The organism is Streptomyces sp. NPDC028289, from assembly GCF_055565975.1.
In genome coordinates this window covers 326,777-439,183 of sequence record NZ_JBVHTI010000002.1, presented here as the reverse complement: position 1 = coordinate 439,183, position 112,407 = coordinate 326,777, and the positions used below count along the sequence as shown (strand labels likewise).

Here is a 112,407-nt window from a genome sequence, read left to right as displayed (position 1 = left end):
CTGGGTGGGCATGATGGGCATCAGTTCCGCCGAGTACGCGTTCACGTCGGCGGAGGACACGCTGCACGAGGCGTATCTGTGGAGCAGCGGGCACATCTTCTGGCTGATGGGCGTCTGGGTGTTCTTCCAGGCGGCCGTGGCCTTCCCGGCCGGGCAACTGCGGGAGAGCGGACGGCTCCCCGCGCGTACGGCCATGCTGATCGGCGCGGTGGGCACACTGCTGGGCTATGTGTCGCTGGCGTTCGCACCGAACGTGGTCGTCGCCTATCTCGGCTTCGGCATGTGCAGCGGTATCGGCGCCGGTCTCGTCTACGCGACCTGCGTGAACATGGTCGGCAAGTGGTACCCGGAGCGCAAGGGCGGCAAGACGGGCTTCGTGAACGGCGGTTTCGCCTACGGATCCGTGCCCTTCGTCTTCCTCTTCACCTCGGTGCTCGACCTGAGCAACTACAGGGTCGTCCTCTCCTCGGTCGGCATCGGGCTGTGCCTGATGGTGGCGTCGGCCGGCTGGTTCTTCAAGGACCCGCCGAAGAACTGGTGGCCGCCGCACGTCGATCCGCTGAAGGTGACTCAGGACCCGAGGATACGGCGGGCGTTGGAGAAGAACCCGCCGGCGATCAAGCAGTACACACCCAAGGAGGCCGCCCGTACCCCCGTCCTGTGGATGATGTGGTTCTGTCTGCTCTGCACGGCCGGGATCAATATCTTCGGCATCGCCTTCCAGGTGCCGTTCGGCAAGGACATGGGGTTCGCGGGCGGGATCGTCGCCACGGCCATGTCCCTGAAGGCCATCGTCAACGGCACCGGCCGCGGCGTCATCGGATGGATCTCCGACCGCCACGGCCGCCGCAACACGCTCATCATCGTGTGCATCGTGCTCGGCACCGCCCAGTTCGGCGTGCTGGTCTCCGGCCAGACGCACAGCATGCCGTTCTTCCTGTTCTGCTCCATGGTCTCCGGGTTCGGCGGCGGGGCGATCTTCCCGCTCTTCGCGGCCATGACGGCGGACTACTTCGGCGAGAACAACAACGCCACCAACTACGGAATGGTCTACAGCTCCAAGCTGATCTCCGGCCTGGTGGGCTCCGGTCTGGGCGCGGTCGTCGTCGGTGAGTGGGACTACCACGGCGCGTTCGTGCTCGCGGGCTCCGTCGGCCTGGCCTCCGCAGTGCTGGCCCTCTTCCTCAAGGCACCGGGCAGGCCCAGCGCCCGGCGCATCGTCCCCAACCCGCAACCGCTCGGCGAGGAGATGGCGTGACATGACGGCTGACCCTGTAGCCACGAACAGCACCGGTGCCGGACGCCGCCCGTACCGCGAGGTCACGGACGCCCGCGGCCGCGTCTACCGGATCGGCGAGACCGACCGGGACATCCTCGGCCACTCCCGCAACATCATGGTGTACCTCCCCTGGATCGCCATGATGGCCATCAGCGTCTTCGAGTACGCGTACGGCTCCGCGGAGGACACCCTGTCCCACGCGCACGGCTGGACACAGTCCAACACCTTCTGGATCCTGAGCGTCTGGGTGTTCTTCCAGGCCGGCATCGCGTTCCCGGCGGGCTGGCTGCGCGAGAAGGGCTTCCTGACCGCGCGGCGCGCCATGTACACGGGTTCCGTGATGTGCCTGGTCGGCTTCCTGGCGCTCTCCCACATCAGCGAGATCTGGCTGGCGATCATCGGCTTCGGCGTGATCGGCGGCCTCGGCTCCGGCCTGGTCTACGCGACCTGCATCAACATGGTCGGCAAGTGGTTCCCCGAACGCCGGGGCGCCCGCACGGGTTTCGTGAACGGCGGCTTCGCCTACGGCTCGCTCCCCTTCATCTTCATCTTCAACTACGCCTTCGACACGGCGAACTACCACCGGGTCCTGGACCTCATCGGCGCCTACGTGATGGTCGTGGTCCTCGTCACCGCGTTCTTCTTCAAGGACCCGCCGAAGAACTGGTGGCCGGCCGACATCGACCCACTCATGCACTCGGGCGGCACCAAGACCGCGGCTGCCCTCGCCAAGAACCCGCCCGCGGTACGCCAGTTCACCCCCAAGGAGGCGATCCGCACCGGCATGCTCCCGCTGATGTGGATCTCCATCGTCATGACGGCCGGCGTCTCGATCTTCGGCATCTCCTTCCAGGTGGACTTCGCGAAGGACGTCGGCTTCGGCCCCCTGGTCGCGGCCTCGTCCATGGGCGTGATGGCGGTCATCAACGGCATAGGCCGCGGCGTGGTCGGCTGGCTCTCCGACCGCCTCGGCCGCAAGCCGACCCTCGTCTTCGTCATCGTCGTCCTGGGCCTCGCCCAGTTCGGCGTGATCTGGGCCGGTGACATCAAGAGCGAGTGGCTGTTCCTGTTCTTCGCCTTCCTCTCCGGCTTCGGCGGCGGCGCCTTCTACCCGCTCTTCGCCGCCCTCACCCCGGACTACTTCGGCGAGAACTACAACGCCACCAACTACGGCCTCGTCTACAGCGGCAAACTCATCAGCGGCCTCTTCGGCGGCGGCCTCGGCTCCATGGTCGTCGGCGCCTGGGGCTACAACGGGGCCTACGCCCTGGCGGGCGGCGTCTCGATGCTGGCGGCGGGGGTGGCGCTGCTGTTGCGGCAGCCGGGGCGGGGGACGACCACCAAGGCGGGGGTGATGCAGCCGCAGACGGCTGCCTGACGGTTTCCGCCGAACCTCGGGGCGAGGTGTTCCCGATGGGGTGAGTCCCGGACCCGAGTCCGGGACTCAGCCGCTTCCGGAGACGGCCTTCGCCGCTGGCCCGGACAATGCTGCTGCCGGTCCGGAAGGCGGTAGACCTCGACGGACAGCCTGAGACACCCGAGACCGACCCACCGACGAGAGCGGCAGAAACGGTCCCTCGTCATGGGACCGGGCACCTCGTGTCCCACTCGCGCGGGCGATAACCGTTGCGGTGGTTGACTCTATCCTCGCTGACCTGCCCGTATTCGGCACCGCAGAGGGCGTCTGCCTCCGCGGACATGAGCGCGTCGGCGAACGTCTTCACCATCGCCCGCAGCAGATCGGGACTCGCCGTGGCGAGGTTGTCCTCGGCGAGGGCATGCAGCGGCAGACTGTCTGGAGCGGTCATCGTGCTGATCTCCTTCGGGCTTCGACACCTCGAAGATCAGCCGGTGGCCGTTCGTCTATGCGGGCATCACCCCGACGCCGGAGCAAACCCCCGGATCAGGTCGAACCCGTACATCATCTCCAAGGACGCAACCGACCTCTGTTCCTCACTCCCACCCACCCCCCTGGGTCCGAAGTCGTCCTGGATCTTCAGCCCTGCTCGGTCCTTGCGCCGGGCAGCAGACGAGGACTTGGAACACCGGCAACACACCGCGGTACACATGTGGTCCCGGATCCAGGGGGTCAGCCGGCGACGAGCCGCACCGGCAACGACTCGAACTTGCTCATCGTCTGGCTGGCCGCGCGCACTGCGGGCGCGGTCCGCTCGATGCGCCGGACCCTGCGGGCCAAAGCAGTCAGAAGTTCGATCGCTTCCATCCTGGCCAGGGGAGCACCGACACACAGATGGATTGATGTGCCGAGGGCCAGATGGGCTTTGGCGTCGACGCGGCTGATGTTCAGGCGGTCCGGATCCGTGAACCTGCGCGGGTCTCGATTGGCGGGGGGTATAAGCACGCACACGTCTGCGTCGGCGGGGACGACAACCCCATCAAAGTCCACGTCGGCGGTCGTACGGCGGTAGACCGAGCGCAACGGCGAGTCCCAGCGCAGCACTTCTTCCACGGCGTTCGGAATCAGGCCGGGGTCGGCAAGCACAGCGTCCCACTCCTCGGGAAACTCGGCGAAGGCATTCACGGCGTTACCGATGAGACCGCTCGAAGAATCGACGCCGGCCAACCAGAGCGAGAAGAGCGTCGTCAGCCGCTCGGATTCCGCCAGGGCTCCGTTCATCCCGCCGTCCTCCATGACACGGCGCCCCATGCAGTGCTTCGGCAGTGCCGGAACGCCCTCATCCAACAGCCAGTTGAACGCCTGAGAAACCAGGTTCCCCTCACGGGGGTCGAGGTCGGGGCCGTGGAGTTGGCCCACCGCGTTGGCCCAGACCCGCATGCGGAGGGAATCGGGCGGCTCGATACCGGTGAGCAGTCGCGTGGACAGATCGGGCAGCGGCGAGGCGAAGAAGGAAACAGCGTCGATCTGCCCGGCCGCAGCAGCAGCCTCCACCAGTCCGACGGCGGTCGCACGGACCACGGGACGAAGCCGTTCCATCGCTTCACGGCCGAACTCCGTTTGCACAGAACGCCGCACGCGTGTGTGACGGGGCGGATCGCTGTCGACCAGCGGGTAGTTGTTTCCGTGCTCCGGCACCCGGGTGTAGCCCGCACCGAGCCCGGAGCGGAACTCCCGGTGATCGCGCAGCACACGACACGCTGAGTCGTAGCGGCCTACGAGCCAGACCTCTCGTTCACGGGAGTAGACCACAGGCCCTGCCTCTCGTATTTGCCCGTAGGTACTCGCAGGCTCCCGCAGCACTTGGATCCCGTAAGGATCAATCCCCTCAAGGAGAGGGACAGCAGAACTCATGAATGTTCCACCCTTTCAAAAGCTACCTGTCTTTTGCGGCGCCCGGGTCCCACAGATCGGCGGCCTGTGAGGCCGTCACACTAAGCCGGTCCCATACCGGGGTGGGTACCGCCTGGATTCCCCGGAGAGGCCTACGGCGCTCCGTGGGGGAACCGGGAACGCATCCGGACGGAACGAGGCGAGGCTGAAGCCTCGTTCTCCTCAGCAAGACGGACAGGGCTGACCGCCTCGCACAACCGGTCCGCGATAGGCCGCCGTGCCGGCAGCCGATGGCAGGGCGACGGGTCCACGGGACGAGGTGAAACGCGGCGCGTTCCCTCTGCCGCCGTTCCGGACGCGGATCCACCGGTAACGCCCGGCTCCGTACGACACCAGTACGCCGGTCGTGGTCGGCAGCACGGTGAGCGCGTTGATCAGCCTCGCGCTTTCATCAGGTGGGGTGTCCGAGGCTTGATCAAATAAGCGAAGAGTGCTCCTGACCTGCAACGATGGGACTTGTCTAGGGTCCTGTCGGCTGCACGGAAAGAAGCACTCCCCAGGTGACGAAGCGTATCGGGTCGTACCCGCGTGTCCGCATGTGCGGTATCACCGGGGCATGCGGTATCCACAAGGAGGCGGGCTGACTGCCGAACGGCAGCAGTTCCGCGAGGAGTTACGGCTCAAGGCGGCCGAGCGGTTCGCCCAGGGCGAGGCGACCTCGGTCATCGCCAAGGCCCTGCGTGTCAACGTCCGCTCGGTACAACGGTGGCGGCAGAAGTGGGAGGAGGGCGGACCGCGGGCCCTGCGGTCGCAGGGGCCGGCATCGCTGCCGAGGCTGAGCCAGGAGCAGTTCGCGCAGCTGGAGGCGGAGCTGGCCAAGGGGTCGGCCGCGCACGGCTGGGAGGACCAGCGCTGGACACTGGCGCGGATCAAGACGGTGAACGGTCGGCGCTTCCACATGGCCTACACGATCCAGGGCGTGCGGAAACTGCTGGCGCGTAACGGCTGGTCCTGGCAGGTCCCGGCCCGACGGGCCATGGAGCGGGATGACGAGGCGGTGGCCGGGTGGGTCAAGGAGGTGTGGCCCTGCGCGGAAGACTCGCGGCGGCCCGTGGAGCCTGGCTCGTCTTCGAGGACGAAGCCGGATTCTCCATGACGCCGCCGCACGCGAAGACCTGGTCACAGCGCGGCCGGACCCCGGTGGTGCGGGTCCGCGGCCGCTCCCGCAGACGGATTTCCATCGCCGCGCTGACCTGCTACAGACCCGGTCACCGCTCCAGGCTCATCTACCGGCCCCGCCATGACGACGGCCGTCGCGATGGGCGCAAGAGCTTCTCCTGGCGCGACTACCGGGACCTGTTGATTGCAGCACGCCAGCAGCTCGGCGGCCCGATCGTGCTCGTCTGGGACAACCTCAACGTCCACTAGGCCGCCCACCTGCAAAAGTTCGCCGAGGCCCGGGACTGGCTGACCATCTATTATCTGCCGCCCTACGCACCCGACCTCAATCCCGTCGAGGGAATCTGGTCCCTCCTGCGACGCGGCTGGCTCTCCAACGTCGCCTTCAGTACCCCCGACCACCTCGTCCAGCGCATCCGGCGCGGTCTACGGCACATCCAGTACCGCAGCGAACTCATAGACGGCTGCCTCGCCGAGACCGGCCTGACCATCAGACCCACCTGAGTAACCCGGCCACATCACGAGTTCAACCTCAGTAACGCAGGGCGACCGCGAGTGCCTCGGCCAGGGTCGCGGGCGGGCGGCCGATCAGGCGGCGCAAGTCGCCTGAGTCGGTGTACATCTCGCCGCGGTTCATGCCGCGGTCAGCGTCAGCGAGGACCTCCGCCAGCTCGGCGGGTAGGCCCGCAGCGGCCAGTACCTGGGCGAAGTCGGTCACCGGGAGGTCAGAGTAGGTCACCTGCTTTCCGGCCGCAGCGGAGATCGCGGCGGCGAGCTCAGTCAGGGTGAAGGATTCGTCGCCGCCGAGCTCGTACACGGCGCCGGTGTGGCCTTCAGCGGTGAGGACGACCGCTGCGGCCTCGGCGTAGTCGGCGCGGGACGCGGCACTGATCCGCCCCTCGCCTGCGGCGCCGACGACGGCGCCGTTCTGCAGGATCTGCGGCAGTTGGCTGGTGTAGTTCTCCAGGTACCAGCCGTTGCGCAGCAGCACGCTGGGGATTCCGCGGTCCCGCAGATACTCCTCGGTCTCGCCGTGCGTGGCACCGATGACGGTGGTGGCCGTGTCCGCGTGCGTCGTGCTCGTGTACGCCACTAGCGACACGCCTGCGGACGCCGCAGCGTCGATCACGCGGCGGTGGTTGGCGACCCGCTCGCCCACGGGGACCGAGGCCGAGATCAGCAGCAGCCTGTCCGCACCCGCGAATGCCTCGGCCAGGCCGTCGGTCTCCGCGAAGTCGGCGCGGCGTACCGTGATGCCTCGGTCGGCCAGGTCCTTGATCCTGGCGATGTCCCGGCCGGTCGCGATGATGTCCGCGGCCAGGATCCCGCGCCGCAGCAGTGCCTCGATGGTGAGTCTGCCCAGTTGGCCGGTGGCTCCAGTGACGACGATCGGCATGATGGTCATTCCTTCCTTCCGCGCGTGCCTCGCACGCCTGCCGCGGTCCGTCCGCGGTGGGATGGACACAGAATGACCTGGACACTCTCCATTGGGGAGTAGCCACTTCTTGGTATGGTACTTACCGGACCGATAGCATTGAGGTGAGCCGTGTGACTGCTGTCGAGAACGTGACCGGGCCCATACCGTCGTTCGATCCGTACGAGCGCGGCTGCCCGTCGCGGGATCTGCTCGACCAGATCGGCAGCAAGTGGGCGGTCCTCGTGTTGGGCGAACTCGGCCGGAACGGGGCCTCCCGGTTCGGCCAGCTCCGGCAGGCGCTGGCGGGCGTGAGCGAGAAGATGCTCACCCAGACGCTGCGCACCCTCGAACGCGACGGGCTGGTCAGCCGGACCGTCTACCCAGAGGTGCCGCCACACGTGGAGTATGAGCTGACTGCGCTCGGCCAGACGCTGCGGGAACCGCTGAAGGCGCTCACGGAATGGTCCGTGCTGCACATCGAAGAAGTCATCACCGCCCGCGAAGAGTACGACGACCGCACTGAGCGCACCCGGTAATCGGCAGCGGCCGGCGGTCTGGTCATAGACGGCTGCCTCGCCGAAGCCGGCCCGACAATAGGACTCACCTGAGCAACCCGGCGACATCACGAGTTCAACCTCAGTAGATGCAACCGCTGATGTTCCTCAAACCCAGGGCAGGGCGGGGACTTGGTGGGCATCCTTGGCACATGTCGCTTCCAGTCGTTGCCCTCGTTGTTGCATCGATCAGTGCCCTCTTTCCGGGGGTCGACGTGACGGTCTCGCTCGCGAGCTGTCGTCGCGGCCGGATGTCTTGATTGAAGCCGGAGAGTAGCCATGGCTGCCGACTGGTGGGCCCGCGGAATCGCGATCGGAAGCGCTGCTGCTGCCTCCCTGAACATGGTCATCTCGTATCGCACGTTCAAGCGAGGACGGCCCAAGATCAAGGTGAGGCTATATCGCAACGGGGTTCGGGCACGGAAACCCGGCACGGAAGAATGGCATCATATCTTCATCCTTCGCCTCGTCAACCATGGCGCGACCCCTGTAACTCTGGAGCGGGTGGAACTGTGTCGTTACGCGTGGACATACAGCAAACGGCGATTCGAGACGGTGGACGGGCAAAGATTCGACCCCCGTGGCAGATGGGGAAATGTGCCACCGATTATCCCTGCGCTTGACGGAATCACCCACAATGAAAGAGTGGCCGGGACATATCTTGATCGAGGGGACCATCTCCGGTTCCGGCTTCTATTGTCCAATGGACACACGGTGACAAGCCCCCTCATCCGGAAAAATGCAAAGAAACTGGCACTCTGGCCATCCCGGGCAGAAACCCCGGAAGAGGGCTCTGGGGATAGCTGACGGGTGTCCCCGCGATGGCGCTGACTCGGGATAGCTGCTGAAAAACGGCAGGTCAGAGGGTGCTCTAGCTATCTCTGGGATAGATGGGGATGCTCCCGGGTTCACCGCTCAGGCTGGCAGCGTTGCAGACCGAGCAGTGAACCCAGCTTCAGCGGCTCGAGACAGGCAGGTAGGTTGTGCCGGGGTTCGCGGGGCGCAGCGAGTGACCGGGCTTGGGTAGGAACATCGAGCTGGCGCGGGCCTCGACGGGTCTGCCGCACGATCGCGTGACATCTTGACCTGCCCCACCTCTCAGGTTCCAGCTCTGCTGGCTGACTGACGGCCTTCACGAAAGGCTGCCGGACATGCCCCGCGCCTACCCCGCTGAGTTCCGCGCCCGCGCCATCGCGTTGGTGCGGGCAGGAAAAGAACAGCAGCAGATCGCCGTTGACCTCGGCGTCCATCCGGTCACGTTGTCGAAGTGGTTGCGCCAGGACGACGTCGACAACGGACGGCGCCCTGGCAGGGTCTCGGAGGAGTCCGCAGAGCTGCGTGCAGCGCGGCGACGAATCCGCGAGCTGGAAACCGAGCTCGAGATCGTCCGCAAGGCCGCCAGGTTCCTCGGCGAGGACAAGCCGGCCCCAAAAGGCTCTACCCGGTGATCGACCGTCTCGTCGATGCCGGGGCACCGGTCGACCGATGCTGCCGGATCCTCGGGGTCGCCCGGCAGAACTACTACAAACACAAGCGCACCCCGACCACACCGCGGCAGCTGCGACGGGAGTGGCTGACCGGGCTGATCCGGGAGGTCCACGTCGCCTCACGCGGCACCTTCGGCTACCGCCGCGTCCACGCCGAGCTCACCCTGGGCATGGGCATCCAGGTGTGCTCGAGGACCGTGTCGGTGCTGATGACACAGGCCGGGATCTACGGACTGCCCGGACCGGTGCGGATCAAGCGCCTGCGGGGTGTCGTCACCGCCGATGACCTGGTCAACCGGAAGTTCCATCGGCTGCGTCCCAACGAGCTGTGGGTCACCGACATCACGCAACACCGCACCAGAGAAGGGTGGGTGTACTGCGCTGCGGTCCTGGACGCGTTCAGCCGCAAGATCGTGGGCTGGTCGATCGACTCCAGACAGGACTCCACCCTCGTGGTCAACGCGTTAGACATGGCCCTCCGCAACCGGCGCCCCGAACCAGGCGGGATAGTGCACGCCGATCACGGCACCCAGTTCACCTCATGGGTCTTCGGGGAAAGGATCCGCTCCGCCGGGCTCCTGCCATCGTTCGGCACGGTCGGAGACGGCCTGGACAACGCGATGATGGAGTCGTTCTGGTCCTCGATGCAGATCGAGCTGTTGAATCGCAAACGGTGGAAGACCCGGGTCGAGTTGGCGAACGCGATCTTCGAGTACATCGAGGTCTTCCACAACCGACAGCGGCGCCACTCAGCCCTGGGCTACCGCACCCCGATCGAGTACGAACTACTCTCCGAACAAGACACCATCCCCGCCGCCAGTTAGCCAACGCAGCTGGAACCCAAACCGTGGGGCAGGTCAGAGTTCGCGCAGCCGCACGCCGAGCGCCTCGCGCGCCTGCTGGTAGTCCGTGCTCACCGGTCAGCGACCTGCCTTACTCCTTCGCGGCCAGCTGCGCCGCGACCTGTTCGTACGAGACCGCGTGGTGCATCGCCGCGTCCCGCGCCTGGGCGTACCGCAAGACCGTTGCGGGCTCGGTGATCAGCTCGACATTGCTCCGGGCTCCCACGGGGTCTCGGAGGGGCTGAGAGCCAGCCTCGGGCTCCGGCGCCGCCCCAGACACAAGAGCGCCCCGGAGGGCCGTGGAGGGCGTCCGGGGCGCAGCTCACGGGGAGTGACTAGGCGGCCAGAAAGACCCTGTAGGGGATCGAGGAAGAGCTGGCACTCCCGTAATGGGACCGGGCAGGCCAATGACCAGCGGCTCGTCGGTCTGTTCAACGCAGGACCCGCGGCGCCGCGGTAGCGTCGACCATGCGATCCCGAACAATCGACATGTGGTGGGGAACGGCCGTCGAGGCACCGGATCCGGCACTCCTCGCCCGTTTCTACGCGGGACTGCTGGAGTGGCCCATCGTGCACGAGGAGCCGGGGACGGCTGTCGTCGCGCCGCCCCAGGGAGCCGTGTACATCGTCTTCCAGGAGGCCGCCGGATATCGGCCGCCCACCTGGCCGCCGGTCGACGGTGAGCAGCGCACGATGATGCACCTCGACTTCCAGGTGGCCGATCTCGACGGGGCGGTGGCCGAGGCCGTCGCCCGGGGAGCGGTACTCGCGCCGGACCAGCCGCAGGACAACGTACGCGTGCTCTTCGATCCCGCCGGTCACCCCTTCTGCCTGTGCCACGACGACGGGTAGGAACAGGACCCGCGAAACTCGTACGCACCGGCTGAGCGGGGTCCCGTAGATTCCCGGCGGAGGCCCGCCCGAGGCGCTCCGAAGGGGGGTCATCGATGACTGTGGAGTCGATACCGGTGAAGTCGGCGCCGAAGTCGCTGGTGTGGGACGGCGACGAACTGGTCTCCGCGACCGGGGGCGGTCGGCGCTGGGGCCGAGACGGGGTGGAGCGGCGGGCGCCCTTCGCGTGGAGCTTTCCGTTCGACGCCGGGACCGCCTCGGCCTCGGGGCGCTACTCCGCGGTGTACCAGGAGCGCGGCACCAAGGGTGCGTTGCTCGAAGGCGAACGGGTCGTACGGGAGCTGAACCGCAGCTACTACCGGGCGCCGAACTACGACTACCCGCTCGCCCTCGGCAGGTTGGGCGACGGACGCGAGGTCGTCGTGCACTGCCCGGACGAGTACAACGTGCTCCAGATCGAGGACGCGGCGAGCGGGGAGCGGCTGACCGCCGGCGGGCGGGAGCCGGAGGACGTCTTCCACTCCAGGCTCGCCCTGAGCCCGGACGGCCGCTACCTGCTCTCGGTCGGCTGGGTCTGGCAGCCCTTCGGGATGGCCCTGGTCTACGACACCGCGCTCGCGCTCTCCGACCCCGGCACCCTGGACGGCGAGGGCGTACTGCCGATTGCGGCGGTGATGAATGCCGAGGTGACGGCCGGCTGCTGGCTCGACGCAGACCGGCTGGTCCTGGCGACGGGGGCCGAGGAGTGGGACGAGGAGGAGACCGCCGGGCTGCCCCCGCGCCACCTCGGCGTGTGGTCGATCGCCGAGGGCCGCTGGCTCCACCGCAGTCCCGTCGCCGATACCGACCCGGGTGTCCTGCTCCTGCCCCGTGGTGACCAGGTGATCTCGTTCCTGGGCCACCCGCGGCTGCTCGACCCGGTCACCGGGCGCATCGTGGCGGAGTGGCCGGAGGTCGCCGTGCCCGTCAAACCGACCTGCTTCGGCTACCGGCGCGTTCCCACCCCCGTCGCTGCCCTCCACCCCGACGGCACCCGGCTGGCCGTCGTGACGGCAGAGAGCATCGCTCTCATCACGCTGCCGTGAACCGCCCGGCCGGGACGGACGCGCCCCGCACCGTCACCCGGCTCAGGCCTGTGCCCGCTCGTGGTACGACCGTCGCGTGTGCTCGGTGTGTTCGCGCATCAGCGTGGTCGCCAGTTGCTCGTCTCGCGCCGTGATCGCCGCGATCAGTTCGCGATGTTCGATCCAGGACTGGTGGCCGCGCTGGCGGGCAACGGGGGTGTAGTACCAGCGGACCCGCCGGTCGACCTGGGCGGCGAGTTCGGCGAGGACCGTGTTGCCGGCCAGGTCCATGATCTTGGCGTGGAACGCGGCGTTCAGGGCGACGGCTCCGTCCACGTCGTCCGCGGCGACCGCCTTCTCGCCCTCGGCGCAGAGGGATTCGAGGGCGGCCACGCCCGCACTGCCCGCGTTGGCTGCCGCCAGCCGCGCCGCCTCCGCCTCCAACAGGGTGCGGACCGTGAGGAGTTGGTCGGCCTCCGCCTCCGTCGGCTCGTGGACGAATGCGCCCTGTGCGGGGCGCAGGTCCACCCAGCCCTCGGTGTTCAGCCGCTGGAGCGCCTCACGCACCGGCTGCCGGGAGACGCCGAGGTGGCCGGCGAGTTCGCTCTCGACGAGGTGCTGGCCGGGCTGCAGGGCACGGGTGGTGATGAGTTCCAGCAGCGCCTCGTACACGCGGTCGCGGAGCGGTCCGGGGCGTTCGAGCTTGGGCACCGCGCCCTGCGGCAGTCCGGCTGACAACATCGGGTCCCCCTTCGGCAGACACCCGCTACGACGGACACTCAGTATCGATTGTCTTTCGTCTACAGTCTACGGCGCACAGCTGCCGACAGAAGCGGGAGTCGACCACGTCACACCGCGGAGCGCCTCTCACGGACACCGCACGACCTGCCCCGCGTAGGACAGGTTGCCGCCGAAGCCGAACAGCAGGACCGCATCGCCGCTCGACACCCGTCCCTGTTCGACCAGCTTGGAGAGGGCGAGCGGAATGCTCGCCGCCGACGTGTTGCCGGATTCGGTGACGTCCCGCGCGACGACCGCGTTGACCGCACCGATCTTCGCCGCGAGCGGCTCGATGATCCGCAGGTTGGCCTGGTGCAGGACGACGGCCGCCAGGTCGGCGGGGGCGATCCCGGCCTTCTCGCAGGCGCGCCGGGCGATGGGCGGCAGCTGGGTGGTGGCCCAGCGGTAGACGCTCTGCCCCTCCTGCGCGAACCGGGGCGGGGTGCCCTCGATCCGTACGGCGTGGCTCATCTCGGGGACGGAACCCCACAGGACCGGTCCGATCCCGGGCTCCTCGCCCGGCCCGCACGCCTCGACGACGGCCGCGCCCGCCCCGTCGCCGACCAGGACGCACGTCGTACGGTCGGTCCAGTCCGTCACCTCGGACATCTTGTCGGCGCCGATGACGAGCGCCCGGGTGGCGGCACCGGCCCGGACGGTGTGGTCGGCGGTGGCGAGCGCGTGGGTGAAACCGGCGCACACGACGTTGACGTCCATCGCGGCGGGCTGCGGGATGCCGAGCCGGGCGGCGACGCGCGCGGCCATGTTCGGGGAGCGGTCGATCGCGGTGGAGGTGGCGACCAGGACCAGGTCGATGTCCGCGGGGGTGAGGCCCGCCGCGGCGAGGGCCTTGGCGGCGGCGTGCGCGGCCAGCTCGTCGACGGGTTCGTCGGGGCCGGCGATGTGCCGGGTGTTGATGCCCACCCGGCTGCGGATCCACTCGTCACTGGTGTCGACCATGCCCGCCAGGTCCTCGTTGGTGAGTACCCTGGCGGGCTGGTAGTGGCCGACGGCGGCGATGCGCGAGCCGTTCATGGGTGGTGGAGCCCCCTCGTTGCCTCGGTATGGGTCCACCAGTCTGTTCAGTGACTCACGGGTACGACGGCACGTGAGGCCACAGGAAACGGGCGCCCGAGTTGTCGGCTTCTTGCAGACCCTCGGACGCCCGAGCATTCCCCGGACTCACCCGTTGGACACCGGACTCACCCGTTGAACAGCTGTGTCGCTTTCTGCACGAGTTCGTATACCCCGTAGGCGAACGGCGCGCCCACCCAGACCCAGGCGACGGCGATCAGCCAGCGGCGGTCCGGCTCAGGCCGGCTGCTCTCGTTCGACATCGACGGCCTCCCTCGGGGCGGGGATGTGGTGGCGGGCATGGACGGGGCGGACCAGCTCGTTGGCGACGAAACCGACGACGAGCAGGCCGATCATGATGCCGAAGGACAGGGTGTACAGGTCGGAGCCGTGCTTGCCGGCGTCCTTCTGGTGGTCGGCGATCCAGTTGACGATCAGCGGGCCGAGCACACCCGCGAGGGACCAGGCGGTGAGCAGCCGGCCGTGGATGGCGCCGACCTGGTAGGTGCCGAAGAGGTCCTTCAGGTAGGCGGGCACGGTCGCGAAACCGCCGCCGTAGAAGGAGAGGATCACCAGGGCGCAGAGCACGAACAGGGGTTTCGACGAATCCCCGAACAGCGCGATGAGCAGGTACATCACGGCGCCCACACCCAGATAGACGCGATAGATGTTCTTGCGGCCGATCAGGTCGGAGGTGGACGACCAGCCGATCCGGCCCGCCATGTTGGCGGCGGACAGCAGGGCGACGAACCCGGCCGCCGCGGACGCCGACACCGGGGTGGAGCTGTCGGCGAAGAAGTCCGCGATCATCGGCGCGGCCTTCTCCAGGATGCCGATGCCGGCGGTCACGTTCATGCAGAGCACGACCCACAGGCACCAGAACTGCGGGGTGCGGATCGCGCTGTTCGCGGAGACCTGCACGCCCTCGAAGGCGCTCGGCGCGTCCGCGACCGGCTTCTCGGTGCGCGGGACGCGGATGAGGAGCACGCCGAGGGTCATGAAGACGGCGTACGACAGCCCGTGCACCAGGAAGGCGAGGGCGATGCCATCGTTGTCACTGCCGAAGGACGAGAGCATCTGCGCGGACCACGGCGAGGCGATCAGCGCGCCGCCCCCGAAGCCCATGATGGCGATGCCGGTGGCCATGCCGGGCCGGTCCGGGAACCACTTGATCAGCGTGGAGACCGGCGAGATGTAGCCGATGCCGAGGCCGATGCCGCCGACGAAGCCGTAGCCGAGCACGATCAGCCAGTACTGCTTGGTCTCGGCGCCGAGCGCGGAGATCAGGAAGCCGGAGGAGAAACAGATCAGGGCCACCGTCATGGCCCAGCGCGGTCCGTTGCGCTCGACGAGGGTGCCGCCGAACGCGGCCGACAGGCCGAGCATCACGATCGCGAGCTGGAAGGGCAGCGCGCTCTCGGTACCGCTCAGGTTCAGCGCGGATTCGAGCGGCGGCTTGAACACGCTCCAGGCGTAGGCCTGGCCGATGGAGAGATGGACGGAGAGGGCGGCAGGCGGGACGAGCCAGCGGCTCCAACCCGGCGGTGCTACAGGGGGGCTGCTCATGAATCCCGAACGGTAGGGCCCCGCAAGGTGGTTGAGAACCCGACCGTTCGATCGTATGCGATGAGCGGTATCCAGAATGCGCCGAACGGTCGCCGTCCGAACCCTTGTCGACTACGACTCCATACTGTAGACAATATTTCGTCGACACGATTCGGCCGACCCTCTCCCCCCGACCACCTCCGCGGTATCCCTCAAGCCGAACGGAGCGTTCCGTGAAAGTCGCAGTCCTCGGCGCCGGTGCGATCGGCGCCTACGTCGGTGCCGCGCTCCACCGTGCGGGCGCCGACGTGCATCTCATCGCCCGTGGACCCCATCTGGCGGCCATGAGGCAGTACGGAGTACGGGTGCTCAGCCCGCGCGGCGACTTCACCGCGCACGCCCACGCCACCGACGACCCGGCCGAGGTCGGCCCGGTCGACTACGTCTTCCTGGGCCTGAAGGCCAACTCGTACGCGGCGTGCGGGCCGCTGATCGAGCCGCTGCTGCACGAGCGGACGGCGGTGGTCGCCGCCCAGAACGGCATCCCCTGGTGGTACTTCCACCGGCACGGCGGCCCCTACGACGGCCACCGCGTCGAGAGCGTCGACCCGGACGGCACCGTCAGCGCCGTCCTCGCCCCCGAACGCGCCCTCGGCTGCGTGGTGTACGCGGCCACCGAGCTCGAAGCCCCGGGCGTGGTCCGGCACTTGGAGGGCACCAGGTTCTCGGTCGGCGAGCCCGACCGCGGCATGTCCACCCGCTGTCTGCGGTTCAGCGAGGCCATGCAGTCCGGCGGACTCAAGTGCCCCGTGGAGCCCGACCTGCGCAACGACATCTGGCTCAAGCTGCTCGGCAACATCTCCTTCAACCCGATCAGCGCGCTGGCCCGCGCCACCATGCGGCAGATGTGCCTGCACGGCGGCACCCGACGGGTCATCGAGATCATGATGCGCGAGACGCTCGACGTCGCCGAGGCGCTCGGCTGCGAGGTCGGGGTCTCCATCGAACGTCGGCTGGCGGGCGCCGAGAAGGTCGGCGACCACCGCACCTCCACGCTCCAGGACCTGGAGCGCGGCAAGCCGCTGGAACTCGACGTGCTGCTCGCGGCCGTCGTCGAGCTGGCGGAGATCACCGGCGTGGAGGTGCCCACCCTGCGCACCGTGCACGCCATCTCGGACCTGCTCGCACTGAGGAGCGCCGCATGAGCCGCACGAGCCGCACGGAGAAACGGCAGCCGAAGACCTACACCCGGCTCACCCACCCCTTGATCCGCGACTCCCGCGACGAGCCGTTCCGGCAGGCGGGCTGGGAGGAGGCCCTGGACCGCGCGGCCCGCGGCCTGGAGCGCAACCGCGACGCGTTCGGGATGTTCTCCTGCGCCCGCGCCACCAACGAGATGAACTACGTGGCCCAGAAGTTCGCCCGGGTGGTGATGGGCACCAACAACGTCGACTCCTGCAACCGGACGTGTCACGCCCCGAGCGTGGCCGGCCTGAGCGCCGCCTTCGGCTCCGGCGGCGGCACCTCCTCGTACGAGGAGATCGAGCACACCGACGTCATCGTGATGTGGGGCTCCAACGCCCGCTTCGCGCACCCGATCTTCTTCCAGCACGTGCTGAGGGGGATCCGGAACGGCGCCCGGATGTACGCCGTCGACCCGCGCCGCACCTCCACCGCCGAGTGGGCGGAGAGCTGGCTCGGGCTGAACGTCGGCACCGACATCCCGATGGCGCACGCGATCGGCCGCGAGATCATCCACGCGGGGCTGGTCAACGCGGCGTTCGTCGAGCGGGCGACCACCGGCTTCGAGGAGTACAAGGCGCTCGTCGAGCCGTGGACGCTGTCCCTCGCGGAGAAGGTGACGGGCGTACCGGCCCGTGCGATACGGGAGTTGGCGCACGCCTACGCCCGCGCCGAGCGCGCCCAGCTGTGCTGGACCCTCGGCATCACCGAGCACCACAACGGCACCGACAACGTCCGCGCCCTGATCAACCTCTCCCTCCTGACCGGTCAGGTCGGCCGCTGGGGTGCCGGGTTGCAGCCGCTGCGCGGCCAGAACAACGTGCAGGGCGGCGGCGACATGGGCGCGATCCCCAACCGCCTGCCCGGCTTCCAGGACATCCTCGACCCGGAGACGCGGCTGAAGTTCGAGTCGGCCTGGGACACGGTCATCGAGCCGCACTACGGGCTGAACCTCACCGAGATGTTCGAGGCGATGGAGGAGGGCACGTTGAGGGCCGTCTACTGCATCGGCGAGAACCCGGCCCAGTCGGAGGCCGACAGCGAGCAGGCGGTACGACGGCTCCGGGCCCTCGACTTCCTGGTCGTCCAGGACATCTTCCTCACGAAGACGGCGGAGCTGGCGGACGTGGTGCTGCCCGCGACGGCCGGCTGGGCGGAGACCGAGGGCACGACCACCAACAGTGAGCGCCGGGTCCAGCGGGTGCGCCGGGCGGTGACCCCGCCCGGCGAGGCCCGCGAGGACATCGACATCATCTGCGAACTGGCGGCCCGGCTCGGCCACGACTGGAAGTACCAGGACGCGGAGGCCGTCTGGAGCGAGCTCCGCTCGGTCTCCCCGGACCACTACGGGATGACGTACGACCGTCTCGCCGAGCACCAGGGCATCCAGTGGCCGTGCCCGAGCACCGAGCGCCTCGAACCGACGTACCTGCACGGCCGGTTGTGGGAGACGGACCCGGACCGGCGTGGGATGCCGGCGCCCTTCGGGCTGGTCCGGCACGATCCTCCGGTCGACCTCACCGACGAGGAGTACCCGATCCGGCTCACCACGGGACGACGGCTCGACTCCTACAACACCGGGGTCCAGAGCGGTGGTTACGCCTCCCCGCTGCGGCGCGGCGAGTACATCGAGCTGTGCCCGGAGGACGCCGAGCGGTACGGGGTGGTCGTCGGCGAGGAGGTCCGGGTGTCCTCGCGACGGGGCGCGGTGGTGGCCCCGGTCTGGGTCGACACGGCACTGCGTCCCGGTCTCGCCTTCATGACCATGCACTTTCCCGACGAGGTGGACACCAACCAGCTGACGATCGAGGCGAACTGCCCGATCGCGGGGACGGCGGAGTTCAAGGCGTCGGCGATCCGTATCGAGAAGCTCCCGGTCGCGACCATCGTGAGGTGACCAAGTGGACCTGTACTTCGGCGACAGCAAACCGACGGACGACGAACGGGCCGCCGTCGACGCCCTGTTGGGCCCTCCTGAGTCCTCCTGGGAGGGCGCCGACCGTTCCGACGCGGACCTGCGGTGGGCGCGCGGCGGCCGGGAGGCCCGGGACCGACGTGACCTGCTGCTGCCGGGGCTGCACGCGATCAACGACCGGATCGGCTGGATCGGCGAGGGCGCCCTCGGCTACCTGTGCCGCCGCCTGACCGTCCCCCCGGCCGAGGCGTACGGGGTCGCCACCTTCTACGCGATGTTCTCCGTCAGGCCCCGTCCGGCGACCGTCCTGCACGTCTGCACGGACCTGGCGTGCACCGCGGCCGGCGCGTCCGCGCTGTGCGCCGGGGTCGAGGAGGGCCTCGGCCCCGGCGTGCGTGTCGAGCGCAGCCCCTGTCTGGGCCTGTGCGAGCGGGCACCGGCGGCCCTGGCGATCAAGGCCGGGGATCCGGTGCGCACGGCGGTGGCGGCCCCGGCGACGGCCGCCACGGCCGTCCTCGCGGCCACCGCGCCCGACTCGGCGCCGGAGGAGCCGCCGGCCGTGGCGGCCGTACCCCAGGCGGGACAGGAAGGTCTGACCCTGTTGCGGCGGGTGGGCATGGTCGACCCGGCCTCGCTCGACGACTACCGGGCGAACGGCGGCTACACCGCCCTGCGGCACGCCTTCGCGCTCGGCCCCGCCGGGGTCATCCGCGAGGTCACCGACTCGGGCCTGGTCGGGCGCGGCGGCGCCGCCTTCCCCACCGGCCGCAAGTGGCAGGCCGCGGCGTCCCAGCCCGACCGTCCGCACTACCTGGTCTGCAACGCCGACGAATCGGAGCCGGGCACCTTCAAGGACCGCGTGATCATGGAGGGCGATCCGTACTCCCTGGTGGAGGCGATGACGGTCGCGGCGTACGCGATCGGTGCGCACCGGGGCTTCGTCTACCTCCGCGGCGAGTACCCGCGGGCGACCCGGCGCCTCCAGCACGCGGTCGACCAGGCCCGCGCCCGGGGCTTCCTCGGCGACGACGTCCTCGGGCAGGGCTTCGCCTTCGACATCGAGATCCGGCGCGGTGCCGGGGCGTACATCTGCGGTGAGGAGACGGCCCTGTTCAACTCCATCGAGGGGTACCGGGGCGAGCCGCGTTCGAAGCCGCCGTTCCCGGTGGAGAAGGGGCTGTTCGGGAAGCCGACGGTCGAGAACAACGTGGAGACGCTGGTCAACGTCCTGCCGATCCTGACCATGGGCGCCCCGGCGTACGCGGCGATCGGCACGGCGAAGTCGACCGGCCCGAAGCTCTTCTGCGTGTCGGGGAGCGTGGCCCGCCCCGGCATCTACGAACTCCCCTTCGGCGCCACGCTCGGCGAACTCCTCCGACTGGCCGGAGTGCGCGAGAACCTGCGGGCGGTCCTGCTCGGCGGCGCCGCGGGCGGCTTCGTACGGCCGGACGAGCTCGGCATCCCGCTCACCTTCGAGGGCACCCGGGAGGCCGGCACCACGCTCGGGTCGGGTGTGGTCATGGCCTTCGACGACACCGTGCCGCTGCCGGACCTCCTGCTCCGGATAGCGCAGTTCTTCCGGGACGAGTCCTGCGGGCAGTGCGTGCCCTGCCGGGTCGGCACGGTCCGGCAGGAGGAGGCGCTGCACCGGATCGTCGCGCGCACCGGCGCCGACGCGGCCGGGGACGTCGCGCTGCTGCGCGAGGTCGGCCGGGCGATGCGGGACGCCTCGATCTGCGGTCTCGGGCAGACCGCGTGGAACGCCGTGGAATCCGCCATCGACCGTCTGGGGGCGTACGAATGACCGTGACACCGCTGGGGATCCCGCGCCGGCTGCTGGAGTTCACGATCGACGGCGAGGAGGCGCGGGTCCCGGAGGGCTCGACGATCCTGGACGCCTGCCGGGCGTCCGGGAAGGACGTGCCGACCCTGTGCGAGGGCGACACCCTGCGCCCGAAGAACGCCTGCCGGGTGTGCGTGGTGGAGGTGGAGGGAGCACGGACCCTGGTGCCCGCCTGCTCCCGGAAGGCAGAGCCGGGGATGGTCGTGCAGACCGGCAGCGAACGCGTCCGGCACAGCCGCAGGATCGTCCTGGAGCTACTGGCCTCCTCGGTCGATTTGTCGACGACTCCGCGCGCCGCGGAGTGGCTCAAGGAGTACGAGGCGAAACCGGACCGCTTCGGCCCCGACGCGGCGCGCCTGAACGAGGAGCCCCGGGTCGACAACGATCTGTACGTGCGCGACTACGACAAGTGCATCCTCTGCTACAAGTGTGTGGACGCCTGCGGCGACCAGTGGCAGAACAGTTTCGCAATCTCTGTTTCCGGGCGCGGCTTCGACGCCCGGATCGCCGTCGAGCACGACGCCCCGCTGACCGACTCGGCCTGTGTCTACTGCGGGAACTGTGTGGAGGTATGTCCCACCGGGGCGCTGTCGTTCAAGTCGGAGTTCGACATGCGGGCGGCGGGTACCTGGGACGAGTCACGGCAGACGGAGACGACCACCGTGTGCGCGTACTGCGGTGTGGGCTGCAACCTCACGCTCCACGTGCAGGACAATGAGATAGTCAAGGTCACCTCGCCGCACGACAACCCGGTGACCCACGGCAATCTCTGCATCAAGGGCCGTTTCGGCTACCAGCACGTACAGAACCGGGGCTGATCAGACCATGGGACGAGTCACGGAACGACGCAAGGTCATCCGCATCCGCGACGGAGCGGTCTCCGCCCGGCCGGACACACTCGTCGCCGAGGAACCGCTGGAGATCAGACTCAACGGGAAACCCCTCGCGATCACCATGCGCACGCCCGGCGACGACTTCGCGCTGGCGGCCGGGTTCCTGGTGAGCGAGGGGGTGCTGGCGGCCGCCGGCGACCTGCAGAACATCGTGTACTGCGCGGGCGCGACGGTCGACGGCTCCAACACCTACAACGTCGTCGACGTACGGACCACGCCGGGCGTCACGCTCCCCGACTTCACCCTGGAGCGGAACGTCTACACCTCCTCGTCCTGCGGGCTGTGCGGCAAGGCGAGCCTCGACGCGGTGCGTACGACGGCCCGCTGGCCGATAGCCGACACTCCCCCGGTCCGGGTGGAGCCCGAGCTGCTCGCGAGCCTCCCCGACCGGCTCCGCGCGTCGCAGCGGGTGTTCGACCGGACCGGGGGGCTGCACGCGGCGGCCCTGTTCACGGAGGACGGCGAGCTGCTGGACATCCGCGAGGACGTGGGCCGGCACAACGCGGTGGACAAGCTGGTCGGCCGGGCCCTGCAGAACGGCGACCTGCCGCTGTCCCGGACGATCCTGCTGGTCTCCGGGCGGGCCTCCTTCGAGCTGGCGCAGAAGGCCGTGATGGCGGGCATCCCGATGCTCGCGGCGGTCTCCGCGCCGTCCTCGCTGGCGGTGGACCTGGCGGCGGAGACCGGGCTGACCCTGGTCGGTTTCCTGCGGGGCAGCAACATGAACGTGTACGCGGGCGAGGACCGCATCGCCCTGCGGGCCGCGGCCGCCCAGGGCTGACCGGTTCCCCGCGGCACGGCGGCGGGGCCCCGGCCGGCGGGGAGCGCCCCCTGCGCCGCAGGGGCCCCGCCTCGGTCCGGTGTCCCCCCGCGCCGCAGGACCCGCCTCAGCCGGAGTCGGACTCCGCCCCCGCGACGCGCGCCGCGGCCTCGGTGAAGGCGGCGACCAGCGGGGAGCGGCGGCCTGCCGCCCAGGCCAGCAGCACCCGGTCGGGTTCGGCGTCGACGACCGGGACGTAGACGATGTCCGGGCGGGAGTACTGCTCGGCGGCCGAGCGCGGCACCATCGTGATCGCGGTCCCGGCGGCCACGCACTCGAACTTCTCCTCGATGGTGCGCAGCGGCAGGTCGCCGGGCCGGGGGTCGTTGTAGCGGAGCCACTGCTCGCCGTCGAGGTCCGAGAGGGAGATCTCCGGCTTCCCGGCGAGCCGGTGCCGGTCCGGGAGCATGGCCACGCGGGGCTCGCTGTACAGGGGGCGCAGTTCGAGACCCGCCTCCCGGACCGGCAGCCGTACGTAGGCGATGTCGACCGTGCCGTCGAGGATCAGATCCTCCTGGTCGTCCCATTCCACCCGGCGGGCGTTGGCCTCGACGTCCGGGTGCACCGCGGCGAAGGCGCGCAGGGCCCGAGTGACGACGACGCCGGCCCGGAAGCCGACGACGAGCCGCCGCCGGCCGCGGGCGGCCTGCACGACCCGGCGCCGCGCGCCGTCGGCGGCGGCCAGCAACTGACGGGATTCTTCGAGGAGTTGCCGTCCGGCGTCGGTCAGGGTCACGCCGTGGCTGTCCCGTACGAACAGCTCGGCCCCCAAGTCCTTCTCCAGGGCGCGGATCTGACGGCTCAGCACGGGCTGGGCGATGTGCAGCCGCTCCGCCGCCCGGCCGAAGTGGAGGAGTTCGGCGACCGCCGCGAAGTAGCGGACCTTGCGCAGATCCAGGTCCATGACCGCGGCTCCTTCCCGGGTGGCGATGTCTTCAGGGTATCGCCACCGCCGAAAGAGGTCTTGGACGGCCGATGGAGCGGGACCGCAGGCTGGAGACGTCCGAACGGGACGGAACACCGGCTTGGAAGGGGATCAGCCATGAGTCTGCAGGGACAGCGTGTCGTCGTCATCGGGGGTACCTCGGGCATCGGGCTCGCGGTCGCCGAGGGCGCGGCACGGGAGGGCGCGCGGGTGGTGGTCGCCTCGCGGCGGCAGGAGAGTGTCGACGCGGCGCTGAAGGTGCTGCCGGAGGACGCCGAGGGGCAGGTCCTCGACGCCTCGGACGAGGCCGCGGTGCGCGCCTTCTTCACGCGGATCGGGGCGTACGACCACCTGGTGTACACGGCCGGTGACTCGATCCTGCTGGAGACGCTGGCCGACACGGACCTCGCGGCGGCCCGGAGCTTCCTGGACACCCGGCTGTGGGGTGCGTACGCGGCGGTGAAGTACGGCGCCGGGTCGCTCCGCGCGGGCGGGTCGGTGGTGCTGACCACGGGCACGGCGGGGCGGCGGCCGATGCCCGGTTCGAGTGTCGCGTCGGCGCTGTGCGGGGCGATGGAGTCGCTGACCCGGGCGCTGGCGGTGGAGCTGGCGCCGGTGCGGGTCAACGTGGTCTCGCCGGGTGTGGTGCGGACCGAGCTGTGGCGGGGGCTGCCGGAGCCGGTCCGCGAGGAGCTCTTCCGGTCGTCCGCCGAGTCGCTGCCGGTGGGGCGGATGGGCGAGCCGGCGGATGTGGCGGAGGCCTACCTGTACCTGATGCGTGGGGGGTACAGCACCGGGTCGGTGGTGGTCGTGGACGGGGGCGGGACGCTGGTCTGAGCGGTCAGGCGGGGCCGAGGCGGACGTCGGCGGCGGTGACGACGGTGCCGAGGCGCGGGAAGTCGAGCCGGACGGACGCCTCGTGCTCGGCGCCGGTGAGCGCGGCCATGGCGTCCTCGACGAAGACCAGGTCGTAGCCGAGGTCGGCGGCGGCGCGGGCGGTGGACTCGACGCCGAGGTTGGTGGCGATGCCGCCGAACACCAGCCGGGTGACGCCGAGCCGGCGCAGCCGGGCGTCGAGTTCCGTGCCCTGGAAGCCGCCGATCGTCCGCTTGACGATCTCCAGGTCCCCTTCCTTCCCGAGTCCGGCGACGAGTCCGCTGCCCGGCGGCTGCTCGGCGAGGGAGGGCCGCTCGACGCGGATCAGCACCACGGGCGCGCCGGCGGCGCGAAAGGCGCGGGCCAGCTCCTCGGCGGTGTGCAGGACTTCGGTGCCTTTGCGGGGCTCCAGGGGCAGCGCGACGATGCGGTCCATCAGGTCGACGAGGACAAGGGCGGTGCGCGCCGGATCGAGCGCCAGGGGTGCGGTCATGACGGAACGTTAGCCGTCATGAGCCGTCCGTACCGGAAATCCGGATCAACAGGCCCGTGAACTGGTCGCGTTCGGCAGCCGACAGCGGGGCGAGCAGCGTGTCGTTGGCCTCGCGCGCCGCCTGTTCGCAGCGGCCGAGGATGCGGTCGCCCTCGGCCGTGAGGGAGACCGCGTTCTTGCGGCGGTCGGCGGGATCGGGTGCGCGGACGACGAGTCCGGCGGCCTGGAGGTCGTTGAGGACGCCGACCAGGTCCTTGGGGTCGAGGGACACGGACCGGCCGAGATCGGCCTGGGCGACCGGGGCGAGGTCGCGGACGGCGGAGAGCACCACGTGGTGCCACATCCGCATGGCGTGTTCCGCGAGCGCCTCGGCGACGAGGGCCCGGCCACGGGCGGCGGCCCGCCCGAGCAGCCAGCTGGGCAGGGCACGGATGGCGGGGAGGGGGGCTTCTGCCATGAGGTCAGCGTAACCAAGGATCCGTTGGCTTTCCCAACGAAAAATCGTTGGACTCACCCATGACTTGGTTTTACCGTTGGTACTCCCAACGAATCTCATGCTCCGTGGAGGTGCGATGCGTCGCGTCCGGTACGAGTCCACCGGCGGCCCCCTGTTCCTGGAGGAGACCCCGGTCCCCGAGGCCGGGCCCGGTGAGCTGCTCGTCCGCTGCGAGGCGGTCGGGGTCACGCTGCCCGTGGTCCGCAAGGTCCCCGAGGCGGCGAAGCCGATCGCGCTGGGCGGCGAGATCGCCGGTGCGGTGGTGGCCGTCGGCGCGGGAGTCACCCGCTTCCGCGCCGGCGACCGGGTCACGGGCCTGTGCTTCGGCCACGGCTACGCCGACTTCGCCGTCCTGCACGAGGCGATGGCCTCCCCCGTCCCCGGGACCGCGTCCGCCGTCGAGGCGGTCGCCCTGGTCCGCGGCGGCCTGGTCGCCCTCGGCGCCCTGGCCGCGGCCCGCCCCGAACCGGGCGAGACGGCCCTCGTCACCGCCGCCGCGAGCGGGGTCGGCCACCTCGCCGTCCAACTGGCCCGCGCCCGGGGAGCGGGCCGTGTCGTGGCCGCCGTCTCCGACCGGGCGAAGGCTCCCTTCGTCCGCTCCCTGGGTGCCGACGCGGTGGTCACGTACGCCGACGAGGACTGGGGCACTCCGGCCGACTACGCCCTGGACGCGGTCGGCGGCGACCTGCTCACCCCGGCCGTCGCCGCCCTGGCCCCCGGCGGCAGGCTGGTGGCGTACAGCTCCGGCGGCGGCACGGTCCAGGCCCACGACCTGCTGGTCGGCGCCAAGTCGGTGACCGGTTTCCAGATGGCCCGGATCGCACGCGAGCGGCCGGCGCTGTACGAGGAATGGCGTCAGGAGTTGTGGCGCCTGTTCACGGAAGGGGCCGTACGGCCCGCCGTGCACGGGGAGTTCGCACTGACGGAGGCGGCGCAGGCGCACCGGCTGATCGAGACCCGGGCCAACCTGGGCAAGGTCGTACTGATCCCGTGACCGGTGGCTCAGCGGCCGGTCGTCCCGGTGCCGACCGCCGGACGCGGCTGCGCCGCCGGGGCGGGCGGCGACGCGGAATCCTCCTGGGTCTCCGGGTCGTGGGCGCGGCGCTTGGCGATCACCGCGCACACCATGAGCTGCATCTGGTGGAAGAGCATCAGCGGCAGCACGGCCAGCGAGGCGTGGGACCCGAAGAGGACGCTGGCCATCGGCAGCCCGGAGGCGAGGGACTTCTTCGACCCGGCGAACTGGATGGCGATGCGGTCCCCGCGGCCGAAGCCGAGCGCCTTGGCGCCGTACCAGGTCAGCAGGAGCATCACGGCGAGCAGCACGGCCTCGACGGCGAGGAGCCCCGCCAGGCGGACCACGCTGACCTGGTGCCAGATGCCCCGGACCATGCCCTCGCTGAACGCGGTGTAGACGACGAGCAGGATGGAGCCGCGGTCGACCAGGCCGAGGATCTTCTTGTGCCGGGCGATGAAGTCGCCGACCCACCGGCGCAGCAGCTGCCCGGCGACGAACGGCACCAGCAGCTGGAGCACGATCTTCACGATCGAGTCGGCGGAGAACCCGCCCCCGCTGTTGCCGAGCAGCGCGGCGGCGAGCAACGGCGTGAGGACGATGCCGACCAGCGAGGAGAAGGAGCCGGCGCAGATCGCGGCCGGCACGTTGCCGCGCGCGATGGAGGTGAAGGCGATCGACGACTGGATGGTGGAGGGCACCAGGGTCAGGAACAGGAGGCCCTGGTAGAGCGGATGGGTGAGCAGGACCGGCACCAGCCCGCGAGCCGCGATGCCGAGCACCGGGAAGACCACGAAGGTGCAGACCAGGACCGTGACATGGAGCCGCCAGTGCCGCAGCCCGTCGACGGCCTCGCGGGTGGACAGGCGGGCGCCGTAGAGGAAGAACAGAAAGGCGATCGCGGCCGTGGAGGCACCGGAGGCCACGTCGGCGGCCGTGTCCCGGGCCGGAAGGAGCGCGGCGAGGCATACCGTCCCGAGCAACAGCAGGACGTACGGGTCGATCGGCATCCGACTGGGCCAGCTCAGGCGTTTCACGGTGCTCCACTTGCGGGTCGGTCAGGGGGTCGTGCCGGCCGGCACGGCCGGTTTCTCGCCGGGGCCGGAAGGGCCCCCTCCATCGTCCTCCTCCGGCACTTGATCGGGAATCCGGTATACCACTCTGACTGCCATCGCGTTTCGCGATAACATGGTCGAGTGTACGACCCTTCGCAGCTGCGCACCTTCCTGGCGGTGGCCCAGACACTCAGCTTCACCCAGGCCGCCCGACGGCTCGGGCTGCGCCAGTCCACGGTGAGCCAGCATGTGCGCCGTCTGGAGGACGCGGCCGGCCGTCAGCTGTTCTCCCGCGACACGCACTCCGTGGAGCTGACCGAGGACGGCGAGGCGATGCTCGGGTTCGCCCGCCGGATCCTGGAGGTGCACGAGCAGGCGGCGGCCTTCTTCACCGGCACCCGGGTCCGCGGCCGGCTCCGCTTCGGCGCCTCGGAGGACTTCGTCCTCACCCGGCTGCCGGAGATCCTGGAGGGCTTCCGCCACGACCACCCCGAGGTCGACCTCGAACTGACGGTGGAGCTCTCGGGCACCCTGCACGAGCAGCTGGCCGCCGGGAAGCTGGACCTGGTCCTGGCCAAGCGGCGCACCGAGGACCCGACGGGCGAGCTGGTCTGGCACGACGACCTGGTGTGGATCGGCGCGGAACGGCTCCGCCTGGACCCCGCCCGCCCGGTCCCGCTGATCGTCTACCCTCCGCCGGGCATCACCCGCGCACTGGCCCTGGAGGCGCTGGAGCGCCAGGGCCGCGACTGGCGCATCGTCTGCACGAGCGGCAGCCTCAACGGCCTGCTCGCGGCGGCCCAGGCCGGCCTGGGCGTGATGGCCCACTCGAAGGGCCTGATCCCCCCGGGCCTGTTCCGCGTCCCGGACCGGGCGGGCCTGCCGGAACTGGGCAAGGTCGACTTCGTCCTCGTACACGGCCCGAGGAGATCACCGGCACAGGCAGCAGCAGACGCCTTGGCGGCAGCAATCCTGGCAAGCGGAGCCCGCTTGAGACGCCCCTAGCCACAGCGCCCCGAAAGGGGCGCTGGGGGTACCCCCGGCCGAAGACTGGGCGAGGAACTGCGCGACCAGCCCCCACCGGCCGCCGGACTCACGACAACCTCTGATACGTAAGTTGCTTCACACGGCGCAAAAACGGCATGGCCTCCACATGCTGCACCCCCTCCAGCCGCCCCACCGGCCCGCTCAGGTACGCGTACAGATGCGCCGTGTCCCGCAGCACCGCCGTCACCACGACATGCGACGGCCCGGCGGTGGCCGCGGCGGAGGCCACCTCGTCATGGGCCGCCAGCGCCTCGCCCACGGAATGCATCGCGGCCGGCGTGGTGGTGATCCACAACACCGCGGACTTCGAGAATCCCAGCACCTCGGACCGGTACTCCACGTCGATGTACACCGCCCCGGACCCGATGAGCGCGGCCAGCCGCCGCTTCACCGAGGACTCGGACCGCCCTGTCGCCCGCTGCAGCTCCGGATACGTCGCCCGCCCGTCCCGCTCCAGCGCGGCGAGCAACGGCGCGTCCTCGGGCTCCAGCCGCGCGGGCCCCTCGGTCTCCGGCGGCGCCGGCCGCAGCGCCGCCGCCTGCTCCTCCGACAGCGCCCGGAACTTCCGCACCCACCCGGTCGGCCCCCCGTAGAACCGGTGCAGCAGTTGCTGCGCCCGGATCTCCACCACGCTCGGGGTCCGCGGCAGCTTGCCGAGCAGCAGGTCGTCGTGGTCGCCGGGACTGCGCGGCCGGGTCATGCAGACGATCTCCGTGCCGCCGGAGGCCAGTCCGATCCAGGCGGTGTCGGGGCGCTTGGCGAGCGCGTCGGCGATGACGGTGGCGCCGTCGGGCGCGCAGCGCAGCCGGAGCATCCACTGGTCCTGGCCGAGCCGCTCGGCGTCACGGACCGCGACGACCCGCAGCCCGGCCTCGGCGCACAGCCGCCGGTAGCGGCGGGCGATCGTCTGGTCGGAGACCCCGAGCACGGCCGCGATCCGGCTGAACGAGGCGCGGCCGTCGACCTCCAGCGCGCTGAGCAGTTGCACGTCCAACGGGTCCAGCGTGTCGGATTCCAGCTCCAGCATCCCTGAACCGTACTCGGACGGAGTGACGAAATCGGCCGCCCCGGCGCAGTCATCAGAGGGCAGTGCTGTGCCCGCACCTGACCGGCGGGTAACCGGCCGGGGGCCGTAATCGGGTGGTACAGATTCCGTGGAGATTACGGAGGCGGAACTTACTGAACCGTAAGGATTCTGTCCGGCCCTTCCCCATGTGGGCGTATTTTCCGGACGTGAACGCGGTCATACGAGAGCAATGCTCGTTTTCGCACCCCCTCCCGAACGGTCTTCCGGTGGGGTAGCTTTCACGGCGCTGTGCAGAGCGTCACTACTACCGTCACTGTGGAGCGAGGAGCGGGGAGCGGGGTTTGCGCGAGTTCACCAACCCGCCGTTGGCGTCGGCACCGCCGGTCGGCGGTCTGGCCGACAGCGTGTTCGAGCATGCCCAGACGGACCCGCTGCACGTCGCGCTTGGCCGCAAGGACGATCTCGGCCAGTGGCGTGACGTGACCGCCGCCGAGTTCCGCGACGAGGTCCTGGCCCTCGCCAAGGGGCTTCTCGCCCGTGGGATCCGCTTCGGCGACCGGGTCGCCATCATGTCCCGCACCCGCTACGAGTGGACGCTGTTCGACTTCGCGCTGTGGACCGTCGGCGCCCAGGTGGTGCCGGTCTACCCGACCTCGTCGGCGGAGCAGTGCTTCTGGATGCTGTACGACGCCGAGTGCACGGCGGCGATCGTGGAGCACGAGGACCACGCGATGACGATCGCCACCGTCATCGACCGGCTGCCGCAGCTGCGCCAGCTGTGGCAGCTCGACGAGGGCGCGGTGCAGGAGCTGTACGACGCGGGCGCGCACCTCGACGACGAGGTGGTGCACCGGCACCGGCAGGCGGTCACGCCCGACTCGGTGGCCACGATCATCTACACCTCGGGCACCACGGGGCGCCCGAAGGGCTGCGTCCTGTCGCACGGGAACTTCATGTACGAGGCGGACACGGTCGTCGCCCGCTGGGAGTCGGTGTTCCGGGCGAAGAAGGGCGAGGAGGTCTCCACCCTGCTCTTCCTGCCGCTCGCGCACGTCTTCGGCCGCATGGTGGAGGTGGCGGCGATCCGGCACGGGGTCCGCTTCGGCCACCAGCCGCAGCTGCACGCGGCCGCGCTCCTGCCCGACCTGGCCGCGTTCCGGCCGACGTTCATCCTCGCCGTGCCGTACATCTTCGAGAAGGTGTTCAACGCGGCGCGGCGCAAGGCGGAGAAGGACGGCAAGGGCGGGCCGTTCGAGAAGGCGGTGGAGATCGCGGTGAAGTACGCGGACGCCGTCGAGGCGAAGGCCTGGGGCACCGGTCCCGGCCCGTCGGCGTCGCTGCGCATGCAGCACCAGCTCTTCGACAAGCTCGTCTACGCCAAGGTGCGCACGGCGATGGGCGGCAGGATCCGCAACGCCATGTCCGGCGGCTCGGCCATGGACCGCCGGCTCGGCCTGTTCTTCGCCGGCGCGGGCGTGCAGATCTACGAGGGCTACGGCCTGACCGAGTCGACGGCGGCCGCCACCGCCAACCCGCCCGAGCGCACCCGGTACGGCACGGTCGGCCAGGCCATCCCGGGCACCACCGTACACATCGCGGACGACGGGGAGATCTGGCTGCACGGCGGCAACGTCTTCCAGGGCTACCTGAACAACCAGAAGGCCACCGACGCCACCCTGCACGACGGCTGGCTGGCCACCGGCGACCTGGGCTCCCTCGACGAGGACGGCTATCTGACGATCACCGGCCGCAAGAAGGAGATCCTGGTGACCTCCGGCGGCAAGAGCGTCTCCCCCGGTGTGCTGGAGGAGCGGGTGCGGGACCATCCGCTGGTCAACCAGTGCATCGTGGTCGGCAACGACCGCCCCTACATCGCCGCCCTGGTCACCCTCGACACCGAGGCGGTCGAGCACTGGCTGACCATGCGCGGCAAGCCCCAGATGTCCGCGGCCCAGCTGGTGCGCGACGCCGACCTGGAGACCGAGGTGCGGCGCGCGGTGGTGGCCGCCAACACCCTGGTCTCGCAGGCCGAGTCGATCCGTACGTTCCGTATCCTCGCCCAGCCGTTCACCGAGGAACACGGCTTGCTGACCCCGTCGTTGAAGCTCAAGCGCAAGGCGATCGAGAACGCCTACGCCAACGAGGTCGAGGCCCTGTACCGGGCCTGATGTCCCGTCAGCTGATACTGACCCGGAAGATCTTGTCGGATCCGTCCGGCTCGTTGCCGTTGTTGTCGCAGTTGGTGGTGGACAGCCACAGCTGGTCGGCGCCCGGCACCTTGGTCACGGTCCGCAGGCGTCCGTAGGTTCCCACGTAGTACGCCGTCGGGGTGCCGACGTTCTCGGTGTCGCCGTTGATCGGGATGCGCCAGAGCCGTTCGCCGCGCAGCGAGGCCATGTAGACGACGTTGCGGACGATGGCGATGCCGCTCGGGGACGCCTCGGAGACGTTCCAGGTGGCCTTGGGATTGGTCATCCCGGCGACCGAGCACGTGCCCTCACAGGTCGGCCAGCCGTAGTTGGCGCCCGGCTTGATCAGGTTCAGCTCGTCCTTGGAGCTGTTGCCGAACTCGGCTTCCCACAGGCGCCCGTTGCGGTCGAAGGCGAGGCCCTGCGGGTTGCGGTGGCCGAGGCTGTAGACGTAGTTGCCGAACGGGTTGCCGGGGGCCGGTTTCCCGTCGGTCGTCATCCGCAGGATCTTGCCGTTGAGGGAGTTCTTGTCCTGGGCGAGGTCGGGCGTCTGGGCCTCCCCGGTGGAGACGTAGAGGTAGCCGTCGGGCCCGAAGAGGAGCCGACCGCCGTTGTGGTAGCGGTTCTTCTTGATGCCCTGGAGGAGGATCTTGTAGTCGCTGAGCTTGGTGCCGTCGTAGGTCATGCGGACGACGCGGTTGCCCTCGTCCGCGGTGTGCATGAAGTAGACGTAGTGGTTCGTCTCCCACTTCGGGTCGACGGCGACACCGAGCAGTCCGCCTTCCCCGTTGGTGGTGACGGCGTTCGGGACGGTCCCGACCTGGGTCCGGGTGCCGTCCTTGGTCACCTTCCAGACGCGGAAGTCGTCCCGCTCGGTGACCAGCGCGGTCTTGCCGTCGGGCATCCAGTAGGTTCCCCAGGGGATGGTCCAGCCGCTGGAGAGCGTGGCGATGGAGGAAGGCGTACCGCCGTCGGTGGCGCAGGCCTTGGTGGTGAAGGTGACGGCGTTGCTCGGCTGGGAGACGTTCCCGGCCGCGTCCCGGGCGACCACGTCCAGGGTGTAGGGGCTGTCGCAGGCGAGGCCGGTGAGGGTGGTGGTCGTGCCGTCGGTGACCGTCTTGTAGACGGTGCTCCCGCTGCGGATGTCGTACGCGGTGACGGCCCGGTCGTCGGTGGACGCGCCCCAGCTGAGGTCGGCCGAGTTCGCGGTGATGCCGGTCGCGGACAGGGTGCCGGGGGTGGTGGGCGGCGTGCTGTCACTGCTCGGCTTGGTCGTGCAGTCGACGACGGGACTGGCCGGCGAGGTGTTGCCGGCCGCGTCGCGGGCGATGACGGTGAGGTCGTAGGTGGTGTTCGGGGCGAGCCCGGTGAGGGTCTTCGACGTCGAACTCCCGGGCGCCTCACCGATCTTGTTGCCGTGCTCGTAGAGGTCGTACGCCGTCACGCCCACGTTGTCCGTGGCCGCGCCCCAGGCGAGGGTGAGCGCGTCCTCGCCGATGTCGGAGCAGGAGGGCTGGCCGGGGCGGGTGGGGGCCTGGGTGTCGGCCGCCGTGCCGATGCTGACCTTGTCCAGGTTGGGGCCGCCGTTCGCGGTGGTGGCGGTGGCGCGGATCTTGTTGCTGCCCGCGGTCAGCGGGACGTTCACCGTCTTCGTCGCCCAGGTGTTCCAGTCGGAGGTGGCCGGGAAGGAGACGCCGGAGGCGACGACCGTGCCGTTGACGGAGATGTCCATCGGCCGGTCGGTGTCGGTGCCGTTGGCGAAGCGCACGGCGAGCGCGGAGGTGCCGGCGGTGGCCGCACTGACCGTGAACTCCACGTACGAGCCCTTGACGTTGGTGTAGTCGACGAAGCCGGTACCGGTGTACCCGGTGTGGTTGGTGGCGACGGTGCCCTGGGAGACCGTGGCGTCCTCGGCCTGGTAGTCGGTGGCCGCGAGGGCGGTGCCCTGGCTGAGGCCGGCCAGTGGCAGCGCGAGCGCCGCGGCCAGGCCGTAAGGCAGAACTCTCCGGAGATTCATGGCTGTTGTTCCCCTCAGCCCGTGTACTGGGCGAAGACCTTGAGATAGTCGTAGGGCTGCTGCGACACTCCGCTGCACGCGTCGCCGTCGCCGCCGGAGCCGCACGCCCGGTCGCGGTTGACGGACCAGTAGGTGAGGCGGCCGATGTGGTGCTGCTGGGCGTAGGCGAGCATGGTCTTGAAGTCGGCAACCCGGACGCGCTCACCGGAGTCGTCGGTCCTGCCGTTCATCGACGACAGCCCGATGTGCGCGTACGCGGTGGCGTCGCTGTAGCCGTACGCCGACTTCACCTGGGCCTTGAGCCCTTCCATGGCCTTGGTGGTGAGGCTGCCCATGGTGGTGGCACCGCCGCCGAAGTCGAACGGCATGATGCACCAGACGTCGTTCGCCAGACCGGAGTTCGCGGCCCGCCTGATCATGTCGACGCCGGTGGAGTCGGGACCGCTGCTGGTGGTGCCGAAGGTGATGACGGTCTTCAGACCGGGGTTGTTCGCCTTGACCGTCTTCAGCGCGTCCACGACCCGCTGGCGGACGGTGGCGTTGGACCACTCGGTGTTCTCGATGTCGATGTCGAGAGCCTTGAGCCTGTAGGCGTTGACGACCTTCTGGTACGCCCCGGCCAGGGCGCTCGCGCTGGAGCACTTCTCGCCGAGTTTGTTCCCGCTCCAGCCGCCCACGGAGACGATCACGTCGCCGCCGGCCGCCCGGATCGCGTTGATCTTCGACTGGTCGTCGCCGCCGGTGAGCGCACGGGAGCCGTCCCACTTGGGGTTGCAGGTGCCGTCGGAGAGCACGAAGGCGAGGGTGAACCACTTGACGCCGGTCGCCGACATCACCGAGGTCGGGTTCTGCGGGGAGCCCCAGCCGAGGTATTCGTAGGGGGCGACCGCGAAGCCCGGCGAGGCCGCCGCGGCGGTGAGGGAGCTGACCGGCTTGACGCGGATCAGCCGTGTCTCGCCGGGTCGCAGGGTCGCACTGTAGGTGCCGGCGACCGTGCCCTTGTGGGAACCGGACCACAGGTCGGTGACGTCACCGGAGCCGGAGAAGCCGACCTGGGACCAGTCGACGCTCACCGTGGCGTTGCCGGAGGTGCCGGTGTTGAAGAGGGCCACGGCGTACTGTCCGTCGGCCTCCTTCTTGCTCCAGACCTGCTTGACCCCGCTGTTCACGATCCGCTTCGCGGCCACCCCGTCCTGGTCGACGCCGATCAGCCGGTCGTTGGTGAGCATGGCCTTGTCGACGGTGTCGAGGTGGGTGAGGTCGGTGCCGAGCAGCAGGGGCGCGGCGGCCATCGCCCACAGGGTGAAGTGGGAGCGCCGCTGGTCGGCGGTGAGGCCCACCTGGTCGCCGTTGCCGATCTCCAGGGAGTCCAGGTCGTTCCAGCCGCCGGGGCCCGCGTACTGCTGCCAGTTGGCGGCCGTGTTGAAGCGGGCGGAGACGTGCGACCAGTCGGTGAGCGGATAGCCGCTGCCGTTGTCGCCGGGACCGCAGTAGCACTCGACGTCGCCCTGGGTGCGCCAGCTGTTGGCCAGGGACTTCCAGGTGGGGGCGTCGGCGATGGGAAGGTTGTTGGAGAGCGCGAAGTTGATGGGCCGTCCGCTGGCGCGCAGCGCCTTGGACCAGGCCTGGACGTCGGGGATGTCCTGGCTGCCCACTCCGTCGATCTTCAGGTAGTCGACACCCCAGGACGCGAACTGCCTGGCCCAGGAGTCGACGAACTCCTGGGCGCCCGGCTTGGAGTAGTCGATGTAGTACATGTTCTTGCAGTTGTAGTTCTTCTCGGTCTTCGAGGTGTCCGCGATGTCCTTCGCGTGGTACGACGTGCCCTCGATCGGGGTGTTCTTGGTGACGGCGTTCTTGGCGATGCCGGGTGTGACGTAGAAGCCGAACTTCAGGCCCTTGGCGTGGACGTAGTCGGCGACCGCCTTGATGCCGTCGGGGAACTTGGCGGGGTCGACCGCCCAGCGGCCGTAGGAGTCGACGGTGAAGCCGTTGGAGTCGCACTTCTGGTAGAAGTCGTCGAGGTTGACGTAGACGAAGCCGTGGTCCTTCAGTCCGCTCGCGACCAGGGCGTCGGCCTGGGCCTCGATCTTGGCCGCGGTGGGCTGGCGGCGGACATAGCTCCAGCTGCTCCAGCCCATGGCGGGCCGTACGGACAGTCCGTTGTCGGAGGCGGCGGCCGGGTGGGCGGTGCCCACGAGCGGCACCGCGGAGGCGGCCAGCAGTGCGGCGGCGGCCACCGTGAGGGCTCTGATCCGGGTCACGGGCGTACTCCGTTCGCGGGTGTCGCGTACGACGTGCCGATCCAGGCCTCGTCGATGCGCAGCCGCTGGTAGCGGGTGGTGTCGGTCGAGGCGGCCCAGGTGGAGTCCACCTCCACGCGGACGTAGCGGGCCGTGGCGGCGGTGAGGTCGATGCCCTGGATGCCGCGCCTGCTGGGCAGTTCGCCGCTCTTGACGGCGCTCCCCCAGGTGGTGCCGTCGTTGCTGAGGAAGATCTTGTACGCCTTGATCCGCGCCGACTGCTCGGTGTCCGAGCGGGCGTAGGCGACCGAGTCCTCGCGCTGGTTGAGCCCGATGTACTGCACCTTCTTGGCCGAGCCGAGGTCGAAGGTGAGGTTGACGGGCAGGGTCTTGTTGTTGTCCCAGTAGGTGAGGTAGTCGCCGTCCCCGGCGGCCGAGCCCGCGTGGCCGCTCGCCGCCGTGCTCGCGGTCACCTTGACGCCGGAGAGGATGCCCTGGCGGCCGGCCGTGGTGACCTTGAAGACGGTGTCGTACGGGTCCCAGTCGCCGAGCCCGGTCAGGGTGAGCACACCGCCGGACTGCGACCACGAAACCGCCTTGCCGGTGCGGAGGTTGGTGACGGAGGCGATCCGGTAGCCGTTGTCGCGGATCCGCAGGGTGCCGGTGGACGGCGGGGTCAGGACGTGGACGTACTGGCGGTTCGGGTCGTCCTTGGCGATCGTCGTCACGCCGTGGGCGCCGTCGTTCCAGAAGCCGGGTTTGAGGCCGCCGTACATGTAGCCGCCGCCCTCGGTGCCGTGCAGGGACTCCCAGATGGGACCCAGGTAGGAGTTGGCGAAGTTGTTGAAGGCCGCCTGGTTCGCCGGGAACTTGCCGTTGACCTGGGCGGTTTCGGCCATCAGCGCCTTCACCGAGGAGCCCGTGTTGGTGACGAGGCGGCCGAGGGTGAGCATCTTGTCGACGGACGGGTCGGAGCCGTCGTACCACCAGGCGCCGGTCGAGGGCAGCTTGAAGTCGGCCTCGGTCAGGCGGGGTTGGGCGGTGTAGACGGCCTGCGGGTAGTCGTAGGCCGGTGTCATCCCCGTCTTCTGCTCATTGCTGATCATGTCCATGATCGGCGTGTCCTCGTTGTTGTTGCTGAGCGTGTAGTTCGGGCGCTTCTCGTAGATCTGCTGGTAGAGGTCGTGGCTCTCCCAGTACGCGTTGTCGTTGTCGATCCAGAAGCCGCCGAGGTCGGGGTAGCGGTCCATGACCTCGAAGAAGTTGTCGTAACTGAACTGCCCGAAGCCGTCGTTGGTGGTCAGGTCGACGTTCTTGCCCTTGTAGGCGGAGTAGGCGGCCGAGTCGAGCCACTCGTGGCCGCCCTCGTCGTGCCACTGCGGGTCGTTGGTCATGTAGAGGATGACCTTCATGCCCTTGGCCTTGGCCGCGGTGATCAGTTCGCCGAGGAAGTCCCGCTTGGTGGAGCAGGAGCCGGGGATCTTCGAGGGCCAGGGGCGGGCGTAGCCGAGGCGGCTGTGGAAGGTGGCGAGGACGAGGTACTGGGTGTGCAGCTTCTGCGCCTCGTTCACCCAGTAGTCGGGGGTCCAGCCGCCGTTCGTGACGTCGTTCTCCCAGGCGGTGCAGCTGGTGTGTGCGGGCGCGGTGCGCTCGCCCCAGTGCAGGAAGAGCCCGCCGACGGAGTCGCGCAGGAAGTCCTGGCGGGGGTTCTCCAGGTCGAGCGGCCGTGCGGCCGCCGTGCAGTCCTGACCGCCGGAGACGCGGAGCGCGCCGCCGGAGCTGTTGTGACTGTCCGTCAGACAGGCTCCCGTGACGTCCTGGAGGCCGACGTCGTACGGGGAGTCGCTGCCCTTCTGGGCGGTGAAGCGGGTGAGGCGGAGGTCGCTCGCCGCGTTGGCGATGACCGCGGGACGGCCGTCGTTCGCGGCGAACTTCACGCTGCTGTCGGTGAACTGGACGTGGTCGGCGTTGTGCAGGTACCAGCCGTAGGCGGGCCGGGTGCCGATGGCCTTGGGGTTGTAGTCGTTCGGGTCGTTGCTCGGCACTCCGGTGGACATGGTGCCGGTGCCGCCGGGGACGGTGATGTTGACGTTGGTGAAGGTGACCCCGCTGATGCGGTGGCCGCTCTCGCCCCACAGGGTCGGGCTGAAGGAGGGGCTGTTGCCGGTGGCGGTGATGTTGTCGTACGTGACATCGCTGATCGATCCGACGCCGGGGCTGTTCCCGCAGCGTTTCCTCGTCCCGATCTTCTCCATGATCGGCGAATGGACATTCGTCATCGTGATGTCGCGGTAGTGGACGTCGGAGATCTTCGCGCCGTCCATGGAGACCATGCCGAGGCCGGACTTGTCGGCGCCCTCGATGCGGATGTTCTCGAACTGGTAGTCCGAGAAGTCGCCGCAGGTCTCGGAGCCGAACATCAGAGCGTTGCAGCACTTGGCGCCGAGCGTCGAACCACTCACCCGGACGTGCCCGTTGGGCAGCTTCGCGCCGAGCGCGTAGTCGCTCTTGAAGACCAGGGCGTCGTCGTTGGCGTGGATGGTGGCGTTGGTGATCGTGGCGTTCGTGGTGGAGATGACGTTCCAGCCGTCGCGGTCGCTCGCGGTGTCGATGGTCAGGTGGTCGGACGTCACGTCGGTGCAGCCGTTGACGAGGGCCGCGAAGTGGCCGCCGCGGCGGAGGGTGAGGCCGTCACCGATCCGGAGGCCGTCGCACCGGGTCAGCGAGATGATCTTGTCGGCCTCGCCGGTCTTCGGGTTGCCGGTGATCAGGTTGCCCGCGCCGTCGATGACGCCCTGGCCGACGAAGCCGATGTCGGTGAGCTTGTCGCCGTAGATCATCGCGTCGTGGAAGTGGCTGTGGCCGTAGTCCTGGTAGGCGTCGTACGGGTTGGACTCGGCCTTGTCGTAGGTGTCCGCGCTGGAGCCCTGGAGGGTGGCGCCCTTGTCGAGCTGGAGCGTCACATGGCTCTTCATGTGGATGGTGTTCTTGGACTTGTAGGTGCCGGCGGTGAAGCGGACGGTGCCGCCGCCCGCCGAGTTCGCGGCCGTGATGGCCTTGTCGACGGCAGGGCTGTCGTTGGTGGAGCCGTCGCCCTTGGCGCCGTAGTCACGCACGTCGTAGACGGCGCCGGCGCGTGGTGCGTCGGTCTGCGGGGCGGCGAGGGCCGCGGGACGGGAGAGGCCGAGGACGACGGCGAGGACGAAGAGGACGACGGCGGCAGCACTGTGCCGGCCGGCGGTGGGGGGTTTCATGGTGGCGGTTCCTCACACCTGTTGGTAGCCGCGGAGGTTGGTGAGCAGGAGATAGGTGTCCTGGAGCGAGCCCGAGGTGTCGCCGAGGGAGCGGTAGATGCCCCACTTCGGGCGGACCCGGTCGGCCAGGAAGGTGTCGACACCGGTCTTCGAGGCGTCGATCACCGTGGCGCCGCCGGACTTGAGGATCCAGCGGACCGAACCCGCCGAGCCGTTGCCGACCTTGATCTGGAAGTCGACGTCGGTCCAGGTGTCGTGCAGCGGGTCGAGGTCGGTGCGGCCGACGAGGATGTCGTCGATGGCGAGCCTCAGCTCGATGGTCTGCTTGCCGTTCACGCGTCGCAGCGACTGCACGACGATCGGCGAGGTGCCGGTGCCGGGCTGTTTCATCTGCATGATGTGGGTGAAGGTGGTGGTCGCCTTGAGCGAGCTCGGGATGTACATCGAGTAGGTGACCCGCCAGGTCTGGCCCTCGTTCCACTTGAGGTAGCTGCCGGCACCCGTGCGCAGGCCGGTGACCTCCTGGCGCTGGCGGTCGGTCGAGGTGTCGCGGTCGACCGTGTGCATGTTGAAGCGCCAGTTGTTCCCCGTGGCGTAGATGTGCGGCTGCCCGGCGGGGTGGGAGTCGGCGCGGTCGTCCTCGACGGTCTCGAAGGCGCCGAGGCCGTCACTGCTCGCCGACGGCTGCCACTTGAGCTGCCAGGACGCCGCGTGCGCGGTGGTCGCGGGCAGACCGACGGCGGCCGTGGCGGCTCCGGCGAGCGCGGCTCCGAGAACCACCCTTCTGGATGTTGTGCTCATGACACTAGTCACCTCGCAGTTGCTCGTTCATGATCAGGAAGGCCCCGAGGCCGTGGAAGTCGTTCACGGCCCGGGTGCGGCCGACGTAGTACGCGTAGTCGCCGACGTTGGTGCCGATCGAGATGTCGGCCAGGTCGGTACGGCCGTCCGCGCCGACGGACAGTTCGGCGAGGACGCCCTGGTAGCCGCGGCGGGCGACGTCCGCGTAGTGCGGGTCGAGGTAGTGCTGCTGGGCGCCGCGCGAGAGGGCGTAGGTGAACATGCTGGAGCAGGAGGTCTCGGTCCAGTTGTCGCTCCGGCCGCCCTTGTCGATCACCTGGAACCAGCGGCCGGTCGCCGGGTCCTGGTACTTCTCCAGACCGGCCGCCAACTTCTGGAGGATGCCGAGGAGTTGCGGGCGGCGAGGTTGGTTCGCCGGGATCGCGTCCAGCACGTTGACGATCGCCATCGCGTACCAGCCGACGGCCCGGCACCAGTGCTCGGGGGCAAGGCCGGTCTGCGGGTCCGCCCAACTCGCGCTCTTCGACTCGTCGTAGGCGTGTTTGAGCAGGCCGTTCGCGACCTGGAGGTGGCCGCCGTAGACGGCGAGCTGCTTGGCGGCCTCGTCGTCGGTGTACGCGCTGTCCCCGAACTCCCTGCCGTACTCGACGAGGAACGGGTTCACCATGTAGACGCCGTCCGCCCAGAGTTGATGGGCGCGGCTGGAGTTGTCCGCGTGCCAGAAGCCGCCGTCGCTCGTGCGCGGGTAGGTGTTCAGGCGGTCGCGGATCTTCTTGGCGGCCTTGCGGTAGCGGTCCTGGCCCGTCTCGTGGTGCAGGATCACCAGGAGCCGGCCCGCCTGCATGCTGTCCAGGCTGTTGAAGGACTGGTCGATGGAGCCGTCGCTCTTCACGAACCGGTCGACGTAGTTCTTGATGTAGGTGAGGTAACGGGGGTCGTGGGTGCGCCGGTAGGTGAGGTACTGGCCGTAGAGGTAGAGGCCGACCGGGTAGGACCAGCCGCCGATGGTGCTCGGGGTGTAGCGGGCCATGGTGGAGTCGACGACCGCGGTGGACCAGTCGGCGGCGGCCGGCCTGGTCGGGGCCGCGGCCGCGGCGAGGGCGGGCGGGGGTACGGCCGCGGGGAGCGCGACCAGGGGGGCGGTGGTGAGGGCGACGGCCGCGAGGGCGACTCGCAGGCGTTTCATGGTCCTCCTTCTGCAAGGGCTTCTCTGGGGGCGGCGGCCTCGGAGGTCCGCCGCAGGGGTACGAGGTGGTGGTCGGGGGCGTGGCGGCAGGCCGGGTCGGTGTTGCGGGCGTCTCCGGTGAGCGCGTACGCCTGGCAGCGGCAGCCGCCGAAGTCGGCGGTGCGCAGGGCGCAGCCGCGGCAGGGCTCGCGCATCCAGGACTCGCCCCGGTAGGCGTTGAAGGCCTTCGACTCCCGCCAGATCCAGGCGAGTCGACGGTCCCTGACGTTGGGCGGGTCGAGGCCGGGCAGGGTGGCCGCGGCCGGACAGGGCAGGACGGTGCCGTCGGGGGTGACGGTGAGCGAGATCCGGCCCCAGCCGCCCATGCAGGGTTTCGCCGTGCCGGTGAGGAGGTCGGGGGCGACCCAGACCAGCTCCGGTTCGTCCAGGCGCCGGCGCCACCGCAGGACCGTCTCGCGGGCCCGCTCGACCTGTCCGGGCAGCGGCAGCAGGGCGGCGCGGTTGCGGGCCGCCCAGCCGTGGTACTGGGTGTTGGCCAGCTCGATCCGGTCCGCGCCCCAGGCCACGCCGAGCGCGATCAGGTCCTCGACGGCGTCCAGGTTGCCCCGGTGCAGGACGACGTTCAGGCCGAAGGGCAGGCCCGCCGCCCGGATCAGCCGGGCCGCGCGCTCCTTGGCCGCGAACGAGCGGGCGCCCGCGATGCGTTCGGCGGCCGTCGGCTCCGCGTGCTGCACGGACAGCTGCACACCGCGCAGCCCGGCGCCGACCAGCCCCGCCAGCCGCCGCTCGCTCAGCCCGAGCCCGCTGGTGACGAGCTGGGTGTGCAGGCCGGCGGTGTCGGCGGCACCGACCAGCTCCGGCAGATCGCGTCTGAGCAGCGGCTCACCGCCGGACAGGTGGGTCTGGACGACGCCGAGCTCACCGGCCTCCCGGAACACCTCGGCCCACTGTCCGGTCCCCAGTTCCGCTGACCGACCGATCAGTCGGACGGGGTTGGAGCAGTAGCCGCAGCGCAGCGGACAGGCGTGCGTGAGCTCGGCGAGCAGCGCCCAGGGCGGCGCCGGTCCGTCCGGATCCGCAGTCGTCATCGCAGCCATCCCTCCTTCCGTAACGCCGTCAGGAACTCCGGGACCTCGGCCGCGACCGGGGCGCCCGGGAAGTCCTCGGCGAGTTCGGCGACGATCTCGGCCACCGCCCGGCTGCCGTCGCACAGCCGGAGCACGCCGCCCGCCCGGCCGTGCAGCACGACCACGCGCTCGGGCAGCAGCAACAGATCGGTGCCGCGGACCCGGTCGTGGCGCAGGACGACCGCGCGGGCGAGGACGGGCCGCCAGGTCACGGCCCGCAGCCGTCCGGGGCGTCGCCCCAGCCACCGGTGTCCCCGCGGTCGACGGCGTCGAGCAGCAACCACAGCACCTCGCACTTGTAGGCGAGCGCGCCGACCGCGCGTTGCTGCTCCTCCCGGGTGCGGGCCCAGGTCAGGACCAGCGCGAGGGCTTCCGCGCCGTCCCGGGCGCCCTGGTCGACGCGGGTGCGGAAGTAGCCGAGGCCGGCCGGGTCGATCCACGGGTAGTGGCGTTCGAAGGCGGCGATGCGGGTGCGCATGAGACCGGGTGCGGACAGTTCGGTGAGGGAGGCGGCGACCGCGTCCAGTACGGGGCGCAGGCGGCAGAAGGTGACGTACCCCTCGACCGCGAAGCGCACCCCGGGCAGCACCCGGGAGCTGTCCCACAGCTGTTCGCGGGGGACGCCGGCCGCCTCGCCGAGGCGCAGCCAGCGCTCGATGCCGCCCTCGCCCTCCGCGGTGCCGTCGTGGTCGCGGATGCGGCGCAGCCACGGACGACGCAGCTCGGGCCGGTCGAGTTTGGCGAGGATCAGGGCGTCCTTGACGGGGATGTGCCGCTGGTAGTGGAAGCGGTTGGCGATCCAGCGGCGCAGTTCGGCCGGGGTCAACTCACCCCGGTGCATACGCTGGTTGAAGGGGTGCCGGTCGTGGTAGCGGTCTGCGGTGACGGCGCGCAGACGTTCGGTGAACTCCGGGGCCGGCCAGGGTTCGGCGGCCGTCCCGGAGCCGACGGCGGTGACGGTCATGACGGCCCGCCCGGGGCGGATCAGCGGTCGCCGAGGGCGTAGCCGGTCACTTCCAGGGCGGTCTCCACGACCTGGTAACCAGGGCTTCGCCAGACCTTTTCATCCGATGTCTGCGGGGCGGCGGGTTCCGGCTGACGGTCTTCGGAGGTCGTCTCGTTCATGGCGTGGGTACCTGCTTTCCTGAGGTTGGGGGGTCTCAGAGTGCAGAGAGAGGTGTCTCTGTTCACAGGGATCGATCGGGAACCCCACAGGGATGTTCACATCTCTGCACCAGGTTCAGCGATACGTCCGACGTGCGCACCAGAGTCCCGGCAGAAACGGGCCGCGGTCAATGGTCCGGACCCATAACGTCGGATGCATTTCCGGCCAATCTCCGCCCGCGGCGGCTGACCCATCGGTCAGTTCCGGCAGATTCCGCGGTCAGGAATGCGTCGGGGCCGGTGATCGTTGACGATGGGAGTACCACCTGTCGACAACCTAAGGATCGAGAGCTCGTGAGCAGCAAGGTCCCCCCGAAAATCCTCAACAACGGCGTGGAGATGCCCCAGCTGGGCTTCGGCGTGTGGCAGGTGCCGGACGACGAGGCCGAGCGGGCCGTCGCCACGGCGCTGGAGGCCGGGTACCGCAGCATCGACACAGCGGCGATCTACGGCAACGAAGAGGGCACCGGCAAGGCGATCGCCGCGTCCGGCGTACCGCGCGAGCACATCTTCGTCACCACCAAGCTCTGGAACGCCGACCACGGGTACGACGCCACCCTGCGCGCCTTCGACGCGTCGCTGGCGAAGCTGGGTCTGGACTACCTGGACCTGTACCTCATCCACTGGCCGCTGCCGGGCCGGGGCAAGTACATCGACTCGTACAAGGCGTTCGAGAAGCTGCACGCCGACGGCCGTATCAAGGCGATCGGTGTCTCCAACTTCCTTCCGGAGCACCTGGAGCGGCTGATCGCGGAGACCTCGGTCATCCCGGCGGTCAACCAGATCGAGCTGCACCCGCATCTGCAGCAGCACGCGTCCCGGGAGTTCCACGAGGAGCAGGGCATCGCCACCGAGGCCTGGTCACCGCTCGGCCAGGGCAAGGGCCTCCTGGAGGTGCCGGCGATCATCGCGATCGCGCAGAAGCACAACCGCACTCCGGCCCAGATCGTGCTGCGCTGGCACATCCAGCTCGGCAACGTCGTGATCCCGAAGTCCGTGACCCCGTCCCGGATCAAGGAGAACATCCAGGTCTTCGACTTCAGCCTGGACACCGAGGACCTCGCGGCGATCAGCGCACTCAACGAGGACCGGCGCATCGGCCCGGACCCGGCCACCTTCGACGTGGGCTGAGCCGGAACCCGGCTCACGAGCGGCCGTTCCGTCGTCGACACGCCGGGGCGGCCGTTCGGGTTCCCCGACTCCCGTGCGGGGTGGGTCAGTCGGGGCGGACATCGGCGTGCAGGACCTCGAACTCCTCCAGGCCGACCACGGACACGCGCGCCTTGGCCGTGTCCGCGCGCCGCGCCTCGGCCTGGCCGGCACGCGAGGCGACCATCGACGCGCGGTCGACGAAGAGCGAGCCGACCATGCCCCGGCCCCGCTGCCGGTCGACGAACAGGGAGCACAGGGCGAAGCCGGGCAGCCCTTCCAGCCGGGGCACCGCCGAGGAGCGGAAGGTCTCGGCGAGCAGGTCCGTGTCGGCGGGGTCGAACTCCACCCGGGTGGAGCGCATACCGCCGCCCGTTCTCGGCTGTTGCACGGAGTGGAAGACGGCGACCTCGTAGTTCTCGACGGCGACGGTGCCCGCGAACGGTTCCAGCATCGGCCTGCGCCGCTCGCGCATCACCTGGTCGCTGTTGCGCCGGGCCGCCTCGGTGCCCCACCAGCTCACCGCGAACAGTTTGCCCAGCTCGCGGTCGATGAAGACGCCCGCGCCCCGGTACTCGGGACGTTCCGCGAGCAGTTCGCGCCCTTCGCTGTTCAGTGCCCTGACGGCCGCCTCGAGCTTCGCCGGATCGCCGGTGACGTACACCGTGCGTACGAACATGACCCCTCGCCTCCCAGGAGCCACTGGAGCCACCGCTCGACCTCCGCACGGCTCCTGCGCAAATATCCGGAATGTCCTGCCACACCAGTGTTCCGCGGGGCCCATATCACCGCAATGCGCGAGAAATCACCGAGTTGACATCCAGGGGTTGACGCGGACATGCAGCCGGGTCCACCTTGTACGACACCCGGTCAGGAAACTTTCCTAACAGAAGGGGACCCCCCACAGTGCGCATCCGAACACTGACCCTCGCCGCGGCCTCCGGGGCCGCGCTGCTCGCCGCCGGAGTCCTGCCCGCGAGCGCGTCCGGCGCCGTCGCACCGAAGTCCGCCCAGGAGGGCTCGGTCAGCGCGGCGGACCTGCTCGCCAAGGTGACGTCCTGTTCCCAGATCTCCAGCGGCAAGTACAAGACCGACGACGAGACGTCGGCGACGATTCCCGTGTGCGGCAAGAACGGCGCGGTCTTCTGGAAGGCCGACATGGACATCGACTGCGACGGGCAGCGGACCACCAACTGCAACGAGGACCGCGACCCCTGGTACCAGGACGACACCGCGTTCCACCAGTCCGACGGCAAGCCGCTCAAGGCCGAGTCGCTGCCGTACATCGTGGTTCCCAGCTCCAGCAGCATCTGGAACTACTCCAGCGCCGGCATCAAGGGCGGCGGTGTGGTCGCCGTCATCTACAACAACAAGGTCGAGTACGCGGTGGTCGGCGACACCGGCCCCACGAAGATCATCGGCGAGGCCTCGTACGCCACCGCCAAGGCGCTCGGCATCGACCCGGACCCCGCGACCGGCGGCGCCGACTCCGGCGTCACCTACATCCTGTTCAAGAACTCCAAGGTGTCCCCCATAGAGAGTCACAGCGCGGCGGTGACCCTCGGCGACCAGCTGGCCAAGCAGTTCCTCGCCAACAACTGACGCCCAGGCGCTGTCGCGGCGCCACCGGCCCGGGGAGGGCGGACGGCCCGGTACCGCACGGTACCGGGCCGTTCCTGCTAGGCGGGCCGTACCGCGGTGTGCACCGTGCGGACGCCGAGGACGAACAGGTCGGACCTGCGGTGCAGGCTCGCCGGGTCGGCCGGGTCGAGGAGGCGGTCCAGGGTGGCGCGGTCGTCGGCGTGGAGTTCGTCGGTGAGGGTGTCGCGGAAGCGGGAGAAGATCTCGACGGCGTAGGCGCGGGCCCGGTCGGAGGGGGGAGCGGGCAGGTCGATCAGGAAGCTGCGGGTACGGGCGTACTTGAGGCCGGCGGAGGACAGCAGCGTCGGCCAGTCCTCGGTCTCGGCGACCGAGCCGGGCAGTTCGGCGCGCATCTGCGCGAACCACTCCTCCTGCAGCGCGTCCAGCCGCGCCTGGAGCCCGGGGCGGCCGATGCCGATGTCGCGGGGCAGGAAGCGGCCGGGCAGGCCCCCTTCGAGGATGGCCAGCGTGCCGCCGGGCGCCAGCCGCTCGGCGAAGGCGGTGAGGGCGGCCCGCTGGTCGCCGAGGTGGTGCAGACTGTGCCCGGCCCACAGGAGATCCGCCGGGTAGTCCAACTGGTCCAGTACGGCAGGCAGTTCACCGGCGAGCACGCCGAAGCGGTCGGCCACGCCCAGCCGCTCGGCGCGGGCGCGGGCCCGCTCCAGGAGCGGCTCGCTGCCGTCCACGGCGAGCACCCGGGCGCCCGGGAAGACCTCGGCGAACAGACACGACACCACCCCGGGCCCGCTGCCCAGGTCGACGATCAGCCCCGGCTCGGTGACCTCCTTGCCGAGCCAGCTCAGCGCGCTCTCGTACAGGGGCGCGAAGAGCTCCGCCTGCGACTCCAGGTGACCGGCCATCTCGGCCCAGTCGATGTCGGTAGTGGAGTGGGCGTGGTCGTGGGAGTGGGTGAGGGCGTGCTTGTGGGTGTCCGTGTGGTGGTGGTCATGCGCCATGGGGTCAGCCTCTCGTCCGGATGCCGCCAGAGTGCGACGGCGCACCGCCCGGGGGCCAGTCCTGTTGCCGGTGCGGCAAAAAACCGGATGCGGACGGCAAGGCGGACGGTCCACGATGACCTCGTGGACGACGACCTCGTGGAACGCTTCCTGACCGACGGCTTCGTGAAGATCGAGGGCGCCTTCCCACCGCGCGTCGCCGAGGACTGCGCCCGGCTGCTGTGGCGGGAGACGGGGTACGACCCGGAGACCCCGGACGGCTGGAAGGACCCCGTGGTGTGGGTGGGCGGCATGGCTCAGGGCCCGTTCGCGGCCGCGGCCAACTCCGTGTCACTGCACAGGGCGTTCGATCTGCTGGTCGGCGAGGGGCGTTGGGTCCCCCGGTATTCGCTGGGGAGCTTTCCGCTCCGGTTCCCGCACCCGGAGGAGCCGGACGACGCCGGGTGGCACATAGAGGGCAGCTACCTCCCGGACGGCGTCGAGACCCGCTGGTACTACACGAACCTGCGCTCCCGCGACCGCGCGCTGCTGATGCTGTTCCTCTTCTCCGAGGTGACCGAACAGGACGCGCCCACCCGGATCAGGGTCGGCTCGCACCTCGACATCCCGGCGGTCCTGGAACCGTACGGCGAGGCCGGCGTCTCGATGATGGACATCGCCCCGCAGGTCGTCGAGGCCTCCGCGCACCGCCCGCTCGCGTACGCCACCGGCCGCCCCGGCGACGTCTACCTCTGCCACCCCTTCCTGGTGCACGCGGCCCAGCCCCACCACGGCACCCGCCCCCGTTTCATGGCCCAGCCGCCCTTGATGCCGGCCGTCCCTTACGAACTGGAGCGGGCGGACGGCGACTACTCGGCGGTGGAGCACACCATCCGCCTGGGGCTGCCGCGCACGGGATGACTGCGGCGAACCCCAGCGCCCCAAGGGGCGCTGGGGGTACCCCCGGCCGAAGGCTGGGGGAGGAACTGCGCGACCAGCCGCATACGGCCCGCGGCCTCGATCTCGCCTCAGCCGACGGGCCTACAGCGGCGGGTACGCGTTGGCCATCAGCTGCTGGAACTGCGCGGAGAACCAGTGCCCCGACAGCGGAGCGTTCGGCAGGGCGCCCGACATGTTGTTGCCGTTGCGCGCATTGCCCGTGTACGTCGGGTCGCACATCTGGTCGAAGCCCTTCCCCTCGTCGTTCGGGATGGCGCTGCTGGAGCCGTCGGACTCACCCGGAGGCTTCATCCAGACGTAGGCGTCGATCCCGGCGGCCGGGCTGGCCTGCGGGCGCTCGCCGAGGCCGGCTCCGGCCTGGTTGCACCAGTTGCCGACGTGGATCCGGCGGTCGTAGCGGCCGCCGTCGACGTACGTGTCCACGCTGGTCGTCGCGCCGGGACCGGTCGGCCGCGCGCTGCCGCCCCAGCCGTTGCGGGAGGTGTCGATCAGCATGCCGATGCCGGAGTTGAAGCCGACCGAGACCAGTTCGGTGCGGAAGGCCTGGGCGAAGGACAGCTCGTCGACGTAGCGGTTCCAGTCGACCCACTTGGACTGGCGGACGGAGGTGCCGTTCACCGTGTCGTTGATGGTGAAGTTGTTCTCTTTCAGGGCGCTGTAGTTGGCCGTGTTGGTGATGAAGCCCTGCACGTCGTCGACGGTCGCGCCCTCGCTGGTGGCCGCCTGTTTGAAGAGGTTGGCCGCCGGGGCGAAGTTGTCGTCCCAGCCGAGCCAGCCGTGGTGCCCGGCGTCGAGGTAGTTGTAGACGTTGGGGATCGCACCGAGCTTGGCCAGCGCGTAGCCGACGCCCTTCACGTAGTTGCCGTTGGCGAGCATCGTGTCGCAGTTGGCGGTGGCGGTGGCCCGGCTGCCGGTGTTGGTGACCAGGTTGGGCAGCGAGTCGATCTCGATGGTGGTGACGATCCGCAGCGAGGCGTACTTGCTGTCGGAGAGGATCGCCGCGATCGGGTCGATGAACTGCGTCTTGTACTTGTCGATCTCCGTCGGGCCGAGCTCGCCGTTGGAGGCGAGGGCCGCGCAGTCGCGCCCGGGCAGGTCGTAGATGACCAGCTGGACGACTTCCTCGCCGCTGCCCTTCTGGGCGAGCGCCGCGTCGAGATGGGCACGCAGCCCCATGCTGCTGCTGGTTCCGTTGATCGCGGCGATGCGGTCGAGCCAGACGCCGGTGGGCTGGTTCGAGACGCGGGTGCCACCGGGTTCGGCGGCGGCCTTCGCGGACCACTCCGGGTTCACGTACACCTTGGCGCCGGAGTACGGGTTGTCGACGCGGGTACCGGAGCCGCCGCCGTTGCCACCCCCGCCACCACCGCTGCCGGTGCCGTCGTCGACGTTGCAGGTCACGCCGTCGAGGGTGAAGGAGGCCGGAATCGCGTTCGTGCCGCTGTAGGTCCCGTTGAACCCGAAGCTGACCGAACCGCCCGTCGCCAGCGCGCCGTTGTAGGACTCGTTGTTGGCGGTGACGGCGGTGCCGCTCTGGGTGAGTTTGGTGTTCCAGTAGCTGCTCACCTGCTGGTTTCCGGCGTACGACCACTTCACCGACCAACTCGACTTCGCCGCCGAGTTGTTGGTGACCGTGACGGCGGCGGTGAAGCCGGAGCCCCAGTCGTTCTGGATCTTGTAGTCGACGGTGCAGGGAATCGCGGAGATCGCCGCCTCCGCGGCCGGGGTCACGGCGACCGCCGGCCCGGACACCCCGGCGACGAGCGCCAGGGCGGCGAGAACCGCTGTTCTGGTACGACTCATGAGTGCGGGTTCCTTCTTCTTCGGTGGAGGTGCTTCTTCGGTGGAGGTGCTTCTTCGGTGGAGGTGGTTACGGGTTGATGGCCCGCAGGTGGTCGCGCAGTCCGACGCCGTACGCCGTGGGCGTACCGCTGTAGTCGGAGATCAGAGAGGGGCCGGAGGAGCAGTCCCAGGTGTTCCAGGTCCAGCCCAGGTAGGAGAGGCCCCGGTCGTCGAACCACTTCATGACCTGGTCGACGAACGCGTGCGAGCAGGTGTTCTCGCCGATCTCGCCGGCGACCAGCGGAACCTGGGCCGCGACCGGGGCGAGGGTGGAGTTCCAGCAGCTCTCACTGGCGCAGGTGTTGAAGTTGTAGCCGTGGTAGGCGGCGACGAGGTTGCCGGCCGGGTCGGTGGGCTTGTACGTCAGCCACTGGCTGAGGTCGTTGGAGTACGCGAGCCCGCCGATCATGATGACGTTCCTGGCGCCGGCGCCCCGGATGCCGTCCACCAGGTCCTGCATCCCGGCGACCTCGTAGCCGATGCCCGGGCAGGTGCCGCCGTCCCGCCAGCACTGCCAGGCCTGGGTGGCCGTCGAGGTCGCCCGGTCCGGGTAGGGCTCGTTGAACAGGTCGAAGACGGCCGCCTGGTCGTCCTTGAAGGTGCCGGCCACCGAGGACCAGAAGGACGGGCTGTACTGCGCGTCCGGCATCGGTTTCTGGCAGGTGGCGTGCACGTCGGAGCAGCCGGCCGAGTTTCCGGTGTACTGCCCGTAGGACCAGTGGAGATCGAGGATCGGCGTGAGGCCGTACGACTCGACCCGGGCCACCAGGTCCTTCACCGCGTTGATGTAGTTGGCGCCCGCGTACTCGGGTTTGACGTTGGACAGGCCGAGCCAGCACTCCTCGTTGAGCGGGATGCGGACGGCATCGGCCTTCCAGTCGGCGATCGCCTTGATCGCCGCGTCGTCCACCGGGCCGTCCCAGATGCCGTAGCCCTGCACGCACATGAACTCGCCGCCGGAGCGGTTCACGCCGAGGAGGCGGTGGGCCGTGCCGGCGGCGTCCACGAGCTTGGTCCCGGAGACGTGCAGGGCCGGGGCCGACCCGGTGGCGGGCGGCTCGGTCGGCGTCGGGGTCGGCGTGGGTTCGGAGGCGACGTTGCACGTCGTGCCGTTGAGCCTGAACGCCGTCGGTTCGGCGTTGCTCCCCGACCAGGAGCCGAGGAACCCGGTGCTGACGCTTGCGCCGGTGGCGAGGGAGCCGTTCCAGCTCTCGTTGACGGCGGTGACCGTCGTACCGGACTGGGACCACTTGGCGTTCCAGCCCTGGGTGACCTTCTGGCCGTTCGCGAAGTCGAAGCCCAGGCTCCAACTGCTCATGGAGGCCATGTTGTTGGTGATGGTCACGGAGCCCTGGAAACCGGTGTCCCACTGGCTGGTGACCGCGTACTGCACGGTGCAGACCGGCGTCGCACCGGACGCCGACACCACCGGCACCAGTGCGGCCCCGACGAGGGCGACCGCACCGGTGACGGCTAAAAGAACTGAACGCGGGGGGTGTCGCATGAGCGACTCCTTGCAGCTCGGGCGCGTCGTGACGGACGCGTCGACTGAACGGAATCGCTCCCACTGGTGCGAAGGAAGGTAGCGCCAAGTGCGGGCAAAGAACAGGGGCGTTGCTTGACTTTCCTCAGCGGGGTCCGTCGAATCTTTTCGACTCTTCAACGGCCTTGACCGCACCATGCCACGTCTCCACTATGGGAGCGCTCCCACTGGTTCAAGCCTTGACTTCTCCCCGAGCCGCAAGCGCAAGGAGGAACCAGCACATGCGACCCGGATATGCCCTGCATCCCGGGCGGAGGCGCCGAGCCGTGCGACGGTTGTGGACGGCCGTCGTCGCGGCCCTCGCCCTGCCGCTGTCCATGCTCGCGACGGGCACGACTCCCGCCCAGGCGGCGACCGTTCAGTGCAGCGTGGACTACAAGACCAACGACTGGGGCACCGGCTTCACGGCCGACCTCACCCTCACCAACCGCGGTACGGACGCGATCAACGGCTGGACGCTGACGTACGCGTACACCGGCAACCAGAAGCTGGTCAGCGGCTGGAACGGCACCTGGTCCCAGTCCGGCACCTCGGTCACCGTGCAGAACGCGTCGTACAACGGCACGATCGCGGCCGGCGCGGCGGTGTCGACCGGCGCCCAGTTCTCGTACACCGGCAGCAACGCGGCCCCGACGGGCTTCGCGATCAACGGCACGACCTGTGCCGGCGCACACCAGCCGCCCATCACCGTGCTGACCAGCCCGAGCGCGGGCGCGGTCTACACCCAGGGCGACGCGGTCCCGCTGGCGGCGACCGCGGCGGCGGCCGACGGCGCGACGATCAGCAAGATGGAGTTCTACGACGACACCACGCTGCTGGGCACCGACACGTCGGCGCCGTACTCGCTCTCGGTCTCCAGCTTGACCGTGGGCAGTCACTCCCTGGTGGCGAAGGCGTACGACAGCCTGGGCGCGTCCGCGTCCTCGACACCGGTGGGCATCACGGTCGCCTCGGGTCCCGCGGTGGTGGCCTCACCGACCCAGCTGGGCATCCAGCAGGGCGCGACCGGCCGGTTCGGGGTGAGCCTGTCGAAGCAGCCGACCGCCAACGTGACGGTGTCGGTGGCCCGCACGGCCGGCAACACCGGCCTTTCGGTGAGCGCCGGATCGTCGCTCACGTTCACGCCCTCCAACTGGAGCACCGCGCAGAACGTGACGGTGGCCGCGGACTCCGCCGGTACCGGCACCGCGACCTTCACGGCGTCGGCGACCGGCTACACCGGCGCCACGGTCACCGTGACCGAGCTGGCCGCGTCGAGCGCGTACGACGCGCGGTTCCTGGACCTCTACGGGAAGATCACCGACCCGGCGAACGGCTACTTCTCCCCCGAGGGCATCCCCTACCACTCGGTCGAGACGCTGATCGTCGAGGCTCCGGACCAGGGCCACGAGACCACGTCGGAGGCGTACAGCTACCTTCTCTGGCTGCAGGCCATGTACGGCAAGGTCACCGGCGACTGGTCCAAGTTCAACGGCGCATGGGCTCTCATGGAGAAGTACATGATCCCGACCCACGCCGACCAGCCGACCAACTCCTTCTACAACGCGTCCAAACCGGCCACGTACGCACCGGAGCTGGACACGCCGAACGAGTACCCGGCGAAGCTGGACACGTCGGTGTCGGTGGGATCGGATCCGATCGCCGCCGAGCTGAAGTCCGCATACGGGACGGACGACGTGTACGGCATGCACTGGCTGGAGGACGTCGACAACGTCTACGGCTACGGTGACACGCCGGGCGGCGGGTGCGAGGCGGGGCCGACCGCGGACGGTCCGTCGTACATCAACACCTTCCAGCGCGGTCCACAGGAGTCGGTGTGGGAGACGGTCCCGCAGCCGACCTGCGACGCCTTCAAGTACGGCGGGACGAACGGGTACCTGGACCTGTTCACCGGCGACTCGTCCTACGCCAGGCAGTGGAAGTACACGGACGCCCCGGACGCCGACGCGCGTGCGGTGCAGGCCGCGTACTGGGCGGACGTGTGGGCGAAGGAGCAGGGCAAGGGCGGCGACGTCTCCGCGACCGTCGGCAAGGCGGCGAAGATGGGCGACTACCTGCGCTACGCAATGTACGACAAGTACTTCAAGAAGATCGGCAACTGCGTGGGCCCGACGACCTGCGCGGCCGGCACCGGCAAGGACGCCTCGGACTACCTGCTCTCCTGGTACTACGCGTGGGGCGGGGCGACCGACAACAGTGCCGGATGGGCGTGGCGGATCGGGTCGAGTCATGTGCACGGCGGCTATCAGAACCCGTTGGCCGCCTACGCGTTGAGCTCGTACGCCGACCTGAAGCCCAAGTCGGCCACGGGTGCGGCGGACTGGGGCACGTCCCTGACCCGGCAGCTGGAGTTCTACCGCTGGCTCCAGTCGTCCGAGGGCGCCATCGCGGGCGGTGCGACCAACAGCTGGCAGGGGCGGTACGCGAGCCCGCCGTCCGGTACGTCGACCTTCTACGGCATGTACTACGACTGGGAGCCGGTCTACCACGACCCGCCGTCCAACCAGTGGTTCGGCTTCCAGGCCTGGTCGATGGAGCGGGTCGCCGAGTACTACCAGCAGACCGGCAACGCCACGGCGAAGACGATCCTCGACAAGTGGGTGGCGTGGGCGCTGTCCAAGACCACGATCAACCCGGACGGAACGTATCTGGTCCCGTCGACGCTCCAGTGGTCGGGGCAGCCCGACACCTGGAACGCGTCGAGTCCCGGTTCCAACAGCGGACTTCACGTCACGGTCTCCGACTACACGAACGACGTGGGCGTGGCCGCCGCGTACGCGAAGACGCTGACGTACTACGCCGCCAGGTCCGGTGACGCGACGGCGAAGTCGACGGCCAAGGCGCTGCTCGACGGCATGTGGAACAACTACCAGGACAGCCTGGGGATCGCGGTGCCGGAGACGCGGGCCGACTACAACCGCTTCGACGACAGCGTGTACGTGCCGAGCGGATGGAGCGGGAAGATGCCGAACGGGGACGCGGTCAACTCGTCATCGACGTTCGCGTCGCTGCGGAGCTTCTACCAAAACGATCCCGCGTGGTCGAAGATCCAGAGCTATCTGGCGGGCGGGGCCGCGCCTGTCTTCACGTATCACCGGTTCTGGGCCCAGGCGGACATCGCCTTGGCCATGGGGTCGTACGCGGAGCTTCTCGAATAGCCCCCGCCGGGCGCTCCGCGGGGTGGGCCGTGTTCGGCTGCGGGTCCGTTGTGGCTGGTCGCGCCCGCGCGGCGGTAGCCGCATATCAAACGCAGTCCCGCGCCCCTTTCGGGGCGCGGTGGGCACCGCTTCTTCCGAGGAACCGTCCGAAAAAGCTCCGCGTGCGTGGCCCCGCCACCTGACGGCGGGGCCGACCGGCCGGGCGATCCCCACCCGCACAGGGGGTCGCCCGGCATCTCTCACACCCGACAGAAAGCGCTTGCCCCGGAAGGGAACCCCCGTGCGAAGAACCCGCATCCTCACCGCCGTACTCGCCCTCGCGGCCGGTCTGCTCGCGGGCACCCCGCCCGCACTCGCCGCGCATGACACCGCGCACGTCGCAGTCGCCGCCGACACCTACACCTGGAGCAACGCCCGGATCGACGGCGGCGGATTCGTCCCCGGGATCGTCTTCAACCGCACCGAGAAGAACCTCGCCTACGCCCGCACCGACATCGGCGGCGCCTACCGCTGGCAGGAGTCGACGAAGACCTGGACGCCGCTGCTGGACTCGGTCGGCTGGGACGAGTGGGGTCACACCGGTGTGGTGAGCCTGGCCTCCGACCCCGTCGCCCCGGACAAGGTGTACGCGGCCGTCGGGACGTACACCAACAGCTGGGACCCGACGAACGGCGCGGTACTGCGGTCCGCGGACCGGGCGCGAGCTGGCAGAAGACCGACCTGCCCTTCAAGCTGGGCGGCAACATGCCGGGCCGGGGCATGGGCGAGCGGCTGGCGATCGACCCGAACAAGGACGGCGTGCCGTACCTGGGCGCGCCCAGCGGCAAGGGGCTGTGGCGGTCCACGGACTCCGGGGTCACCTGGTCGCAGGTGACGAACTTCCCCGACGTCGGTAATTACGTGCAGGATGCGACCGACACCACCGGGTACGCCTCCGACAACCAGGGCATCGTGTGGGTCACCTTCGACGAGTCGACGGGCACGGCCGGTTCGGCGACGAGGACGATCTACGTCGGGGTCGCCGACAAGGACAACGCGGTGTACCGCTCCACCGACGCGGGCGCGACCTGGACCCGGCGGCCGGCCAGCCCACCGGGTACCTCGCCCACAAGGGCGTGCTGGACGCGAAGAACGGCTACCTCTACCTCGCCTACAGCGACAAGGGCGGCCCCTACGACGGCGGCAAGGGCCAGCTGTGGCGGTACGCGACGGCGACCGGTACCTGGACGAACATCAGCCCGGTGGCGGAGGCCGACACGTACTACGGCTTCTCCGGCCTGACGGTCGACCGGCAGCACCCCGGCACGGTGATGGCGACGGCGTACAGCTCCTGGTGGCCGGACACCCAGCTCTTCCGCGCCACGGACAGCGGGGCGACCTGGACGAAGGCCTGGGACTACACGTCGTACCCGAACCGCTCGAACCGGTACACGATCGACGTCTCGTCCAGCCCCTGGCTGACCTTCGGCGCAAATCCGTCGCCGCCCGAACAGAGCCCGAAACTGGGGTGGATGACGGAGTCGCTGGAGATCGACCCGTTCAACTCGGACCGGATGATGTACGGGACGGGTGCGACGCTGTACGGCACCGAGGATCTGACGAAGTGGGACAGCGGGGGCCAGTTCACGGTCAAGCCCATGGTGCGGGGGCTGGAGGAGACGTCGGTCGACGACCTGGCCGCTCCCCCGTCCGGTGGCGCCCAGCTCTTCAGCGCGCTGGGTGACATCGGCGGCTTCCGCCACACGGACCTGACCATGGTCCCGTCGATGATGTACACGTCCCCCACCTTCACGACCACGACGAGCCTGGACTTCGCCGAGTCGAACCCCAACACCGTGGTCCGGGTGGGGAATCCGGACTCCGGCCCGCACATCGCGTTCTCCACGGACAACGGCGCCGACTGGTTCGGCGGGACGGATCCTTCGGGGGTGAGCGGTGGCGGCACGGTCGCCGCCGCCTCGGACGGGAGCCGGTTCGTGTGGAGTCCGGCGGGGACCGGCGTGCGGTACACGACCGGTTTCGGCTCGTCCTGGTCGGCGTCGAGCGGAATCCCCGCGGGCGCGGTCGTCGAGTCCGACCGCGTCGACCCGAAGACCTTCTACGGCTTCGAGTCCGACCGTTTCTACGTCAGTTCGGACGGCGGCGCGACCTTCACGGCGTCCGCGGCGACGGGTCTGCCGAGCGGTGACAGCGTACGCTTCAAGGCGCTGCCGGGGACGAAGGGCGACGTGTGGCCGGCGGGCGGTGCGGCGGACGGCGCGTACGGCCTGTGGCACTCCACCGACGGCGGCGCGACCTTCACCAAGCTCGCGAACGTCGACCAGGCCGACACGATCGGCTTCGGCAAGGCAGCACCGGGAGCCTCGTACCAGACCCTGTACACGAGCGCGAAGATCGGCTCGGTGCGCGGCATCTTCCGCTCCACGGACGAGGGCGCGAGCTGGACCCGTGTCAACGACGACGCCCACCAGTGGGGTTGGACGGGCGCCGCCATCACCGGCGACCCCCGCGTCTACGGCCGGGTGTATGTCTCGACGAACGGCCGGGGCGTGATCTACGGCGACACGTCCGACACCGGCGGAGGCGGCGGGGACGGTGGCGGAGGCACCGATCCCACACCCTCCGGCGCCTGCACGGTCGCCTACACCGTCACCAACCAGTGGGCGGGCGGCTTCCAGGCGGACGTCAGGCTCACCAACACGGGCTCCGCGGCATGGAGCGGCTGGTCCCTCGGCTGGTCCTTCCCCGGCGGCCAGACCATCGGCCAGCTCTGGAACGCCGACTGGACCCAGTCCGGCGCAGCCGTGACGACCAGGAACGTCAGCTGGAACGGCACGGTGGCGGCCGGCTCCTCCGTCTCCTTCGGCTTCACCGGCACCTGGAGCGGCTCCAACGACAGACCCACGGCGTTCAAGCTGGGCGACCGGACCTGTACGGTCGCCTGACCGACCGAGGGCGCGTGCCGCACCGGGCACGCGCCCTCCGCTGTCAGGGCGTGTACACCGTCGGCCGAGGTGCCGTCGTCATCCCGTCGCCGATGAAGTAGCTCGGGTGCGGGGGCTGGTTGTAGGCCGTGTTCTGCCAGGCCAGGGCCGTGCGGTACTGGGTGTCGTGAAGGAGCGTGGTGATCTTCGTGGTGGTCTCGTACGGCGTGGAGTAGATGCGCAGGGCCGTGTTGTCCGTCGTCGGCCAGACGACCTCCTCGCGCCAGTCGCCGAGGATGTCGCCGGAGAGGGACGGGGTGGCCTTGGTGGTGTTGTTCGAGTGGACGCCGGCGGCGGTGAGGAGGCGGGTGTCGGCCGAGGTGCCGTACTTGTCGATGTGGGTGTCGTCGAGGAGTTCACGGACCGGGTCGCCGTCCCACCAGGCGAGGAAGTTGATGCTGGAGGGCTTGCGGCTCGCGACCACCGTGCCCTGGGGGTTGCGTACGCCGTCGGCGTGCGACGACCAGGACTCGGCGCCCGGGCTGCCCGCCCAGATGTCGCCGGAGACGCCCCGGCCGTTGTCGCCGTCGGCGGGCGTGGACCAGATGAGCTGGCCGGTCTTCGCGTCCGCCACCCAGGAGGCCGGCTTGGAGCCGTCCTCGTCGACCTTGAACTCCTCCAGGCCGGGGCGGGCGGGGTCGAGGTCGCCGACGTGCATGGCTTCGCCGTGGCCGTTCTTCGTGGTCCACAGGCCGGAGCCGTTGTCGTCGACGGCCATCGAGCCGTACACGATCTCGTCCTTGCCGTCGCCGTCGACGTCCGCGACCGAGAGCTGGTGGTTGCCCTGGCCGTCGTAGCCCTTGCCGGTGTTGGTGGAGGAGTTGGTGTCGAAGGTCCAGCGGCGGGTGAAGGCGCCGCCCCGCCAGTCCCAGGCGGAGATGACGGTGCGGGTGTAGTAGCCCCGCGCCTCGATCAGTGAGGGCCTGGAGCCGTCGAGGTACGCCGTGCCGGCGAGGAGGCGGTCGACGCGGTTGCCGTACGAGTCGCCCCAGGACGACACCGTGCCGCGGGCCGGGACGTAGTCGACCGTGCTCATCGCCCTGCCGGTCTGGCCGTTGAACATGGTCAGGTACTCGGGTCCGGACAGGACGTAGCCGCTGGAGTTGCGGTAGTCGGCGGAAGCGCTGCCGATCACGGCGCCGGTGCCGTCGACCGTGCCGTCCGCCGTCTTCATCGCGATCTCGGCCTTGCCGTCGCCGTCGTAGTCGTACGCCTGGAACTGGGTGTAGTGCGCGCCCGAGCGGATGTTGCGGCCCAGGTCGATGCGCCACAGGCGGGTGCCGTCGAGTGTGACGCCGTCGAGGATCGTGTCGCCGGTGTAGCCGGACTGGGAGTTGTCCTTGGCGTTCGTCGGCTGCCATTTGAGGACGAAGTCGAGCCGGCCGTCGCCGTCGAGGTCGCCGACGGAGGCGTCGTTGGCCTCGTAGGTGTAGGAGACGCCGTCGGGGGTGGTGCCGCCGGCGGGCGGGGTGATGGGGACGTCCTTGTAGCCGGTGCGGAACTGGATCGCGTGGACCGCGTCGGCCTGTTCGACGCCGCCCACGATCGCGCGGACCGTGTAGTCGGCCTGGGCCGGGGCGCCGGCGTGGAAGTAGTTCGTGGAGCCGGTGATCGGGGTGGAGTTGACCTTCGTACCGGCACGGTAGACGTTGAAGGAGACGTCGGGGTCGGTGCCGAGCCAGCGCCAGCTGACCAGGTTCCCGGCGTCGGTGTGAACGCTGACCACGCCCCGGTCGAGGGCTTCGACCTGGCGGGCGGTGGCCGCTGCGGCGCTGGTCGTGGAGAGGGCGGTGAGGCCGGCGGCGATCAGGGCGGCCACGGCGGTCAGTGCCGCCAGGACGGCGGACCGGTGTCTGCGATGCGGGTGCTGCACGTGAGGTACCTTCCGGCAGTCGGACGGGTTCCTCTGTCAGTCGGCGCCGTCGGCCCGGCGGTTGCCGTATCTTTCGGCCAGTTCGGCGATCGTTCGGGCGATGCGTCCGCGCAGCTCGGGCGGGTCGAGGACCTCGATGTCCGTGCCCAGGCGCAGCAATTCGGCAACCGCGTGATCGACCGACTCGATGGGGACCCGGGCCACGGTCCAGGCGGCGATCGTCTTACCTCCACCTCTCTGGGGAGCATCAGGCCCGGCGCCAGACAGACCCGGGCTCCACCGGCCTTTCGTGGTCGGGGGTCTCCCCCACCGGTGCGCACTGGGAGCAGGCGTTCTCGTTGACATCCTCCCCCTCTTCAAAAGAGAGGGATTCCAACCCAGGCGGGTTGAGGTTCACGGGCGCTCGAACGGCCAGCGGCCGCCGTCACCCCTCCGGCACCGGCTGTTCGCCGGGGGCGGGGGATCCCGCCCTGTCCTGCCGCGACGTTGATGCTCGCGTTCTCATCGGCGTTGCAGCTGAAGCCGCAGGACACGCAGACGAAGTCGGCTTGGCTCTTGCGCGACTTCTTCTCGATCCACCCGCAGGCACTGCATCGCAGCGACGTGAAGGGCGCCGGTACATCCTCGACCCGGCCCGGAGCCTTGTGCTCGGTGCGCCGACGCAGCAGGCCCCAGCCCTGGGCGAGGATGCCCCGGTTCAGACCGGCCTTCTGCCGGACGTTCCTGCCAGGTTGCTCAACGGTCCCCTTCGCGGAGCGGGTCATGTTCCTGATGTTCAGCTTCTCGAACCGCACCAGGCCGAACGACCTGGCGAGCATCGTGCTGGTCTTCTCGCACCAGTCCTTGCGCCGATTCGCCTCACGCGCCTTCAACCGCGCGGCCTTCGCGTGCTCAGCGGCCTTGGCCTCACTGCCTTTTGGGGCGCGGGCGGCGCGGCGCTGGTGCTTGCGGATCTGTGCGCGCTCCTTGACCGTGAGCTGCGGGCAGTTCAGCTTCCGGCCGTCGGACAGAGCGGCCGTGATGGTCACTCCCCGGTCGATGCCGATGACCTCGCCCGCCGTCGGCGCGTCGATCGGCTCGGGGACGACGGCGAACGCAATATGCCACTGCCCGTTACGGAAGGTGACCCGGAACGTCTTCGCCGCGGGCAGTTCGGCCCGAGTGAGGCGGAAACGCACCCAGCCACAGCCGGGCACCTTCACCTGCGCCCACCGCCGGTTCAGCCTCTGCACCACGACCGAGCGACCCATGACCTGCCTGCCCCTGGCGTTCAGCTTGAGACTGCCGTCCAGGTCGAACTCCGGAACACGGCCGGTACCGATGACCCTAAAGCCCTCGTGCACGTGCTTCCTGCGCCAGGTCGGCTCGCCGAACCCCGAGGTGAAGCGAGCGTTCCTGGCCACGGCGAAGTCCTTCAGAGCCTGCTGCTGCACGTCCGCGTTTCCAGCGGCGAGCCACTCGTTCTCGCGCCGGGCCTCGGTCAGGTGGCGGCACTGCTCCGCATAGCCGGGCGCGGTCCTGCGGCCGGGCCGCCAGTGCGCGTGCTGCTCCACTGCCAGGTTCCACACATACCGGGCGTGGGCGCAGTGCTGCAGCATCTGCTGCACCTGCCCAGGCGTCGGGTACAGCCGGAAACGTGACATGCCGCAAACCTAGCCACCCCGTTCCCCTCCGGCGCACACCTTCGATCAGCATCACCCGTGAGAGCGACCAACACTCCCTGCCGTCCAAGGCAACTCCGAACCACTGAGCCCTCAACTCGCCGTCACCAACGACTGTTCGAGTTCTGCTCATGTCCGCAGACGCCGAATCGCCCTGACGGCGACTCGTCCGTCCCCGCCGGCTCCCTCGGAGCGCGCATTCACACCAGCCCTCACCCTGCACGAGAGACAGGGGGACGGCGGGTAGAGCTGGGTCACCAACTGGACCATGGACTTCAGCCGTCCGACGACCTCCTGACGGACTTCAACCGTCCGCCGGTTTCCTGAACGCCCGAACCGCGAAGCGGGGGTCGGGGCGGCGGCGGTCCTGGTCGGGCAGGGCCGAAAGCCGGGCGGCGAACCCGTCGGCGCGGGGGTCGTCGGGCGGGAGCATCGTGAACCAGCCGCGCCGCAGGTCGGCGAGGGTGGAACGGGGGCTGCGGCCCTGGCCGACGCCGGCGAAGGCGGCCTGTCCCGCGGGCAGCAGGCCGCTCGCCCGCGCGTACGCGCTCACCTCCGCGGCGGCGTCGGATGCCGGGCGGCGCGGGCGGGCGGCGAGGACGGCGTCGATGTCGCTGCCGACGTCGTGCGCCGCGGCCTTGTCGACGGTGGTCACGTACACCCCGCCGGGCCGCAGCACCCGCGCGCATTCGGCGACGATCGCGCGGACCTCGGTGCCGTCCGCTATGAGGTGGAGCAGCCAGACGGTCGTGACGGCGTCGAACGTGGCGTCGGGGAACGGGAGCCGACGGCTGTCGGCGAGCAGGACCGAGCCCGGCAGCCGGGCCGCCGCCAGCCGCGCCATGCCGGGTGCGCGGTCCGCGCCGGTCACCTGGAGCGCGGGGCGGGCGGCGGCGAGCCGTCGGGTGACGATGCCGGTGCCGCAGGCGAGGTCGAGGAGGCGGCCGGGGCGGTCGGGGCGGTCACGGCGGTCTCCGTCCTCGGCGCTGCCGGCGCCGTCGGTACAACCGGCGCCGTCGATGCTGGCGGTGGTGTCGATGCTGCCGGTGGTGTCGGGGATCAGGGAGAGGACGGCGTGGGCGGCCGCCTCGGCGCGGGCCTCGCCGCCGCGGGTCGCGTCGTAGGCCCCGGCTTCCTTGTCGTAGTCGAGCACATGGCTCAGTGTGCGCCGTGGCCTGGGGCGATGTCCTCCACCCTGTGGGCGAGTTCGAAGTCGTTGGCGGTGACGGCGCCGCCCACGCTGTGGGTGTTCACCGTCAGGGTGACGGTGTTGTAGCCGAGGGTGAGGTCGGAGTGGTGGTCGAGTTCGTCCTGGATGCGGGCGATGTGCACGACCAGGGCGGTGGCGGCGAAGTGCGAGTCGAGCCGGTAGACGCGGGCGAGCCGGTCGGTGGCCAGCGACCAGCCGGGCAGCTCGGCCAGCCGGTCCTCGATCTCCTTCTGCGACAGCGGTGCGACGGCCATGGTGCGGCTTCCTTCCCGGGGACCGGCGAGTGGCGTACGTGCCGTCAGCCTGCCACGAACAGGCCTTCCGGGCGGCGAGGACGGTCGCGTGTCCGGGTCCTCGGCTACGGTCGTCGGCATGACCCTTGCCGCCTCCGGCCCCGCCGCGTCCCGCACCGCCCCCGACGGCCAGGGCGTCGGCCCGCTGCTGCGCGCGTGGCGGGAGCGGCGGCGGGTGAGCCAGCTGGAGCTGGCACTGCGTGCCGACTCCTCGGCCCGGCACATCAGCTTCGTCGAGACGGGCCGGTCGCGGCCGAGCGAGGAGATGGTGCTGCGCCTCGCCGAGCACCTGGAGGTGCCGGTACGGGAGCGCAACGCGCTGCTGCTGGCGGCCGGTTACGCCCCGCACTACCCGGAGACCCCGCTGGACGACCCGGCGCTGGACGCGCTGCGCGACGGCATGGAGCGGCTCATCCAGGGCTACGAGCCGTATCCGGCGCTGGTCGTGGACGCCACGTACACGGTGGTCGCCGCCAACCGGGGCATCGCCACGCTCCTGGAGGGTGTCCCGGAGTCGCTGCTCACGCCCGCCCCGAACGCGATGCGGCTGACCCTGCATCCGGAGGGGCTGGCGCCGCGCATCCGCAACCTGCGCGAGTGGCGCGGCCATCTGCTGGCACAGATGGAACGCCAGATCGCCCTGCACCGCTCCGATGCGCTGCGGGAGTTGTACGAGGAGGTCGCCGCCTACCCGGTGCCGGCCGGCGTGGACGACGGTGAACCCACCGAAGAGGTCGCGCACTTCGCTCTGCCGATGCGGATCGAGCACGCGGGGCGGGTGCTGTCGTTCGTGTCGTCGATCTCGACGTTCAACACGCCGATGGACGTGACGGTCGCCGAGCTGGCCATCGAGACGTTTCTTCCCGCGGACCCGGCCACCGCCAAGTACTTGCACTCGTTGGTAAGTTGACGGAAGTAGTTACCTCGACCAGGTGTGCGACGCGGCATCGCGTGACACACTGCTCCCCGTACTTGGGCACGTAGGGGAGGCGTGGCGTGAGTGAGCGGCGTGCTGCGCCCACAGTGGGGCAGGTCGTGCTCGGCAAGCGGCTGCAGGAGCTGCGCGAGGCGGCCGGCCTGGGCCGGGACGAGGCGGCGCGGGTGCTGCGGGTGGCACAGGCGACCGTGCGGCGGATGGAGATGGCCGAGGTCGCGCTGAAGATCCCGTACATCCAGGTGCTGCTGGAGACGTACGGGGTGCCCGAGGGGGAGCAGGCCGCGTTCGTGCGGCTGGCCGAGGAGGCCAACCAGCCGGGCTGGTGGCAGCGGTTCCACGACGTGCTGCCGGACTGGTTCAGCCTGTACGTGAGCCTGGAGGGCGCCGCCCGGGTCATCCGCTCCTACGAGCCGCACTTCCTCCCCGGTCTGCTGCAGACCGAGGCGTACGCGCGGGCCGTGATGGAGGCCGGGACGATCGGCCACAGCGATCCCACCGCCGTCGAGCGGCACGTGGCGCTGCGCATGACCCGGCAGCGGCTGCTGGAGCAGGACGACCCGCCCCACCTGTGGGTGATCATGGACGAGACGGTGCTGCGGCGTCCGGTGAGCACCGACTGCGCGGTGATGCGCGAACAGGTCGACAAGCTCCTCGCGTACAGCGCACGGGACCGGATAACCCTCCAGATCGCCGAGTTCGCGAGCGGCCCGCACCCGGGGACGTACGCGCCGTTCACCCTGTTCCGGTTCGCCGAGCCCGAGCTGCCCGACATGGTCTTCACCGAGTACCTGACCGGCGCTCTGTACCTGGACTCCCGTGACGAGGTCGGGGCGCACCTGGAGGTCCTGGACCACATGACGGCCCGCGCGGCCTCGGCACAGCGGACCGAGGAACTGCTCCGCGAGTACCGCGCCACACTCTGATCTCGCGCCCCACTCCGATCTCGACACGGAATCCGATCCGAGGAGCACAGACTGTGACCGCACCCGAGCCCGCCCCGACCTCGATCGACACGAGCCGGCCGCATCCGGCGCGGGTGTACGACTGGTGGCTGGGCGGCAAGGACAACTACCCGGTGGACGAGGAGCTGGCCCGGCGGATCCTCGCCGTGGACGGCACCGTGCTGCGCGGGGCGCGGGCCAACCGCCGGTTCATGCAGCGGGCCGTGCGGACCGTCGCCGAGTCCGGCATCCGGCAGTTCCTGGACATCGGCACCGGCATCCCGACCGAGCCGAACCTGCACCAGGTGGCGCAGGGCGTGGCAGCGGAGTCGAAGGTGGTGTACGCGGACAACGACCCGATCGTGCTGCGCCATGCGGAGGCGCTGCTGCGGGGCACGGAGGAGGGCAGCACCGCGTACGTGCACGCCGACGTCCGTGACGTCGACACCCTGCTGGCCCGGGCCGCCGAGACCCTGGACTTCGGGGAGCCCGTCTCGCTGTCGCTGGTGGCGCTGACCCACTACCTCGACGACGACCCGGACGGAGACGACGTCTACGGCCTGCTGCGCAGGTACGTCGAGGCGCTCGCCCCCGGCAGCCACCTGATCCTCTCCCAGGTCACCCCGGACCTCAGCCCGGAGGCGATCGAGCAGGCGGCCGCGAACTTCCGGCGCAGCGGGACGCCGTTCCACCCGCGTGCGCTCCCCGGGTTCTACCGGTTCTTCGAGGGGCTGGAGCTGCTCGGCCCGGGGGTGATCCCGGTCTCCGGCTGGCGCCCGGAGCCGGAGGACGTGGCCGTCCAGGCGGAGGGCATCGTGCCGGTGTACGGCGGTGTCGCCCGCAAGGCCTGACCCGTCCGGGTGCCCTGAACAGGTGCGTTCCCGTGCCCGCCCCTAGCGTCGAAGCAAAGGGCGAGCGAGGGAGCGGACGTGACCGACACGCGGACACCGCCGAAGGAGCCGGGCGCGGCGCTGCTGAGCGCCGCCCGGTTCTTCCGGCCCGGTACACCCGCGCCGGATCTGCACAGCGTGGCCCTGACCGGCGGCCGGGAGGCGGACGCCTTCTACCGGGACCGCTGGAGCCACGACAAGGTGGTGCGCTCCACGCACGGGGTGAACTGCACCGGCTCGTGCCGCTGGAAGGTGTACGTCAAGGACGGGATCATCACCTGGGAGACCCAGGAGACGGACTACCCGTCGGTCGGCCCCGACCGCCCCGAGTACGAGCCCCGCGGCTGCCCGCGCGGTGCCGCCTTCTCCTGGTACACGTACTCGCCGACCCGCGTCCGCCACCCGTACGTCCGGGGCGTGCTCCTGGAGATGTACCGGGAGGCGAAGCGGCGGCTCAGGGACCCGGTGCTGGCCTGGGCGGACCTCCAGAACGACCCCGCGCGCCGCCGCCGTTACCAGCAGGCGCGCGGCAAGGGCGGTCTGGTGCGGGCGAGTTGGGGCGAGGCGGTGGAGATCGTCGCCGCCGCGCAGGTGCACACGATCAAGGCGTACGGCCCGGACCGCATCGCGGGCTTCTCCCCCGTCCCCGCGATGTCGATGGTGTCGCACGCGGCGGGCGCCCGCTACCACTCGCTGATCGGCGCCCCGATGCTGTCGTTCTACGACTGGTACGCGGACCTGCCGGTGGCCTCGCCGCAGGTCTTCGGCGACCAGACGGACGTACCGGAGTCGGGCGACTGGTGGGACGCGGCCTATCTGATGATGTGGGGCTCGAACGTGCCGGTGACCCGCACCCCGGACGCGCACTGGATGGCGGAGGCCCGCTACCGCGGCCAGAAGGTGGTGGTGGTCTCCCCCGACTACGCGGACAACGCCAAGTTCGCCGACGAGTGGCTGCACCCGCACCCCGGCACCGACGGCGCGCTGGCCCTCGCGATGGGCCACGTGATCCTCAAGGAGTTCTTCGTCGACCGTGAGACCCCGTTCTTCGCGGACTACGTACGGAAGTTCACCGACCTGCCGTTCCTGGTGACGCTCACCGAGCGGGACGGCGCGTACGTGCCGGACAAGTTCCTGCGCGCCACCGACCTCGGCCGGGAGGGCGAGGGCGCCGAGTGGAAGACGGTCGTCCTGGACTCGGTCTCGGGCCGCGCGGTCGTCCCGAACGGCTCGCTCGGCTTCCGCTGGACGGACTCCGGCAAGGGCCGCTGGAACCTGGAACTGGGCGACGTCGAGCCGCAGTTGAGCCTGTACGGCAGTCAGATCGCGGCCGGGGTCGAGGTGCTGCTCCCCCGCTTCGACACGGACGGCGGCGACCACGGCCAGGGACACGGGGACGTGCTGCGAAGGGCGGTACCGGCGACCCGGCTGGGCGGCGCGGACGGACCCCTCGTGACCACCGTCTACGACCTCCTGCTCGCCCAGTACGGGGTGTGGCGCCACGGTCTGCCCGGCTCCTGGCCCACCCACTACGAGGACGCCGACGCCCCGGGCACCCCCGCCTGGCAGGAGCGGCACACCTCGGTCCCGGCCGCCAAGTGCATCAGGATCGCCCGGGAGTTCGCGCGGACCGCCGAACGCTCCAAGGGCCGCTGCATGATCCTGATGGGCGCAGGCACCAACCACTGGTTCCACTCCGAGACCATCTACCGCGCCTTCCTGGCCCTGCTCCAGCTCACCGGCTGCCAGGGCCGCAACGGCGGCGGCTGGGCGCACTACGTCGGCCAGGAGAAGTGCCGCCCGGTCACCGGCTGGGCCTGCCTGGCCTCCGCCAACGACTGGTCCCGGCCACCGCGCCAGATGATCGGCACGGCCTACTGGTTCCTCAACAGCGACCAGTGGCGCTACGACCGGTTCGGCGCCGACGTCCTGGCCTCGCCGCTCGGTGCGGGCAGGTTCGCCGGGATGACCGGCGCCGACTGCCTGGCGCTGTCGGCCCGCTCGGGCTGGATGCCGTCGTACCCGACCTTCGACCGCAATCCACTCGCACTCGGCGAGGTGTCCGGCGACCCCGTGGCCCAGACGGTGGCCGAACTCAGGGCCGGAACCCTGAAGTTCGCGTGCGAGGACCCGGACGCCCCGGAGAACTGGCCGCGCGTCCTGACCCTGTGGCGGGCCAACCTCCTCGGTTCGTCGGCGAAGGGCGCCGAGTACTTCACCAAGCACCTCCTCGGCACACACTCCTCCCTGCGCGCCGAGGAGGCGTCCCCGGATCAGCGCCCCCGGGACGTGACCTGGCGGGACGAGGCACCCGAGGGCAAGCTCGACCTCCTGCTCTCCCTGGACTTCCGGCAGACCTCCTCCACCCTGCTGTCGGACGTGGTCCTGCCGGCCGCCACCTGGTACGAGAAGCACGACCTGTCCTCGACCGACATGCACCCGTACGTGCACTCCTTCACACCGGCCGTGGACCCGCCCTGGCAGGCGCGCACCGACTTCGACACCTTCAAGGCGCTCGCGGAGCGGCTGAGCGAGCTGGCCGTGCGCCATCTCGGCGTGCGCAGGGACCTGGTGGCCACACCGCTGCAGCACGACACCCCGGGCGAGACCGCGCAGCCCGGCGGGGTGGTGCGGGACTGGAAGCGCGGGGAGTGCGAGCCCGTACCCGGGCGGACCATGCCGAACCTGGTCGTGGTCGAGCGGGACTACCCGGCGGTCGGCGCCAAGTTCGCGGCGCTCGGCCCACTGGTGGAGCAACTCGGTCTGCCCGCGAAGGGAATCGCTCTCGAACCGGATCAAGAGGTCGCCCGGCTACGGCAGTTGAACGGCACCGGATATCGGGACCGGCCCGCCCTCGACACGGCGGTGAAGGCGGCCAACGCCATTCTCGCGCTCTCCGGCACCACCAACGGCCGCCTCGCCACCCAGGGGTTCCGCACCCTGGAGCAGCGCACCGGGCAGGAGATGGCCCACCTGGCCGCCGAGCACGAGGGCAAGCGGGTCACGTACGCCGACACGCAGGCCGCGCCGGTCCCGGTGATCACCTCGCCGGAGTGGTCGGGCAGTGAGTCCGGCGGCCGCCGGTACACGGCGTTCACCCTCAACACCGAGCACCTCAAGCCCTGGCACACGCTCACCGGTCGCCAGCACTTCTTCCTCGACCACGACTGGATGCACGAGCTCGGCGAGGCGCTGCCCGTCTACCGGCCGCCGCTGGACATGAACAAGCTGTTCGGCGAACCGCGTCTCGGCCCAGACGGGCAGCAGGAGGTGACCGTCCGTTACCTGACCCCGCACAACAAGTGGTCGATCCACTCCGAGTACCAGGACAACCTGTTCATGCTCGCGCTCTCCCGGGGCGGCCAGAACATCTGGATGTCCCCGCAGGACGCGGACGCGATCGGGGTCGGGGACAACGACTGGGTGGAGGCGGTCAACCGCAACGGCGTGGTGGTGGCGCGGGCGGTCGTCTCGCACCGGATGCCGGCCGGCACGGTCTACATGCACCACGCCCAGGAACGCACGGTGGCCGTCCCGAAGACGGAGACCACCGGCATGCGCGGCGGCATCCACAACTCGCTCACCCGGCTCGTCCTCAAGCCCTCGCACCTGATCGGGGGTTACGCCCAGCTCTCCTGGGCCTTCAACTACCTGGGCCCCACGGGCAACCAGCGCGACGAGGTGACGGTGATCCGGCGCCGCGCCCAGGAGGTCGAGTACTGATGCGTCCGATGGCCCAGATCGCGATGGTCATGAACCTCGACAAGTGCATCGGCTGTCACACCTGTTCGGTCACCTGCAAGCAGGCGTGGACCAACCGGCGGGGCATGGAGTACGTCTGGTTCAACAACGTCGAGACCCGGCCGGGCCAGGGCTACCCGCGCCGCTACGAGGACCAGGAGAGGTGGCGCGGCGGCTGGGAGCTGAACCGGCGGGGCGCGCTGAAGCTCAGGGCCGGCGGCCGGCTGCACAGACTCGCCGGGATCTTCGCCAGCCCCAGGCTCCCGGAGATCAAGGACTACTACGAGCCCTGGACGTACGAGTACCGCAACCTCACCGACGCCCCGCTCGGCGACGACTACCCGGTGGCCCGCCCGATCTCCCTGCTCGACGGCAAGCCCATGAAGATCGGGTGGTCCTCGAACTGGGACGACAACCTGGCCGGTGCCCCCGCCCACGGCGACCTGGACCCGATGGTCGAGCGAGCCCGCCAGCATGCCTCGGACAAGGTGAGGTTCGAGTTCGAGCAGACCTTCATGTTCTACCTCCCCCGCATCTGCGAGCACTGCCTCAACCCGTCGTGCGTGGCCTCCTGTCCGTCCGGGGCGATGTACAAGCGGACCGAGGACGGCATCGTGCTGGTCGACCAGGACCGGTGCCGGGGCTGGCGGATGTGCGTGACCGGCTGCCCGTACAAGAAGGTCTACTTCAACCACGCCACCGGCAAGGCCGAGAAGTGCACCCTGTGCTATCCGCGGATCGAGGTCGGCCTGCCGACGGTCTGCTCGGAGACCTGCGTGGGCCGGCTGCGCTACCTCGGGGTGGTCCTCTACGACGCCGACAAGGTGACGGCGGCGGCCGCGACCGAGGACGAGAAGGCGCTGTACGAGGCCCAGTTGGGCGTCTTCCTCGACCCGGAGGACCCGGCCGTGCGGCTGGCCTGCGCGGCGGCGGGCATCCCGGACGACTGGACGGAGGCGGCCCGCCGCTCCCCGGTCCACGCGCTGATCAGCAGGTACCGGGTGGCGCTGCCCCTGCACCCGGAGTACCGCACGCTGCCCATGGTCTGGTACATCCCGCCGCTGTCCCCCGTCGTGGACGCGCTCTCCGAGACCGGCCACGACGGCGAGGACGCCGACAACCTGTTCGCCGCGATCGACACGTTGCGGATCCCGCTCGCCTACCTGGCCGAGCTGTTCAGCGCGGGCGACCCCGCCCCGGTCCGCGCCTGCCTGGAGAAGCTCGCGGCGATGCGCTCCCACATGCGGGCGCTCAACCTGGGCGAGGAGCCGGACCCGGCGATCGGCTCCGCGGTCGGGATGCGGCCGGAGGAGATCGAGGCGATGTACCGGCTGCTGGCGGTCGCCAAGTACGAGGACCGGTACGTGATCCCGACGGCGGCCGTCGGCGACGCCCGCCGCCTGGAGGAGTCGGCGCTGCCGGACGGGTGCAGCCTCGACTTCGACGGCGGACCCGGCATGGGCGGCGACGGCCCGTTCGGCCAGGACTCGGGACGCAAACTGCTCCCTCTGGTGTCGGTGGAGAACTTCCACATCCTGCGCAGACGGCAGACCGCCGACACTCCCGACGAGGCGAAGGAGGACTGATGCCCTCGGACGCGGTGTTCTACCAGGCGGCGGCGCTCTGTCTGACCTACCCGGACGACGACTTCGTCGCCCGGCTGCCGCTGCTGCGCGAAGCCGCCCCGCAACTGCGGGAGTTCACCGACCACGCGACGGTGACCCCACCGCAGGAGCTGGCCGCGCACTACGTGCAGGTCTTCGACTTCAAGAACCGGCACAGCCTCTACCTCAGCTGGTGGCGGGACGGCGACACCCGCCGCCGGGGCATGTCCCTGGTCCGGTTCCAGGACATCTACAAGGCGTACGGCATGGAGTTCACCGGCGAGGAGCTGCCGGACTTCCTCCCCGCCGTCCTGGAGTTCACAGCCCGCACCGGCAACACCGACCTGCTCACCGAGCACCGCGACTGCCTGGCACAACTCCGCGACCGGCTGACCGAGTTCGGTACCCCCTACGCGTGCGTCCTGGACGCGGTCTGCGCCGCCCTGCCGACCGCGGCCGGCGGAGTGCGCCCATGACCACCCTCCTGTGGGGCGCCCTGCCCTACATCGCCCTCGCCCTCCTGGTCGCCGGCCTCGTCTGGCGCCACCGCTACGACAAGTACGGCTGGACCAGCCGCTCCTCCCAGGTCTACGAGTCGAGGCTGCTGGACATCGCCTCCCCCGTCTTCCACTACGGCATCCTCTTCGTCCTGGCCGGCCATGTCGTCGGCCTGTTCGTCCCGGCGTCGTGGACCGGGTCGCTGGGCGTCGGCGCGCACACGTACCACCTGTTCTCCCTCTACGGCGGCACGCTCGCGGGCGTCCTCGCGGTGGCCGGCCTGGCCCTCCTCCTCTTCCGGCGCCGCACCCGGGCACCCGTCTTCCACGCCACGACGGCGAACGACAAGGTCATGTACCTGGTCCTGGTCGCCGCGATCGTGCTGGGCATGACGGCGAAGCTGAGCCACACCTCCGGCGACGGCTACGACTACCGCGCCACGATCGCCCCCTGGGCCCGCAGCCTCTTCGTCCTCCAGCCGAAGACAGCGCTGATGGCGGACGTCCCGGTCCTCTACCAGGTCCACGCGGTCATCGGCATGATCCTCATCGCCCTGGTCCCCTACACCCGCCTGGTCCACATGTTCAGCGCCCCGGTGCAGTACCTGTTCCGCCCGTACGTGGTGTACCGGTCGAGGGATCCCCGCCAGTTGGGCCCCCGCCCGGAGCGGAGAGGCTGGGAGACCACCCGCAACTAGTCCCTGCCACCCGCAACCAAACCTCCTCCCGCCGCAACGGCGTTCTGCCACGACGGCGGAACCCGGCGGTGCCTCACCCGGCCGCACCCCTCTCGTCGTCCACGATCTCGGCGTCCACCACTCCCTCCTCCTCGGCTTGGGGCGCCCGCGGTTCTTCGGCCGAGCCGCCGGAGGCCGCCGCGTACATGGCCTGCCCCATCTGCTGGCTCACGCTCGCCAGCTTCTCCGCCCCCTGCCGCAGCTCGCCGGTGTCGGCGTCCCGCTCCAGCAGGGCCTTGAGCTCGGTGACCGCCGCCTCCACCTCGGCCTTGGTGGCGCCCGGCACCCGCTCCTCGTTCTCCCGGAGGAACTTCTCGGTCTGGTAGACGAGTTGCTCGGCCTGGTTCCGCGTCTCCGCGGCCTCGCGGCGCTTGCGGTCCTCCTCGGCGTACTGCTCGGCCTCCCGCATCATGCGGTCGATGTCGTCCTTGGGGAGGGCGGAGCCGCCGGTCACGGTCATCTTCTGCTCGCGGCCGGTCGCCAGGTCCTTCGCCGAGACGTGCATGATCCCGTTCGCGTCGATGTCGAAGGCCACCTCGATCTGGGGCACCCCGCGCGGTGCGGGCGGCAGGCCGGTGAGGTCGAAGACGCCCAGCTTCTTGTTGTACGCGGCGATCTCACGTTCGCCCTGGTAGACCTGGATGCCCACCGAGGGCTGGTTGTCGGCCGCGGTCGTGAAGATCTCCGAACGCCGGGTCGGGATGGTGGTGTTGCGCTCGATGAGCCTGGTCATGATGCCGCCCTTGGTCTCGATCCCCAGGGACAGCGGGGTGACGTCGAGCAGCAGCACGTCCTTGACGTCACCGCGGAGGACACCCGCCTGGAGGGCGGCGCCGACCGCGACCACCTCGTCCGGGTTGACGCCCTTGTGCGGGTCCTTGCCGGTGAGTTCGCGGACCAGGTCGGTGACGGCGGGCATCCGGGTGGAGCCGCCGACGAGGATGACGTGGTCGATCGCCGACACCTGCACGCCCGCGTCCTTGACGGCCTGGTGGAAGGGCTTCTTGCAGCGGTCCAGCAGGTCGGCCGTGAGCTCCTGGAACTGGGCTCGCGTCAGCTTCTCCTCCAGGTGCAGCGGCCCCTCCGCGGAGGCGGTGATGTACGGCAGGTTGATGGACGTCTCCGTCGACGACGACAGCTCGATCTTCGCCTTCTCGGCGCCCTCGCGCAGCCGCTGCACGGCCATCCTGTCGTTGCCGAGGTCGATGCCGTTCTGCCCCTTGAACCGCTTCACGAGGTACTCGACGATCCGCTGGTCCCAGTCGTCGCCGCCCAGGTGCGTGTCGCCGTTGGTGGCCTTGACCTCGATCACGCCGTCGCCGATCTCGAGGAGCGACACGTCGAAGGTTCCGCCCCCGAGGTCGAAGACGAGGACCGTCTGCTCCTCGCCCCGGTCCAGGCCGTAGGCGAGCGCCGCGGCCGTCGGCTCGTTGATGATCCGCAGCACCTTCAGGCCGGCGATCTCCCCGGCCTCCTTGGTGGCCTGCCGCTGGGCATCGTCGAAGTACGCGGGTACCGTGATCACCGCGTCGGTGACGTCCTCGCCGAGGTAGGCCTCGGTGTCCCGCTTGAGCTTCTGCAGCACCCGCGCCGAGAGCTCCTGGGCCCGGAAACGGGCGCCGTCGACGCTCCCGCTCTCCGGGAACCGCCACGCCGCGTCGCCCATGTGCCGCTTGACCGAGCGCGCGGTGCGGTCCACGTTGGTCACCGCCTGCCGCTTGGCGACCTCGCCCACCAGCACATCGCCGTTCTTCGCGAAGGCCACGACCGACGGGGTGGTCCGCGCCCCCTCGGCGTTGGCGACGACGGTGGGCTCACCGCCCTCCAGCAGGGCCACCACCGAGTTCGTCGTACCGAGGTCGATACCGACCGCACGTGCCATGTCCGTCCCCTTTCCACCCGGGCGCTTCCCCGACTCCAGCACAAAACTTGAGCGAGCTGTTGTCAATGCCGGGTACCCCGTGAACGACGCTGCCGCGCACCCCTCGGAAGAGGGGACGCGGCAGCGCGGCGGGCGGGACGGTCAGGCGAGCTTCGCGTCCAGGGTGATCGTGGTGCCGGCCAGGGCCTGGCTGACCGGGCAGTTCTTCTTGGCGTCCTCGGCGGCGGCGGCGAAGCCCTCCGCGTCCAGCCCGGGGACGGTGCCCTCGACGGTCAGGTGGATGCCGGTGATGCCGGTGCCCGGCTGGAAGGTGACGTCGGCGTTGGTGACCAGCTTGGTGGGCGGGGTGCCGGCGCCGGTCAGGGCGTGCGACAGCGCCATGGAGAAGCAGCTGGAGTGGGCGGCCGCGATCAGCTCCTCGGGGCTGGTCTTGCCGTTCGCCTCCTGGGAGCGCGAGGCCCACGTGACGGGCTGCTCGCCGATACCGGAGGAGTCGAAGGTGATGACACCGTTGCCCTCGGTGAGGCTGCCTTCCCAGACGGTGTGTGCGGTGCGCGTGGTAGCCACGGTTGTTCCTTTCGGCGATGAAGGCGAATGAACCGGTTCGCTCGCCCCCATCCGATCACATCAGAGCTCAGCGCACCCGGAAGACCGGCCCACGGGGAGTGAACGGCAGGCGGCGTCCGTCCGGGATCAGATAGGCGTGCTCGCGGCGGACCCGCAGGACGTCGCACCAGCCGTCGGTGATCACCAGGACCGGCGCGGTGGGCGGGAAGTCGTCGGCGCGCTGGAGCAGGTCGATGCCGGGCTGCAGGACGGTGCCGCCGCGGCCGTGCACGCGGACCCGGCCGGCGATCTCGGTGGTCGGGAGATAGCCGGCGTCGTGGGGCGCCGCGTCGCAGAAGACGACCCGTGCGGCCGGTACGTCACGGGCCTCGGCGTAGGAGGCGATCGCGCCGAGGGCCTTGCCCAGCAGGGTGCGGTCCATGGAGCCGGAGGTGTCGAGGACCACGCCGAAGGTGCACCGGGCGACCTCCTCGGGCGGGAAGTACCGGCCGGCGCGCGGGATGTCCGGGGTGGACGACTGCCGGCGCGAGGGGCGGGCGTACGAGCGCACGGCCTCCGGGCGCGGCACGAACTCGTCGAACCAGCGGGCCAGTCGGGCGTCCCACGGCAGTGGCGGATGGCTGAGCGCGCGGATCTCCTCGACCAGGCCGCCGGGCAACAGGCCCCGGTCCTGGGTCTGGTGCAGGTCGAGTCCCTGGCCGAGGCCCCGGCGGTAGAACTCGTCGAGGTCCACGTACGCGCCGGGCGGCCCGAGCGGCGCGCCCAGCACGTCGCCACGCCCCTTGCCGCGCAGCGTGGCGAGCCGCCGCATCCTCCTCAGGTCGACGGCGATCCGGTCGTACACCTCCTCGGCCGACAGCCCCTTCAACTCGGCGTCGTACAGCAGCCCTTCGGGTATCGCGCCGACGCGCATCTCGACCAGCCAGCCGTTGATGACGTAGTCGCAGGCGATGTTGAAGAGGTACGGGTCGCGGGCGCCGAGGCGGTCGCCGTGGCGCAGGGCGGCGTGCAGCATCTCGTGGGCGAGGACGAACCGCCACTCCTCGTCGTCCATCGTCCGCAGCGGGTTGACGTAGATCTCGCCTGCCTCGGGGTTGACCGCGGCGACGGCGATGTCGTGGGCGCGGGCCAGTTCGGCGTCGGCGACCAGTGTGATGCCGGCCGCGATGCCGCCGAGCAGCGGGTAGGAGGAGACGAACCAGCTCAGCGCCCGTTCCCAGGGACGCCGCGGGGTCGGCGGCCCTGACATGGAGGTGCGGCGGCCGCCGGCCAGGTCCATCGCCCGGGACATGGTGCGGGTCAGCGCGTGCGCGAAACCGACCTGCCAGTCGGGGACCTGACCGGCCCACTTGCTCCAGGAGAGGAGGAGCTGGTCGGGCTCACCGCCGTTCGTCCCGCCGCGCTCGTACGCGGCCGGGATGCCGCCGGTCCGGCGCCAGCCGGCGGCGAGCCGCTCCTCGTCGCCCTCCGGGTAGGAGGCGGGCAGGTGGTCGGGGGCCTCACCGATCGGGAAGGTCTGCAGGAAGCGGTTGACGACGGCGCAACGGGCGGCGAGGTCGTAGCGGTCGGGCTGGGCGCGCGGCCCGGTGGCGGCCGGGAGGTGCCCGAAGCCGAGATGAATGGTGCAGTGCGCCAACGCCCAGGCCCACTCGGCGGGTTCGGCACGCCGGGTGGCGTGCGCGTGCAGCACCCCGTCGGAGTCGGCCCGTACCAGCCCGTCCCGGGGCCCGAGTTCGCACTTCTCGTGCCGACAGATCGTGAACTCCACGGCCCGCAGGGCGGGGTTGGCGCGCAGCAGCTCGACGCCGGCCGCGAAGTTCTCGGCGGCCGGGTCCTGCTTCTTGCGCGCGGCGGCGGCTCGGCTCATCGCCGGGCCTCCACCAGCCGGGGCATGTCCCGGGCCGCCTCGATCAGGAACCAGGCGGGCAGGACCGGGTTGCCGTCGGCGTCGGAGGCGATGACGGTCTGGGCGACCTCGACGGAGATCTCCGCCAGCTGCACGAGCAGCGACTTGGCCCGGTACGCGGTCTGCCGGCCGTTCGCCGACATGTGCTCCTTGTCGGCGGGCAGTTCCTTGACCAGCCGCCCCCGGAACGACTCGGCGAGGTAGTACAGCAGGTCGCGGTCCTCGATCCGGGACGGCCACCCCGCGTCCCCCTTCAGGACCGCCTCGATCCCGAACCGGCTGCGCACGATCTTGACGTATCCGCAGAAGGCGGTGGCGTGCGCAGGGGTCAGCGTGCCGTGTGCCAGGACCTTCAGCGTCTCCTCGTCCAGCTCGCGCCCGAAGGAGTGCAGGGCGTCGGAGAGCATGTGCCAGGAGCGCGGCGTGGAGAACGGCTCCTCGGTCTTCGGCGGCTTGGACCACAGGTGGTCGGGCCGGTCGGTGAGGTGGTCCAGGATCCACGGGTGGATGCCGCCCGCCGCCGCCCAGGCGAGCCAGTCGTGCGCGGAGGCCTCCAGGTGCACGTGGGCCAGCCGGTTGACGAGCGCGGAGGCGATGGGCCGGGCGAGCGCGTTGTCGGTGGCCCGGTTGCCGGCGCCGATGACGATCGAGCCCTTGGGCAGTTCGTAGTTCCCGATGCGCCGGTCGAGGATCAGCGAGTAGAACGCCTTCTGCACGTCGGGGGTGGCCGCGTTCAGCTCGTCGAGGAAGAGACAGTAGGGCTCGTCCCGGGCGATCGACTCGGGCGGGCAGAACACCGACCGCCCGTCCCGGATCTGCGGAACCCCGATCAGGTCCTCGGGCGCGAGCTGCGTACCCAGCAGGCTCACGCACTCCAGCCCGAGCGATTCGGCGAACTCCCGCACCAGGGAGGACTTCCCGATACCGGGAGCGCCCCAGATGAACACCGGCCGCACGGTGGCGAGACCGAGCAGGAGTTCGGGGATACGGGAGGGCGTGACGGTCACGGCTGCCTGCAAGAGGCGGCTCCTTGGGGGTGTTCGAGGACTTTTGCGACTCGAACAGTGTGAGCCGGGAGCGAAGGGAACGCAGCCGATTTATCCGGGGCCCAGCCGGAGCGCCCCTTCAGGGGCGCTGGGGGTACCCCCGGCCGAAGGCTGGGGGAGGAACCGCACGACCAACCCCCACCGGCCCGCAGTGAACGAACTACGCGGCCCTCTCCCCCTCCGCAGACAAGGGAACCTGCGGCCCGTCCGCCTCCCGGAGCCACCGCCGCAGCACCCCGTGCACCGCCTCGGCCCCCACCAGCTCCTCCCCCTCCGCCACCGGAGCGGAGACACAGACCGGCGACAACAGGAACGGCCGCCCCTGCGCGCCCCCCAACCCCCCGTGCGACCCGATCTGCTCCTCGAACGCCAGCACTTCCCCGCTCTCCGGGTCGTACCACGAGTTGACCATGATGTCGGCGGTGTGCGGGAAGGAGTGGGTCCGCCGTACGGCGTCGGCGGCGCCCGCCCCGAAGGGGGCCAGCGGCCCGGCGGCGCCGTCGAGCCGGTCGAGCGGTATCTCCGCGCCGTACGCGCCGAGCACCACCCCACCGTGCTCCGCGCTGCGCACCAGCAGGAACCCGACACCGGGATGGTTGGCGAGCGTCGGCAGCAGCGCGGGATGGCGCGCGTCGATCTCCTCCTTGGTCATCCGGTGCGGCACGTCCGGGAAGGAGACCAGCCCGAGGTTGCCGGAGGCGAGCACGATCGGCTCCGAGCGCCGGGTGGGCCGGTACTTCTCGCCGCCCTCCTCGACCGGCCTGCGCAGCGCAGCGCGGACGGCGGCCCGCGCCTCCGTGCCGCTGTGGGTGCGCTCGGCCTTGCGCGGCACGTGCAGTCCGCAGCCGGCCCGGACCAGGTCGGCGAGGCCGAGGCCGTAGCGGGTGTGGAAGGTCTCGCCGGGGCTCTGGCCGTGGTCGGACAGGACGACGATCCGGTACTGCCGGGGGGCGTGTTCGGCGGCCTTCTCGATCAGGGCGAGGGCGCGGTCCAGGCGCTGCAGCACCTTCTCGGTGTCCCTGCTGTGCGGGCCGGAGTGGTGGGCGACCTCGTCGTAGGCGACCAGGTCGGCGTAGACGGCGCTGCGGCCGACGAGCAGGTCGCCCATGACCGCGGCGACGACCACGTCCCGCTCGACGACGGTCGCGAAGGCGCGGACGAAGGGGTAGAGGCCGCCGCGTTTGACGCGCGGGCGCTGCCTGCGGAGCCGGGCCGCGGTGGACTGGCCGATCTCGCGGCCGACCTCGGCGAAGAAGGAGAGCGCGGTGCGGACGGCGTTGGCCGGGTCGGCGAAGTAGGCGAAGTAGCCGGCGCGGGAACGGTTCTCCCGGCCGCGGCGGCGGGTGGCTATGGACAGGACGAGGGCCTGTTCGTCGGCGCCGCCGCTGAAGAGGTTGCCCCTGCTGGCGCCGTCCAGGGTGAGCAGTCCCCCGTCGGCGGTGCGCTCGACCGCCCGGCGCTGGAGTTCGGCGGCGCTGGTCGGCCGGTTGCAGACCATCACCTCCCGCTGCTCCTTCTCGTACCAGCGGAAGGCGGGGACGTCGAAGTTGGAGCCGTGCAGGATGCCCAGCTGGCTGGCGCCGGTCTGGCTGGACCAGTCGGTGCGCCACGGGGTGAGCCGGTGGGTGGGCTGCTCCTGCGCCGTTCCCAGCCAGCCGGCGACCGTCGGCATCAGGCCCTTGGCGACGGCGGCGGTGAGGACGTCGTGGCCGACGCCGTCGAGCTGGAGGAAGACGGTGCCGGGGGTGGCCGCGCAGGGCGGCTGGGATCTGCGGCGGCGGATGGCGAGGCGGGAGAGCCGGTGGCCGTAGGCGTCGTCGTCGCGGACGGCGAGGGCACCGCCGGTGGCGGAGGCGACGGCGGACATCACGGCGGCCACGATCACGGCGGTCTCCGGCGCGGCCTCGCTCTGCCCGGAGGGGTTGATGCGCAGGGCGACGAGGAGGAGGGAGCCGTTGAGGAAGAAGACCAGCAGGCCGAGGACGAGGGCGGGCACGAGCAGCAGCAGCCGTACGAGGAGGGGCCAGACGACCGCGGAGAGCACACCGAAGGCGCCGGCGCCGAGGGCGGCGGTCACGGCGATCCGGGTGGCGCTGTCACCGTCGGGGGACTGCAGCTGGAAGTCGGGCAGGAGGCCGGCGAGGACCAGCATGGTGAGGGTGGACACCGCCCACACCGTGACGCTCCGCCCGACCTGACTGACGACCCGCCGCCACCGCACGCCCCACCGACCTCACGTCCACGCCCCCCGCCGGATGCGGGTCTGCTCGCGTCAACACTGTCACATGGGGGCGGGCCGGAAGTGGTCGGTCAGAGTGGGTTCGACACCGCCGGACACCCCCGCGGGGGCTGTACGCCGTGACGGCGGATGCAGGCGAGCCGGTGCGTTCGAACGGCCTGTGGGGTGTCGGCCCTCCGAATCCGCCGCAGCGGTGCTCAGCGGCGGTGCGCAGCCACGACGGGGGTGTCCGGCGGTGCCGTGCCCACGTCCGGCCGGCCGGCAGGGCGCGGCTCCGCCGCTCGACGGCCCCGTCCCTACCGGCCGTCGTACCCCGCCGTCGGCATCGACAGCCTGCGGTGGACCCGGGCCTTCATCTGGGCGTCGTAGCACGGCTCGGCCCGGCCCACCGTCTCCACCCGGACCCCGCGTCGCGCGCATTCCGCCATGAAGTCCTCGACCGAGGACAGCGCGCTCTCCAGGACCCGTCTGCTCGGGGCGACGAAGACGTCGAGGCCGGGCCGGACGCCGGTCCACAGGGCGCTGTGGTCGGGGCGCAGGCCGCGGACCAGGAGTTCGCGGGCGATGACGTAGCCGTGTTCCACGGCCCAGCGTGCGCACATCGCGTGCTGGCTGCGGGAGTCGACCAGGAAGGGGTCGCTCTCCAGTTCCTCCAGGGGTGTAAGACTCGCGATCGCGGTCACCCGCACCGACGCGAGCCCGCCGGAGGCACCCCGCACCTGTCCCATGGCGTCCCCCCTCACCTCCGGGTTTCGCCGCCGACCCTACTCCTGCACGTAGGCTTCGGGGAGTCGCGCGAAGGAGGCAAAGAGGTGCCGGTGGAGATCACCTGGTGGGGTCACGCCACCTGCACGATCGAGGATTCGGGCGTACGACTGCTCACCGATCCTCTGTTCGCGCGCCGGCTCGCCCACCTGCGGCGCCGCCGGGGCGCCCCGCCGCCGCCCGAGGCCCGCCGCGCGGACCTCGCGCTCGTCTCCCACCTGCACGCGGACCATCTGCACGTCCCCTCGCTCGCCGGGCTCGCCCCGGGCACGCGCCTGCTGGTGCCCCGGGGCGCACCACGGGCGGTCCCCGCGCTCCGCCGCCTCCGTCGGCTGCGGATCACCGAGGTGGACGTCGGGGACGAGATACCGGTCGGCCCCCTCGTCGTACGGGCCGTGCCCGCGCGGCACGACGGCCGCCGGCTGCCGGTCGGACCGCACCGCTCCCCCGCCCTCGGGTACGTCGTCGAGGGCGCGGCGCGGACGTACTTCGCCGGGGACACCGGGCTGTTCGACGAGATGGCCGAGGCGGTCGGGCCGGTGGACGTGGCCCTGCTGCCGGTCGGCGGATGGGGGCCGTACCTCGGGGAGGGCCACCTGGACGCCGGGCGGGCGGCGCGGGCGCTGGCGCGGCTCGCGCCGCGCAGCGCGGTGCCGGTGCACTACGGGACGTACTGGCCGATCGGCATGGACGGGGTGCGCCCGCACGAGTTCCACGCGCCCGGCGACGAGTTCGTGCGCCTCGCGGCCGAGTACGCGCCGCAGGTGGCGGTGCACAGGCTCGGCCACGGGGAGAGCGTGCGGCTGGAGGTCGCGCGGTGAGACTGCTGGTGGTCATGGCGGCCGCCGCCGGCTCCACCGCGGCGACCTCGTCGACGTCGACCGAGTCCGCGCAGCAGGCGATCGGGTATCCGACGCTGTTCCTGCTGGTGCTGATCGGGGCGTTGGTGCCGGTGATACCGACGGGGGCGCTGGTGAGCTCGGCGGCGGTGGTTGCGTTCCATCAGACGGCGCCGTTCGCGCTGGCGCTGGTGTTCGTGACGGCGTCGCTGGCGGCCTTCCTGGGGGATGCGGCGCTGTACTGGCTGGGGCGGCGGGGGCTGCGGTCGAAGAACGGGTCGCGGTGGCTGGAGGCGATCCGGTCGCGGGCGCCGGAGGAGCGGCTGGCACAGGCGCAGGAGAAGCTGGCCGAGCACGGGGTTGCCGTGCTGGTGCTGTCCCGGCTGGTGCCGGCCGGCCGGATACCCGTGATGCTGGCGTGTCTGCTGGCGGAGTGGCCGCTGCGGCGGTTCGCGCGGGGGAATGTGGCGGCGTGCCTGGCGTGGGCGGTGACGTATCAGGTGATCGGGATCCTGGGTGGGTCGTTGTTCCCGGAGCCGTGGGAAGGGGTGGTGGCGGCGGTGGGGCTGACGGTGGTCATCAGCGTGGCGCCGAGTGCGTGGCGGCGGGTTCGGTCTGCCGGGTGACGGTGCGTCGCGGGGCGCGGGTGCGTCGTGGTTGCTCGCGCCGTTCCTCCCCCGGCCTTCGGCCGCGGATCCCCCCAGCGCCCCTGTCGGGGCGCTCTAACCGACGGCGCTACCGATTGAAGTCCGCTCCAGAACCCTCGATCCCCCCACCGGCAGATCCCACAGGTCCTCTCGCCCCAACCCCGCCTTCTCCCAAGCCGCCCGCACCCGAGTCAGCGGTTCCAGGACCGGCTCCGCGGAGAGGATGAAGGTGCCCCAGTGCATCGGGGCCATCCGCCTGGCCCCCAGGTCCTGTGTCGCCCGTACCGCCTCCTCCGGGTCCAGGTGGACGTCGCTGAGCCACCAGCGGGGGTTGTAGGCGCCGATGGGCATCAGGGCGAGGTCGATGCCGGGGTAGCGACGGCCGATGCGGGAGAACCAGTGGCCGTAACCCGTGTCGCCGGCGAAGTGGACGCGGCCGCCGTCGGGGGCGGTGAGGACCCAGCCGCCCCAGAGGCTGTGGCAGGTGTCGGTCAGGGTGCGCTTGGACCAGTGGTGGGCGGGGACGAAGTCGAAGCGGACCCCGGACAGTTCGGCCGCCTCCCACCAGTCCAGCTCGGTGACGGTGGTGAAACGGCGGCGCCGGAACCAGCGGCCAAGACCGGCCGGCACGAACACCGGTGTGTCGCGCGGGATGCGGCGCAGGGTGGGGGCGTCCAGGTGGTCGTAGTGGTTGTGGCTGATGACCACCGCGTCGATGTGCGGCAGGGTCTCCCAGGGGACACCGACCGGGGTGACGCGGGCGGGGGTGCCGAGGATGCGGCGGGACCAGACCGGGTCGGTGAGGACGGTCAGGCCGCCGATCCGGACGACCCAACTGGCGTGTCCCGCCCAGGTGACGGCGACGGTGTCGGCGTCCGCGCGGGGCAGCGGGCCGGGTTCGTAGGGCAGCCGGCCGACGTCGGCGAGGCCCTCACGGCCGGGGCGGACGGAGCCCTCGCGGGCGAACCGGGCCATGGCCTTGAGGCCGGGCAGCGGGGCGGTCAGGCGGTCGTGGAAGGTCCGCGGCCAGACCCGGAGTTCACCCAGCGGGCGGGGGTCGGCCAGTGGCGGGAACGGCGGCGCGTACGGAGCAGGGGCCGTGGCGGGACCGGCTTCTCCGGTCGTCGTGGCGGTCGTCGTGACAGGCGTGGTGAGGGCGGTCGTCGTCGGAGCAGTCGTCGTGGTGGCAGTCGTCGTCGCGGGCGCTGACTCATGCGTCTGCTGCGTCATCGAGGAGGCTCCCATCGCTGAGCGTCGTCGCGGAGATCGTCGAGTACCGACTCCAAGGACATCAACGCGCGTTGCACGTGTGGCAGTTCCAACGGTGCGGGTGACGTGAGGCATTCCAGGCGTTCCGCCTCGGAGCCGCCCAGCAGCGGGCCGGTGGCGAGCCGGACACGCAGCGCGCCGAGGTCGTCTCCGAACCGATGGCCGCCGGGTGCCGGCATGCCGAGGCGGGCGGTGAGGAAGTCCTCCAACTCCTGTGCGTCGCCGACCCCGTGGGCGCCGAGCGCGGCCCGCAGCGGCTCCAGGTCGGCGTACAGGTGACGGCCGGCCTGCGGGGGCCGGGCCAGGGCGCCGCCGGCGACCACCGCGGTGTGCGCGGCGGCGGCCACGCGCGCGTGCAGCCGTACGACGGCCTCCCGGCGCGCGGTGACGGGCCCGGGCTCCTCGAGCGCGTACCCCGCGGCGACCGCGACCGGTCCGGCGAGACGGGCGCCCAGCGCCGTGAGGATGTCCAGCACGCGCGCGTGCAGGGTCCTGCCGGTGGCGCCCTCCGGGAACCGGGCCACGGCGGCGGGCCAGCCGGCCGGCAGCAGGGCACCGGCCAGGTCGGTGACGACGGTGACCCGGTCGGGGAGCATCTCGGCGGGGCTGAGCAGCACCGTGGCGTCCGGGGCGTGCAGGGTGTCGCGCCAGGTCTCGTCGCTGACCAGGTGCAGTCCCGCGCTGGTCGCGGCCTCCACGGTCTCGTGCAGCAGCTCGGGCGGGGCGACGGTTGCGGTGGGGTCGTCGGCGACGGAGAGCACGAGCAGCCGGGGGTCGCCGCCCTCGTCCCGGACCCGGCGCACGGTCTCCAGCAGCGCGTACGGGTCGGGGGCACCTCCGGACTCGGCCGGGGTGGCCACGTGGAAGACGGGCCGGCCGAGGAGCCGGGCGTACGGCGCCCACCAGGCGGCGCAGGGGCGCGGCACCAGGACGTCGCCGCCGAGGGCAGCGGTGAGCGCCAGCAGCAGGGCGGGGGCGCCGGGTCCGGCGGTCACCCGGTCGGGCGGGGCGGGCAGACCGCGGCGTTCCCAGTAGCCGCAGGCCGCGTCCAGCAGCGCCGGTCCGCCGCCGACGGGCTCCTCCGCGCCCAGGTTCGCGACGGTGGCCAGGACCGCGGCGAGCTCGGGCAGGACGGGCAGCCCGTCGTCGGGCAGGGGCGGCCCGTAGCGGACGGGACCGTGGCCCTCGGGTGACGCCGGTCCGCTCTCCTCCGTGGAGCTGCCGTCCGCCGGTCCGTGGGCCCCGGGATCCGTCCGCCGCATGTCCGCCTCCGCGCAGTCCGTGGTGCCGTGTGCTGTCCGGTCCGGGTCGTGCGTACGGTGCCGGAGTGGTCGCTCCGGGGTACCCGGCCGCGGCCCGGTCACCCGTCGACGCCGGGCCTCCCGCCCCACAGCCGGTACGGCCGCCCGCCCCACAGCCGGTACGCGGCACCGCAGCAGGCGGCCGCGATCAGCAGCCCGCCCGCGACCAGCGCCGGCACGGACGTGTCGTAGGCGCCCCCGTCCCCGGCCGCCACCCCGTGCTGCACGCCGGCCGCGGCGCAGGACCCGTCACCGCCCCGGGCCCCGCCGCACTCCTGCCCGCCACCGCCACCGCCGCCGCCGCACGACTGCTGCCCTCCGGAGCACGGCCGCTCACCGTTCCCGTGCGGGACGTCTCCGCCCTCCCCCCGGGGGTCCGTGGCACCGACGTCACCGCGGGAGGCCGTGCCGTCATCACCACGATCACCACGGGAGGCCGTTCCCTCGTCACCGCGAGCAGCCGTGCCCTCGTCCCCACGGACGCCGGTGCCGTCGTCACCGCGGGCGGACATGCCGTCGTCCCCGCGCGGGGTCGTTCCGTCGTCCCCGCGCGGGGTCGTTCCGTCGTCCCCGCGCAGGGTCGTTCCGTCGTCCCCGCGCAGGGTCGTTCCGTCGTCCCCGCGCAGGGTCGTTCCGTCGTCCCCGCGCAGGGTCGTTCCGTCGTCCCCGCCGGGGACCGTCCCCCCGTCCACCTGGGGCACCGTGTCGCCGCCGGCCTCGGGCGCGGCCCCGCCACCGACCCCCGGCGCGACCCCACCACCGGCCTCCGGCGGAGCCCCACCTCCAACCTCCGGCACAACCCCACCACCGGCCTCCGGCGGAGCCCCACCTCCGCCCTGGAGAACGGTGCCGCCGTCGCCCACGGAAGCCGTACCGCCGCCGTCACCCGGCGCGACGGCCAGCCGCGCGCTCCAGGGCCGTCCCTGCTGTCCGCTCGCCGCCGGGCAGGTCCCGTCGACGGTCCGGGTACCGTCCCGTCCGGCGCCCGCCGCGTCCCCGGCCGTGTCGCCCGCCGCCGCGTCCCCCTCCGTATAACCCACCGGCTGGTCGCCGGAGACGACCTGTGCGGTGCCCCGGTGGAGAAGGCCGCTCCCCTGCTCGACCCTGGCCAGCCGCACGGTGTGCCCGGCGAACGCCGAGGACGTCGCATCGATGGCCGCAGGCGCCTGCCCCCCGGCCTTCGCGCAGGTCACGGAGACGGTGACGACGGTGCCGGGCCGGGCGTTGCCTGGGCTGATCTCGGCGGCGGGGCCGGCGGCCGTGGCGGCCGTGCCGGTGGCGCCGAACGCGGCACCCGCCAGGGCGGCGACGGACAGGGTGCGAACGGTGCGGCGCATGGGAGGAGCTCCTTGCACGGACGACTCGGAGGCACGGGGTCCGTACCCCCGCAGCCATCACAGCCCGGCCCACGTCCGGTCGCGCGCGGCCGGACCCCATTCGCGGGACACGCACCCTCTTTCGGGTGACGTCACGGCCCGGTTCCGGCGTGTCGGGAACGTCCGGGTGGATCCCCGTGTCGGTCACCCGTCCGCGGGTACGCGGTCCGCACCCCCTGACGTACCTGGAGGGAGAACATGCAGCGAGGCAGTGACCGGCTGAACGTGCACCGGGACGACGAGATGAAGCACGAGCTCCAGGGCCTGCTCAGGTCCGGGCACCCGACGCGTACCGAGGACTGGAACGACCCCGAGCCGCCGGCCGAGGACGATCCGGAGCTCTACCGCGGTGCGGTGGTGCCGGGGACCAGTGAGCGGGCGGCGCCGGAGAGCGTACGTCTGGAGTTGTCCCGGTCCCTGACCCGGCACGACTTCCCGGCCGCCCCGCGGGAGCTGGCCGGCGTGCTGCGGCACAAGAACGCCCCCGACGCCCTGGTCGAGCGGGTTTCCCGGCTGCCGCGATCGGCACGCTACGGCAACCTGCTGGCGCTGGCCGAGGCGGTGGCCGGCGGGGAGTGAGCCGGGGCGCAGAGAACGAACGAAGCCGCGCGCCGGCGGGCCGCCCGTCCGCCGGCGCGCCTCGGAAGGGAGTGAGCATCATGCGTGTCGCGTTTCTGGTCGCGTCCGAGGGCGTCGAGCAGGTGGAGCTGACCGAACCGTGGAAGGCGGTCTCCGACGCCGGGCACGAGCCGCTGCTGGTGTCGACGAAGCCGGGGAAGATCCAGGCCTTCGACCACCTGGACAAGGCGGAGACGTTTCCGGTGGACGAGGTGGTCGGCGAGAAGTCGGCGGACTCGTTCGGGGGGCTCGTGCTGCCGGGCGGGGTGGCCAACCCGGACTTCCTGCGGATGGACGAGAAGGCCGTCGCGTTCGTCAAGGACTTCTTCGACAGCGGCCGGCCGGTCGCGGCGATCTGCCACGCGCCCTGGACGCTGGTCGAGGCGGATGTCGTACGCGGCCGGACGCTGACATCCTGGCCGAGCCTGCAGACCGACATCCGCAACGCCGGGGGCACCTGGGTCGACGAGCAGGTCAAGGTCTGCGACAGCGGCCCGAACAAGCTGGTCACGAGCCGTAGGCCGGACGATCTCAAGGCGTTCTGCGAGGCCTTCCTCGACGTGCTCACCGGGTAGTCCGCGCGGCGGCCGGCCGGAACGAGGGCGCCGTGGCCTCAGCCCGCGGTGGCGCCCGGCGTCGCCGTCTCGGCGCAGTTCCGCTCCCGGGCGCCCTCGCGGGTCCGGCCGGAGGCGACGACGCGGCGCGGATTGCGCCGCAGGTACTCGCCCTCCAGCTGGGCCATGCGCTCGTTGTGGGCCCGCAGCGCGTCGTTCGAGCCGTACAGCAGGGTGTCGTGGCGCGTCCGGTGGATGGTCTCCAGCTCCTTCATGAGCTGCTGGTCGTCCAGCCGGCTGGGGTCGACTCCGGTCATGGTGGTACCCCGCTCGTCGTGTGGGTCCCGGCGGTCCGGATTCCTGCCTCCACTGTACGAACATCCGGGCGCGCGGGCCTGTCTGGAGGCGCCGCCCTACCGCACCCGCTCCACCCGGCGCTCGTCCCACACCGGCTCGGCGGTCTCGCGGACCCGGCCGTCGCTGCCGAAGACCAGGTAGCGGTCGAAGGAGCGGGCGAACCAGCGGTCGTGGGTGACGGCGAGCACCGTGCCGTCGAAGGCCTCCAGACCTTCCTGGAGGGCCTCGGCGGACTCCAGGTCGAGGTTGTCGGTCGGCTCGTCGAGCAGGAGCGCCGTCACACCCTGGAGCTCCAGCAGGAGGATCTGGAACCGGGCCTGCTGGCCGCCCGACAGCCGCTCGAAGTTCTGTTCGGACTGCTGGGTGAGTTCGTAGCGGCGCAGCCGGGACATCGCCGCCCCGCGGTCCTGGGAGTGCTCCGTCCACAGGATGTCCAGGAGGGTCCGGCCCTCCAGCTCGGGGTGGGCGTGGGTCTGCGCGAAGTGCCCGGGGACCACCCGCGCGCCCAGCTTCCACTGCCCCTCGTGGGCCACCTCCTCACCGGCCAGCAGCCGCAGGAAGTGCGACTTGCCGGAGCCGTTGGAGCCGAGGACGGCGACCCGTTCGCCGTAGAAGACCTCCAGGTCGAAGGGTTTCATCAGGCCGGTGAGTTCGAGCTGCGCGCAGGTGACGGCCCGTACGCCGGTACGGCCGCCCTTGATGCGCATCCTGATGTCCTGCTCGCGCGGCGGCTCGGGCGGCGGGCCGGCCTCCTCGAACTTGCGCAGCCGGGTCTGCGCGGCCGCGTACCGGGACGCCATCTCGTGGGAGACGGCGGCCGCCTGACGGAGCGTCAGCACCAGCTTCTTCAGCTGGGCGTGCTTCTCGTCCCAGCGGCGGCGCAACTCCTCGAAGCGGGCGAAGCGCTCACGGCGGGCCTCGTGGTAGGTGGCGAAGCCGCCGCCGTGCACCCAGGCGTCGGCGCCGGTCGGCGAGGGCTCCACGGAGACGATCTTCTCGGCGGCGCGGGCGAGGAGTTCGCGGTCGTGGGAGACGAACAGGACGGTCTTGCGGGTCTCCTTCAGCTGCTGCTCCAGCCAGCGCTTGCCGGGCACGTCGAGGTAGTTGTCCGGCTCGTCGAGCAGCAGCACCTCGTCGGTGCCCCGGAACAGCGCCTCCAGCACCAGCCGCTTCTGCTCACCGCCGGAGAGGGTGCGCACCTGCCGCCACTGGGCCTTCTCGTACGGCACCCCGAGGGCGGCCGTGGTGCACATGTCCCAGAGGGTCTCGTGCTCGTAGCCGCGCACCTCGGCCCAGTCGGCGAGGGCCTGCGCGTACGTCAGCTGGGCCGCCTCGTCGTCGACGGTCATGAGGGCGTGCTCGGCCTTGTCGACGGCCTGCGCGGCCGTGCGGATGCCGGGCGGCGCGACGGAGACGAGGAGATCCCGTACCGTCGTCTCGTCCCGTACGGAACCCACGAACTGGCGCATCACGCCGAGACCGCCGCTCACGGCCACGGTGCCGGCGTGCGGCTTCAGCTCGCCGGAGATCAGCCGCAGCAGAGTGGTCTTGCCGGCACCGTTGGGCCCGACGAGGGCGACGGCGGCGCCCTCTCCGACCCGGAACGAGACATCGCCGAGCAGGGCCCTCCCGTCGGGGAGGTAGTACTCGAGGTGCGCGGCTTCCAGGTGTCCCATGGTCAGGGATTCTGCGGGGCGTGCCCGCGATGGGGCAAACCGTTATCAGGTGGTTCTACGGGTGCGGGCCGGTGGGGGCCGGTCGCGCAGTTCCCCGCGCCCCTGAAGGGGCGGGTGGAACTGCGCGAGCAACCACGACGCACCCGCACCCGAAAGTCCTCGGCGGCCCCCCTACTCCACCGGCTCCCCCGTCGGCCCGCTCGCTCCCGTCGGCTCCACCACCGCGCCCTCCCAGGACAGCGCCTTCCAGCCGTCGGCCGGGGAGCCCTCCAGGATCACCACGCCCGTGTTGCCGAGGGGGCGGGAGGCGGCGTAGGGGACGTCGACGTTGTCGGCGCGGGCCGCCGTCCACAGGCGGATCACGGCGCCGTGGCTGACCATGGCGACCGTCCCGGCGCCGCTCGCGGCGGCCTCGGCGATCACCGCGTCGTAGCGGCCCAGGACCTCGTCCCCGGTCTCCCCGCCGGGCATGCGCGGCGCGGTGTCCCCGGCCGCCCACGCGAACACGGTCCGCATGTACTCCTCGCCGCGCTCGGAGTGGCCGGGCAGCAGCTCCAGGTCGCCGGCGAAGACCTCGCGAATGCCGTCGCGGACGACGGGGTCGAGACCGCGGGCGGCGGCCAGCGGGGCGGCGGTGAGCTGGGTGCGGGTGAGGGTGGAGACGTAGAGGGCCTCGATGTCCTCGTCGGCGAGGGCCCCCGGGAGGGCCGCCGCCTGCTGCTCGCCGAGGGCGGTCAGACCGGGACCCGGTACCGCGGTGTCGAGCAGGAAGTCGACGTTGGTCGGGGTCTGCCCGTGACGTATGAGGAGCAGGCGCATCCAGGATTCCTCTCACTCGGCTCACTCGTCCGCATCGCGGGCCGGCAGGAAAGTGCCACTTCAGGGTACCCGCACCCGCATGAGCCCAGACGTCGACCTCACCGTCCCGAAGCCCGGCCGGCACGCGCTGCGCGACCGGCTGCTCGCCCTCGACAGCCGGCTGTTCGAGATCGCCGCCGAGCGGAACTGGCCGTTCGCCGAGCCGGTGCTGCCCCGACTGAGCCGGAGCGCCAACCACGGGGTGCTGTGGTTCGCGACGGCCGCCGCGGTGGCCGCGACCCGCACACCCCGGGCCCGCCGGGCCGCCGCCCGCGGCCTGGCCTCACTCGCCCTGGCCTCCCTGACCATCAACACCCTCGGCAAGCGCTCGGTGCGCCGTCCGCGCCCGCTCCTGGACCCGGTGCCCGTGGTACGGCACCTGAAGCGGCAGCCGATCACCACCTCGTTCCCCTCCGGGCACGCCGCGTCGGCGGCCGCCTTCGCGACCGGGGTCGCCCTGGAGTCCCCGTCGTGGGGCGCGGTGGTGGCGCCGGTGGCGTTCTCCGTCGCCATGTCCCGGGTGTACACGGGCGTGCATTTCCCGAGCGACGTGCTCGCGGGTGCGGCGCTGGGGGCAGGCGCCGCGTTCGCCGTACGGGCGCTGGTGCCGACCCGGGCGCAGACCGGCCCACCGCCCCGGCCGCGCGCCGAGGCCCCGGCGCTGGCCGACGGCGAGGGTCTGGTGGTGGTGGCCAACCGGGCCTCGGGCAGCGCCGAGCGGATGCGGGTGCTGCACCGCGAGCTGCCGGCGGCGGAGCTGGTGGAGTGCGAACCGGGCGAGGTGCGGGCCGAGTTGGCGAAGGCGGCGACGCGGGCGCGGGCGCTCGGGGTGTGCGGCGGCGACGGCACCGTGAACGCGGCGGCCGACGTCGCGCTGCGCCACGGGCTGCCGCTCGCGGTGCTGCCCGGCGGCACCCTCAACCACTTCGCCCACGACCTGAGCGTGGAGGACGGCCGGGGCATCGGCCGGGCCGTGCGCGAGGGCGAGGCGGTCCGGGTGGACGTCGGCCGCTTCACCTCCGGCGATCTGGAGGGCGTCTTCCTGAACACGCTGAGCCTGGGCGTCTATCCGGAGCTGGTCCGGGAGCGGGAACGCTGGTCGCACCGCATCGGTGCCTGGCCCGCCGAGGTGCTGGCCGTGCTGCGCGTGCTGCGCACGGACCGGCATCCGCTCCGGGTCGAACTGCGCGGCGAGACCCACCCGTTGTGGCTGCTGTTCGTCGGCAACTGCCTCTACCACCGGCTGGCCCTGACCCCGGGCCGCCGCACCGACCTGGCGGACGGGCAACTCGACGTACGCGTGGTGCACGGCGGCCGGCATCCCGCGCTCCGCCTGCTCTCCGCCGCCCTGGCCGGCCCCCTCACCCGCTCCCCCGCCCATGCCGAGGCCAAGGTGAGCCGGCTGCGCCTGAAGGGCATCGCGGCCGGCACCCCGCTCGCCTACGACGGTGAAGTCACCGATGTCGCGGGCGAGATGACCGTGGAGAAGCTGCCGGAGGCACTGACCGTGTACCGGCCGCTGCCCTGACGTCCATCGACGCTCATGACGAACCGTCAGTCCACATCATAAAACACGGGTCTCATCATTCGACATGCGCGCGTAGCGTTGCGGATACCGCGGGACGGGGCCGTCCGGCCCCGTCCGCCGGTGTGACGCGAAGGGGTTGAGCCATGTCGAAGCCACAGGAGACCGCCGTCTACACGCACGGGCACCACGAGTCGGTGCTGCGTTCCCACACCTGGCGCACCGCCGCCAACTCCGCCGCCTATCTGCTCGGTTCGCTCAAGCCCCACATGCGGATCCTGGACATCGGCTGCGGCCCGGGAACGATCACCGCCGACCTGGCCGCACTGGTCCCCGACGGCCGTGTCACCGGAGTCGACCACGCGCCGGGAATCCTGGAGCAGGCCCGCGCGACCGCCGCCGGGCGCGGGCTGACGAACGTGGACTTCGCGGTCGCCGACGTGCACGCGCTGGACTACCCGGACGACACCTTCTGCGTGGTCCATGCCCACCAGGTGCTCCAGCACGTGGGCGACCCGGTGCAGGCGCTGCGCGAGATGCGGCGGGTCACCAAGCCGGGCGGCTTCATCGCCGTACGCGACTCGGACTATGCGGCGATGACGTGGTACCCGGCGGTGCCCGGCCTGGACGACTGGTCGCACCTGTACCGGCGGGTCGCCCGGGCCAACGGCGGCGAGCCGGACGCCGGGCGGCGGCTGAGGTCCTGGGCGCTGGCCGCGGGGCTCACCGACATCACGGCCACCTCCGGCACCTGGACGTACAGCACGGCCGGGGAGCGGGCCTGGTGGGGCGGGCTGTGGGCGGACCGTACGGTCGCCTCGTCCTATGCCGAGCGGGCCACCGAGGGCGGACACGCGACCTCGGAGCAGTTGGCGGGGATCGCGGCCGCCTGGCGGGAGTGGGCTGGGCACGAGGACGGCTGGTTCGCCGTACTGCACGGAGAAATTCTGTGCCGTAAGTGAGCCTGATCCGCGGATTTCGGGAAAACCGCTTTGCAGGAGGTTCACACTATGGTTCCCATCCTGCTGGTACTGCTTCTGGTCCTGATTCTCTTCGGTGCCGGATTCGCGGTGAAACTACTCTGGTGGATCGCACTCGCCGTACTTGTGATATGGCTTCTCGGATTCCTGGTCCGGGGCACGACCGGCGCCGGTGGCAGGGGTCGCTGGTACAGGTGGTGACGCCACCCGCCGGTGGCGTGGTCAGTCGCGCGGCAGCAGCGGTCCCAGCGGCCCGAGGTCCAGGTTCAGGTCCTCGGGCCGCAGTCCGTAGCGGTCGCGCAACTCGGCCATACGGTCCTCCAGCAGCATCAGGGTGAGCCCGATGCGTTCCTCCTGCTGTTCGGTGAGGTCACCGGTGTCGAAGCGGCGCAGCGCCTGCCGTTCCATCAGCTGGCGCAGCAACTCCACCACGGTCAGCACGAGTTTCACCAGATCACGTTCCACCGTGTCCGGTTCGAGGTCCAGCCGGTTGCGGTGCTCGCTCACGTGTGCTCCCCCCAGGGTGCGGGAACTTGGGCGTTGACCGAGCTGATCAGCGCGTTGAGGTCGATGCGGACGAGGTCGACGTCCGCGATGCGCAGGGTGACGTCGCCCGTGATGACCACGCCACCGGCCAGCAGCCGGTCGAGCAGGTCGACCAGGGCGACCTGACGGCGTTCGACGACGGTCACCGCTGCTCCCCCGCTTCCGCCGGCTCCGTGGGCTCGGTGGTCGGCTCGGTGAAGGAATAGGCCGCCCACGGGCCCGTGAGTTCCACCCGAATTTCCGGCGCCTCGTCCTTCGTACGGTCGACCAGTTCCACGAATTCCTCGGAATCCGCACGGGACACCAGATAGGCGGCATTGAGCAGGTTCCGCCCGGACACCCCGGAAAGGGCCGCATTCTGCGGAGGGTGCAGCCGGGAATCCTCGGCACGCCGGGACAGCCGCTCGTGCAGGGTGTGCGCGAATTCCTCGGCGGCCCGCCACTTCTCCTCGTGCGCACGCGTGCTCATCCGCCGCTGCCGCAGGTAGTCCCGCCCGCTGGCGGGCCTGCCGGCGGGCGCGGGCGCCTGCTCGGGCGGGTCGGCGTACAGCTTCACGCCCCACTCGACCCGCCCTTCCAGCCGGTCGAGGATGTGCAGGAAGTCGGCTTCGCGGTCCTCCATCATGGTCCGCACGCCGCTGTCGTCCCGGAAGACCGTGGCCAGCCTGAGCGGCAGCGGCGTCGTGACCGTGGTGAGCGCGTCGATCACACCCTGGTGGGCACGGGCGGTCGCGGCCAGCCAGTCCAGGTCCTCCAGATGGTCCCGCAGCGGCCCCTCGGCGAAGTCGCCCTCCGGGACCGTACTGACCACGGCGACCAGGCCGTGGTGCCTGAGCAGCCCCGGCGGGGCGCCGGCCACGCCGGTGAGCTGGGCCTGCAGGGCCGCCTCGAACGGACGGCAGACGGCGTACACGTACCGGAGTCCGCCCTGTGCGGTCATCTGTCCTCCTCCTGGCGCTCATGGCGCTGTCCCCGGCCGGCCTCCAGGGCCTCCAGGGCGGCCAGCCGCTCCCGCAGCTCGTGGTTCTCCCGGGTGAGCTGATCGCGCCGGGCGCGGGTGGACAGCTCGGGGTCGTGCTCCCACCAGTCGATGCCCATCTCCTTCGCCCGGTCGACGGAGGCGACGATCAGGCGGAGTTTGATGGTGAGCAGTTCGATGTCGAGCAGGTTGATCCTGATGTCACCAGCGATGACGATGCCCTTGTCCAGGACGCGCTCCAGGATGTCGGCGAGGTTGGAACCCCCGCCGTCCCGTCCGTAGGGCTCGGGCAGCCGGCCGGCCATCGTCATCGACGGCTCCGGGAACCGGCGTACGCTTCCTCGTCCTCCGGCTCTTCCTCGTCCTCGGTCTCCTCGGTGTCGGTGTCCTCGTACTCGCCCTCGGGCTCCTCCTCGCCCTCGGCCTCGTACTCCTCATCCTCCCCCTGCTCGGCCTCCTCCGCCTCGTCGTAGGGCTCCTCGGCCTCGTCCTCGTACGACTCCTCGTCCGCCGCCTCGTCCTCGGGCGCGTTCTCGTCCTCGGCCTCGTCCTCGGGCGCGGTCTCGTCCTCGGCCTCGTCCTCGGGCGCGTTCTCGTCCTCGTTCTGCTCCTCGGCCTCTTTCTCCTCCTCCTCGGCCACCGCGTCCTCGTGGCTCTGGACGACCTCGCCGTCGCGGATCTCGCCGCGCCAGCCGTCGTCGACCTCTCCCTTGACGGAGATGTGGCGGGCGTAGTGCTTGAGGTCGAGACGGGCCCGGCGGCCCGAGGCGCGCCAGACATTGGCGGTCTTCTCGAAGAAACCGCTCGGGTAGTACTCGATCACCAGGAGCACCCGGGTGAGGTTGTCGTCGAGCCGGTGGAAGGTGACGACGCCCTTGTGGCTGCCCTTGGCTCCCTGCGCCGACCACTGGATGCGGTAGTCCGGAATCTGTTCGACCGTCTTACCCTTCCAGCTCCGGCTGGACCACCAGATCTTGCCCTGCCAGTCCGACGAGGTGTCGTCGGCACGGCTGGCGCTCTTCACGCCCTTGGCGAAGGTGCTGAAGTCCTGGTAGCGGGTCCACTGGTCGTAGGCGGTGCGCACCGGCACGCCGACGTCGACCGACTCGATGATGACGGTCGGCTTCTGCCCGCTGCCCTTGCCCTTGCCCTTGCCGCCCCCCAGGTTCTTCACCTTGTCCATGACGGTGTCCTTGGCGTGGGTCAGACCGAGCTCCAGTGCGGAGCGCACCGGACCCTTGCCTTCCGCGACCTTGCGGCCTGCGTCGAGTGCGAGCTTGCCGAAGCCGGGGCTGTTGCCCTCGGCGATGTCGGTGAGTTTCCCCGTGGCGTCGCCGAGCTTGCGCCCGGCGCCCGCCAGCAGGCGTTCGGTCTGGGCAGCGAGGTACTCCTGCACCTCCGCCTTCAGGCGTTCCGCGGCCTCGGAGTGAGCCGCGTCCGTGAGCGGTCCGCTGTTCATCGGTCACCGCCTCCCTTCGGCCGGGCCCGGCCGGCCGTCTTCTTGACAGGCGCCCGGCCCTGCGCCGCCTTCTTCCCCGGCGCCTTCCTGGCAGGCGACTTGGCGGACGCCTTCTTCGCCGGTGGCTTCTCGGGGGCCTTCTTCGCGGGGGCCTTGCGGGCCGGCGCCTTCCGGTCGGACCGCTCCTCGCGGTCGTCCTCGGCCGTGTCGCTTCCTGCCTTGTCGCTTCCTGCCTTGTCGCTCCCGGCCCTCTCCTCCGGCTCCTCGTCCTCCTCCGGCTCCTCGTCGTCCCGGCCGCCGCCGGGACCGAGGTCGCCGGTGTCGGGCACGACGCCCGCCAGCTGGTCACGCACCTCGGCGGTACGGCCGTGCAGCCGGTCGGCGAGCGAGCCGAGCTGCCGTTCGACCATGGCGCCGGAGGCGGCCTTGCCGACCCCGCGCAGATCCTGGCGCAGCTGGTCGCCGATCTCCTTGAACTGCGGATTGTCGCGCAGTTGCTGGTTGGCCAGGTCGAGGACCGCCTTCGGCGTCAGGTTCAGCTTCTTACCGGCCACCAACGACCCGACGGCGAGAGCCAGTTTCAGCTTCTTGGTGCGGCCCAGCAGGTATCCGGCCCCGATCGCGAGGCCCAGTCCGATGCGGTTCATGTATGCGTCCCATTGCCGTGCCCCACGTCTTTACGCAGGGCGATCTCCAGCCGGTCGAGAAGCTCGTCCTCGGCCCGGTCGAACTCGTCCTCGTCGATCTCGCCGGCTTCCAGTCGCTCTTCCAGCCGGGCCAGTTCGGCCCGGACGGTGGCGGGGTCGTAGTAGATCCGCTCCGCCTCCTGCACCACCTGCTCGACGACCCAGGCGCTGCCGCGCACGGGCGCGAAGGGCAGTAGCAGCAGCTCCTTGATCAGTCCCATGGCTGCCTGCTCCTTCTGTTTCCTACTTCTCGGCCGCGCCGGCCGCGCTGTCCGCCGGTTCGGCGGGCCCTGGTTCGACGAAGCTGTACGGCGGGAGCGGCCCGTTGACGCTCAGGTCGAGATGCGGATGGCTCTTGCGGAGTCGCTCGGCGCCGGCCAGGAACGTCTCGGCGGAGTGCCGGTCCAGGAGGAAGGACAGGTTGACGAGCCAGCCGGTGGATTCCGGCCCCACGCTGAGGGCGGCCGCCTCGGGTTCCAGGGCCTGCCGCACCTCGGCTGCGTCCTCGGCCTCCCGGACCTTGACGGCGCCCGCCACCATCTCACCGAGCTGCAGCCGGCTCTCGTAGGTCCCGCCGCCCGCCTTCCGGTTGGCCTCGGCCAGGGCGCGCAGTTCGGGGTTCTCGGACATCACGCGGTGCAGCACGGCCTCTTCGACGTGGCTGGCCTTGACGTTGTACTCGACCTTGCCGTCGAGGGTGCGCAGCCGCTCCAGGTAGTGGTCGGCGCGTTCGGCGAGGACCCCGGTGACGGTGTCGTCGTCCGGAGCGACGCTGCCGAACCGCATGGGCAGCACGCAACCGCCGCCCCCGGCCTCCGCCAGCACGTTCTGGTGGGCGAGCAGGTCGCGGCGCTTGGGCCGGAGCCCTTCGGGCGCGTCACTGACGATGGCGGCCAGTTCACCCTCCGTGAGCACGCGCACGCGACGCGGCGGGTCCCCGACTCCGTCCATGCCGTCGGGCAGATCGGGGTGCGCGGCGGCCGTGATGCCGTACACGTACGTACTCACTCCTGTTCCTCCCTTGTACGTACTCACTCCTGCTCCTCCCTCTCCCTGCGACGCGCCGGGGCGGCCTTACGGGTGCGCGGCCGGGACTCGGTCTCGCCCGAGTCCGAGTGCTCCTCGCGGGCCTGCTTGAAGGCGTCCGAGATCGTCTCGGCGGCGCCGGAGAGGGCGCCTTTCGACTTGCCGCGGGCGCCCGACTCGGTGACCTCGCCGACGATCTCGGGCAGACCGGGGCTCTTGCGCGGCCCCGCCTCCAGGTCGAGCCGGTTGCAGGCCTCCGCGAAGCGCAGATAGGTGTCGACGCTGGCGACGACGACCCGTATGTCGATCTTCAGGATCTCGATGCCGACCAGGGAGACCCGCACGAACGCGTCGATGACCAGCCCCCTGTCGAGCACGAGTTCGAGCACGTCGTAGAGGCCACTGCTGCCACCTCCGCCGGTCTGCTGTGCCGGTACAACGGTCATGCCAGTCCAACCTCTTCCATGTCGTGGGACCTGTCCGCGGGCACCGGCCGGCGGCCTAGCGACCGCCGGGCCTATGTGCGTCGGCGCGTCCGCGTTCGTAGCGGCTCACGCGCCGGTAGCCGGTGAGCTGTCCCTGCGGGTCGAGTTCGACCTGATAGCTCGCCATCAGGCTCATGGTGTCGGGCACCTTGGGCAGTTCCAGGACTTCGACCGCCAACTCCCAGCCGTCCTCGGTCTGTTCAAAGGACGACACGGACTCGGCGGCCATACCGGTGAGCTCCGCGAGCTGGGCGCGTGCCCGGCGCAGCACCTCAATGGGGCTCGGCAGGTCCGGTGCCGTGTCGGGTCCGTCGTCACGCTTGCGTTCTTTGCGTGAATCCTGCGTCTGAGACGTGTCGTTTGTGTTCGTCATGGCCACCTCTTGGTCCGAGTGGCCGGAGGTTCCAGGGTCAAACCTTCACAACCGGTCGTTGACGCGGTGCGGTCAGCCGGATGCGTCGCGCAACGCGTCGAGCCGCCGCCGGGCCGGCCCGAGCGCCCGGCCCCGGGCGGGGATGCCGACCCAGGGCCTGGTACGGGCCTGGTCGACGGCTTCGGCGATGGTCCAGCGACGGGCGTCCAGGGCGGGGTCGGCGAGCTGGTCCCAGGTGATCGGGACGGCGACGGGGGCGCCGGGCCTGGCCCGCACGGTGTAGGGGGCCACCGCGGTCTGGGCGTAGGCGTTGCGCCCCATGTCCAGGAAGAGCCGGTCGCCGCGGTCGGCCTTCCGGACGGCCGTGGTGAGCCGGTCGGGGTGCTCGGCGGCGAGCAGGTCGGCCAGGTCCCGGGCGAAGCCGCGGATCTCGTCGAAGTCGTGCCGGCCGTTCAGCGGTACGACGAGGTGGAGGCCCCGTGACCCGGTGGTCATGGGCGCCGCCGGCAGTCCGAGCCGGTCGAGCAGCTCACCGGCCCAGCCGGCGGCCTCCCGCACCGCGGCGAAGTCGTCACCAGGCGGGTCCAGGTCGAGGACGAGCCGGTCGGGACGGTCGGGGGCGGTGGTGCGGGAGAGCCAGCGGTGCAGGGTGAGGCAGGCCTGGTCGGCGAGGTAGACGAGAGTGGCGGTGTCGCCGCAGACCACATGGGTCACGGTCCCGTCCTCCTTGGCGACCTCGGCCCGCCCGATCCAGTCCGGGTAGTGGTCCGGGGTGTTCTTCTGCATGAACCGGGGGCCGTCCAGGCCGTCGGGGTACCGCTCCAGCATCAGCGGACGCCCACGCAGGTGCGGCAGCAGGTACGGCGCGACGGACCTGTAGTAGTCGACGAGGTCGGCCTTGGTGTACTCCTTCGCGGCGCCGTCACCGCCCCCGTCGCCGGGGAAGAGCACCTTGTCGGGCCGGTGCGTCCGCACCGTCCGGCGACCCGCCCGTACCGGCCGCACCTCGTCCGGGGTCATCGCACGACCGCCTCCTCGACCAGCAGCCGGCCGGCCGCCGCGATGGCGTCGGCGTCGATCCCCGCGGCGTGCAGCTGCTGGTCCGGGGCGGCCGACCCCGGCATGGTGCGGACGGCGAGCCGCACCAGTCGCGGCACCGGCCTGCCGTCGGCGAACGCCTCCGCGACCGCGTCGCCGAGTCCGCCCTCCTCGTGGTGGTCCTCGACGGTGAGCAGGCAGCCGGTCTCCTCGGCGGCGGTGCGCAGCGTCTGCCGGTCGACGGGCTTCACGGAGTAGAGGTCGACGACCCGGATCCGGATGCCGTCCTCAGCGAGCGCGTCGGCGGCCTTCAGCGCCTCGTGCAGGGTGACCCCGGCGGCGACCACGGTCAGCCGGTCCTCCTCGGAGGAGCGCAGCACCTTGCTGCCGCCGACCGGGAACTCCTCGTCCGGGCCGTAGATCACCGGGCTCGCCCCGCGCGAGGTGCGCAGGTAGCGGATGCCGTCGAGCCCGGCCATGGTGGCGACGAGCCTGGCGGTCTGGTTGGCGTCGCACGGGTAGAGCACGGTCGAGCCGTAGACCGAGCGGAACATCGCCAGGTCCTCCAGGCCCATCTGGGAGGGCCCGTCCTGCCCGATGGCGACGCCCGCGTGCGAGCCGACCAGGTTGATCCCGCTGCCGCTGACGGAGGCCATGCGCACGAAGTCGTAAGCACGGCTGAGGAAGGCGGCGAAGGTGGAGGCGTACGGCACCCAGCCGCGGGCGGCCATGCCGACGGCGCCGGCGACGAGTTGCTGTTCGGCGATGTAGAACTCGAAGTAGCGGTCGGGGTGTTCCTTGCCGAAGAGCTCGGTGCGGGTGGAGTCGCCGACCTCGCCGTCCAGCGCGACGACGTCGGCGCGGGCGTGGCCCAGCGCGACCAGCGCCTTGCCGAAGGCGTCGCGGGTGGGGACCTCTTCTCCCTTGTCGTAGCGCGGGAGTTCGAGCGCACCCGTGGGCACCGAGTGCAGCGCGCGGGCGGCCGGCGGCTCCTGCACGTGGACCCGCACATCGCGGAGTCCGCCCAGTTCGGCGACGGCCTCCTCGGCGTCCGGCAGCGGCTTGCCGTGCATGCCCTCGCGGTCCTCGACGGCTGCGACGCCCCGGCCCTTGCGGGTGCGGGCGAGGATCACGGTGGGCTGCCCGGCGGTGGAGACGGCCTCGCCGTAGGCGCGGTCGACGGCGTCCACGTCGTGCCCGTCGATCTCCACGGTGTGCCAGCCGAAGGCCTGGAAGCGGCGGGCGTAGGCGTCGAGGTCGTGGCCGTGCCGGGTGGGGCCGCGCTGGCCGAGGCGGTTGACGTCCACGATCGCGGTGAGGTTGTCGAGGTGCTCGTACCCGGCGTGCTCGGCGGCCTCCCACACGGAGCCCTCCGCCAGCTCGCTGTCGCCGCACAGCACCCAGACCCGGTAGCGGCCGTGCTCCAGCCGCTTCCCGGACAGCGCGATGCCGACGCCGACCGGCAGGCCCTGGCCGAGGGAGCCGGTGGCGGTCTCCACCCACGGCAGCCGGCGCGGGGTCGGGTGTCCCTCCAGGTGGCTGCCGAGCTTGCGGAAGGTGAGCAGTTCGGCGTCGTCGATGGCACCGGCCGCCTTGTAGGCGGAGTACAGCAGCGGCGAGGCGTGGCCCTTGGAGAGGACGAAGCGGTCGTTGCCGGGGTGGTCGGGCCGCTCGAAGTCGTAGCGCAGGTGGTGGGCGAGCAGGACCGCCATCAGGTCGGCGGCGGACATCGACGAGGTCGGATGCCCGGACTCGGCCGCGGCGGCCGCCCGCACGCTGTCCACGCGCAGCTGCTGGGCGAGTTCGACGAGTTCGGCGGTGTTCATGAGGCTCCTTCCGGAGGATGGTCCGTGACGGATTCGGGGGCCTTCGGCAGCTCGGGCGAGGCCGTGTCCAGCGGCACCGACCAGGACCGTACGAGGCCCAGCTGGACGCCCTGGCGCGGCAGTACGGCGTCGAGCAGCCAGTCGGCGGCGACCCGGGCCCGGCCTCCGGGCATCGCCGCGAGGTGATAGCCGCGGGTCACCAGCCCGGCGGGCAGCCCGGCCAGGGGCACCCCGAGCGGGTCGGCGGCGGCCTGCACGCCGCCGAGGTCGACGACGAACCCAAGGTCGCGATGGCGGTACGGGCGCCGGTGCCGTCCGACGCCGAGCGAGGCGGCCATGTTCTCGGCGGCCACCCGGCCCTGCCGCCAGGCGTGCTGCGCGGTCATCGGCGTGAACGCGCCGGGATTGACGAGGTCGGGCACCGCGGCCGCGTCGCCGCAGGCGAACACGTCGGCACAGCCGGGCACCTGCAGGTAGGGATCGACGACGATCCGGCCCTTCTCCAGGGGCTGCCCGGTGCCCTCGACGAGCGGGTCGGGCCGTACGCCCACGCACCACACCAGGGTCCGCGAGTTCACGAACTCCCCGTCGGAAAGCAGCACCCCGTCCCGGGTCGCCTCCTTCACGGAGGTCCCCGTCCGTACCTCGACCCCGCGCCGGCGCAGTACCCGGTCGGCGGTACGGGACAGTTTCTCGTCCATCCCGGGCAGCACCCGGGGCGCCACGTCCAGCAGCAGCCAGCGCGGCCGCACCCCGTACGGCAGGCGGTTGCGGCGGGCCAGGTCGACGGTGAGCATCCGCATGTGGGCGGCGACCTCGGTCCCGGTGTACCCGGCCCCGACCACGACGAAGGTGCACCGCGCGGCGGCGACGTCGGCGTCGGGGGCGACGGCGGCCAGCTCGATCTGCCGGATCACGTGGTCACGGAGGTAGAGCGCCTCGGGCAGCCCCCGAAAGCCGTGCGCATGCTCGGCGACCCCCGGGATGGGCAACAGCTTGTTGACACTGCCGACGGTCAGCAGCAGCCGCTCGTAGCCGAGGCTGCCGGCGACGCCCTCGGGGTCGGTGTAGTGCACGCGCTGCCCGTCGAGATCGATACGGCCCGCCTCCCCGAGCACGGTCCGCACCCCGGGGAGGGCGCCGGACAGCGGGAGGGCTATCCGCCGGGGGTCGAGGATCCCGGCGGCGACCTGGGGCAGCAGGGGCAGATACAGGAAGTAGTCGGTGGGGTTGAGCAGGGTGATCTCGGCGCGGCCCCTGGCCGGCCGCCCAAGCGTGCGAGCCGCACGGTACCCGGCGAACCCGCCGCCGACGATCACGATCCGGGGTCGACGACTCACGGTGCGCCTCCGGGGTTACGACGGGGTCCAAGGCCACCCACGTAACCGTAGGCTCGACCTCGAAACACCGCGCGTCGAAACCGCGCGTCGCAGCACCGCCCGCTGAAGCGCGCCCCAAAGGGGCGCTGGGGGTACCCCCGGCCGAAGGCTGGGGGAGGAACTGTGCGACCAGCCCCCGCTGCCGCGCGTCGAACCACGGCCGAGACCAATACGGCGCTCTCCGTCAACCCCGGTGATGAGGCGACTCCGGATCCGCACCCGGCATGCCCGGCACATTCGGCGGCTCCGCCGGAATCGGCGGATACGGCAGCCCCATCCCGCTCGGCGGTGCGCCCGGCGCCGTCCCTCCGATCACCCGGTGCGGCGCATGCGGCCTCTTCGGCCGCCCTGCCTCCCGCAGCGCGTAGGCGACCGCGCCCAGGATCACCGCGGTGACCAGCGCCGCGGCCCACGCCGGCAGGAGGATCGCCCACGCCAGCCCCACGGCCAGCGCCACGGCGGCCCCCGCGTACAGGGCGACCGCGCCGGACGCGCCGTACAGCATGGCGGCCCGCCGCCGCTTGCGGCCCTGCTCGCGCAGTTCGTCCCGCACCGTCTCGCGCGCGACCTGTGCCAGCTCGTCGACGAGCTCCTTGTCCAGATGTTCGAGATGATCCAGGTGTTCCATACCGTGCGGGTACCCGGACCGGAATTGGCGTAACAGGAGATCACCGGAGGCGACGCCATCCCGGCCCGCGGCAACTAGGCTCGTGCCCATGGAGATTCTGGGCGCCTCCCTGCGCATCTGCGTCAACGACCTCGACACCGCGATCCCGTTCTACGAACGCCTCTCCGGCGGCAGAGCCCAGCGCTTCGAACGCGGCGGTGTCCAGGTCGCCGCGGTCGGCTCCTTCCTCCTGATGAGCGGACCGGAGGCGGAGCTGGAGGTGCTGCGCAAGGTGGCCGCGACGATCGCGGTGCAGGACGTCGAGGCGGCCCACCGGTTGCTGGACGACCTCGGCGCCCGCATCCTCGCGGGGCCGGTGGCCACGCCCGCCGGCCGCAACCTGCTCGCGATGCACCCGGACGGCTCGCTGTTCGAGTACGTCGACCAGCACAAGGACTGAACCGGGGCTGATCACAGACCCTGGGGCCGCATCCGGAAGTCGTAGCGGTCGGGCAGCGGCTCGTCACCGAGCCGCGCCCACAGCCGGCCGAGCGCGTCCGACCCCTCCCGCAGGTCCGCCACCTCGAACCCGGCGTCGAACACGGCCCGGGCCGCCGCCCGACGCCCCTCCGCGAGCAGCAGTTCCGCCTCCAGGAGCCGGAACCGCCCGCGCTCCCGGATCGCGGGATGCAGCGCCTCCCACACGGCGCGGGCGTCCGCGACCCGCCGTACCCGCAGCTGCGCCTCGACGGCCTCGCGGCCGAGCGCCGCGCAGGCCGCCGTCCAGGTCTCGCCGTCGTCGCGGCGCTCCCGGCACAGGTCGTCGAAGGCGTCGGCGTACCGCTCGGCGGCCCGCTCGTGCTGCCCGTACTCCTGGTCGGCGACGGCGAGGCAGCGCAGCAGCGGCCAGAGCGAGGGGGCGAGCGGCAGGGCCCGCTCCCAGCTGCGGACGGCCTGGGCGCGGTCGCCGGCGTGCCACTGGGCGACGCCGAGGTGGTACTCGGTGTGCGGGGTGGCGGGGGCGGTCTCCAGCATGTCCCGCCAGTGCGGGGCGACCAGGGTCGGTCCGGGCGGGCGCACCCGGCGGGGTTGCGGCAGGGTGCCGGTGCGCAGCAGCTCCCGCCAGGGAGCCTGTTCCTCGGTCAGCGTCGGCTCGGCGAACGGCGTGCCGGGCAGCTTCCAGTCCGCGCGCAACACTTCGAGGGCACCCCAGCCGGAGCCGGTGGCGAGGAGTTCGCCGGGTTCGCTGTCGGCGTACGGCTTCCAGGCGGCGTGGGCGGCGTCGAACCCGGCGCGCGGCAGGGCGAGTTCCAGCCGCTCCTCGACGCTCTGCGACGGTGCCGCGGACAGCGGGCCGTACGCCTCCAGCCAGGACACCTCGCTCTCCGGGTCGAGGCGGACGTGCTCCAGCTGGGTGCGGGCCAGTCCGGCCTGGATCTCGCGGTAGCCGCCGGTGCCGGGGCCGCCGAGCCACTCCTGCCAGCGCCGGCCGCCGGGGCCGGACCCCCACACGAACTGTTTCCGGCCGCGCAGTTCGTCGGTGGAGGTCTGCACCAGGCCGTGGCCGTCGGCGTCCAGCGCGGCGATCCAGCGGCGCCGCCCGTCCGGGATGTCGTAGAACCAGTCCACCGGGTACGGGGGTTGGACGCCGTACGCCGGGACGGGCACCCGGCGCAGTCGGCGCTCGGGCCCGAACTCCCAGGCCTCCTCGGCCGGGACGACGATCCGGCGGTCCTCCGGTACGGCCGTGTTGGACCACCAGTAGACGGGCACCGGGTGTTCGTGCGGGTTGCGGACGCGGACGCCGGCGTACAGGAAGTCGGATCCGTCCGGCAGCCACAGGTCGACCTGGAAGGGCAGGTCGCGAAGCCGTTCCCACTCCCACAGCCGGAGCATCTCGCCGCCGTCGGGGGCGGGGACGCGGGCCGCGTGGAGCGGGGCGCAGGAGAGGGTGGTGTGGCCGGTGGCGCCGATGTTCCACTCGATGCCGCCGGCGAACCAGGCGCCGTTGAGGGCCAGGTTGGCGGGCTGGAACACCGGGTTGCGGTGCAGGAGTTCACGGCCGGTGGGCAGGTGGACGAGGGAGGCGACGCGCCCGCCGAGGCCGGGCAGGACGGTGGCGCGCAGCCGGTCGTTCTCGATCACCAGGGCGTCGAGATCGCGGGGCGTGCGCACTCTGCCGTAGCCGTCGCGGATCCGCACCGGGAGGAGGCTGCGCAGCGGCTCGTGGCCGAGCTGGCGGGCCATGTCCCGGGGCAGGTCCTCCCGGTCACGCTCGTCGACGCGGTGAATCTCCCCAAGGAGGCGGAGCGGCGGCAGCGGGTTGTCCGGGCCCAACTCCGCCGCGGGCAGGGTCAGTACCTCACGTCGGATCCTCGTCACGATCACCATGGAACCCGCCGCCGGGTGAGCTGACCAGGGGAGCTGCCGGTCAGGATTGCGCAAAGGTCAGCGGGTGGTCCGCATCTCCGCCGTGATCGCCCAGCGTTCGTGGTCCCGCCAGGCCCCGTCGATGTAGATCATGTTCGGCGAGAAGCCCTCCAGCCGGAACCCGGCACCGCGGGCGAGCGCGATGGACGCGGCGTTGCCCGGCTGCGCGTTGATCTCCAGCCGGTGCAGCCGCATCGGCCCGAAGGCGTAGTCCACGACCAGGCCCATCGCCTCCCGCATCAGGCCGCGCCCGGCCGCGTGCGCGAACACGCCGTAGCCGAGCGCACCGCACTGGAAGCCGCCCTCGACGATGTTGTTGATGTTGATGAACCCGGCGATGGCGCCGCCCTGCTCCCCGCCGCTCTCCCCGGCGTCCTTCTCGCAGACCAGGAACCCGGCCTTGCTGCGGTCCTCGATCAGCCGTCCCGCGTAGCCGGCGTAGGCCGCGTCCGTGGTGGGCGGGAACAGCCAGGGCTGGTGGAGGTCCTTGCTCTCCCGGGCGCGGGCGATGAACTCGGCGCCGTCCTCGTAGGTGAAGTGGCGGATGCCCACGCGGGGGCCCTCGGCGAGATAGCGGGATGCGGTGTGCGGCATCCCGACACCCTACGCGGAGCCACCTCCGGTGTTTCATGAAATACGCCCGGCGGAGCGCGCCGATGCCCCCGGGACCGGGCCCCGCGGACCACCGCGCGGCCCTCCGGGGCAAGCTCTCAGCGCAGGGCCGGCTCCCGCAGGGTCAGCGTGCCCGCGTCCGCGTCCAGCTCGGCGGCCACCCCGAGCGGCATGGTCAGGGCCGCCTCGCAGTGCCCGAACCCGAACTCCTCCAGTACCGGCACGCCAAGGCTGCCGAGCCGGTCGAGGAGCATCGGCCGTACCCGCTCGTAGGGGCCGCACCGGTCCCAGGAGCCGAGCAGGATCCCGGCGACGCCGTCGAGCCATCCGGACCGCAGCAGCTGCGTGATGCTCCGGTCGAGGCTGTACGGCGCCTCGCCGACGTCCTCCAGCAGGAGCAGACCGCCCCGCGCGCCGGTGTGGGTGTGCGGGGTGCCGACGCCCGTGGCGAGCAGCCGCAGGCAGCCGCCCACGGTGACGCCGGTGGCCCGGCCGCCCACCAGCGCGGCGCCCCGTGCGGGGATGGTGCGGACCGTCTCCGGGGCGAAGAGGGTGGCCCGCAGGTGCTCCTGTGCCTCGGTGCTCTTGACGAAGTCGGCGCCGGCCGCCACCGGCCCGTACAGGGTGGCGAGGCCGAGCCGGGTCGCGAACGCCTCGTGCAGCACGGTCGCGTCGCTGAAGCCGACGAACACCTTCGGGCCGGCCGCCCGCATCGCGTCCCAGTCGAGCAGGTCGACGAGGCGCTGTGCGCCGTAGCCGCCGCGCGCGCAGAGCACGGCGGAGACGGACGGGTCGCACCAGGCCTGCTGGAGGTCGGCCGCGCGTTCGGCGTCGGAGCCCGCGAGGTATCCCAGATCACCGTCCGTGGCGAGCACGTGGCGTGCCGCCACCGGGTCGAGGTCCCAGCCGCGCAGGATGTCGAGGCCGGCCTGGAGCCGCTCCTCCACCACCGGCCCGCTCGGCGCCACGACGGCGACCCGCGCGCCGGCGGCCAGGCGCGCCGGGCGTGTCAGTTCGGTCACTTCACCAGCTCCAGCTCGGGAATGCCGGGCACGTCCAGCCCGAACACCTGAGCGTACAAGGCGAGCTCCGCCTCCAGCGCGCGGACCAGGGTCTCCGCGCGCCGGAAGCCGTGGCCCTCGCCCGCGAAGGTGAGGTACGCGTGCGGCACCGGGCGGCCGTCGAGCCGGGCGAGGAAGCGCTCGCACTGCGCGGGCGGGCAGATCACGTCGTCCAGCCCCTGGAGCAGCAGGAAGGGCGCGGTGAGCCGGTCCGCGTGCTCGCCGGGCGACCGCTCGACGTACCGCTCGGGCACCTCGGCGAGCGGGCCGATCAGGGATTCCAGGTACTGGGACTCGAAGTCGTGGGTCTCCCCCGCGCCCCAGCTGGTGAGGTCGAGGACGGGGTAGGCGATGGTGCCGCAGGCGTAGACGTCGGTGCCGGTCAGGGAGGCGGCGGCGGTCCAGCCGCCGGCGCTGCCGCCGCGGATCGCGAGCCGGGCGCGGTCGGCGGTGCCCTCCTCGGCGAGGGCGAGCGCGACGGCCGCGCAGTCCTCGACGTCGACCACGCCCCACTGCTCGCGCAGCCGCTCCCGGTACTCCCGCCCGTATCCGGTGGAGCCGCCGTAGTTGACCTCGGCGACGCCGATGCCCCGGGAGGTGAAGTAGGCGATCGCGAGGTCGAGGACGAGCGGTGTCCTGCTGGTGGGGCCGCCGTGCGCCCAGACGACGTACGGGGGCAGCTCGCCCTCGGGGGCGCGGTGGCCGGGGTGGCGGGGCGGGTGGAGGTGGGCGTGCACCTCGCGGCCGCCGGGACCGGCGAAGGTGCGGATCTGCGGCTCGGGGTAGTAGGCCGGGTCGACCGCGTCCTGGTGGGGGGTGCCGACGACCCGGGTGCGGCCGGAGGCGGTGTCGAGTTCGACGACCTCGTGGGCGGTGCGCGGGCCGGCGCCGACCGCGAGAACGCGGGTGCCGTGCACGGCGAGGGTGGCGGAGAACTCGGTCCACGGTCCGGCCGCGTCGGCGAGTTCGCCGGTCTTCGGATCGAGTATCCCGAGCGTCATCGCGCCGCGGCCGTGGAGGATCGCGATCAGCCCGTTGTCCAGGGGCGCGAACCAGTTCTGGCCGAGCCGCCAGAGCGGTCCCGCGAACTCCTCCTCGCGCGGGCAGAGGGGTACGTCGTCGCGGTACAGGTTCCACCAGCCGCTGCGGTCGCTCGTGTACAGCAGCCGGTCGTCGGGGGACCAGTCCACCTGTGCGACGGCCTCCATGGGACCTCCGGCCACGGTGCGGACCGTGTGCAGGACTCCGTCGCCGCCGACCTCGCCGACCAGCAGTTCCGTGCCGTCCCACGGCATCCGCGGATGGTCCCAGGCGAGCCAGGCGGCCCGGCGCCCGTCGTGTGAGAGACGCGGCCCGGTCACGAACCGGTGCCGTCCGTCGGTGAGTTCGCGTACGGCGGCCCGGTCGGCGGCGGCCGAACCGTCCAGCGGGACGGCGGCGAGCACCCGGCGTACGTCGGTGGGCCCGTCGCCCGTGAACTCCTCCAGCACGCACCAGACTTCGTCCCGGTCGAGCAGCAACTGCGGGTCGGCCCACCGGGGTCCGGGCGGGGTCAGCGGCCGGGGCGCCTCGCCGGGCCGGTACAGGTAGAGCCGCTGGTCGTCGAAGTGCACGAAGACCAGCAGCGGTTGATCACCGCTGTCGGGTACGGCACCGGCCCAGGGCCGTCCGCCGTACTCGATGACCCGGCTGCGCACGTTCCACGGCGCGGGCAGCACGGACTCCCCGGTGGCGCCGCGGACCAGGGTCCTGCGGCCGTCCTCCGCCGGCCGGGGTTCGGTCCACCAGGGCTCGTCGCCGACGAAGCCCACCCACTCGGCGAAGCCGTCGTGCGCCGCCGCCAGGGCCGCGTCGACGGGTGAGGGCCACGAGCCGTACGCCTTCGTCTCCACGTGCTCTCCTCGTCTGCTGTGCCGTGCCGTGTCACATCTCCCGGGCCGTGCCGCGCCGCGCTATGCCGTGCGCAGGAAGCGGTCCAGGACCTGGACGCCGAAGTGCAGGGCCTCGACGGGGACGCGTTCGTCGACGCCGTGGAACAGGGCCTGGTAGTCCAGGTCCTCGGGGAGCTTCAGCGGGGCGAAACCGTAGCCGGTGATGCCGAGCCGGGAGAACTGCTTGGCGTCGGTGCCGCCCGACATGCAGTACGGCACCACGTGCCCGTCGGGGGCGAACTCCTCGACGGCGGCGCGCATCCGGGCGTACGTCGGTGAGTCCAGCGGTGCCTGGAGGGCGACCTCGCGGTGGTGGAACTCCCAGTCGACGTCGGGGCCGGTGAGCCGGTCGAGGGTGGCGCGGAACTCGTCCTCGGTGCCGTACAGATAGCGTCCGTCGACGAAGGCGACGGCCTCGCCGGGGATCACGTTGACCTTGTAACCGGCGTGCAGCATGGTCGGGTTGGCGCTGTTGCGGACCGTGGCCTCGACCAGCTTGGCGGCCGGGCCGAGCTTGTCGAGGAGCAGGTCGACCTCGTGCAGGTCGGGCTCGATGCCGTAGAGGGCGGCGAGTTCGGTGAGGGCGGCGGAGACCGTCGGGGTGAGGCGGAGCGGCCACCGGTGCTCGCCGATGCGGGTGACGGCGGCGGCGAGGCGGGTGACCGCGTTCTCCCTGTTGACCTTGGAGCCGTGTCCGGCCCGGCCGCGCGCGGTGAGTTTGAGCCAGGCCGTGCCGCGCTCCCCCGCGGCGATGGGGTAGAGCCGGCGGCCGGTGCCGTCGTGGAAGGTGAAGGCGCCCGACTCGCTGACACCCTCGGTGCAGCCCTCGAACAGTTCGGGGTGGTGGTCGGCGAGGAACCCGGAGCCGTCCTCCGCGCTGGCCTCCTCGTCGGCGGTGAACGCGACGACGATGTCCCGCCGCGGCCGTACCCCCTCCCGGGCCCAGGCCCGCACCACGGCCAGGATCATCGCGTCCATGTTCTTCATGTCGACGGCGCCCCGCCCCCACACGACCCCGTCGCGGACCTCCCCGGAGAAGGGGTCGACGCTCCAGTCGGCGGCCTGCGCGGGTACGACGTCGAGGTGGCCGTGGACGAGGAGCGCGTCCGCGCTCGCGTCCGTCCCCTCGATGCGGGCGACGACGTTGGTGCGCCCCGCGGTCCGCTCGAGAAGGATCGGCTCCAGGCCGGCTCCGGCGAGCCGCTCGGCCGCGTACTCGGCGGCGGGCCGCTCCTGGCAGTCGCCGCCGCCGAAGTTGCTGGTGTCGATCCGGATCAGCTCGGAGGTGAACCGGACGACCTCGTCGAGTGCCTGCTGGTCAGCCATACTGCTCCTCCACCGCGGCCGAGACGATCGTGGTGACCGCCTTGAAGGTGCGGATGCCGTCGTACATGGTCCCCTCGGTGTACGCGACCTTCCGCTCGCCGACCCGGTCCACGCCGGGGACGACGGTGGCGGCCAGGGCGAGGTGCTCGGCGTCGAACTCCAGGGCGATCGTGAACGGTCCGCCGGACACGGGTTCGTGGCGCACCGCCAGCGCGGTCGCCTCCTTGGCGGCGGCGCGGATGTCGGCGGCGGTCCTGGCGGGCGTCCGGCAGACCGCCGCGTACCTCGACACGTGGTCCTTGACGGCGACCTTGCGGGCCTCGGGCGCGTAGCCGAGGGCGTCCTCGCAGGCCAGGTCGTCGCCGGTGACGAGGACGACCGGGACGCCGTACTCGGCGACGACGTGCGCGTTGAGCAGGCCCTCGCTGGCCCGCACGTCGTTCAGCCAGACGCCGGTGACGGAGTTGGGCAGGTAGGTGTGGGCGAGGACGCCCTCCATGCCGGCGCCGGCGTGGTACCCGACGAAGGCGATGCCGTCGACGTCACCGTGCTGGACGCCCTCGACCATGGAGAGCGTCTTGTGGCGGCCGGTGATCATCTGGGCGCGGTCGTCGAGCTGCTCCAGGAGCAGGTTGCGCATGCTCCAGTGGGCCTCGTTGATGAGGACCTCGTCGGCGCCGCCGTCGTAGAACCCGAGGACGGCGGCGTTGACGTCGGAGGTGAACATCGGCCGGCACCGCTCCCACTGCGGCGCGCCGGGCAGCACGTCGCCGGGCCAGGTCACCCCGGTGGCGCCCTCCATGTCGGCGCTGATGAGGATCTTCATGGTGCTTCACGTTACGCGCCGGCGGGGGAACTTCCCACGAGGCTGGAAGAAGGAAACCCGCGGCACCGGTGTCCGGCCGTCTCGCCGAAAGGGCCGCCACGCGCGCACGTGACCGGCGTCAGGGCCGGCGCACCTGCGACAAGGGCCGATCAGCTCTGATGCGGGCCCGGTCGGTCCATGGCCCGGGTTCCTCCGGCCGGAGAAGATCGGCTGGCCGGACGGGCGGCGGCGCGTCCTCGTCTTCGTCGAATGACGCTACCCGGTGTGGTCACCGGCCTGCGGGCGGTGCGGAGAGAGGTGCCTGAAGTGATCACTGTCGTGGGACACCCCGACCTCACCACGCCCATGCTCGCCGTGGTGGAGGAGGAACTGCGGCGACGCCTGGCCGAGTTCGCGCGGGCGGGCAAGGCGGGGCTGGTCCGTGCCGGGCAGGGACTGCCGGTCGCCTTCGGCAGGGCGTCGCGCGCCGCGGGACTGGCGCTGGTGACGGTCCTGCCTTCCCGGGACGGCGTCCCCGACGTGCTGGAGCCGGGTGATCGCACCGCGGCCGGCGAACTGCTCCTGCTCTCGCAACAGGTGCGGCTGCTGGAGTACGACCCGACCGACCGCGGGGCCTGCGTGGGAGCGGACGAGACCCTGGTGCGCTCCTGTGCCCGGCTGCTGGCCGTCTGGGACCGCTCCCCGTCCAACTCCCGGGACGCTACGGCCCGTCTCGTGGCCTACGCCCGCAGCAGCGGCATCGAAGTCGAGGTCGTGTGGCCCGAGGGAGCCGGCCATATCGCGGCGGACGGGCAGAGGACATGACCACCTCGCCCCGTTGGGGGAGCCGACGGCCGCCCACCGCACCTGCGCCGACCCGCCACAGCCACCCGCCCGGTGGTGCGGGTCGGCGACCGCCGTCCGCCGGCGGTCGCTACGACGGCGGCTTCGCCTCCGACCGGGCCGCCTGCAGGTCGGCGAGCAGCTCCGCCTGCCCGGCCAGCACGCCCGACAGGATCGAGCGCGCCACCCGCAGCAGTTCCGCCAGCTCCGGGCTGGCCAGCGAGTAGTACACGCTCGACCCCTCCTTGCGGGTCCGCACCAGGTTCGCCCGCCGCAGCACGGCCAGCTGCTGCGAAAGATGCGCTGCCTCGATGCCCACCTCGGGCAGCATCTCCGCCACCGCGTGCTCGCGCTCGCTCAGCAGTTCCAGGACGCGGATGCGGGCCGGATGCCCGAGGGTTTTGAAGAACTCGGCCTTCAGCTGGTACAGCGGCGTGCTCACCTGGCCCTCCTTTCCCCTGTGCAACGGCACAGCCCCACCGGGCGGGTCCCGGCGCATCGCATCCACCCACTCGTCAAGAACATGTGGCCCATCCTCGCGCGCGGCACCGACCAGGCCGAAACCGCGCCGAGAGGGCCACCGGGTCCCGTGCTCCGCCGAGAGACCCGCCGGCGCGAGTCACGGCCGGTGCCAGGCGGGGGCGACCGGGCAGCCGTACACCCGCACATGCCGGAAGGGACGGATCACGGTCGGGCCCCACTGCGCGTACGCTGACCGGCCCGCCATGCCGCCTACCAGCGGCCAGAGGGCCTCCGCGCCGGAGGACTCGACCGTGCGAAGGGGAGCGGGGGCGCTCATCGCCGGGCTTCCTCACCGGGGTTCCGGGGCTTCTGGGCGGGAAGGGCCGACAGGACGCCGGCCGTCTCCAGGTGATCGCGGGCGGCCCGGATGGCCTCGGGGGTGGTGGCGTACTCACGGCCCTCGTGGCACAGCAGGTCCAGCGCGCCGACGGAGTCCAGGACCTGACGCTGGCCGGGGCGTATCCCCGAGGCGAGGACGGCGATGCCACGGCGCCGCAGCCTCTCCACCGCGTCCTTGAGGA

Annotated in this window: 99 protein-coding genes and 4 pseudogenes (2 of these 103 only partly in view); 37 read left to right on the top strand and 66 right to left on the bottom strand. The window is 71.1% G+C overall.

The window, feature by feature from the left end:
• Together ACZ4UV_RS09910 and ACZ4UV_RS09905 are read left to right on the top strand one after the other, a co-directional pair.
• Window positions 1-1,258, top strand: partial view of an OFA family MFS transporter gene (locus ACZ4UV_RS09910; RefSeq protein WP_467837204.1) — the 3' portion only. 131 nt of this gene lie to the left of the window's left edge; the window shows 1,258 of its 1,389 coding nt (coding positions 132-1,389); its start codon lies off the left edge, out of view; it ends in the stop codon at window positions 1,256-1,258.
• 1 nt (window position 1,259) lies between these two features.
• Window positions 1,260-2,657, top strand: coding sequence for an OFA family MFS transporter (locus ACZ4UV_RS09905; RefSeq protein WP_467837202.1), 1,398 nt, complete (start codon window positions 1,260-1,262; stop codon window positions 2,655-2,657).
• 217 nt (window positions 2,658-2,874) lie between these two features.
• Here the strand turns inward: ACZ4UV_RS09905 and ACZ4UV_RS09900 are convergent.
• Together ACZ4UV_RS09900 and ACZ4UV_RS09895 are read right to left on the bottom strand one after the other, a co-directional pair.
• Window positions 2,875-3,087: pseudogene (locus ACZ4UV_RS09900) on the bottom strand (transposase); the annotation flags it as partial.
• Window positions 3,088-3,368: 281 nt separating this feature from the next.
• Complete coding sequence (locus tag ACZ4UV_RS09895) at window positions 3,369-4,388, bottom strand: cytochrome P450 (protein ID WP_467837198.1); 1,020 nt, start codon at window positions 4,386-4,388, stop codon at window positions 3,369-3,371.
• A 757-nt stretch (window positions 4,389-5,145) separates the two neighbouring features.
• On the opposite strand from ACZ4UV_RS09895, the pseudogene ACZ4UV_RS09890 reads away from it, so the two are divergent.
• Window positions 5,146-6,212, top strand: a pseudogene (locus tag ACZ4UV_RS09890) (IS630 family transposase).
• Between the two features lie 28 nt (window positions 6,213-6,240).
• Here the strand turns inward: ACZ4UV_RS09890 and ACZ4UV_RS09885 are convergent.
• Window positions 6,241-7,113, bottom strand: coding sequence for an SDR family oxidoreductase (locus ACZ4UV_RS09885; protein WP_467837196.1), 873 nt, complete (start codon window positions 7,111-7,113; stop codon window positions 6,241-6,243).
• Window positions 7,114-7,256: 143 nt separating this feature from the next.
• On the opposite strand from ACZ4UV_RS09885, the gene ACZ4UV_RS09880 reads away from it, so the two are divergent.
• Together ACZ4UV_RS09880 and ACZ4UV_RS09875 are read left to right on the top strand one after the other, a co-directional pair.
• On the top strand, window positions 7,257-7,661 hold the full coding sequence (locus ACZ4UV_RS09880) for a winged helix-turn-helix transcriptional regulator (protein WP_467837193.1): 405 nt from the start codon (window positions 7,257-7,259) through the stop codon (window positions 7,659-7,661).
• A gap of 1,169 nt (window positions 7,662-8,830) precedes the next feature.
• Window positions 8,831-9,990, top strand: a pseudogene (locus ACZ4UV_RS09875) (IS3 family transposase).
• 109 nt (window positions 9,991-10,099) lie between these two features.
• Here ACZ4UV_RS09875 and ACZ4UV_RS09870 read toward each other — a convergent pair.
• Complete coding sequence (locus tag ACZ4UV_RS09870) at window positions 10,100-10,234, bottom strand: hypothetical protein (RefSeq protein ID WP_467837190.1); 135 nt, start codon at window positions 10,232-10,234, stop codon at window positions 10,100-10,102.
• Between the two features lie 242 nt (window positions 10,235-10,476).
• Here ACZ4UV_RS09870 and ACZ4UV_RS09865 point away from each other — a divergent pair, with 242 nt between their 5' ends.
• Window positions 10,477-10,860 (top strand): VOC family protein, encoded by a 384-nt coding sequence (locus ACZ4UV_RS09865; RefSeq protein WP_467837187.1) that lies wholly within the window; start codon window positions 10,477-10,479, stop codon window positions 10,858-10,860.
• 95 nt (window positions 10,861-10,955) lie between these two features.
• Window positions 10,956-11,945, top strand: coding sequence for a hypothetical protein (locus ACZ4UV_RS09860; protein WP_451019343.1), 990 nt, complete (start codon window positions 10,956-10,958; stop codon window positions 11,943-11,945).
• Between the two features lie 42 nt (window positions 11,946-11,987).
• Here the strand turns inward: ACZ4UV_RS09860 and ACZ4UV_RS09855 are convergent, their stop codons facing one another.
• From ACZ4UV_RS09855 to ACZ4UV_RS09840, 4 genes are all read right to left on the bottom strand, one after another.
• Complete coding sequence (locus tag ACZ4UV_RS09855; protein WP_351497470.1) at window positions 11,988-12,665, bottom strand: GntR family transcriptional regulator; 678 nt, start codon at window positions 12,663-12,665, stop codon at window positions 11,988-11,990.
• Window positions 12,666-12,791: 126 nt separating this feature from the next.
• Entirely contained in the window at window positions 12,792-13,739 is a 948-nt protein-coding gene (locus ACZ4UV_RS09850) for a beta-ketoacyl-ACP synthase III (protein WP_451019342.1), read from the bottom strand.
• 167 nt (window positions 13,740-13,906) lie between these two features.
• A complete protein-coding gene (locus ACZ4UV_RS09845; RefSeq protein WP_256215692.1) occupies window positions 13,907-14,041 on the bottom strand; it encodes an MFS transporter small subunit in 135 nt (44 codons plus the stop codon).
• Window positions 14,016-15,344, bottom strand: a complete 1,329-nt coding sequence (locus ACZ4UV_RS09840) for an OFA family MFS transporter (RefSeq protein ID WP_390034364.1) — start codon at window positions 15,342-15,344, stop codon at window positions 14,016-14,018. The genes ACZ4UV_RS09845 and ACZ4UV_RS09840 overlap by 26 nt, the downstream gene beginning before the upstream one ends.
• Window positions 15,345-15,556: 212 nt before the next feature.
• Here ACZ4UV_RS09840 and ACZ4UV_RS09835 point away from each other — a divergent pair, with 212 nt between their 5' ends.
• The 5 genes from ACZ4UV_RS09835 to fdhD are packed head-to-tail and all read left to right on the top strand — an operon-like array spanning window position 15,557 to window position 21,997.
• Complete coding sequence (locus ACZ4UV_RS09835) at window positions 15,557-16,528, top strand: 2-dehydropantoate 2-reductase (RefSeq protein WP_390034365.1); 972 nt, start codon at window positions 15,557-15,559, stop codon at window positions 16,526-16,528.
• Window positions 16,525-18,462, top strand: a complete 1,938-nt coding sequence (locus ACZ4UV_RS09830) for a molybdopterin oxidoreductase family protein (protein ID WP_451019341.1) — start codon at window positions 16,525-16,527, stop codon at window positions 18,460-18,462. Before ACZ4UV_RS09835 ends, ACZ4UV_RS09830 begins: the two co-directional genes overlap by 4 nt.
• Window positions 18,463-18,466: 4 nt before the next feature.
• Window positions 18,467-20,284 (top strand): NADH-ubiquinone oxidoreductase-F iron-sulfur binding region domain-containing protein, encoded by a 1,818-nt coding sequence (locus ACZ4UV_RS09825; protein ID WP_467837178.1) that lies wholly within the window; start codon window positions 18,467-18,469, stop codon window positions 20,282-20,284.
• Window positions 20,281-21,141, top strand: coding sequence for a 2Fe-2S iron-sulfur cluster-binding protein (locus ACZ4UV_RS09820; protein WP_467837176.1), 861 nt, complete (start codon window positions 20,281-20,283; stop codon window positions 21,139-21,141). The genes ACZ4UV_RS09825 and ACZ4UV_RS09820 overlap by 4 nt, the downstream gene beginning before the upstream one ends.
• Before the next feature lie 7 nt (window positions 21,142-21,148).
• Window positions 21,149-21,997 (top strand): formate dehydrogenase accessory sulfurtransferase FdhD, encoded by an 849-nt coding sequence (gene fdhD, locus ACZ4UV_RS09815; RefSeq protein WP_390034369.1) that lies wholly within the window; start codon window positions 21,149-21,151, stop codon window positions 21,995-21,997.
• Between the two features lie 106 nt (window positions 21,998-22,103).
• Here fdhD and ACZ4UV_RS09810 read toward each other — a convergent pair whose 3' ends face one another.
• Complete coding sequence (locus ACZ4UV_RS09810) at window positions 22,104-22,940, bottom strand: LysR family transcriptional regulator (protein WP_467837174.1); 837 nt, start codon at window positions 22,938-22,940, stop codon at window positions 22,104-22,106.
• A gap of 138 nt (window positions 22,941-23,078) precedes the next feature.
• Between ACZ4UV_RS09810 and ACZ4UV_RS09805 the strand changes: the two genes are divergently transcribed.
• Window positions 23,079-23,798, top strand: coding sequence for an SDR family oxidoreductase (locus tag ACZ4UV_RS09805; RefSeq protein WP_451020181.1), 720 nt, complete (start codon window positions 23,079-23,081; stop codon window positions 23,796-23,798).
• Between the two features lie 4 nt (window positions 23,799-23,802).
• On the opposite strand, the gene ACZ4UV_RS09800 is transcribed toward ACZ4UV_RS09805, so the two are convergent.
• The gene (locus ACZ4UV_RS09800; RefSeq protein ID WP_351500074.1) at window positions 23,803-24,330 is read right to left on the bottom strand and encodes an isochorismatase family protein; all 528 of its coding nucleotides are present in this window, start codon (window positions 24,328-24,330) and stop codon (window positions 23,803-23,805) included.
• Between the two features lie 16 nt (window positions 24,331-24,346).
• Window positions 24,347-24,787, bottom strand: a complete 441-nt coding sequence (locus ACZ4UV_RS09795) for a MarR family winged helix-turn-helix transcriptional regulator (RefSeq protein WP_451020180.1) — start codon at window positions 24,785-24,787, stop codon at window positions 24,347-24,349.
• A 115-nt stretch (window positions 24,788-24,902) separates the two neighbouring features.
• Here ACZ4UV_RS09795 and ACZ4UV_RS09790 point away from each other — a divergent pair, with 115 nt between their 5' ends.
• Window positions 24,903-25,820: a quinone oxidoreductase family protein gene (locus tag ACZ4UV_RS09790; protein WP_451020179.1), complete on the top strand. Its 918-nt coding sequence runs from the start codon at window positions 24,903-24,905 to the stop codon at window positions 25,818-25,820.
• A gap of 8 nt (window positions 25,821-25,828) precedes the next feature.
• On the opposite strand, the gene ACZ4UV_RS09785 is transcribed toward ACZ4UV_RS09790, so the two are convergent.
• Window positions 25,829-26,851: a bile acid:sodium symporter family protein gene (locus ACZ4UV_RS09785; RefSeq protein WP_451020183.1), complete on the bottom strand. Its 1,023-nt coding sequence runs from the start codon at window positions 26,849-26,851 to the stop codon at window positions 25,829-25,831.
• Window positions 26,852-27,037: 186 nt separating this feature from the next.
• Here ACZ4UV_RS09785 and ACZ4UV_RS09780 point away from each other — a divergent pair, with 186 nt between their 5' ends.
• Entirely contained in the window at window positions 27,038-27,901 is an 864-nt protein-coding gene (locus ACZ4UV_RS09780) for a LysR substrate-binding domain-containing protein (RefSeq protein WP_451020178.1), read from the top strand.
• Between the two features lie 88 nt (window positions 27,902-27,989).
• On the opposite strand, the gene ACZ4UV_RS09775 is transcribed toward ACZ4UV_RS09780, so the two are convergent.
• Window positions 27,990-28,970 carry an Lrp/AsnC family transcriptional regulator gene (locus ACZ4UV_RS09775; RefSeq protein WP_467837169.1) on the bottom strand — a complete coding sequence of 327 codons (981 nt, stop codon included), beginning with the start codon at window positions 28,968-28,970 and terminating at the stop codon, window positions 27,990-27,992.
• Between the two features lie 341 nt (window positions 28,971-29,311).
• Here ACZ4UV_RS09775 and ACZ4UV_RS09770 point away from each other — a divergent pair, with 341 nt between their 5' ends.
• Entirely contained in the window at window positions 29,312-31,138 is a 1,827-nt protein-coding gene (locus ACZ4UV_RS09770; protein ID WP_451020176.1) for an AMP-dependent synthetase/ligase, read from the top strand.
• 7 nt (window positions 31,139-31,145) lie between these two features.
• Here ACZ4UV_RS09770 and ACZ4UV_RS09765 read toward each other — a convergent pair whose 3' ends face one another.
• From ACZ4UV_RS09765 to ACZ4UV_RS09725, 9 genes are read right to left on the bottom strand one after another with little or no spacing between them, the layout of a single operon-like run.
• A complete protein-coding gene (locus ACZ4UV_RS09765; RefSeq protein ID WP_451020175.1) occupies window positions 31,146-33,176 on the bottom strand; it encodes a PQQ-dependent sugar dehydrogenase in 2,031 nt (676 codons plus the stop codon).
• A 14-nt stretch (window positions 33,177-33,190) separates the two neighbouring features.
• Window positions 33,191-35,440, bottom strand: coding sequence for an alpha-galactosidase (locus tag ACZ4UV_RS09760; protein WP_467837165.1), 2,250 nt, complete (start codon window positions 35,438-35,440; stop codon window positions 33,191-33,193).
• On the bottom strand, window positions 35,437-38,673 hold the full coding sequence (locus ACZ4UV_RS09755) for a glycosyl hydrolase family 28 protein (RefSeq protein ID WP_451020173.1): 3,237 nt from the start codon (window positions 38,671-38,673) through the stop codon (window positions 35,437-35,439). The genes ACZ4UV_RS09760 and ACZ4UV_RS09755 overlap by 4 nt, the downstream gene beginning before the upstream one ends.
• Before the next feature lie 12 nt (window positions 38,674-38,685).
• On the bottom strand, window positions 38,686-39,474 hold the full coding sequence (locus ACZ4UV_RS09750) for a polysaccharide lyase family protein (protein ID WP_451020172.1): 789 nt from the start codon (window positions 39,472-39,474) through the stop codon (window positions 38,686-38,688).
• A 4-nt stretch (window positions 39,475-39,478) separates the two neighbouring features.
• A complete protein-coding gene (locus tag ACZ4UV_RS09745; RefSeq protein WP_467837161.1) occupies window positions 39,479-40,660 on the bottom strand; it encodes a glycoside hydrolase family 88/105 protein in 1,182 nt (393 codons plus the stop codon).
• A complete protein-coding gene (pqqE, locus tag ACZ4UV_RS09740; protein ID WP_390034382.1) occupies window positions 40,657-41,757 on the bottom strand; it encodes a pyrroloquinoline quinone biosynthesis protein PqqE in 1,101 nt (366 codons plus the stop codon). The genes ACZ4UV_RS09745 and pqqE overlap by 4 nt, the downstream gene beginning before the upstream one ends.
• Window positions 41,745-41,999, bottom strand: a complete 255-nt coding sequence (gene pqqD / locus ACZ4UV_RS09735; RefSeq protein ID WP_451022554.1) for a pyrroloquinoline quinone biosynthesis peptide chaperone PqqD — start codon at window positions 41,997-41,999, stop codon at window positions 41,745-41,747. The genes pqqE and pqqD overlap by 13 nt, the downstream gene beginning before the upstream one ends.
• The gene (gene pqqC / locus ACZ4UV_RS09730) at window positions 41,996-42,751 is read right to left on the bottom strand and encodes a pyrroloquinoline-quinone synthase PqqC (protein ID WP_451022555.1); all 756 of its coding nucleotides are present in this window, start codon (window positions 42,749-42,751) and stop codon (window positions 41,996-41,998) included. Before pqqC ends, pqqD begins: the two co-directional genes overlap by 4 nt.
• A 20-nt stretch (window positions 42,752-42,771) precedes the next feature.
• Window positions 42,772-42,912 carry a pyrroloquinoline quinone precursor peptide PqqA gene (locus tag ACZ4UV_RS09725; RefSeq protein WP_351500046.1) on the bottom strand — a complete coding sequence of 47 codons (141 nt, stop codon included), beginning with the start codon at window positions 42,910-42,912 and terminating at the stop codon, window positions 42,772-42,774.
• A gap of 333 nt (window positions 42,913-43,245) precedes the next feature.
• On the opposite strand from ACZ4UV_RS09725, the gene ACZ4UV_RS09720 reads away from it, so the two are divergent.
• Window positions 43,246-44,082 (top strand): aldo/keto reductase, encoded by an 837-nt coding sequence (locus ACZ4UV_RS09720; RefSeq protein WP_390034384.1) that lies wholly within the window; start codon window positions 43,246-43,248, stop codon window positions 44,080-44,082.
• 85 nt (window positions 44,083-44,167) lie between these two features.
• On the opposite strand, the gene ACZ4UV_RS09715 is transcribed toward ACZ4UV_RS09720, so the two are convergent.
• Window positions 44,168-44,779 (bottom strand): hypothetical protein, encoded by a 612-nt coding sequence (locus ACZ4UV_RS09715; protein ID WP_390034385.1) that lies wholly within the window; start codon window positions 44,777-44,779, stop codon window positions 44,168-44,170.
• A 227-nt stretch (window positions 44,780-45,006) separates the two neighbouring features.
• Here ACZ4UV_RS09715 and ACZ4UV_RS09710 point away from each other — a divergent pair, with 227 nt between their 5' ends.
• Entirely contained in the window at window positions 45,007-45,702 is a 696-nt protein-coding gene (locus tag ACZ4UV_RS09710; RefSeq protein ID WP_451022556.1) for a glycoside hydrolase family 75 protein, read from the top strand.
• A gap of 77 nt (window positions 45,703-45,779) precedes the next feature.
• On the opposite strand, the gene ACZ4UV_RS09705 is transcribed toward ACZ4UV_RS09710, so the two are convergent.
• Complete coding sequence (locus ACZ4UV_RS09705; RefSeq protein ID WP_451022557.1) at window positions 45,780-46,697, bottom strand: class I SAM-dependent methyltransferase; 918 nt, start codon at window positions 46,695-46,697, stop codon at window positions 45,780-45,782.
• 87 nt (window positions 46,698-46,784) lie between these two features.
• On the opposite strand from ACZ4UV_RS09705, the gene ACZ4UV_RS09700 reads away from it, so the two are divergent.
• Complete coding sequence (locus ACZ4UV_RS09700; protein ID WP_467837155.1) at window positions 46,785-47,597, top strand: phytanoyl-CoA dioxygenase family protein; 813 nt, start codon at window positions 46,785-46,787, stop codon at window positions 47,595-47,597.
• A gap of 120 nt (window positions 47,598-47,717) precedes the next feature.
• Here the strand turns inward: ACZ4UV_RS09700 and ACZ4UV_RS09695 are convergent, their stop codons facing one another.
• Both ACZ4UV_RS09695 and ACZ4UV_RS09690 read right to left on the bottom strand, forming a co-directional pair.
• Complete coding sequence (locus ACZ4UV_RS09695) at window positions 47,718-49,439, bottom strand: glycoside hydrolase family 6 protein (RefSeq protein WP_467837153.1); 1,722 nt, start codon at window positions 49,437-49,439, stop codon at window positions 47,718-47,720.
• A 67-nt stretch (window positions 49,440-49,506) separates the two neighbouring features.
• A complete protein-coding gene (locus tag ACZ4UV_RS09690) occupies window positions 49,507-50,982 on the bottom strand; it encodes a cellulose binding domain-containing protein (protein WP_467837150.1) in 1,476 nt (491 codons plus the stop codon).
• A 278-nt stretch (window positions 50,983-51,260) separates the two neighbouring features.
• Here ACZ4UV_RS09690 and ACZ4UV_RS09685 point away from each other — a divergent pair, with 278 nt between their 5' ends.
• Together ACZ4UV_RS09685 and ACZ4UV_RS09680 are read left to right on the top strand one after the other, a co-directional pair.
• The gene (locus ACZ4UV_RS09685; RefSeq protein ID WP_451021664.1) at window positions 51,261-54,179 is read left to right on the top strand and encodes a glycoside hydrolase family 48 protein; all 2,919 of its coding nucleotides are present in this window, start codon (window positions 51,261-51,263) and stop codon (window positions 54,177-54,179) included.
• A gap of 280 nt (window positions 54,180-54,459) precedes the next feature.
• A pseudogene (locus ACZ4UV_RS09680) lies at window positions 54,460-57,124 on the top strand (cellulose binding domain-containing protein).
• A 43-nt stretch (window positions 57,125-57,167) separates the two neighbouring features.
• Here the strand turns inward: ACZ4UV_RS09680 and ACZ4UV_RS09675 are convergent.
• The 5 genes from ACZ4UV_RS09675 to ACZ4UV_RS09655 form a co-directional block, all read right to left on the bottom strand.
• Window positions 57,168-59,036 carry a rhamnogalacturonan lyase gene (locus ACZ4UV_RS09675; protein ID WP_467837148.1) on the bottom strand — a complete coding sequence of 623 codons (1,869 nt, stop codon included), beginning with the start codon at window positions 59,034-59,036 and terminating at the stop codon, window positions 57,168-57,170.
• Window positions 59,037-59,072: 36 nt separating this feature from the next.
• Window positions 59,073-59,240 (bottom strand): WCX domain-containing protein, encoded by a 168-nt coding sequence (locus ACZ4UV_RS09670; RefSeq protein ID WP_467837147.1) that lies wholly within the window; start codon window positions 59,238-59,240, stop codon window positions 59,073-59,075.
• Between the two features lie 152 nt (window positions 59,241-59,392).
• Window positions 59,393-60,679 carry an RNA-guided endonuclease InsQ/TnpB family protein gene (locus tag ACZ4UV_RS09665; RefSeq protein WP_467837145.1) on the bottom strand — a complete coding sequence of 429 codons (1,287 nt, stop codon included), beginning with the start codon at window positions 60,677-60,679 and terminating at the stop codon, window positions 59,393-59,395.
• A 322-nt stretch (window positions 60,680-61,001) separates the two neighbouring features.
• Entirely contained in the window at window positions 61,002-61,850 is an 849-nt protein-coding gene (locus tag ACZ4UV_RS09660; RefSeq protein WP_451016458.1) for a class I SAM-dependent methyltransferase, read from the bottom strand.
• Between the two features lie 5 nt (window positions 61,851-61,855).
• Window positions 61,856-62,161: a 4a-hydroxytetrahydrobiopterin dehydratase gene (locus ACZ4UV_RS09655; protein WP_390034396.1), complete on the bottom strand. Its 306-nt coding sequence runs from the start codon at window positions 62,159-62,161 to the stop codon at window positions 61,856-61,858.
• A 118-nt stretch (window positions 62,162-62,279) separates the two neighbouring features.
• Between ACZ4UV_RS09655 and ACZ4UV_RS09650 the strand changes: the two genes are divergently transcribed.
• From ACZ4UV_RS09650 to narI, 7 genes are all read left to right on the top strand, one after another.
• Complete coding sequence (locus tag ACZ4UV_RS09650; protein ID WP_451016459.1) at window positions 62,280-63,110, top strand: helix-turn-helix domain-containing protein; 831 nt, start codon at window positions 62,280-62,282, stop codon at window positions 63,108-63,110.
• An 86-nt stretch (window positions 63,111-63,196) separates the two neighbouring features.
• Complete coding sequence (locus ACZ4UV_RS09645; RefSeq protein WP_390034398.1) at window positions 63,197-64,060, top strand: helix-turn-helix domain-containing protein; 864 nt, start codon at window positions 63,197-63,199, stop codon at window positions 64,058-64,060.
• Window positions 64,061-64,113: 53 nt separating this feature from the next.
• Window positions 64,114-64,929: an SAM-dependent methyltransferase gene (locus ACZ4UV_RS09640; protein ID WP_351498784.1), complete on the top strand. Its 816-nt coding sequence runs from the start codon at window positions 64,114-64,116 to the stop codon at window positions 64,927-64,929.
• 78 nt (window positions 64,930-65,007) lie between these two features.
• Entirely contained in the window at window positions 65,008-68,691 is a 3,684-nt protein-coding gene (locus ACZ4UV_RS09635) for a nitrate reductase subunit alpha (RefSeq protein ID WP_467837141.1), read from the top strand.
• A complete protein-coding gene (narH, locus tag ACZ4UV_RS09630) occupies window positions 68,691-70,295 on the top strand; it encodes a nitrate reductase subunit beta (RefSeq protein ID WP_451016462.1) in 1,605 nt (534 codons plus the stop codon). Before ACZ4UV_RS09635 ends, narH begins: the two co-directional genes overlap by 1 nt.
• Window positions 70,295-70,789, top strand: a complete 495-nt coding sequence (gene narJ / locus ACZ4UV_RS09625) for a nitrate reductase molybdenum cofactor assembly chaperone (protein ID WP_451016463.1) — start codon at window positions 70,295-70,297, stop codon at window positions 70,787-70,789. Before narH ends, narJ begins: the two co-directional genes overlap by 1 nt.
• Window positions 70,786-71,508: a respiratory nitrate reductase subunit gamma gene (gene narI, locus ACZ4UV_RS09620; protein WP_451016464.1), complete on the top strand. Its 723-nt coding sequence runs from the start codon at window positions 70,786-70,788 to the stop codon at window positions 71,506-71,508. Before narJ ends, narI begins: the two co-directional genes overlap by 4 nt.
• Before the next feature lie 73 nt (window positions 71,509-71,581).
• On the opposite strand, the gene dnaK is transcribed toward narI, so the two are convergent.
• From dnaK to ACZ4UV_RS09590, 6 genes are all read right to left on the bottom strand, one after another.
• Window positions 71,582-73,429, bottom strand: a complete 1,848-nt coding sequence (gene dnaK, locus ACZ4UV_RS09615) for a molecular chaperone DnaK (RefSeq protein WP_390034402.1) — start codon at window positions 73,427-73,429, stop codon at window positions 71,582-71,584.
• Between the two features lie 141 nt (window positions 73,430-73,570).
• Window positions 73,571-73,996, bottom strand: a complete 426-nt coding sequence (locus tag ACZ4UV_RS09610) for an OsmC family protein (protein WP_181805680.1) — start codon at window positions 73,994-73,996, stop codon at window positions 73,571-73,573.
• A 67-nt stretch (window positions 73,997-74,063) separates the two neighbouring features.
• A complete protein-coding gene (locus tag ACZ4UV_RS09605; RefSeq protein WP_467837134.1) occupies window positions 74,064-75,863 on the bottom strand; it encodes a vWA domain-containing protein in 1,800 nt (599 codons plus the stop codon).
• Window positions 75,860-76,921 carry an ATP-binding protein gene (locus ACZ4UV_RS09600; RefSeq protein WP_390034404.1) on the bottom strand — a complete coding sequence of 354 codons (1,062 nt, stop codon included), beginning with the start codon at window positions 76,919-76,921 and terminating at the stop codon, window positions 75,860-75,862. The genes ACZ4UV_RS09605 and ACZ4UV_RS09600 overlap by 4 nt, the downstream gene beginning before the upstream one ends.
• Window positions 76,922-77,108: 187 nt before the next feature.
• Window positions 77,109-79,124 (bottom strand): alkaline phosphatase family protein, encoded by a 2,016-nt coding sequence (locus ACZ4UV_RS09595; RefSeq protein ID WP_467837921.1) that lies wholly within the window; start codon window positions 79,122-79,124, stop codon window positions 77,109-77,111.
• A 359-nt stretch (window positions 79,125-79,483) separates the two neighbouring features.
• Complete coding sequence (locus ACZ4UV_RS09590) at window positions 79,484-79,915, bottom strand: hypothetical protein (RefSeq protein WP_390034405.1); 432 nt, start codon at window positions 79,913-79,915, stop codon at window positions 79,484-79,486.
• Window positions 79,916-79,999: 84 nt separating this feature from the next.
• Between ACZ4UV_RS09590 and ACZ4UV_RS09585 the strand changes: the two genes are divergently transcribed.
• Together ACZ4UV_RS09585 and ACZ4UV_RS09580 are read left to right on the top strand one after the other, a co-directional pair.
• Entirely contained in the window at window positions 80,000-80,773 is a 774-nt protein-coding gene (locus tag ACZ4UV_RS09585) for an MBL fold metallo-hydrolase (RefSeq protein WP_451020541.1), read from the top strand.
• A 14-nt stretch (window positions 80,774-80,787) separates the two neighbouring features.
• Complete coding sequence (locus tag ACZ4UV_RS09580) at window positions 80,788-81,417, top strand: DedA family protein (protein ID WP_390035169.1); 630 nt, start codon at window positions 80,788-80,790, stop codon at window positions 81,415-81,417.
• Window positions 81,418-81,513: 96 nt separating this feature from the next.
• Here the strand turns inward: ACZ4UV_RS09580 and ACZ4UV_RS09575 are convergent, their stop codons facing one another.
• The 3 genes from ACZ4UV_RS09575 to ACZ4UV_RS09565 all read right to left on the bottom strand — a co-directional run bounded on the left by ACZ4UV_RS09575 (window position 81,514) and on the right by ACZ4UV_RS09565 (window position 85,345).
• Window positions 81,514-82,668: an MBL fold metallo-hydrolase gene (locus tag ACZ4UV_RS09575; RefSeq protein ID WP_451020542.1), complete on the bottom strand. Its 1,155-nt coding sequence runs from the start codon at window positions 82,666-82,668 to the stop codon at window positions 81,514-81,516.
• A complete protein-coding gene (locus ACZ4UV_RS09570; RefSeq protein WP_451020543.1) occupies window positions 82,665-83,969 on the bottom strand; it encodes an aminotransferase class I/II-fold pyridoxal phosphate-dependent enzyme in 1,305 nt (434 codons plus the stop codon). Before ACZ4UV_RS09570 ends, ACZ4UV_RS09575 begins: the two co-directional genes overlap by 4 nt.
• Before the next feature lie 98 nt (window positions 83,970-84,067).
• The gene (locus ACZ4UV_RS09565) at window positions 84,068-85,345 is read right to left on the bottom strand and encodes a hypothetical protein (protein ID WP_467837125.1); all 1,278 of its coding nucleotides are present in this window, start codon (window positions 85,343-85,345) and stop codon (window positions 84,068-84,070) included.
• 237 nt (window positions 85,346-85,582) lie between these two features.
• On the opposite strand from ACZ4UV_RS09565, the gene ACZ4UV_RS09560 reads away from it, so the two are divergent.
• Window positions 85,583-85,963, top strand: a complete 381-nt coding sequence (locus ACZ4UV_RS09560) for a DUF2795 domain-containing protein (RefSeq protein ID WP_451020545.1) — start codon at window positions 85,583-85,585, stop codon at window positions 85,961-85,963.
• A gap of 80 nt (window positions 85,964-86,043) precedes the next feature.
• Entirely contained in the window at window positions 86,044-86,577 is a 534-nt protein-coding gene (locus tag ACZ4UV_RS09555; protein ID WP_467837120.1) for a type 1 glutamine amidotransferase domain-containing protein, read from the top strand.
• A gap of 38 nt (window positions 86,578-86,615) precedes the next feature.
• Here ACZ4UV_RS09555 and ACZ4UV_RS09550 read toward each other — a convergent pair whose 3' ends face one another.
• The 3 genes from ACZ4UV_RS09550 to ACZ4UV_RS09540 all read right to left on the bottom strand — a co-directional run bounded on the left by ACZ4UV_RS09550 (window position 86,616) and on the right by ACZ4UV_RS09540 (window position 89,408).
• Complete coding sequence (locus tag ACZ4UV_RS09550; RefSeq protein ID WP_390034412.1) at window positions 86,616-86,873, bottom strand: DUF6158 family protein; 258 nt, start codon at window positions 86,871-86,873, stop codon at window positions 86,616-86,618.
• 96 nt (window positions 86,874-86,969) lie between these two features.
• On the bottom strand, window positions 86,970-88,589 hold the full coding sequence (locus ACZ4UV_RS09545; RefSeq protein WP_451020547.1) for an ABC-F family ATP-binding cassette domain-containing protein: 1,620 nt from the start codon (window positions 88,587-88,589) through the stop codon (window positions 86,970-86,972).
• 171 nt (window positions 88,590-88,760) lie between these two features.
• Entirely contained in the window at window positions 88,761-89,408 is a 648-nt protein-coding gene (locus tag ACZ4UV_RS09540; RefSeq protein WP_467837114.1) for a histidine phosphatase family protein, read from the bottom strand.
• 79 nt (window positions 89,409-89,487) lie between these two features.
• Here ACZ4UV_RS09540 and ACZ4UV_RS09535 point away from each other — a divergent pair, with 79 nt between their 5' ends.
• From ACZ4UV_RS09535 to ACZ4UV_RS09525, 3 genes are all read left to right on the top strand, one after another.
• Window positions 89,488-90,975: a phosphatase PAP2 family protein gene (locus ACZ4UV_RS09535; protein WP_467837112.1), complete on the top strand. Its 1,488-nt coding sequence runs from the start codon at window positions 89,488-89,490 to the stop codon at window positions 90,973-90,975.
• Between the two features lie 143 nt (window positions 90,976-91,118).
• Window positions 91,119-91,934, top strand: coding sequence for a class I SAM-dependent methyltransferase (locus tag ACZ4UV_RS09530; protein WP_451017080.1), 816 nt, complete (start codon window positions 91,119-91,121; stop codon window positions 91,932-91,934).
• A 48-nt stretch (window positions 91,935-91,982) separates the two neighbouring features.
• On the top strand, window positions 91,983-92,153 hold the full coding sequence (locus ACZ4UV_RS09525; protein ID WP_234537583.1) for a hydrophobic protein: 171 nt from the start codon (window positions 91,983-91,985) through the stop codon (window positions 92,151-92,153).
• Window positions 92,154-92,174: 21 nt separating this feature from the next.
• Here ACZ4UV_RS09525 and ACZ4UV_RS09520 read toward each other — a convergent pair whose 3' ends face one another.
• From ACZ4UV_RS09520 to ACZ4UV_RS09455, 14 genes are all read right to left on the bottom strand, one after another.
• The gene (locus ACZ4UV_RS09520) at window positions 92,175-92,459 is read right to left on the bottom strand and encodes a gas vesicle protein K (RefSeq protein WP_093498107.1); all 285 of its coding nucleotides are present in this window, start codon (window positions 92,457-92,459) and stop codon (window positions 92,175-92,177) included.
• A complete protein-coding gene (locus ACZ4UV_RS09515) occupies window positions 92,456-92,644 on the bottom strand; it encodes a gas vesicle protein (protein ID WP_390034417.1) in 189 nt (62 codons plus the stop codon). The genes ACZ4UV_RS09520 and ACZ4UV_RS09515 overlap by 4 nt, the downstream gene beginning before the upstream one ends.
• Window positions 92,641-93,438 (bottom strand): GvpL/GvpF family gas vesicle protein, encoded by a 798-nt coding sequence (locus ACZ4UV_RS09510; protein ID WP_451017079.1) that lies wholly within the window; start codon window positions 93,436-93,438, stop codon window positions 92,641-92,643. The genes ACZ4UV_RS09515 and ACZ4UV_RS09510 overlap by 4 nt, the downstream gene beginning before the upstream one ends.
• Entirely contained in the window at window positions 93,435-93,788 is a 354-nt protein-coding gene (locus ACZ4UV_RS09505; protein ID WP_351493534.1) for a gas vesicle protein, read from the bottom strand. Before ACZ4UV_RS09505 ends, ACZ4UV_RS09510 begins: the two co-directional genes overlap by 4 nt.
• Window positions 93,785-94,936: an SRPBCC family protein gene (locus tag ACZ4UV_RS09500; RefSeq protein WP_467837109.1), complete on the bottom strand. Its 1,152-nt coding sequence runs from the start codon at window positions 94,934-94,936 to the stop codon at window positions 93,785-93,787. The genes ACZ4UV_RS09505 and ACZ4UV_RS09500 overlap by 4 nt, the downstream gene beginning before the upstream one ends.
• Window positions 94,933-95,583 (bottom strand): DNA primase, encoded by a 651-nt coding sequence (locus ACZ4UV_RS09495; protein ID WP_451017077.1) that lies wholly within the window; start codon window positions 95,581-95,583, stop codon window positions 94,933-94,935. The genes ACZ4UV_RS09500 and ACZ4UV_RS09495 overlap by 4 nt, the downstream gene beginning before the upstream one ends.
• Window positions 95,580-95,843: a gas vesicle protein GvpG gene (locus tag ACZ4UV_RS09490; protein ID WP_451017076.1), complete on the bottom strand. Its 264-nt coding sequence runs from the start codon at window positions 95,841-95,843 to the stop codon at window positions 95,580-95,582. The genes ACZ4UV_RS09495 and ACZ4UV_RS09490 overlap by 4 nt, the downstream gene beginning before the upstream one ends.
• Window positions 95,844-95,865: 22 nt before the next feature.
• The gene (locus tag ACZ4UV_RS09485; RefSeq protein WP_467837107.1) at window positions 95,866-96,630 is read right to left on the bottom strand and encodes a GvpL/GvpF family gas vesicle protein; all 765 of its coding nucleotides are present in this window, start codon (window positions 96,628-96,630) and stop codon (window positions 95,866-95,868) included.
• Window positions 96,631-96,653: 23 nt separating this feature from the next.
• Window positions 96,654-97,094: a gas vesicle structural protein GvpA gene (locus ACZ4UV_RS09480; RefSeq protein ID WP_451017074.1), complete on the bottom strand. Its 441-nt coding sequence runs from the start codon at window positions 97,092-97,094 to the stop codon at window positions 96,654-96,656.
• A gap of 55 nt (window positions 97,095-97,149) precedes the next feature.
• Window positions 97,150-97,506, bottom strand: a complete 357-nt coding sequence (locus ACZ4UV_RS09475) for a gas vesicle protein GvpO (protein ID WP_093498116.1) — start codon at window positions 97,504-97,506, stop codon at window positions 97,150-97,152.
• Window positions 97,507-97,578: 72 nt separating this feature from the next.
• Window positions 97,579-98,526 carry a non-homologous end-joining DNA ligase gene (gene ligD / locus ACZ4UV_RS09470; protein WP_467837105.1) on the bottom strand — a complete coding sequence of 316 codons (948 nt, stop codon included), beginning with the start codon at window positions 98,524-98,526 and terminating at the stop codon, window positions 97,579-97,581.
• Window positions 98,523-100,370, bottom strand: coding sequence for a transketolase (locus ACZ4UV_RS09465; protein ID WP_451017072.1), 1,848 nt, complete (start codon window positions 100,368-100,370; stop codon window positions 98,523-98,525). Before ACZ4UV_RS09465 ends, ligD begins: the two co-directional genes overlap by 4 nt.
• Window positions 100,367-101,710 (bottom strand): NAD(P)/FAD-dependent oxidoreductase, encoded by a 1,344-nt coding sequence (locus ACZ4UV_RS09460; protein WP_390034426.1) that lies wholly within the window; start codon window positions 101,708-101,710, stop codon window positions 100,367-100,369. The genes ACZ4UV_RS09465 and ACZ4UV_RS09460 overlap by 4 nt, the downstream gene beginning before the upstream one ends.
• Before the next feature lie 223 nt (window positions 101,711-101,933).
• A complete protein-coding gene (locus ACZ4UV_RS09455; RefSeq protein WP_351493557.1) occupies window positions 101,934-102,377 on the bottom strand; it encodes a phage holin family protein in 444 nt (147 codons plus the stop codon).
• Between the two features lie 88 nt (window positions 102,378-102,465).
• Here ACZ4UV_RS09455 and ACZ4UV_RS09450 point away from each other — a divergent pair, with 88 nt between their 5' ends.
• Window positions 102,466-102,816, top strand: coding sequence for a VOC family protein (locus tag ACZ4UV_RS09450; protein WP_351493559.1), 351 nt, complete (start codon window positions 102,466-102,468; stop codon window positions 102,814-102,816).
• A gap of 11 nt (window positions 102,817-102,827) precedes the next feature.
• On the opposite strand, the gene ACZ4UV_RS09445 is transcribed toward ACZ4UV_RS09450, so the two are convergent.
• The 6 genes from ACZ4UV_RS09445 to ACZ4UV_RS09420 form a co-directional block, all read right to left on the bottom strand.
• Window positions 102,828-104,747 (bottom strand): DUF5107 domain-containing protein, encoded by a 1,920-nt coding sequence (locus tag ACZ4UV_RS09445; RefSeq protein WP_467837099.1) that lies wholly within the window; start codon window positions 104,745-104,747, stop codon window positions 102,828-102,830.
• A 57-nt stretch (window positions 104,748-104,804) separates the two neighbouring features.
• Window positions 104,805-105,380, bottom strand: a complete 576-nt coding sequence (locus tag ACZ4UV_RS09440) for a GNAT family N-acetyltransferase (protein ID WP_351493563.1) — start codon at window positions 105,378-105,380, stop codon at window positions 104,805-104,807.
• Window positions 105,381-105,496: 116 nt separating this feature from the next.
• A complete protein-coding gene (locus tag ACZ4UV_RS09435) occupies window positions 105,497-106,420 on the bottom strand; it encodes a S66 peptidase family protein (RefSeq protein ID WP_451021452.1) in 924 nt (307 codons plus the stop codon).
• A complete protein-coding gene (locus ACZ4UV_RS09430; protein WP_467837095.1) occupies window positions 106,417-108,351 on the bottom strand; it encodes a dipeptidyl-peptidase 5 in 1,935 nt (644 codons plus the stop codon). The genes ACZ4UV_RS09435 and ACZ4UV_RS09430 overlap by 4 nt, the downstream gene beginning before the upstream one ends.
• Before the next feature lie 60 nt (window positions 108,352-108,411).
• Window positions 108,412-109,716: a M20/M25/M40 family metallo-hydrolase gene (locus ACZ4UV_RS09425; protein WP_390034430.1), complete on the bottom strand. Its 1,305-nt coding sequence runs from the start codon at window positions 109,714-109,716 to the stop codon at window positions 108,412-108,414.
• Complete coding sequence (locus ACZ4UV_RS09420; RefSeq protein WP_451021454.1) at window positions 109,709-110,542, bottom strand: M55 family metallopeptidase; 834 nt, start codon at window positions 110,540-110,542, stop codon at window positions 109,709-109,711. The genes ACZ4UV_RS09425 and ACZ4UV_RS09420 overlap by 8 nt, the downstream gene beginning before the upstream one ends.
• 345 nt (window positions 110,543-110,887) lie before the next feature.
• Here ACZ4UV_RS09420 and ACZ4UV_RS09415 point away from each other — a divergent pair, with 345 nt between their 5' ends.
• Window positions 110,888-111,346, top strand: coding sequence for a hypothetical protein (locus ACZ4UV_RS09415; protein WP_467837920.1), 459 nt, complete (start codon window positions 110,888-110,890; stop codon window positions 111,344-111,346).
• Window positions 111,347-111,455: 109 nt separating this feature from the next.
• On the opposite strand, the gene ACZ4UV_RS09410 is transcribed toward ACZ4UV_RS09415, so the two are convergent.
• The 3 genes from ACZ4UV_RS09410 to ACZ4UV_RS09400 form a co-directional block, all read right to left on the bottom strand.
• Window positions 111,456-111,806 (bottom strand): ArsR/SmtB family transcription factor, encoded by a 351-nt coding sequence (locus ACZ4UV_RS09410; protein ID WP_390034433.1) that lies wholly within the window; start codon window positions 111,804-111,806, stop codon window positions 111,456-111,458.
• A gap of 177 nt (window positions 111,807-111,983) precedes the next feature.
• A complete protein-coding gene (locus tag ACZ4UV_RS09405; RefSeq protein ID WP_467837092.1) occupies window positions 111,984-112,163 on the bottom strand; it encodes a hypothetical protein in 180 nt (59 codons plus the stop codon).
• Window positions 112,160-112,407: the final stretch of a SulP family inorganic anion transporter gene (locus tag ACZ4UV_RS09400; protein WP_451021457.1), read on the bottom strand. Its footprint extends 1,474 nt past the window's final position; only the last 248 of its 1,722 coding nucleotides appear in the window; its start codon lies off the right edge, out of view — the gene reads right to left on this strand; its stop codon occupies window positions 112,160-112,162. Before ACZ4UV_RS09400 ends, ACZ4UV_RS09405 begins: the two co-directional genes overlap by 4 nt.

Excerpts from the sequence above, each read along its gene's own strand:
- ACZ4UV_RS09805 (WP_451020181.1), top strand. The coding sequence starts at position 23,079 with ATGAGTCTGCAGGGACAGCGTGTCGTCGTCATCGGGGGTACCTCGGGC.
- ACZ4UV_RS09820 (WP_467837176.1), top strand. The coding sequence starts at position 20,281 with ATGACCGTGACACCGCTGGGGATCCCGCGCCGGCTGCTGGAGTTCACG.
- ACZ4UV_RS09905 (WP_467837202.1), top strand. The coding sequence starts at position 1,260 with ATGACGGCTGACCCTGTAGCCACGAACAGCACCGGTGCCGGACGCCGC.
- ACZ4UV_RS09750 (WP_451020172.1), bottom strand. The coding sequence starts at position 39,474 with ATGAGCACAACATCCAGAAGGGTGGTTCTCGGAGCCGCGCTCGCCGGA.
- pqqE (WP_390034382.1), bottom strand. The coding sequence starts at position 41,757 with ATGGCTGCGATGACGACTGCGGATCCGGACGGACCGGCGCCGCCCTGG.
- narH (WP_451016462.1), top strand. The coding sequence starts at position 68,691 with ATGCGTCCGATGGCCCAGATCGCGATGGTCATGAACCTCGACAAGTGC.
- ACZ4UV_RS09695 (WP_467837153.1), bottom strand. The coding sequence starts at position 49,439 with ATGAGTCGTACCAGAACAGCGGTTCTCGCCGCCCTGGCGCTCGTCGCC.
- ACZ4UV_RS09850 (WP_451019342.1), bottom strand. The coding sequence starts at position 13,739 with ATGAACGGCTCGCGCATCGCCGCCGTCGGCCACTACCAGCCCGCCAGG.
- ACZ4UV_RS09590 (WP_390034405.1), bottom strand. The coding sequence starts at position 79,915 with ATGGGACAGGTGCGGGGTGCCTCCGGCGGGCTCGCGTCGGTGCGGGTG.
- dnaK (WP_390034402.1), bottom strand. The coding sequence starts at position 73,429 with ATGGCACGTGCGGTCGGTATCGACCTCGGTACGACGAACTCGGTGGTG.
- ACZ4UV_RS09580 (WP_390035169.1), top strand. The coding sequence starts at position 80,788 with ATGGCGGCCGCCGCCGGCTCCACCGCGGCGACCTCGTCGACGTCGACC.
- ACZ4UV_RS09480 (WP_451017074.1), bottom strand. The coding sequence starts at position 97,094 with ATGACCGTTGTACCGGCACAGCAGACCGGCGGAGGTGGCAGCAGTGGC.
- narJ (WP_451016463.1), top strand. The coding sequence starts at position 70,295 with ATGCCCTCGGACGCGGTGTTCTACCAGGCGGCGGCGCTCTGTCTGACC.
- ligD (WP_467837105.1), bottom strand. The coding sequence starts at position 98,526 with ATGACCCCGGACGAGGTGCGGCCGGTACGGGCGGGTCGCCGGACGGTG.
- ACZ4UV_RS09665 (WP_467837145.1), bottom strand. The coding sequence starts at position 60,679 with ATGTCACGTTTCCGGCTGTACCCGACGCCTGGGCAGGTGCAGCAGATG.
- ACZ4UV_RS09495 (WP_451017077.1), bottom strand. The coding sequence starts at position 95,583 with ATGAACCGCATCGGACTGGGCCTCGCGATCGGGGCCGGATACCTGCTG.
- ACZ4UV_RS09725 (WP_351500046.1), bottom strand. The coding sequence starts at position 42,912 with ATGAACGAGACGACCTCCGAAGACCGTCAGCCGGAACCCGCCGCCCCG.
- ACZ4UV_RS09775 (WP_467837169.1), bottom strand. The coding sequence starts at position 28,970 with ATGCTGGAGCTGGAATCCGACACGCTGGACCCGTTGGACGTGCAACTG.
- ACZ4UV_RS09860 (WP_451019343.1), top strand. The coding sequence starts at position 10,956 with ATGACTGTGGAGTCGATACCGGTGAAGTCGGCGCCGAAGTCGCTGGTG.
- ACZ4UV_RS09765 (WP_451020175.1), bottom strand. The coding sequence starts at position 33,176 with ATGAATCTCCGGAGAGTTCTGCCTTACGGCCTGGCCGCGGCGCTCGCG.
- ACZ4UV_RS09755 (WP_451020173.1), bottom strand. The coding sequence starts at position 38,673 with ATGAAACCCCCCACCGCCGGCCGGCACAGTGCTGCCGCCGTCGTCCTC.
- ACZ4UV_RS09855 (WP_351497470.1), bottom strand. The coding sequence starts at position 12,665 with ATGTTGTCAGCCGGACTGCCGCAGGGCGCGGTGCCCAAGCTCGAACGC.
- ACZ4UV_RS09510 (WP_451017079.1), bottom strand. The coding sequence starts at position 93,438 with ATGACCGCACAGGGCGGACTCCGGTACGTGTACGCCGTCTGCCGTCCG.
- ACZ4UV_RS09440 (WP_351493563.1), bottom strand. The coding sequence starts at position 105,380 with ATGCCGCACACCGCATCCCGCTATCTCGCCGAGGGCCCCCGCGTGGGC.
- ACZ4UV_RS09455 (WP_351493557.1), bottom strand. The coding sequence starts at position 102,377 with ATGGAACACCTGGATCATCTCGAACATCTGGACAAGGAGCTCGTCGAC.
- pqqC (WP_451022555.1), bottom strand. The coding sequence starts at position 42,751 with ATGACCGTCACCGCCGTCGGCTCCGGGACGGCCGCCGAACCCTGGCCG.
- ACZ4UV_RS09525 (WP_234537583.1), top strand. The coding sequence starts at position 91,983 with ATGGTTCCCATCCTGCTGGTACTGCTTCTGGTCCTGATTCTCTTCGGT.
- ACZ4UV_RS09540 (WP_467837114.1), bottom strand. The coding sequence starts at position 89,408 with ATGCGCCTGCTCCTCATACGTCACGGGCAGACCCCGACCAACGTCGAC.
- ACZ4UV_RS09785 (WP_451020183.1), bottom strand. The coding sequence starts at position 26,851 with ATGCCGATCGACCCGTACGTCCTGCTGTTGCTCGGGACGGTATGCCTC.
- ACZ4UV_RS09445 (WP_467837099.1), bottom strand. The coding sequence starts at position 104,747 with ATGGTGATCGTGACGAGGATCCGACGTGAGGTACTGACCCTGCCCGCG.
- ACZ4UV_RS09810 (WP_467837174.1), bottom strand. The coding sequence starts at position 22,940 with ATGGACCTGGATCTGCGCAAGGTCCGCTACTTCGCGGCGGTCGCCGAA.
- ACZ4UV_RS09545 (WP_451020547.1), bottom strand. The coding sequence starts at position 88,589 with ATGGGACACCTGGAAGCCGCGCACCTCGAGTACTACCTCCCCGACGGG.
- ACZ4UV_RS09555 (WP_467837120.1), top strand. The coding sequence starts at position 86,044 with ATGCGTGTCGCGTTTCTGGTCGCGTCCGAGGGCGTCGAGCAGGTGGAG.
- ACZ4UV_RS09700 (WP_467837155.1), top strand. The coding sequence starts at position 46,785 with ATGCGGACGGCAAGGCGGACGGTCCACGATGACCTCGTGGACGACGAC.
- ACZ4UV_RS09650 (WP_451016459.1), top strand. The coding sequence starts at position 62,280 with ATGACCCTTGCCGCCTCCGGCCCCGCCGCGTCCCGCACCGCCCCCGAC.
- ACZ4UV_RS09885 (WP_467837196.1), bottom strand. The coding sequence starts at position 7,113 with ATGACCATCATGCCGATCGTCGTCACTGGAGCCACCGGCCAACTGGGC.
- narI (WP_451016464.1), top strand. The coding sequence starts at position 70,786 with ATGACCACCCTCCTGTGGGGCGCCCTGCCCTACATCGCCCTCGCCCTC.
- ACZ4UV_RS09560 (WP_451020545.1), top strand. The coding sequence starts at position 85,583 with ATGCAGCGAGGCAGTGACCGGCTGAACGTGCACCGGGACGACGAGATG.
- ACZ4UV_RS09570 (WP_451020543.1), bottom strand. The coding sequence starts at position 83,969 with ATGCGGCGGACGGATCCCGGGGCCCACGGACCGGCGGACGGCAGCTCC.
- ACZ4UV_RS09865 (WP_467837187.1), top strand. The coding sequence starts at position 10,477 with ATGCGATCCCGAACAATCGACATGTGGTGGGGAACGGCCGTCGAGGCA.
- ACZ4UV_RS09535 (WP_467837112.1), top strand. The coding sequence starts at position 89,488 with ATGAGCCCAGACGTCGACCTCACCGTCCCGAAGCCCGGCCGGCACGCG.
- ACZ4UV_RS09745 (WP_467837161.1), bottom strand. The coding sequence starts at position 40,660 with ATGAAACGCCTGCGAGTCGCCCTCGCGGCCGTCGCCCTCACCACCGCC.
- ACZ4UV_RS09790 (WP_451020179.1), top strand. The coding sequence starts at position 24,903 with ATGCGTCGCGTCCGGTACGAGTCCACCGGCGGCCCCCTGTTCCTGGAG.
- ACZ4UV_RS09465 (WP_451017072.1), bottom strand. The coding sequence starts at position 100,370 with ATGAACACCGCCGAACTCGTCGAACTCGCCCAGCAGCTGCGCGTGGAC.
- ACZ4UV_RS09505 (WP_351493534.1), bottom strand. The coding sequence starts at position 93,788 with ATGACGATGGCCGGCCGGCTGCCCGAGCCCTACGGACGGGACGGCGGG.
- ACZ4UV_RS09450 (WP_351493559.1), top strand. The coding sequence starts at position 102,466 with ATGGAGATTCTGGGCGCCTCCCTGCGCATCTGCGTCAACGACCTCGAC.
- ACZ4UV_RS09605 (WP_467837134.1), bottom strand. The coding sequence starts at position 75,863 with ATGAGCCGAGCCGCCGCCGCGCGCAAGAAGCAGGACCCGGCCGCCGAG.
- ACZ4UV_RS09550 (WP_390034412.1), bottom strand. The coding sequence starts at position 86,873 with ATGACCGGAGTCGACCCCAGCCGGCTGGACGACCAGCAGCTCATGAAG.
- ACZ4UV_RS09690 (WP_467837150.1), bottom strand. The coding sequence starts at position 50,982 with ATGCGACACCCCCCGCGTTCAGTTCTTTTAGCCGTCACCGGTGCGGTC.
- ACZ4UV_RS09655 (WP_390034396.1), bottom strand. The coding sequence starts at position 62,161 with ATGGCCGTCGCACCGCTGTCGCAGAAGGAGATCGAGGACCGGCTGGCC.
- ACZ4UV_RS09530 (WP_451017080.1), top strand. The coding sequence starts at position 91,119 with ATGTCGAAGCCACAGGAGACCGCCGTCTACACGCACGGGCACCACGAG.
- ACZ4UV_RS09420 (WP_451021454.1), bottom strand. The coding sequence starts at position 110,542 with ATGAAGATCCTCATCAGCGCCGACATGGAGGGCGCCACCGGGGTGACC.
- ACZ4UV_RS09500 (WP_467837109.1), bottom strand. The coding sequence starts at position 94,936 with ATGAACAGCGGACCGCTCACGGACGCGGCTCACTCCGAGGCCGCGGAA.
- ACZ4UV_RS09415 (WP_467837920.1), top strand. The coding sequence starts at position 110,888 with ATGCTCGCCGTGGTGGAGGAGGAACTGCGGCGACGCCTGGCCGAGTTC.
- ACZ4UV_RS09795 (WP_451020180.1), bottom strand. The coding sequence starts at position 24,787 with ATGGCAGAAGCCCCCCTCCCCGCCATCCGTGCCCTGCCCAGCTGGCTG.
- ACZ4UV_RS09830 (WP_451019341.1), top strand. The coding sequence starts at position 16,525 with ATGAGCCGCACGAGCCGCACGGAGAAACGGCAGCCGAAGACCTACACC.
- ACZ4UV_RS09490 (WP_451017076.1), bottom strand. The coding sequence starts at position 95,843 with ATGGGACTGATCAAGGAGCTGCTGCTACTGCCCTTCGCGCCCGTGCGC.
- ACZ4UV_RS09840 (WP_390034364.1), bottom strand. The coding sequence starts at position 15,344 with ATGAGCAGCCCCCCTGTAGCACCGCCGGGTTGGAGCCGCTGGCTCGTC.
- ACZ4UV_RS09715 (WP_390034385.1), bottom strand. The coding sequence starts at position 44,779 with ATGTTCGTACGCACGGTGTACGTCACCGGCGATCCGGCGAAGCTCGAG.
- ACZ4UV_RS09425 (WP_390034430.1), bottom strand. The coding sequence starts at position 109,716 with ATGGCTGACCAGCAGGCACTCGACGAGGTCGTCCGGTTCACCTCCGAG.
- fdhD (WP_390034369.1), top strand. The coding sequence starts at position 21,149 with ATGGGACGAGTCACGGAACGACGCAAGGTCATCCGCATCCGCGACGGA.
- ACZ4UV_RS09405 (WP_467837092.1), bottom strand. The coding sequence starts at position 112,163 with ATGAGCGCCCCCGCTCCCCTTCGCACGGTCGAGTCCTCCGGCGCGGAG.
- ACZ4UV_RS09800 (WP_351500074.1), bottom strand. The coding sequence starts at position 24,330 with ATGACCGCACCCCTGGCGCTCGATCCGGCGCGCACCGCCCTTGTCCTC.
- ACZ4UV_RS09575 (WP_451020542.1), bottom strand. The coding sequence starts at position 82,668 with ATGACGCAGCAGACGCATGAGTCAGCGCCCGCGACGACGACTGCCACC.
- ACZ4UV_RS09475 (WP_093498116.1), bottom strand. The coding sequence starts at position 97,506 with ATGACGAACACAAACGACACGTCTCAGACGCAGGATTCACGCAAAGAA.
- ACZ4UV_RS09565 (WP_467837125.1), bottom strand. The coding sequence starts at position 85,345 with ATGCGCCGCACCGTTCGCACCCTGTCCGTCGCCGCCCTGGCGGGTGCC.
- ACZ4UV_RS09705 (WP_451022557.1), bottom strand. The coding sequence starts at position 46,697 with ATGGCGCATGACCACCACCACACGGACACCCACAAGCACGCCCTCACC.
- ACZ4UV_RS09845 (WP_256215692.1), bottom strand. The coding sequence starts at position 14,041 with ATGTCGAACGAGAGCAGCCGGCCTGAGCCGGACCGCCGCTGGCTGATC.